The following is a 115,343-nucleotide window of genomic DNA, read 5'->3' as shown; positions in this document are numbered from 1 at the left end:
GATATGTCGGCGCTTGCCGATGCGCGGCGCAAGGACATAGACGCTTTGGTGGAAGCCAACAAGACCGCCTACGAAGGTATGCAGGCGCTGGCAAGCAAGCAGGCCGAGATGCTTCAACAGGCGATGGAAGGCATCAAGACCGCTGCCGGCAGCATGGGCGCGGACCCGGCCAAGCAAGCCGAGCTGGCGCGCCATGCCTGCGAAAAAACGCTGGCCGACATGAAGGAACTGGCCGAGATTGCCCGCAAATCGCAGGCCGACGCCATGGCCAGCATCACGCAGCGCGCAACGCAGAATATGCAGGAAATAAAAAAGATGATGCAGCCCAAATAGCAGCTTTGGGCCGCCGGCTACCCAGGCGGGTAGCCGAGTGCGCGGCGAACTGCGGTCTTAATCGAACAGCCCTGGCTCGATCAGGATGGAACGGTCGACGTCCTTGACGGCCGTGCGCCCGCAAAACGCCATGCTGACGTCCAGCTCTTTGGCAATGATTTCCAGCGCGCGCGTAACGCCCGCTTCGCCGAAGGCGCCCAGCGCGTACAGGAATGAGCGGCCTATCAGGGTGCCCTTGGCGCCCAGGGCCAGGGCGCGTAATACATCCTGGCCGGAGCGAACTCCGCCGTCCATCCAGACTTCGATGTCGTTGCCGACGGCTTGCACAATGTGGGGCAGCGCGGAAATAGAAGAGGGCGCGCCATCAAGCTGGCGGCCGCCATGGTTGGAGACGATGATGGCATCGGCGCCGGTATCGGCCGCGTAGCGGGCGTCTTCGGCGTCCATGATGCCTTTCAGAATCAGTTTTCCGCCCCAGGTTTTCTTGATCCAGGCAATGTCTTCCCAGCTTAGGCATGGGTCGAATTGCTCGTTGGTCCAGGCCGCCAGGGATGACGTGTCGCTGACATTCTTGGCATGGCCGACGATGTTGCCGAAACTGCGGCGAGGGCTGCCGGCCATGCCCAGACACCAAGCCGGCTTGGTCAATAGATTGAGCAGATTGACCAGCGTAGGCTTGGGGGGCGTCGACAGGCCGTTCTTGATGTCTTTGTTGCGCTGGCCCATAACCTGTAGGTCCAGCGTAACGACCAGCGCCGAACAATTGGCTGCCTTGGCGCGGTTGATCAGGCGTTCCATGAAATCTTTGTCGCGCATGACATACAACTGAAACCAGAACGGCCGCGCCGTATGGGCCGCTATGTCTTCAATAGAGCAGATGCTCATGGTGGATAGCGTAAACGGCACGCCGAATTTTTCAGCGGCCCGGGCACCCAGGATTTCGCCGTCGGCGTGCATCATTCCTGTAAGCCCCGTGGGCGCGATGGCAACGGGCATGGCCACGTCAAGGCCCGCCATGGTGCTGTTCAAGCTGCGTGTTTCTATGTTTACCGCAACGCGCTGGCGGAACTTGAGTTTTTGAAAGTCGCTTTCGTTGGAACGGTACGTGCTTTCGGTCCAGGCGCCCGAGTCGGCGTAGTCGTAGAACATTTTAGGTATGCGCCGCTTGGCCAGAACACGAAAGTCTTCGATGCAGGTAATTTTTGAAAGTTGGGTCAAAGAGTTCTCCTGGCTGGAATTGGGCTAAGCGCATGACTATGCCATGCCGCCATGCATTATGCACGCCTTGGTTCGCAACGAGAATTGGAAATCGGACTTTTTGGAATGGTAATTGAAAAGCCGGCCGGATTCAGACTGCCAGGCTCTCGGGCGGAGCATGCATTCCGTCCGCGGATTTCAGCGTTTCCTGAACCAGGCACAGCTGCGGCGCATCTCCGGCGTAAACCGATAGAGCCGTTGTGCCATTCCACCAGAAAATACGGGCCACCGGAGCTTGCCGGGCTATTTCCAGCGCCTGGGCGGCTTCGCTTTCGATGAAGTGAGTATGGTTGCGGGCCAGGATGGCCATGGCTTTGTGCCGGGCCGTTTGCGCGGCGGTATGAAGAGATTCGTCGCGCATGACCAGTTCGCCACGAAAACCATGGCGATCAAGCCAGGCCTGGGTACGGCTGCGGTCTTGTTCGGGGCGCCCGGTAATGATGGTCAGTGCGCTTAGATCCATGCTGGGCAATACTTTACTGGGCGGCAGGCCGTCCCGCTGAGCCAGCGTGCCGGCCAGATTGCTGTCATAGAGATGGGGCGGCAGGTCGGCCAGCAAGATGCCGTCAAGGTCTATTGCCCACGAGGCATATTCGTGTTCAGGCTGCAGTGGCTGATTGCCGGTGGCCGCAAAGGCCGGGGTAATGGACTCGCGTTCCCATGGAAACCAAGCGCGCATGCCGGGCGGAAGTTTCACGCCGTAATCGGGCTGCATGCGCGACTCGGCGTCGTAGGCCAGTGTAAATGTGCGGGTTTCATATCCTTGCGCGGCCAGGAACTTATGGCAGTCGACCAGCGTGGTTCCGCGCCCGGCAATGTCTTCCACCAGCAGGATGCGCGCGCCCTTGGCCGGCGCTTGCGCCGTGAACCATGAAACCTGCCGCGCTGCGCGCTGGTAGGATAGGGCAAACAACGGCAGGCTTAGCGCGGTGGACGCCATGACCGCGGGCGCCAGGCCTCCGCGCGCAATGGCAACGATGGCATCGAACCCATGTTTGCGCCATTGCGGGACATGGTCGAAAACAGCGGCCTCGACCCGGGAATAGTCATAGGAAAAAGCGGTAAGCGTGGTTTGCATGTGGATTTCCTGCCATGGCCTGCCGCAACAAAAGACAGGCGAAAAAACTTGTGTTATAGTTATGCCTCTTTACAGCGGCTGTAGCTCAGTTGGATAGAGTACTTGGCTACGAACCAAGGGGTCGTGGGTTCGAATCCTGCCAGCCGCGCCAGAATTACCCTAGCCTTATCAGCTAGTTAGAACCGCCTAGAGCTCCAACTCTCTAGGCGGTTTTTCTTTGTGTGTCCCGCCTACTTACATGTTACCAGGAGCCGCGTCGCAGCTTTGCCGACTGCGCCTGGTTCAGGCGCTTGGCTTCCTGTTCGGCGTAGCCTTCTTCGCCCGCCTCGTACTTTCCTTCGTAAAGGCAGCTGCTGCGGTTCCAGGTGCAGTCGCTGCTGCGCTCTGAACTCTTTCCCATCAAAGAGCATCCAGAAGCAATCGCGGCCAGGAGCAGTGCTACGCCACATCGGCTGAACGTTTGGATGGACATTTTTTGAGGCCTATATAGAAGATGCTAAAGTCATTTTTATAACAGATTCCTGAGAGCCGTTCTGGATGGCAACGTACATGGCCAACTCCACGCCCTTATCTTCCAGCGGCATTGCCGCGCAGGTATTGCAAGCCTATCTTGAGACCGAATACCGGGTCCTGGCGGATCCTCCTTTTGTTTTGCTGATCGACTGTTTCAGTGCGCCTTTGGCCAGTCTGCATGCGCGCCATGGCGTTGCATGCAGCAGCTTCTTGACTGCTTGCAATCCATACAGCCAGTTGGTGGACGCAGCGCTCAATGTCCGCCGCCAGCAACAATTGTCGGCCGATTTGCAAGCGCGCGGCTGTGTGTACTATTCGGGAGAAGGCGCGCATCCGTCGGGATCCTGGCCGGCGGAGCCGAGCTTTTTGGTCTTGGGTCTGGATCTGCGGCAAGCCTGTGCGCTGGGGCAGCAATACGAACAAAACGCAGTGCTATGTTGCGATGCACAGGCGATTCCCCGCCTGGTGCTGTTACGTTGAAGATGCTTCCGGTAAGGGTTAGCCCTGTTCGGGCTGGCTGCGTTTGACTATAAACTGCTTCAGGTCGAAATTTTCGACGTTATTCCTTTAAAGGAGCAGTTAATGGCTGATACCTACGTGATCGTGCATGGTGCCTGGCATACCGGTGCCGAAATGGAAGCGGTGGCCGAGCACATACGCTCGGCGGGCCACACAGTGCATTGCCCCACGATCGCGGGCAATCGCGAGGGCGACGATCGCAACACCAGCGGCCTTGAAGAAGCTATTGCCAGCGCTGTTGCTTATATAGAGTCGAATGATTTGAGCAATGTGCGCCTGGTCGGGCATAGCTACGGCGGGATGGTCATTTCGGGCGTGGCCGATCGCATCCTGCCCCGCCTCAAGCGGCTGGTTTATGTGAACGCGTTCGTGCCGCTGGACGGCCAATGCCTGAACGACATGGTGCCGCCTCATTATGTGACGCTGTTCGATTCGATCGCCATCGCCCAGAACAATGCGGTGACGCTGCCATTCGAGGTCTGGCGCGAGGCTTTCATCAACGATGCGGACCTGGCGTTGGCGCAGTCAAGCTATGCCACGCTTAACCCCCATCCGTACCATACATTCATCGATCCAATCTCGCTGAAAAAGCCGCTGGCCGAGCTGAGTATCGGCAAGTCCTATGTCAATTGCCAGCAAGACATCGCGCTGCCGCACGGCTTGCCCTGGCATCCGCGCCTGTCCGAAAGACTGGGCTTGTTTCGCCTGGTCGAATGCCCGGGCAGCCACGAGACCTGGTTCAGCAACCCCCAGCGCCTGGCGCAGGCCATCGTCGAAGCGGGACGAGACTGATTCCCGCCGCCGCCGTGAAGCGCAACTGAATTGGTTTTAGTTGCTGTGTGCCGCTTGGGCCTCGCAATCAAGCCAGAAGGCGGGCGACTTGCCTGCCCCAGTCTTACGAGCCAGGGCTTGCAGCCGCAACCAGCGGGGCGCGCTGCACGCCGGCGTTGACGATATGGCGGCATGGGTTGCTGCCTATGGCATAGGCCAGGTCCCCTGGCCGGTCGATTTCCCAAAGTGCGAAATCGGCGACTTTCCCGACGGACAGGCTGCCCAGCGAGTCGGCCATGCCAAGGGCGCGCGCGGCATGGAGGGTGGCGCCTGCCAGGGCTTCTTGCGGCGTCATGCGAAACAGCGTGCAGGCCATATTCATGGCCAGAAGCAGCGAAGTCATGGGCGAGGTGCCGGGGTTGCTGTCGGTGGAAATGGCTATCGGCACGCCCGCGTCGCGCAAGGCCTGGATGGGCGGCAATTTGGTTTCGCGCAGGAAATAGAAGGCGCCCGGCAACAGCACGGCGACGGTTCCGGCAGCCGCCATGGCGGCAATGCCATGGCTGGACAAGTGTTCCAGATGGTCGGCCGATAGACCTTTATATTGCGCGGTGAGCGCGGCGCCGTTCTGGTCCGAGAGCTGTTCCGCATGCAGTTTTACCGGCAGGCCGTGCCGGTGCGCCGCCTGGAAAACGCATTCAGTCTGGGCCGGAGAAAAGCCGATGTTTTCGCAGAAGGCATCGACGGCATCAACCAGCTTGAGCTCATGCAGCGCCGGCAGCATGTCATTGCACACGGCGTCTATATAGGCATCGGCTTGGCCGGCATATTCGGGCGGCAGCGCGTGCGCGCCCAGGAAGGTGGTCTTGACCCGTACAGGCAGGCTTGCTCCGATGCGGCGCGCAACACGCAGCATTTTGGTTTCGGATTCCAGGTCCAGTCCGTAGCCGGATTTGATTTCCAGAGTGGTGACGCCTTCGGCCAGCAGGGTGCATACACGCGGCAGGCTGGCCTGGAACAAGGCGTCGTCCGAGGCGGCCCGCGTGGCGCGTACGGTCGAGACAATGCCGCCGCCATTGCGTGCGATCTCTTCGTAGGCCACGCCGTTCAGCCGTGCTTCGAATTCGTCGCTGCGGTTGCCGGCGTAGACGATATGCGTATGGCAGTCGATCAGGCCCGGGGTCAGCCACAGGCCGCCGGCATCGTGTTCCAGATTGGCGTGGTAGTCCGCGGGCAGGTCCGCGCGGCGGCCCACCCAGGCGATGCGTCCGTCTTTGACGGCAATGGCGCCATCGGGTACTTCGCCGTAAGCGCCGCCGTTCATGGCGGCCAGATGGACGTTTTGCCAGAGCGCGTCCCAACGCGGGTTTTTATGAGAGGGCATTGGGTTTTCCTTGGTGGGCCAGGGCCAGCGCAGCCTTCAGGGCGTTTTGCTGGAATCGTCGGCGGCGCCGCTGCGTTCGACCAGCCTGGCTATCAGGCGCGCGGCGACGCGTGCAGTGCGATTGTCGATGTCGTGGGCGGGGTTCAGTTCGGCAACGTCCGCCAAACGCAACTTGCCGCTGGCAGAGACCAGGTCGAGCAAAGGCTCAATGACCTCCAGTCCCACGCCGCGCGCCGCCGGCGCGCTGACGCCGGGAGCGATGGCTGCGGGCAGGACGTCCAGGCAAATAGTGAAATAGACATGGTCGACGCCCGCCAGAAAGTCGCGCAGCGTGTCCAGGCTGGCTTCGCGTTGCGTCAAGTCCATTTCGTCGTCCAGCCGCCAGCGTACGCCCAGTTTGCTGGCGCGATCAAACAGCGCTTCGGTGTTGGAGAAGGCGCTGACGCCCAGGCAACAGTAGTTGAACGGCCAGCCCCGTGCCTGGCAGTCCTCGGCTATTTGGCGAAACGGGGTGCCCGAACTGGCCTGGTCGCCCTGGCGCAGATCGAAATGCGCGTCCAGGTTGACGATGCCGATGCGCGGGACGGTGTCCGGTTCGTGCTGGGCCAGGAAGCGCGCCAGTCCGCCGAACGAACCGAAAGCCATTTCGTGGCCGCCGCCCAGGACGATGGGCAGCAATTGCCGCTGCAGCAGTTCGGCCAGCGCGGTGGAGAGCTCGTTTTGCGCGGCCTCCAGGCCGTCTCCGTTGTCGTCGGGTTCGCAAATGACGTCGCCGGCGTCCGTCATGGATATAGCGGCATGGCGCACAGGCATATTGCTAAGCATGGCGCGCAGCGTGGCGGGGCCGTTGCGTGCGCCTATGCGGCCATGATTGCGAGCCACGCCGGCGTCCGAGGCGAAGCCTACAAACGCCACGCCCGTGGCGGTGTCGGCGTTCAGCGGCTGGATGACCTCGTGCCAACGTCTGCCCAGAAGTCCCTCTTCCGTGTCGCTGCGTCCATGCCAGCGGGCCATATCGGGGGCGTAGCGCATAAGGAGCTCCTGTTTACTTGATCATGGGCAATTTTAGCCCGTGATGCTTGGCGCAGGCTATCGCGCTTTCGTAACCGGCATCGGCATGGCGCATGACGCCCGAGGCGCAGTCGTTGACCAGTACCCGGCCCAGCCGCGTTGCGGCCTGGTCGCTGCCGTCGGCCACGATGACCATGCCGGCATGCTGGGAATAGCCCATGCCGACGCCGCCGCCATGGTGCAGCGAGACCCAGCTGGCGCCGCCCGCGGTATTGAGCAGTGCATTGAGCAAAGGCCAGTCGGACACGGCATCGGTGCCGTCTTTCATGGCTTCGGTTTCGCGGTTGGGGCTGGCGACCGATCCGGTATCCAGGTGATCACGGCCGATGACGATAGGGGCTTTCAGTTCGCCGCTCTTGACCATTTCGTTGAAGGCCAGGCCCGCGATATGGCGTTCACCCAAGCCCAGCCAGCAGATGCGCGCCGGCAAGCCCTGGAACGCAATGCGTTCGCGCGCCATGTCGAGCCAGTGATGGACCGGCTTGTTGTCGGGGAACAGCTCTTTGATCTTGGCGTCGGTCTTGTAGATGTCTTCGGGGTCGCCCGACAAGGCCACCCAGCGGAAAGGCCCTTTGCCGTCGCAGAACAGGGGGCGGATATAAGCGGGTACGAAGCCGGGGAAGTCGAAGGCGTTCTTGACGCCGCCATCGAATGCCACCTGGCGGATGTTGTTGCCGTAGTCCACGGTGGGAATGCCCATGGCGTGGAAATCGAGCATGGCTTGCACATGCACGGCGCAGGACTTGGTTGCATCGGCCACCAGCCTGGCGTGCTGGCTTTCATCTTGCTGTGCGGCTTTCCATTGGTCCACATTCCAGCCTATGGGCAGATAGCCGTTGACCAGATCATGGGCCGATGTCTGGTCGGTGACCAGGTCCGGCTTTACGCCGCCGGCCTTGGCGCGCCTGGCCAGTTCGGGCAGGATCTCGGCGGCGTTGCCCAGCAGGGCAATCGATACCGCCTCTTTGCGTTCGCAGTGATGCTGGACCATGGCCAAGGCTTCGTCCAGGTCTTTGGCTTGTTTGTCGACATAGCGGGTGCGCAGGCGAAAATCGATGCTGCTTTGCTGGCATTCTATGTTCAGCGAAACGGCTCCGGCCAGCGTGGCGGCCAGGGGCTGGGCGCCGCCCATGCCGCCCAGCCCGGCGGTGACGATCCAGCGTCCGGCCCAATCGCCGTTGAAGTGCTGGCGGCCGGCTTCGACAAAGGTTTCGTAAGTACCCTGGATAATGCCCTGGCTGCCTATGTAGATCCAGCTGCCGGCCGTCATCTGGCCGTACATGAACAGGCCCTTGCGGTCGAGCTCGTTGAAATGTTCCCAATTGGCCCATTTAGGCACCAGGTTGGAATTGGCGATCAGGACGCGGGGAGCGTCGGGGTGGGTCTTGAATACACCGACCGGCTTGCCGGACTGGATCAGCAAGGACTCGTCGTCGTTGAGCTCTTTCAGGGAGGCCAGGATCTGGTCGTAGCAGGCCCAGTCGCGCGCGGCGCGGCCGATGCCGCCGTAGACTACCAGATGCTTCGGGTTTTCGGCCACTTCGGCGTCCAGGTTGTTCTGGATCATGCGGTAAGCCGCCTCGGTCACCCAGCTTTTGCAGCTTAGCTGGCTGCCGCGCGGCGCGCGGATGCTGCGGCTTGCGTCGTAGCGGGGATCGTCGGTCAGGCGTGTGTTGTCGGCGTGTGTGTCCATGGTGCTTTCCTTCAGAAATTGGGTGTCGCAATACAGCGGGTTATCAGGGGGCGGCAGGTCGTCAATGCAGGCCCAGGTATGCCGCGGTCAGGGCAGGGTCCTGGGCAGCCGCGGCGGCGCTTCCCTGCCAGACGGTGCTGCCGGATTCCAGTACGCAGATATCGTCGGCCACGGCCAGTGCGCGGTCGGTGTTCTGTTCGACCAGCAGGATGGTCATGCCGTCCTGCCGCAACTGCTGCAGCGCGCGATAGCACAGGTCGATGATCTTCGGCATCAGCCCCAGCGAGAGTTCGTCGATCATGATGAGCTTGGGGCGTGTCATGAGGGCGCGGCCGATCGCCAGCATTTGCTGCTCACCGCCGGACAGGTTGGAAGCCAGGGAGTTCAGCCTTTCTCCCAGCCGGGGGAACAGGGTCAGCACGTAATCGCGGTCATGCTTGAACTCGGCCGCGGGCCGGATCAGCCCGCCCACGCGCAAGTTGTCCTCGACGCTAAGATCCTTGAACAGGCGCCGGCCTTCGGGCGATATCGCCAGGCCGCGCCGCACCCGTTCATGAGGCGGGATGGCGCCGATATCCTGGCCCTCAAGCAGAATCTGTCCTTGCTGCAGGGCTACGTGTCCGGCGATGCACATCAGCGTGGAGGATTTCCCCGCGCCGTTGGCGCCCAGCAAGCCAGTGATGGTGCCAGTCCGCAAAGTAAGCGAGAGGCCGCCAACGGCCTGGAAGGCGCCGTAGCCGCAAGATAGGTTTTTTAGCTCAAGCATGGGCTGCTCCTGTAGCGGCGGAGACGCCTGTTTCGGCGATGGTGTCGCCGCCCAGATAGGCGGCGCGCACGGCGGGCTGGTCCATGACTTCGCGGGGTGTGCCGCTGGCAATCTTGCGGCCGTTGTCCAGCACCACCAGGCGCTGGCAAATACGCATGACTTCGCCCAGGTTGTGTTCGATCAGGACGATGGTCATGCCTTGCCGGTTGATCTCGGCAATGGTGCTTGCCAGCGCGTGGGCTTCTTTGGAGTTCAGCCCGGCAAGGGGTTCGTCCAGCAGCAGCAGCTTGGGTTTGAGCGCCAGCGCGCGGGCCACTTCCAGGCGTTTTAGCACCCCCAGCGGCTGGATGCCGGGCATCTGGTGGGCATAGTCGGCGATGCCGACCCTGGCCAGCGCTTCGCGCCCGATTTCGTTTTCAGTGGTCTGGGATAAATGCAGCAGGGCTTTAAGCGCCGAGCCTGTGCGTTCGGCGCCGGCAGCCAGCGTGACGTTGTCCAGTACCGATATGCCGCGAAATGGCTTGACCAGTTGTTGCGACAGCGCCAGGCCTTTGCGGATTCGTTTATGAATGGGCATGCCGTTCAGGCTTTCGCCATTCAGCTGCACGTCGCCTGAAGTAGGACGCACGACGCCGGTAATGGAGCGCATCAGCGTGGTCTTGCCGGCGCCGTTCGGGCCGATCAGGCCCAGCAGCTCGCCGGGGATGACATCGAACGAGACGTCTGCAACCGCGCTCAGTCCGCCGAAGCGCACGACCATATTGGACACTTGCAAAAGTGCTGGAGTTGCGGCGTTCATGGCTTGGCTCCGGTAATGGCAGGCTTGGAGCCCTTGGCATTGGCGCCGCGTTTCAGCGCGCGCCTTACGATGCCGGCCACGCCGGTGGGCGAGAAGCGCATCATCAGAAACAGCAGGCCGCCGTAGACCAGCAGCTTGTAATCGCCGATGACCTGGAACCAGGCCGGCAAGGCCGACAGCAAGGCCGCGCCGAAGATGACGCCGGGCACGGAGCCGATGCCTCCGAATACCACCATGGAAAGAACGCTGATCGATTCGATGAAGCCGAAGCTGTCGGGGCCGACATACTTGAAGTGCTGGCCGTAAAGCGCGCCGGCCAGTCCCGCCAGCGCCGTGCCGATTGCAAAGGCGGCCAGTTTGTAGCGCGGCACGTCGATGCCCATGATCCGCATGGTGTCTTCGTCTTCGGCAATGCCGTTCAGGACCTTGCCCATCCAGGATTTGCGGATATAGACGCACAGCGCCGCGGTGGCGGCGGCTAGCGCCAGCGTAAGCCACATGAATCCGGTCTTGGACAAGTCAGGTCCGGGAATAGCGGAAATGCCCAGTTCGCCGCCCAGCCAATCTTGCTGACGCACGATGCCGACGAACAGGAACACCACCCCCATGGTGGTGATGGCCAGGAAGTCGTCGCGCACGCGCAGGCTGGCCAGCCCGACCACGACGCCGACAAGTCCCGCCGCCAGCATGGCCAGCGGCATCGTGGCATAGAAAGGAATGCCGGCTTTGCACAGCATGGCGGAGGTGTAGGCGCCCACGCCAAGAAACGCGGCGTGCCCCAGGCTGATCTGCCCGCACAGGCCGGTAATGAGGTTGAGCGACAGGGCAAACAGCACGCTGATGCCCATGGCGGTCAAAAGAGAAATTTCGTAAGCCATCGTGTGCGCCTTCAGCGTTTGGAGAACAGCCCTTGCGGACGGAACATCAGGACAAGGATCAGGAACGCGAAGGCAATGGCATTGCGATCCAGGAACTGGCTAAGGTAAATGGTGCCGAACGATTCGACGATGCCCAGTGTCAGCGCCGCCAACAGGGTGCCGCGCACCGAGCCCATGCCGCCCAAGACGATGATGGCCAGTCCTTTGTAGGAAGGCACGGCGCCCATGGTGGGTTCCACCAGGTTGTTCAGCAATGCCACCCAGACTCCGGCAAAGGCGGCCAGCGCCGAGCCGATGAAGAAGTTCAGGTCGCGTACCGTGCGCAATTTGATGCCGAAGGATTCGGCCATCTGCGGATCGGAAACAGTGGCCTGGCAGGCCACGCCCACCCGCGTGCGGTTTTGCAGATAGCCCAGGATGCCGATGATGACCACCGTGCCGCCCATGACCATGAGTTCGGCCTGCGAGAATGTCAGTCCGCCGAAGACTTCGATTTGCTTTTGCAAGGGCGGCGATTGGTATGACAGACCCGAGGCGCCGAAAACAATGCGGAATAGTTCTTCGAACGCAATGTACAGGCCGATAGAAGCGATCAGCGCAACAAAAGGCGGTTGTTTGAGTATGGGTTCGTAGCACAGGCGGTACATCGCAATGCCCATCAGCCCGGCCGACAGCATGGCGGTAAGAAATGCCAGCGTCAGGCTGCCCGTGGCGTTGGTGACCAGGACGCCTATATAGCCGCCCAGGGTAAAGAAGGCGGCATGCGCGACGTGCAAAATACGCAGCAGGCCATACACCAGGGTCAGGCCCAGTGCAATAAGCGCATAGATGCTGCCTTGCACCAGGCCTTGCGCGATCAGCTCTACAAAGAGCATAAGTACTCCTAACTTGGTACTGCGGGTTTCAGCGGGCCGCCACCCGCGTGTTCATGCGCGGGCGGCGGCCTGGGCCGGTGGTTAAGTAGGCTGCGTCCACAGCACGGGGAACAAGGGGTCGTCCATGGGGGCGCCTTCGGCGAGGCGCTCTTTGAGGCCAGGGAACTCGGGCGATGTCTTCCATTGGCGCGGCGTATGGCGCATGTCGTCGCCCAGGAAGCGGACAGAGAAAACACGCCGGCGGCGGTCTTCGGCGACTCCCCCGGCGCCATGCAGCGTCAGCATATGAAAGCAGACGACGTCGCCCGGTTCGATTTCCCAACCGATGATGGGGTAGTCCTGGCGTGCCGCCTCAATGTCGGGCAAGTCGGCCAGCGTACCTTCAGGGAACCACTTGGTCTGGTTTTCCTTGAAGGAGCGGGGCATAAGCCAGGGGCCCAGGTGCGACCCGGCGACGAATTCGAGCGTGGATGCGCGGGCGACCGGGTCGACCGAAATCCACATGCTGACGTTTTGCCGTCCGTCTACGTTGTAATAGGGCTGGTCCTGGTGCCATGGCGTACGTTGCCGGGTATTGGGCTCTTTGACCAGCAGGTGATCGTGATACAGCCTGGCGGTTTGGCTGCCCATGAGCATGCCGGCCGCGGTGCCCACCGGCGACTCGAAAATAAAGCGCTTGTAGGCGTCGATTTCTTGCCAGTTGCAGAAGTCCTGGAAGAAGCTGCCGGGGTCGTCGGCCTTGCTGGCCACGGCACCGCGCGGGCTGGGGTGGGCAATATTGAAGTCGATGCCGGACTTAAGCAGTTCGACTTCTTCGGGGCTTAGCAACTGGCGCAGGCAAACGGCGCCGTCGCGCCGGAATGCTGTAATTTGTTCGGGCGTCACGCTGTCGCGGATGCGTTGGTTCAAGCTAGCGAGCATGGGGTGTGCTCCCAATAAGGTCAAGATATACAGCCAACCGGACCGGTGCGGCGCTGGTTGGGGTTGATTCGTTGGCCGCCCCGGCCGTTGTCGGCAAGGGGCGGCGACGTTCATATTTATTTTTTGTCTTTGGTGGGCGCAGCCAGCAGGACCGGGTCGTGAATGACCGAATGACGGTGCCAGGCCTTGTCTTTGACGATTTGTACCTGAATGTCTTTATTGACTTCGTGCAGGTCGTTGAAGGTCAGGTGACCGATGGGCATGTCGTAGGCACCCGCGGCGATGGCGTCGCGCAGCGCTGCTCCGCCTTTGCCCCCGGTCTTGCGCAGTCCTTCAATAAGTATGGCGGTCGCGCTAAAGGACGAGGCCCCCACCATGTCGGCGCCATAGCCCGCTGCTTTGCGGAATTGAGCCAGGTAGTCCTTGGTGACCGGCACTTCGGAGTCGCGGTCCAGCGAGGTGGTCATGAGCGTGCCTTCGGCGGCGGGACCGGCGATCTCGATGAACTTTTCGCCGTCATAGCCTTCCTGACCGATGATGGGAACGGTAATGCCGGCGGCGCGCATCTGGGAAATCAGAGGCCCGGCGTTGAAGTAATAACCGGAAGCGTAGATGACTTCGGGATTGTCGGATTTGATCTTGGCAATGAGAGCGCCGAACTGGCGTTCCTGGATGCCGTATTCGTACTCGTTGACGATGTTCAGGTCGAACTTGGGCGCGGCGTCTTTGAAGCCGGCTGCCAGCGTTTGGCCGAAGTCGTTCTTGAGCGTAACCAGGACGACGCGTTTCTTGCCCAGGTTGCTGACCAGCTTGGCGCCGCCCCGGCCTTGCACTTCGCCCATGGACGAGACGCGGAACATATAGTCGCCAGTGCGGGTAACGCTGGGGTCGATGGCATAGGCCACGACGTAGGGTACTTTGGCGCTTTGGAAGATGCCGGCGGCCGCGCGGGTAGAGGCGGAATAAGAGCCCGATACGGCGCCGACGACCTGGTCTTTCTCGACCAGTTTGGTGGCTACCGGTGTGGCTTCTTTGGCTGATGCCTGGTCGTCGTAGACGATGAGGTCGATTTTTTCGCCGTTGATGCCGCCTTTGGCGTTGGCTTCGGCTACAGCCAGTTTCGCGCCTTGCAGCGCCGAATTGCCGTCGAAAGCGGCAAAGCCGGTTAATGGCACATTAAAGCCGATCTTGATGTCGGCAAATGCCGAGTTGGCGGAAAATATTCCGCATACGAATAGCGCTGCCGCCAACTTTTTTTGGTTGAATTGCATTTTTGTCTCCGTCCTTGCCATGAAAAAGCCAGGCGTTCTGTACTAGCCGGTGGTTCAAGCTGGCTGGTCTAGCGCGCATGACACGTAAAATATGGTTGTACCGACATACAACAGATTTTGCGACGCTTTTATTTTTGATCGCTTGTCCAAGTTGTCTATACAACTATAGCAAAGAGCTTTTATACTGGCAAGCAGTTCAGCAGGCATATTTTCTTTTTTTGCAGCGCCGCAGGGCGCGGCGTGGGCGGAGGCACTTTGGATCTACCAGGACAAACTGATATTCCGTTTTATCAGCGCATTAAAAACTATCTGCTCGGCGAAATTCAGGCCGGCCAATGGAAGGAGGGCGACGCGATCCCGTCCGAGCCCATGCTGGCCAGGCAATTCGGCGTGTCGCGCATGACGGTCAACCGGGCGGTGCGCGAACTGACCGACGAGCAGATCTTGAATCGGATTCAAGGCTCGGGAACCTATGTCGCCCAGCAAAAATACCAGGCGACCCTGATAGCCATCAAGAGCATTGCCGACGAAGTGCGTGCGCGGGGGCATCAATACAGCAGCAAGCTACGCCTGCTGGAACGCCGCCCGGCCCAGGATCCGTTGAACGTGAAGTTTGGGGTGGAGGCGGGCGGAGAGCTGTTTCATTCGATTATTGTTCATTACGACAATAAGCTTCCCATCCAGGTCGAAGACCGCTGGGTCAATCCGGCCGTGGCGCCCGATTATATGGATCTCGATTTCTCGGTATCGACCCCGAATGAATATTTGATGGTGGCGGCGCCCTTGCAAGGCGTCTCGTACAGTATCGAGGCCGTCGACGCCCCGGAAGATATTGCGGCGATGCTGCATATTCCGACAGCGGGGCCGTGCCTGGTGCTGCACCGGAAAACCCTGTCGCAGGACCAGGTGGCCTCGGTGGCGACCATGTGGTACCCCGGCAGCCGTTATCAGTTTACTGGCAGTTTATAAGCTTGCCGGGCCTTGCCTATTTTCGGGAAACGTATTTATTGCCTTCTATATAGAAGCGCAGCGGCTTGGCTGCCCATTCTTCGCCTGCGTAGTCGACGCCGACACGGGGACGCTCGACGATATTGAACGGTTCAGCTGCCGGGTCGACGGCAAAATGGAAGTCGTCGCTGCATAGATCGCGGCCGTAGTCCTGCAGGGTGACACCCAGCGCCCGGCACAGCAGCCCCGGCCCCCGTGTTTTGTCCGATAGGTTCTTGACTGGTTCAATGGCGCGCAGCAAGACGGCTGTGCCGGTGCCGGCCGGCTCGGTAACCACATTCATGCAGGTATGCATGCCATAAACCAGGTAGACATAGGCGTGTCCGGGCGGGCCGAACATGGCGCGGGTGCGCGGAGTAAGCCCTCGGGCCGTATGGGCGGCCAAGTCGCCCGGGCCGAGATAGGCTTCGACTTCGACGACGCGGCCTATGCGCTGTTCACCCTCTATTGTGTGTATCAGCAGCTTGCCCAGCAGCTCTTGGGCGACGAGGGTAGTTGCGCGGTTAAAGAATTCTCTAGGCAGTTTTTTCGGTCTGGACGGCATACGTGTAACTATATTGACTTTTTTAAAATTACTTCATATGATATATGACCAGATTTTCAAGTTTGTCGATGTATGTACAAGCCAGTACCAGTAATCAGTACTTTTTTGCTCTTATCTTCTCCTTGAGAGTCTGTTCCACAGAGCATGTTGCTCTTAATTATGAAGGATTGCAAAAAAATGCAAACAGAAACTGGCATCGTCAAATGGTTTAACAACGAAAAGGGCTATGGCTTCATCAAGCCGGAAGCAGGTGGCAAAGACCTCTTCGCCCACCACACCGACATCCTCGGTACAGGCTTTAAGTCGCTCGAAGAAAACCAGCGCGTTTCCTACGTCGCTTCGGAAGGCCAAAAAGGTCCTCAAGCCAAATCCATCCAAGTTATCTAATAACGTGATGGCTTAAAAAAACCCACCTTGCGGTGGGTTTTTTTGTTGCCAAAAAGTTTCCCTTGGGGGCAGCAAGCCGCGGTAGCGGCGCAGCGTAGGGGCTTTTATTCCTGTTGTTAGGCCGCGGCTTACGCCGCGTTGGCCAAATAAGAAGCCAACTGGCCGTGTAGCTTGTCCTTTTCTGCATCGGGCAAAAAAGAGGCGGTAATGCTGTTGCCCGCAATCGCAGCCAGCTCTGCCCGGGACAAATCCAGTGCCAGGGCCGATTCCAAATAGTTTTGCCCAACATATCCGCCGAAGTAGGCCGGGTCGTCGGAATTGACGGTGACCATGGCGCCGCTGCGCAGCAGGCGGGCCAGGTTGTGTTGGCCAAGGTCGTCGACCACGCGCAACTTGAGGTTGGACAAGGGGCATACTGTCAGCGGCGTTTGCTCGGCAATCAGGCGCTGCATGAGAACGGGATCTTCTTCGGCCCGCACGCCATGGTCGATGCGTTCGGCATGCAGCAGGTCCAGTGCGTCGCGCACATAGGCGGGCGGGCCTTCTTCGCCCGCATGGGCAACCAGGCGAAACCCCAGTTCGCGGCAGCGTTGGTAAACACGGGCGAATTTTTCCGGCGGATTGCCGCGCTCGGCCGAGTCCAGGCCGATGCCCAGCCATAGGTCCTCGTATTGCGCACGCAGCGGCAGGGCGGCCTGGAGCGTGTCGAACGCGTCCTGTTCGGACAAATGCCGCAAAAAACTCATAAGCAGGTAGCCAGTGATGCCCGTGTCATTGCGCGCATCGCGCAGGGCACGGGCTATGCCCGCGAATACGGTTTCAATGGCTACGCCGCGCGCCGTATGGGTTTGCGGGTCGAACATGATTTCGGCATGGCAAACACCATCGGCATGAGCGCGTTGCAGATAGGCGGCCGTCATGTCGTAGAAGTCTTGTTCGGTAATCAATACGCCCGCGCCGGCGTAGTACAGGTCCAGAAAGGACTGCAGGTCGGTAAAGGCATACGCCTCGCGCAGGGCCTGTTCGGATGGATAGGGCAGAGCAATGCCATTGCGCTTTGCCAGGGCAAAAATAAGCTCGGGTTCAAGCGTGCCTTCGATGTGCAGATGCAGTTCGGCCTTGGGCAGGCCGGCAATGAAGCCGGAAAGGTCTTGAGTCGCAGCGGACGTGGCCATGGCTGTTCCTGTGGTAATTGTGCGCAGTCAGTTGGCGCGATAAGCGGCCAAGGCTACCATGGCCCAGGCAACAATGAAGGCGGCCCCGCCTATTGGGGTGATGGCGCCCAGCCACTTGGTGCCCGATATAGCCAGAATGTAAAGGCTGCCGCTGAAGATGACGACGCCGGCAAACATGACTGCGGCGGCCAGGCTTAGCAAGGGCGAGCCGAATCGCGCGCTCAGGGCGGCAAGGGCAAGCAATCCCAGCCCGTGCACCAGTTGGTACAGCACGGCGGTTTGCCATATGTTCAGCAGGTCGGGGGTGAGGATGCGTTTCAGGCCATGAGCCCCGAAGGCGCCCGCGGCAACGCCGGTGAGCAAGATCAATGAGGCTAAAACGACAAGCTGGCGATCCGTCATGCTGGGTTTCCTTTAAAGAGTGTGGCTGTCCGGGCTATCGCATTGCGCCGCGGTGCAATATCATGAAGCGAGTGCAGCAAAATAAACAAACGGCGGATACGCGCCATTCGTTCCGCCTATGATTGCAATACTCGTTTTTAACACGGAGGATAACGGGCTATGGCGCAAGCAGCAGCATCGGATTCGAAAGAAGCTATACCCGCAGACTCGCCGCCCGAACTTGCTTCGCCCGTCGTCGCATCGGTATTGTATCGCCGCGGGCAGGCTGCACAGGATGTGCCGCTGGAAGAAATCGGCCGCTACAAAGACGGTTGCGACGGCTTGTTGTGGATAGGCCTTAAAGAACCCCAGCCTGACGTCATCCGCAATATCGGCCAGCAATTGGGTTGGTCGCGCCGCGCGGTCGACGAGATCATCGAACCGCATCGCCGCCCAAAAATCATCGAGTACGATGCGTTGACTCAAATCGTGGCGATTACCGTCGAGGTCGCGCATTTGCGGCCCGCTTTCGGTGAAACCCAGTTGCTGCTCGGAACCAATTTCCTGGTCACCGTCCGGCGCGGCGCAACTATCGGCCATGCGCAATTGCGCCATCACCTGGAAGGCGTTCCCGATTTTCTCGCGCGCGGCAGCGACTACGTGGCGTCGGCTTTGCTGGACTTGCTGGTGGACCACTATCTGGAAGCCACGGGCCGCATGGAAACCGGCGTTGAAGGCGTGGAGCATCAGTTTTTATTGCGGGGATTTCATCCTCACGATGTGCGCAAGCTTTATCGGCAGCGGCGGGATCTGTTGCGCATCTTCAATGCCATCGCGCCCATGGCCGAAATTTGCAGGCGGCTGGCTCGCGTCGAAATGAAGCATGTCGACGCCGATGCGCGTCCGTATTTCGGCGAGGTCGGCGATCGCGTAATGCGTGTCACCGAGCTGGTGAACAGCCTGCGCGAAGCACTGGCGTTCGCGTTCGAGGCCGGGCTGATGATAGGCCAGGCGCAGCAGACCGACATCACCAAGAAGCTGGCGTCCTGGGCGGCTATCCTGGCCGTGCCTACGGCGGTTGCCGGCATCTACGGCATGAATTTCAAGTACATGCCCGAGCTGGACTGGACATATGGCTATCCTATGGTCTTGGCGGCAACCTTTGCCGCTTGCGGTATTTTGTACTGGCGTTTCAAGAAGGCGAAGTGGCTGTGATTTGCGTCTTGTAAGGACGTAGCGTTTACAAGGCCGGCAGCCGCGCCAAGGCTGAAGCGGCCAGAGGAGGTGGCATCATGGAATGGGCTACACACGAAGTAAGCAATCAGGTACCGGAACTGGTCGACTACAACCTGTATTCAAGCGACCGGATACTGCAAGAGGCAGTGAAACGCGAAGGAGCGTCCTGGCACGAGGCTGCGCTGGCCAGCTATGGCGCGGTGCTGGGCAGCAAGGAAATTCTTGCCTTGGCGCACGAGGTCAATCGCCACGCTCCCGAAGCCGAACCGTTCGACCGCTGGGGAAGACGGGTAGACCGGATATCATTCCATCCCGGCTGGCATCAATTTTTGCGCATGGGCTTTGAGCAAGGCATGCATTCGTCCGCCTGGAGCGCGCCGGGCCCTGGCGCGCAAGTGGCGCGTGCCGCCGTTTATCTGCTGCACGGCCAGGTCGAAGCCGGCTCGTTATGCCCTATTACCATGACTTCGGCGGCCCTGCCTTTGTTGCAGCAAGAGCCCTGGTTCGAAGAAGTTCGTCCCTTGCTGTACTCATTGCAGTACGACCCAACCGACGGGCCGCTGGGCGCCAAGCGCGGCATGATGGTCGGCATGGGCATGACCGAGAAACAAGGGGGTTCCGATTTGCGCAGCAACACGACGCGCGCGTTGCCCATCGGCGCCGGCGGCCGTGGCGGAGCCTATCGCATCACCGGGCATAAATGGTTTCTTTCTTCGCCGATGTCCGATGCGCATCTGGTGCTGGCGGGGCATGAAGAACAGTTCTCTTGCTTTTATGTTCCCCGCTGGCATCCCGAAGGCCGCAAGAACGCCGTATGCATCCAGCGCGCCAAGGACAAGATGGGCAATCGCTCCAACTCAAGCGTCGAGGTCGAGTTCCAGGACGCCTACGGTGTATTGATCGGCGAAGCGGGCCGGGGCATTGCGACCCTGGTCGAAATGGCCGGATACACCCGGCTTGATTGCGTGCTGGGCAGTACGGCGTTGTTGCGCCAAGCGGTAGTCCAGGCCCTGCACCATGCCCAGCATCGCAGCGCTTTTGGCCGGCGCCTGATCGAACAGCCACTTATGCGCGCCGTCCTGGCCGACCTGTCGCTTGAAAGCGAAGCGGCAACCGTGCTTGCCCTGCGCCTGGCGCGAGCTTTCGATGCAGCGGATACCCCGCTGGAACAAGCGTTTCGCCGGATCCTGACGCCGGCGTCCAAGTTCTGGGTATGCAAGCGCACCATCGAAGCCGCGGCCGAATGCATGGAGGTATGGGGAGGCAACGGCTACATCGAAAACTGTCCCATGCCGCGGTTATATCGCGAGGCGCCAGTCAACTCTATCTGGGAAGGCTCGGGTAATGTCATGTGCCTGGACGTTTTGCGCGCTTTGCGCCGCGAACCCGAGGCGGCCGGCGCTCTGCTCGATTCTCTGGTGCGAGACTGCGCCGGCGAGCGCCTGCTCGAACCCGCCGTGCAGCGGCTGGTGGAATTGCTCGGGCAAGAACCGGAAGAAATCGAATTGAGGGCGCGCTACGTGGCCCAGCAATTGGTGTTGTTGGTGCAGGCTGGCTTGATGCGCCGCCATTCGCCGCCAGCGGTGGCTGATGCCTTCATCCAGAGCCGGTTCTCGGGACGCGGAGGCCGCGTCTATGGCGTTGTTTCAGGGAAAACCGCAACCGCGGCGATCTTCCAGCGTGCCTGGCATGAATGAGCCGGATGGAATGGTACGTATAATCCGGTAAATGTTTATTGTGTTGCCCAACAACCGTCAGTCTGGGGTTCGGCCGAGGAATCAATGAAGCAATTGCTGCAAATTTTAGTGTCCCGCTTGTTTGCCCGCTTGCCCAAGAAGTTTCGCGGGCCGGTGCAAATCGGCCTGGCCGCATTGGTGCTTGCGGGTCTGGGCGTTGCCTCTGCCTACGAGGGTCAGGCCCCGGAATCAGCGGGCCAGCATGCCGAAGGCCACTATCAATTGCAAGGCAGGGTCGTGCACGTAGCCGATGGCGATACCTTTACCCTGATGGTGGGCGGCCGCCAGGAAAAGATCCGCATGGCCAGCATCGACGCGCCCGAAACCACAAAAAACCGGGAACGCCCCGGGCAACCCATGGCGCAGGTTTCGAAGGACGCATTGGCGGAACTGGTGGCGGGTAAAACGCTGGCCCTCGATTGCTATGAAAAAGACCGCTACGGCCGCAACGTCTGCGACGTGCCGCTGGCCGATGGCACAACTGCCAACCAACGCCAGGTGGCCGCGGGCATGGCATGGGCCAATATGGAAGGGCGCGGCAAGTTCATGCGCGACCCGAGGCTGCCGGGGCTGGAGCAAAAGGCCAGGCAAGCCAGGCTGGGCTTGTGGCGCGATGCCGACCCTATTAAGCCCTGGGCATGGCGCTACGATTGTTGGCAAAAGGGCAAATGCTGATCCAGGCAGTGCGTCTGGCGCGGCTGCTGGCAGGCCTGGGGCTGGCCGCTATTCTGGGCGCATGTTCGCAAGAGGCCGTCAATAGTCCCTACCAGGTTGATGCCGCTGGCCGCAACGTACTGTATACGGCATTTGCGCAGCGCTCGCCCAAGTACCTGGATCCGGCCAGCTCCTACTCGGCCGACGAAACGCCCTTTACCTATTCGATTTACGACCCCTTGTACCAATACGAATATCTGGAACGCCCTTATAAGCTGATTCCCAAAGCGGCGGCATCGGTAGTTTTGCCGGCGTACTTCGACAAACAGGGCAAACGCTTGCCGGACGACGTTCCGGGCGAATCGGTGGCCTACAGCTTGTACGATATTCCCATCAAGCGGGGCGTGATGTTTCAGCCGCATCCGGCGTTCGCCCGCGATGCCAAGGGCGCCTATTTGTACTGGCCGCTGCAGGCCGGTGCGCTCGAGGGAAAATTTTCCATTCCCGATTTCCCGCAGACTGGCACGCGCGAACTGACTGCGCAGGACTATGTATATGCTTTTCGACGGTTGGCCAGCCCGCGCGTGGTGTCGCCGGCATTTTCCGTCCTGGCCAGCCATATTGCCGGCATGCGCGATTACGGCTTGCGCTTGAAAGAGATCAACGCTGGCCTGAACGGTAAAGACTCATGGCTGGACTTGCGCGACTACGGTTTCGACGGCGTGCAGGCGCTTGATGCGCATACCTTGCGGATAAAAGTGCTGGGCAAGTATCCGCAATTCAAATATTGGCTGGCCATGACGTTTACCGCCCCGATACCCTGGGAAGCCGACCGCTTTTACTCCCAGCCCGGCATGGCGGAACACAATCTGTCGTTCAATACCTGGCCGGTTGGAACCGGGCCTTATATGTTGGTGGAGTCCATCACGAATCGGCGCCATGTCCTGGCCAGGAATCCGAATTTTCGCGGCGACCCGTATCCATGCACGGGAGAACCGGGCGACGCGGCGGCCGGTTTGCTGAAAGACTGCGGCAAGCCCACGCCCTTCATCGACCGCATAGTGATGTCGCTTGAAAAAGAAAGTGTGCCTCTGATGGGAAAATTCTTGCAGGGCTATTACGATATCCCCGAGGCGGATGGCGGCGGCTATGGCGTGGCCATGCGCGTGGCTGCCGGCGATTCGGCCGAGAAGGCGGCCTTGTACAAAGACCATGGACTGCAACTGCTTACATCGACCGAGGCGCAGATCTACTACTTTGGATTCAATTGGCTCGATCCTGTCGTCGGCAAGGGCGACAGTCCCGAACAGCAAGAGAAAAACCGCAAACTGCGGCAGGCCATCAGCATCGCGTTCAATTGGGAACAATACGTTTCCATATTTTTGAACGACCAGGCGCAGGTAGCGCAAGGGCCGATTCCTCCAGGGGTGCCGGGCTACCAGGATTTGCCCGCAGGCATGAACAAAAGCGTCTATGTTTCCGAGCAGGGCAGGGCCGTGCGCCGCCCCTTGGACGAGGCCAGGCGTCTGTTGGCCGAGGCGGGCTACCCCGACGGGCGCGATGCTGCAACCGGCCAGCCGTTGATCCTGCATTTCGATTCGGCCGGCGGCCTGGGTTCAAGCGCCACGCTGGATTGGATGCGCCGGCAACTGCGCGCCCTGAATGTCGAACTGGAAATACGCGCGACCGACTACAACCGTTTCCAGGAAAAAATGAGCCGGGGCAGTACGCAAATGTTCATGTGGGGTTGGGTCGCCGATTATCCCGATGCCGAGAACTTTTTGTTTTTGCTGTATGGGCCCAATGCCAAGGCGGCCAAGGGCGGCGAGAACGCGTCAAATTACCAGAACCCCGAGTTCGATCGCTTGTTCGAGCAAATGCGCTTTCTGGATGATGGACCTGAAAAGGACGCCATTATCCATAAGATGACGGCGATCGTTCAGGCCGACATGCCGTGGATGTTCGGCTATTTTCCCAAGTCCGGCGGCGCCTACCAGGCATGGGTGCGCAATGCCAAGCCCACGCAAATGGTACGCAATGCGCTGCAGTACTACCGGATCGATCCGGCCCTGCGCAAGACTAGCATCCAGGCCTGGAACCGCCCCGTCTGGTGGCCGCTGTGGTTGTTGGCCGCCTTGGCGCTGGCGGCCGTCTACCCCGCTTACCGAGTGCTGCGGCGCCGCGAGCGCCAGACCGCGCTGGACGAAGCGCCGACACCGGGAGGTCAAGAATGACCGCCTATATTGTTCGCCGCCTGCTGTATGGCGTACTGATTCTGGTCGGTGTGAATCTGCTGACTTTCGTATTGTTCTTTGCCGTCAATACGCCGGACGACATGGCCCGCCTGTCCATAGGCGGGCAGCGGGTCAGTCAGGATGCCATTGAAAAATGGAAGACGGAACGCGGCTACGACAAACCGCTGTTTTTCAATGCGCAGGCCCAAGGGGCGCAGGCGCTGACCGATACTATTTTCTACGAACGTTCCTTGCCGCTGCTGAAGTTCGATTTCGGTTTTTCCGACGGCGGACACGACATCGGGCATGAAATACGACAGCGCATGGGCCCCAGCCTGGCCCTGGCGCTTCCCACATTCGCCCTGGGCTTGTTCGCCTGTATTGTGTTTGCGCTGTTGCTGGTGTTCTTCAAGGGTACGCCGCTGGATTTCTATGGGGTGGTCGTATGCGTTGTGCTGCTTTCCATTTCAGCCTTGTTTTACATTATTGCGGGGCAGTGGCTGTTTGCCAAAGTCCTGCGCTGGGTGCCTTATTCTGGCTACATCGGCGGCTGGGATAGCGTGCGCTTTTTGGCCTTGCCGGTATTGGTCGGCATAGTTTCACGGCTGGGCGGCGAGTCGAGGTTTTATCGGACCCTGTTTCTGGAAGAAGCCAGCAAGGACTATGTGCGCACCGCACGCGCCAAGGGCTTGTCCGAGCGTATCGTGCTGTTCAGGCACGTGCTGCGCAATGCGCTGTTGCCCATTCTTACCGGCACGGTGTCCGCAATTCCGCTGCTGTTCATGGGCAGCCTGATTGCCGAGTCGTTCTTCGGCATTCCCGGCCTGGGCAGCTACACCATCGACGCTATCAACGGGCAGGATTTTTCCATTGTCAGGGCCATGGTTTTCCTGGGTTCGGCCTTGTATATCGTGGGGCTTATCCTGGCGGACATTTCTTATACCCTGGCCGACCCCAGGATAAGGTTCGATTGATGCCTAAATTCGTGTTCCTCTGGACCGATGTATTCCTCTTCTGCCTGTTGGCAGGAGTACTGGTTTATGTGTTCAGGGCCAGGCGCAGCGTTGCTTTGCGCGCCGCCTGGCTGCAAGTGGGTCGGCGCCCCTCGGCCATGTGCGCGGCCATGGTGCTGGGCATGTTCGTACTGGCGGGCTTGCTGGATTCGGTGCATTACCGTCCTTTGCTGCCGCCGGCCGAGGGCAAGGCCGCAGCGTATTCGCCGGTGCTGCGTTCGGCCCTGGACGACATCCTTACCGCGACGCAAATGAGCCATCCCGAGGCAACTTATTCCGCGCCCTTGGCCGTACGCCAATTTACCAAGGAAACCCAGCTTATCGACGGCAAGCCTGTGCGCGACTATCCGCGCCTGAAGCATGCCGGCACGCAACTGAAGCACGAGGAAGACAGGCCCAAGGATTTGCGGGCCCGCGTGCTTGCCGGCCTGGGCTGGGGCGCGGCGGCGGGCCTGCTTGCCGGTGCATTGCTGGTCCTGGCCGGCGCGCGGCGCGAAGGTTCGGTGCGCGATGCGTGGCGGGCCTTGCGGCGCGGTGAAACAGATTTACCCTGGCGGGCGATGTGGCTGACTTTTTTCATGCTGGCCCTGGTTGCGGGCGCAGTCATTGCCTTGAGCCTGGACTACCATGTGCTGGGCACCGACCGCACGGGCAACGATGTGCTGCGCCAGGGCCTGAAAAGCGTGCGCACGGCGCTGGTCATCGGTACGCTGACGACCTTGGCCATGCTGCCGCCGGCTTTGCTGTTTGGGATTTCAGCGGGGTATTTCCGGGGCTGGGTCGACGATGTGATCCAGTACGTTTATACGACGCTTACTTCTATTCCCGGCGTATTGCTGATTGCGGCCTGCGTGCTGATGATGCAGGTGTATATCGACAATAACCCCGACCTGTTTACTACCGTGGCGACACGGGCCGACCTGCGGCTTTTTTTGCTGTGCCTCATTCTGGGACTGACGGGCTGGGCCGGTTTGTGCCGCATGCTGCGAGCCGAGACGATGAAACTGCGCGAGCTGGAATATGTACAGGCGGCCAGGGCGTTCGGCCTTGGGCCGTGGCGCATCATGCTGCGCCATATCCTGCCCAATGTCATGCATATTATCCTGATCACCATGGTGCTCGAGTTTTCCGGGCTGGTGCTTTATGAGGCGGTGCTGTCCTACCTGGGTATAGGCGTGGACCCCAGCACGCCGTCTTTCGGCACCATGATCGATGCTGCGCGCCTGGAGATGTCGCGCGACCCCATGGTCTGGTGGAACTTGCTTACCGCGTTTGCGTTCTTGCTGGCGCTGGTATTGTCGGCCAATATTTTGTCTGATGCGGTACAGGACGCTTTCGATCCTCGCGCCCGCGCCTTCCGGCCGTTAAGGCCGCGGCCCGCCAAATTGCCGCGGCCGCGGGCGGGAGAACGGACATGAGCGGCGGCTTGAATCCAGGGGGGGCGCCGAACGCCGCCGCGGTTTTATCGGTGCGCGACTTGTCGGTGCGGATATCGGGCGAAGCCGGCGTCAACGAGGCGGTCAAGGCGCTGAGCCTGGCTGTAGAACGCGGGCAGACCTTTGCGTTGGTGGGCGAATCGGGCTGCGGCAAGAGCATGACGGCCCTGGCTTTGCTGCGCCTGCTGCCGGAGGCGGGCAGGATCGCTTCCGGTGCCATAGAGCTGGATGAAATCGACTTGAACCGATTGCCCGAGTCGGGCATGCGGGCCGTGCGCGGCGGGCAGATCGGCATTATCTTCCAGGAGCCGTCCACCAGCCTGAATCCTGTAATGACGGTGGGCGCGCAAATACTGGAGGTGCTGCATACCCATACCGGCCAGCGCGGCGCCGACGCGGTGCAGCGCGCCATAGACTGGCTGGGCCGCGTAGGCATCCCCGATCCCGCGCAGCGCTTCAACGATTATCCTTTTCAATTTTCGGGCGGGCAGAAACAGCGTGTGATGATTGCCATTGCGTTGGCGGCGCAGCCGCGGCTGCTGATTGCCGACGAGCCCACCACGGCGCTGGATGTCACCGTACAGGCCCAGATATTGCAGCTTCTGGCCGATATCCAGGCCGAGATGGGGCTGGCCATTTTGTTGATCACGCACGACCTGACCGTAGTCAGGCATGTGGCCGACCATGTCGCGTTGATGCGCGACGGACAAATTTTGCTGACGGTCGACGCACCTACATTCTTCAAGGCCCCCGACCATCCTTATGCCCGTCAATTGCTGGCGGCTATTCCGACATTCGCCAAACGCGGCCATTCCCTGCTTAGGCCCGACGAGCCGTTGCCGCACAGTAAGTTCGCCGGGCCCGGCGGCTCCAGTATCTCTTCCGTATTGAGCGTGAAGGATCTGACCGTGTCGTATGCGCAGCGCCAGGGTTTGTTGCGCCGCCAGGGGGCTGCGGTCCGCGTTGTCGACGGCGTTTCGTTCGAGCTGGCCGCCGGTGAAACCCTGGCCTTGCTGGGCGAGTCGGGCTGCGGCAAGACGACAACGGCCAAAGCCTTGCTGCGGCTTCTGGACAAGCAGGCACATGTCGGCGGACGAGTCGAACTGGGTGGTGTCTCCGTATTCGACGCGGGCAGCGCCGCCCTGAAACGCTTGCGCCAGTCTTTGCAGATAGTCTTTCAGGATCCCTATGCTTCGCTCAATCCGCGCATGCTGGTGGGGCAGATTCTGGAAGAGGGCGTGGCGGCATTGCGGCCGGATCGGTCGCGGCGCGACCGCCAGGCCCAGATTGCGCGTTTGCTGGACCGCGTAGGCCTGCCGTCCAACACGGTCCGGCGTTATCCGCATGAATTTTCCGGCGGGCAGCGCCAGCGCATCGCTATTGCCCGGGCCTTGTCGGTCGAGCCCAAAGTGCTGGTGTGCGACGAGCCCACTTCGGCGCTGGATGTTTCGGTGCAGGCGCAAATTCTGGAGCTGCTGAAGGTGTTGCAGCAAGAGTTCAATATGGGCTATTTATTCATTACCCATAACTTTGGCGTGGTGGAATATTTGTCCGATCGGATAGCCGTGATGCACCAGGGCCGGATTATTGAAATCGGCGCCACCGAGTCGGTTCTGAAGAACGCCAGGCACCCGGAAACCAGGCGCCTGCTGGCGGCGGTGCCGCGCCTGTAGCGCAGGCTATGGGCCTATAATCGGGGCTGTGCCTTGTTTTCAAGGCTCCGCCTTGAATTCAAGACGCTGCTTTGCATTTCAAGGCTTCGCCTTGAATTCTCTGGCAACGCCCTTATATACCGTATATGTCGTTAAAAGTATTTGATCTTCAGTGCGAATTAGGCCATGTATTCGAAGGCTGGTTCAGTTCGCTCGAAAACTATGATTCCCAGCAGGCCGGCGGCTTGCTGAGCTGCCCCGTGTGCGACAACCGTCAAATTGCCCGCAAGCTGTCGGCCCCGCGCCTGAATATGGGGCGCGGCAAAGACGAGTCCGGCGCCGGGCAAGAAGCCCCGTTGGGCCAGCCCAGTGGCAAAGCGCAGCCTGTCGCGGCGCTCGGCATGGAGCAACTGGCGCAGCTTCAGGCGCAAGTCCTGCAGCATATGCGCCAAATGGTGCGCAACACCGAAGACGTAGGCGCCGATTTCGTACAAGAGGCCAGGCGCATGCACGAAGGCGAGATCGAAGAAAGAGCCATCCGCGGCACGGCCACCATGCAAGAACGCGAATCGCTGGCGCGCGACGGCATTGCTGTAATGCCCATTCCGGACTACCTGGATGACGATCGCCTGCAATAAGCAGGCGATTGGGTGACACGGCAGTCAGGCGCGCAGCCTAGTTGCTTACAGGACGCGGCTGCGGTATTCGTTGGTGCGCGTATCGATTTCGATCTTGTCGCCGATATTGCAGAACAAAGGCACGTTGATGGTCATGTCGGTGTTGATCGTGGCGGGCTTGAGCACTTTACCCGAGGTGTCGCCCTTGACGGCCGGTTCGGTGTAGGTGATTTCGCGCACGATAATCGTTGGCAATTCAACGGAAATGGCGCGTCCGTCGTAGAACACGACCTGGACGGTCATGCCTTCTTCCAGATAGTTCAAGGCATCGCCCATGCTTTCGGCTTCGACTTCGTACTGGTTGTACTCTTCGTCCATGAAAACATACATTGGGTCGGCAAAGTACGAGTAAGTGCATTCGCGGTTTTCGAGAGCGACGATTTCGAATTTTTCATCGGCCTTATAAACCAGTTCGCTGCCCGACGACGTAAGCAGGTTTTTGAACTTCAGCTTGACGACAGCAGAGTTGCGGCCCGATTTATTGTATTCGGCCTTAAGCACGACCAAGGGCTCGGTGCCAACCATGACGACATTGCCAACGCGCAATTCTTGTGCGGTTTTCATCTTTAAGACTACTCCGGAAAATTTAGTGCTCCATCCTGTGGGCCGGAGCGAGAACTTGCAAAGCTCATAATTTTACTCTTTTCCCCGATTTTTCGCGCAGAAGGCAACAAGAGCCTGGGCGAGTCCCGGCGCGGCGGCCAGTTTGCTGCACCACGATTCGGCCTGTATGCGCCAAGTCGCCCAGTTCGGCGCGTTCAGGGCGTTGTGCAGCGCCAGGCCGGCTTGCTGTGCGTCGCCGGTATTCCAGGCCAGCATCAGGCTGCCAACCTCGCCGGGGTAGGGCGAAAGATCCAGCCAGGCTTGTAGTTTGGCCAGATGGACGTCTTCCTGTTGCTCGTAGATTTGCCAGACCAGGGGTTTGCCGGCCCATAATGCGCGCACCAGCGAATCCTCGCCGCGCACGAAGTTCAGGTCGCTGCTCCAGAGCAGGCGGTCGAACCTGTCCTGCGAGACGAAAGGAGCCTCGAATACATGCACTTTGCCGCCCGCGGCCCGCATCAAGTCGGGGTAGACGCCCTCGGGCACGATAATGACACTGGGCATCGCCTGGGCGTGCAGGGCGGCGGTCAGGGCCTGGACTGGTGCGCTGGGGTAGCAGAATAAATACACCTGACGCCAGCCCGATTGCAAGCCGCGGATCAAGTCGGCGGGCATACCAAGGCTGTGCAGCAGGGCCCAGCGTTCGCCGGGTTGGCTCAGCCACCGGTCGCGCGCCTGCAGCAAGCCCGGCTCGCGCAACAGCCCGCCGGTAGCCTCGGTAAAGCCCGGAAAGAAAAAAGTTTTACGCAGCCCGTTGGTATTCAGAGAAGGCAGGGCATGGCAGCCTTCCACCCATTTTTCCGCGCTCAGGTATTCAAGATTGATGCACAGGCTGTCGTTCTCCACCATGCGGGTGATAAAGCCGGAGGGCAGTTCGCAGGCGAAGGCCTCGATAACGATTTGGTGCGGCCGAACATCCGGAATAGGTTCGGACCAAATGCGGATTTCTATGCCTTGGATTGTTTGCAGGGCCAGGCCGGGATTGACCAAGGGTTCGATGCGGGCAAAGGCACGCAGGTCGTCGACCCATAGCCGTACCGCCGTATGGGCGCCTGTCCGGCCAAGCTGGCGTGCCAGGCGCCAGCACACGCCAATGTCGCCATAATTGTCGATGACGCGGCAGAAGATGTCGAAGCTGGACGGCACACTGAACCTAATGCAGATTGACCGGGTCCAGGTCGATTTCTTCGGGCAGTTCGGGATGCAGCATTTCGCCTAGGGGATTGGGAAAATACGGCGCGCCGCAATCGTCGCAGAATTCGATGCCGTAGAGCCCCGAAAGGCGGCGTACATCGACGACATCCAGTTCGCTGAGCAGTGCTGCGATTTCATCGGGGATATCGGCTTGTTCGGCATTGACGCTGTCGGCGACGGCTTCTTCTTTGCTTAGAATAGGCCAGATGCTGCCGTAGATCACGTCATTGCTGTTTCGCGTACTGAATCCGACCCGGTATTCTTCGACGACGCTGTCGCCGCAAGCGGCAATGGTGGCGCGCAGCTCGTTGCCGGGCAGGTGCGCCACGGTTTGCAGCCAGGTAACGGCGGCCTTCAGCGCAAGCGGGCGTATGCGCCGGTCGGCTTCCCGGTTGTTGACATAGTAGGCGTCGGGCTGCAGGTATTCGATCGTGCAGCCGGTAAACATGGGCGTGACGGTCGCCGCGCAAGCCTGGGTCCATTCCTGCAGGCATTGCTCGCGCGTAATGGGCGTTTCGGCAGAATCGTTCTGCCACCGGAATAAAGGTTCGCCCTTGGGGACGGCAATGGCGCCCACGATAAATCGCGCGTCGGCCAGCATGCCCTCGCTTTCGGGGGTACGAAGTTCGCAGGCTTCGGCTTTTTGCCCCAGCGCGGTCTGGCCCAGGCGATGGGTCCAGGTGCGCGAATCATGGAAGGTCTGCGGCATCTGGTCGAAACATACCAGTTCGTTCAGGATGGCCAGTTTTGCGCCAGGAGCCAGAATGTGCGCTTGCAATTGATTGCGCACTTCTTGCGCGCTGCGCTCGAGCGAATAATCGGCGGGCAACTGGTAGCGCGTCCAAAGCAGGATGGGCGCGGCAAACATTAGAACATCGTAGGCCTGGCCGTCGACAGCCAGCGAGGTCGATTCGGAGTGGGTTTCCGCTTGTTCTACCAGGATCTCATAGGCATTGATATCGTTGGGCAGCAAGTAGTCGAGCGCGTTTTCTATGGACTGGTTTTTCTTGCCTTGCAACAGCCGTGACAATTGGGCTGCCAGCAGGTTTTCCCAGTAGATGTCTTCAAGCCGGCTGCCGGACAGGGCCAGCGACTGGGATAACTTGACCAGGCGCTGGGTATCGCGGGAAAGGCGGCTATGGGGGGGGGCGGGTGTACGAGGCATGAGTGCAGACTTGATTGAAATACTGTTGATGAAGCGTTGAACAAGCCTGGAAAATTTGCTTGAACTCGCTTCTAGTTTAACCCTGAGTGGCCAGGGGCGTATTTTAGCGAGCTGCCAGGTCAATTCGACCGCCAAAAAGGCGCGTTGGGTCCGGCGCGGTCGGCATTGTTCTATATAAAAACACCCCAAAAGCCGGTTGAATCCGATCTTTTGGGGTGTTTTGCGCGGCCTATGGCGGGCCTGGCCGCAAGGCGCTTAGGCGGCCAGAAGGTCGCGCAATACGTAGGGCAGGATGCCGCCGTGCTGATAGTAGTCGACCTCGGTTTCGGTGTCGATGCGCAGCAGCATGGGCACGGCTTGCGTTGTGCCGTCTTTGCGGCGGATGGTCAGCACCACATCTTGCTGCGGCTTGATGCCGTTTTCCAGGCCCGTGATGTCGTAGACTTCTTCGCCCGTAATGCCCAGCGAGTCGACACTGTCCGAGTCCTTGAATTGCAGCGGCAAGACGCCCATGCCCACGAGGTTGCTGCGGTGGATGCGTTCGAAGCTGCGGGCAACGACGGCTTTGACGCCCAGCAACTGCGTACCTTTGGCCGCCCAGTCGCGCGAAGAACCCGTGCCGTATTCTTCTCCGCCGAACACAATGGTGGAAACCCCTTCGTCGATGTATTTCATGGCGGCGTCGAAAATAGACAGGCGCTCGCCCGTGGGTTGGTACAGGGTTTCGCCGCCTTCGAAGCGGCTGCCGTCGGCGGCGGCCGGAATCATGAGGTTTTTGATGCGCACGTTGGCGAAGGTGCCGCGCATCATGACGTCGTGATTGCCGCGGCGCGAGCCGTAGCTGTTGAAGTTTTCCTTTGTGACGCCGTGCTCTTTAAGCCACTGGCCCGCCGGCGAAGACTCTTTGATCGAGCCAGCCGGCGAAATGTGGTCGGTGGTGACCGAGTCGCCGAATACCGCCAGTGCGCGGGCATTGCGTACCGCGGGCATGGGCGCCGGGGTCATGCCGAAATCGGCGAAGAACGGAGGCTCGGCGATATAGGTGGATTCAGGCCAGTTGTAGACATCGCCGTCCACGCTGCCGATTTCTTTCCAGAGCTTGCCCGGATTGGACTTGATCTGGCTGTAGTTGCCGCGGAATACGGTAGGATCCAGCGCGGTTCCCAACAGAGCCTGGACTTCGGCGTTGGTGGGCCAGATGTCGCCCAGCCAGACGTCGCCGTTCTTGCCCTTGCCGATAGGCTCGGTCATGAGGTCGAGCCGCACCGTGCCGGCCAGCGCATAGGCAAGCACAAGCGGCGGCGAGGCCAGGAAGTTGGCCTTGATGTTCGGGTGGATGCGGGCTTCGAAGTTGCGGTTGCCCGACAATACGGCGGCGCAGATCAAGTCGTTTTGCGCAATGGCTTCGTTCATGTCGGGGGTCAGATCGCCCGAGTTGCCGATGCAGGTGGTGCAGCCGTAGGCGGCAACGTTGAAGCCCAGCTTGTTCAGATAAGGCAGCAGGCCGGTTCTTTCCAGGTAGTTGGTAACGACGCGGGACCCTGGGGCCAGCGAGGTTTTAATGTTTTTCGGTACTTTAAGCCCCGCTTCGACCGCCTTTTTAGCCATCAAGCCCGCCGCCAGCATTACGCTGGGGTTGGATGTGTTGGTGCACGACGTGATGGCGGCAATGAGGATGTCGCCGTTCTTGAGCTTGCGGCCGGTGCTGGTGGTAAAAGTCTGGTCGAGCCGCGCGTGCGGCTGGTTGAAGCCATTGGCGGACTGTTCGGAAAACAGGCGTGCAAAGGTGGCTTTCGCATCGCCCAGTTCGATGCGGTCCTGGGGACGCTTGGGGCCTGCCAGCGAAGGCGTGACCGTGGACAGGTCCAGTGTGATCAACTGCGAATAGTCGATGTTCTTGGCTTTGGGAATGCCGTACATGTCCTGGGCCTTGAAATACGCCTTGAGCGCTTCGATTTCCTCAGGCGTGCGGCCGGTGCCGCGGAAGTATTCCAGTGTGCGGTCGTCGACCGGGAAAAAGCCCATGGTGGCGCCGTATTCGGGCGCCATATTGCCTATGGTGGCTCGGTCGGTCACCGACAGGCTGGATGTGCCCGGGCCACAGAATTCGACGAACTTGCCCACGACCTTTTGTTTGCGCAGCAATTCGGTGATGGTCAGGACCAGGTCGGTGGCCGTGACGCCGCCGCGCAATTCGCCGGTAAGCTCAACACCCACGACGTCGGGTGTCAGGATGTACAGCGGCTGGCCCAGCATGCCCGCTTCGGCTTCGATGCCTCCTACGCCCCAGCCCACGACGCCAATGCCGTTGATCATGGTGGTGTGGCTGTCGGTGCCTACCAGCGTGTCGGGGTAGTAGACGTTGTCGAGCGCATTGTGGTGCACGCCGCGGGCCAGGTGTTCAAGGTTGACCTGGTGCACAATGCCGAATCCCGGGGGCACCACGCCGAAGGTATTGAATGCCTGCATGCCCCATTTAAGGAACTGATAGCGCTCGTGGTTGCGCTGGAACTCGATCTTCATGTTCTGGCCCAGGGCAGCCTGGTTGCCGAAGTGGTCGATCATGACCGAGTGGTCGACGACCAGGTCGACGGGCACCATGGGTTCGATGCGCTTGGGGTCTTTGCCTTCGCGCTGCGCCACCGAGCGCATGGCCGCGATATCGGCCAGCAGCGGCACCCCGGTGAAGTCTTGCAGGACGACCCGGGCGACGACGAACGGGATTTCAGTGTTGCGCTTGGCGTTGGGTTGCCACTGGGCCAGTTCGCGCACGTGTTTTTCTGTGATTTTCTTGCCGTCGCAATTGCGCAGCACCGATTCCAGGACTATGCGGATGGACACTGGCAGCCGTTTTATGTCGATGCCCAGTTCCTTGCCCAAGGCAGGCAGGGAGTAGAAGTTGGCGGTCTTGCCCCCTATCTTGAATTTTTTCAGACTGTTCAAGGTGTTATTCGACATGTCTTGGCTCCGTGCTGGATGGCGATAAATTGAATGGCGGTTGAACTGCGGCCCGATGCGCCGCGGACTGTGTTGGCTTGAGGCCTGCGGCTATTTTAGGCTTGATTGCAGGATTTTTGGCGATCATAGTGCCCCCACGCTTCACCGCTACGCGGTTTGCTGCCCCCCAAGGGGGCTTTTTTGCCTTGGGGCGGCCCGGCGGCAAAAGAGGCCCCCACGCTTCACCGCTGCGCGGTTTGCTGCCCCCGAGGGGGCTTTTTTGCCTTGGGGCGGCCCTTCGGCAAAAGAAAATCCCCCGGCATTTCGGCGCGGGGGAGTCATTTGTTGCTGCGGGGAGGGCCCCGCTACGGGTTGATTACAGGCCTACTGAGTCGGCGATTTCTTTGTACTCTTCGATTTGATCGAAATTCAGGTACTGGTAGATCTCGTCGCTGCTCTTGTCGATGACGCCCATGTCGGCCATGTACTCGGCCTTGGTGGGAATGCGTCCCAGGCGCGAGCAAATGGCGGCCAATTCCGCCGAACCCAGGTACACATTGCTGTTTTTGCCAAGGCGGTTCGGGAAGTTGCGGGTGCTGGTCGACATGACGGTCGCGCCTTCGCGCACCTGTGCCTGGTTGCCCATGCACAGCGAGCAGCCCGGCATTTCGGTGCGTGCGCCGGCGGTGCCGAAGACGCCGTAGTGGCCTTCTTCGGTCAGTTGCTGGGCATCCATTTTGGTGGGAGGTGCGATCCACAGCTTCACGGGAATGTCGCGTTTGCCTTCAAGCAGCTTGGACGCGGCCCGGAAGTGGCCGATGTTGGTCATGCAACTGCCGATGAACACTTCGTCGATGACCGCGCCGGCAACGTCCGACAGCGTTTTGACGTCGTCGGGGTCGTTCGGGCAGGCCACGACCGGCTCATGGACGTCGGCCAGGTCGATTTCGATGACTGCGGCGTACTCGGCGTCGGCATCGGGCTGGAGCAACTGCGGATCGGCCAGCCAGGCTTCCATGGCCTTGATGCGGCGGGCGATCGAGCGCTCGTCTTCGTAGCCATTGGCAATCATCCACTTAAGCATCACGATGTTGCTGTTGATGTATTCGATGATGGGTTCTTTGTTCAGGTGCACGGTGCAGCCGGCGGCGGAACGCTCGGCCGAGGCATCGCTAAGCTCGAACGCTTGCTCGACCTTCAGGTTGGGCAGGCCTTCGATTTCGAGGATGCGGCCCGAGAAAATGTTTTTCTTGCCCTGTTTGGCTACGGTCAGCAGCCCTTGCTTGATGGCGTACAGCGGGATGGCGTTGACCAGGTCGCGCAGGGTGACGCCGGGTTGCAGTTCGCCCTTGAAGCGCACCAGCACCGACTCGGGCATGTCCAGCGGCATGACGCCGGTGGCTGCCGCAAATGCCACCAGGCCGGAACCCGCCGGGAACGAGATGCCGATGGGGAAGCGGGTGTGCGAGTCGCCGCCGGTGCCGACGGTGTCGGGCAGCAGCATGCGGTTCAGCCAGCTATGGATAATGCCGTCGCCGGGGCGCAACGAGATGCCGCCGCGGGTGCTGATGAAGTCAGGCAGCGTGTGATGCGTCTTGACGTCGACAGGCTTGGGATAAGCGGCGGTATGGCAGAACGACTGCATGACCAGGTCGGCCGAGAAGCCCAGGCAGGCCAGGTCTTTGAGTTCGTCGCGAGTCATGGGGCCGGTGGTGTCCTGGCTGCCGACCGAGGTCATGCGCGGTTCGCAGTAGGTGCCGGGGCGCACGCCCTGGCCTTCGGGCAAGCCACAGGCGCGTCCCACCATTTTTTGCGCCAACGAGAAACCCTTGCCCGAATCGGCGGGGCTTTGCGGCAGGCGGAACAATGTGGAGGCGGGCAGGCCCAGGGCTTCGCGCGCCTTGGCGGTCAGGCCGCGGCCGATAATCAATGGAATGCGGCCGCCGGCGCGGGCTTCGTCCAGCAGAACTTCGGACTTCAGTTCGAACTCGGCGATGACCTTGCCGTCTTTGAGTGCTTTGCCTTCATAGGGACGCAGTTCGACGACGTCGCCCATATTCATCTGGGATACATCCAGCTCGATAGGCAGGGCGCCGGAGTCTTCCATGGTGTTGTAGAAGATAGGTGCGATTTTATTGCCAAGGCAGACGCCGCCGAAGCGCTTGTTGGGCACGAAGGGGATGTCTTCGCCGGTGAACCACAGCACCGAGTTGGTGGCGGACTTGCGGCTGGAGCCGGTGCCGACCACATCGCCAACGTAGGCGACGAGATGGCCTTTTTCTTTCAGGGATTCGATAAAGGCAACGGGGCCGCGCTTGCCGTCTTCTTCAGGCTGGAACGCGGCGCCTTCGCGCTTGTTCTTGAGCATGGCCAAGGCGTGCAGGGGGATGTCCGGGCGCGTAGTGGCGTCGGGGGCGGGCGAGAGGTCGTCGGTATTGGTTTCGCCGCCGACCTTGAACACTGTGATAGTGAGGCTTTCGGGGACTTCAGGGCGGCTGGTGAACCATTCGGCATCGGCCCAGCTTTGCAATACGGCCTGGGCCTGGGCGTTGCCTTTGTCGGCTTTTTCTTTGACGTCGTGGAAGGCGTCGAACATGAGCAGGGTGTTTTTCAGGCCCTGGGCGGCGACGGGGGCCAGCGCGGGATTGTCGAGCAGGTCGACAAGAGGGCTGATGTTGTAGCCGCCCAGCATGGTGCCCAGCAGTTCGGTGGCTTTTTTGCCGTCGATGAGAGGGCAGGTTTCAGTACCGAAGGCAACCGCGGCGAGATAGGACGCTTTGACGCTGGCGGCTTCGTCGACGCCGGCGGGCACGCGATGCGTGATCAGGTCGAGCAGAAAAGCCTCTTCGCCGGCCGGCGGGTTCTTGAGCAACTCGATGACGTCGGCGGTTTGCTTGGCCGACAGGGGAAGCGGAGGAATGCCTAACGCAGCGCGTTCGGCAACGTGTTGGCGGTATGTATCCAGCATGTGGCGTGCCCTTTTGAGTCCGGTATTGAGAAGGAATTATTGGACTCAATTGTAAGGGCTGGATGGGTTTGAAGCAAATGTCTTATGTCTTATATCTTATATAAGAGTTAAGGGGGCGTTATTGTGTTGTTGTTCCGAATTTTTGTGAAGTTTGGTTCTTTGGGCGCCGGCATAACATGTATTGATAGAGGGCTCTTTTATTGAAATTTACGCCAGCAAGTCTGCGTAGTCTTCCTTGTGGCGGCGGATATAGGCGTCGGCGTAGGAGCATACGGGACGAACCAGCCAGCCTTTCTGGCGGGCGGTGTCCAGGGCGTGCATGGTCAGGTCGGCGGCGATGCCGCGCCCGCCCACGGCCTGGGGGACGCCCGTGTGGATGACGATCATGGTGTTTCCGTTCAACTCATAATCAAGCACGCACAAGATGCCGTTTTCGATTATTTGGAAGCGTCGTTGCTCTGGATGGTGTTCTACTGGGCGGCTCACGTTGTTTCTTCGTTGGTTTAAGAAGCGTAAATGGAATGCTGCAATCAGCAGAGAGGATTGTCTCTTGCTATAGAAATCAGTCTAAATGGTAAGACGGGCCCGATCAAGCATTCGGCCCGCGTGGCCGGGTTCTGGGCGCCGTGTGTTGTAAGGAACCCTCTGATTCAGGCCGTTAAGCGCAGGGAAAGCGTTCAAAGTCGCTCGTGGGGTACATAAAGGTCAACATATTCGTTCACCGGCATGGCTTCCAGACCTGCCTGGTCCAGCGAAACCTCAAGAATGCGCTGTTGCTGGCGGGCAGGGAACTGTCGGGCCAGATTGGTGCGGAATTTGGCTTCCAGCAAGGGAATTCCTTCTTGCCGGCGGCGTTTGTGACCCAGGGGGTATTCGCATACGATTTCGGGCAAGCGGCTGCCGTCGTTGAATTCGACTGTCAGGGCATTGGCGATGGAGCGCTTTTCGGGGTTGTGGTAGTCGACGGTGAAGGCCGGGTCTTCGACGCAGATTATTTTTTCGCGCAAGGCGTCGATGCGGGGGTCGGCGGCGATGTGGTCTTCGTAGTCGCCGGCGGTCAGGCGTCCGAACAGGATGGGGACGGCCACCATGTATTGCACGCAGTGGTCGCGGTCGGCGGGGTTGTCCAGAGGGCCTTGTTTATCGATGATGCGGATGCAGGCTTCGTGGGTGCGGATGGTTATTCTGCTGATGTCGCTGCTGGATTTGCCCTGGGCCTTGAGAAGCTTGTGGATCTTCATGGCGCATTCGACGGCGGTTTGGGCGTGGAACTCGGCCGGGAACGATATTTTGAACAATATGTTTTCCATGACGTAGCTGCCGTAAGGGAGCTGGAACTTGAAGGTCTGGCCCTTGAACAGCACGTCATAAAAGCCCCAGGTTCTTGCGCTAAGCACAGATGGATAGCCCATTTCGCCTGTTTGAGCGATCAGCGCAAGGCGCACCGCCCGGCTGGTGGCGTCGCCCGCGGCCCAGCTTTTGCGGCTGCCGGTATTGGGTGTATGCCGGTAGGTGCGCAGGCTTTGGCCGTCTACCCAGGCCAGCGAAATTGCATTCAGTGTTTCTTCGCGCGACAGGCCCAGCAGTTGGGACACCACGGCGGTGGAGGCTACCTTGACAAGCACGACGTGGTCCAGGCCTACTTTATTGAAGGAATTCTCCAGCGCAATACAGCCCTGGATTTCATGCGCCTTGATCATGGCAGTGAGCACATCGCGCATGGTCGGGGCGGCTTTGCCCGCTGCCGCCGCATTGCGCGAAAGCCAGTCGGCGCTGGCCAGGATGCCGCCCAGGTTGTCCGAAGGGTGGCCCCATTCGGCCGCCAGCCAGGTGTCGTTGAAGTCCAGCCAGCGAATCATGGCGCCGATATTGAAGGCGGCTTGCACGGGATCGAGCTGGAACCGGGTGCCCGGCACTTTGGCGCCGTTGGGCACGATGGTGCCGGGAACGATGGGGCCCATCAGTTTGGTGCAGGCGGGGTATTGCAGCGCCTCCAGGCCGCAGCCCAGCGTGTCGATCAAGCACAGGCGCGCGGTGTCGTAGGCCAGCTTTGATGTGATCGGATAGTCGCGGACATAGTCCACGATATCGACAAGAACCTGATCCCAGGCGGGGCGCTGATTGGATTTCATAACGGGCTGGCCTCATATTTGACTAGGATCCGAAGCGCACGCATTGTTCTTCGGCTTCCAGTCAAGCGCGGAAATTTTTCCCCGAACCAAAGGCTTGCCCGACTTGCTGCTTGATGCTCTGGCCTTTTGGCCGGGGTTCTTATTGCGATTTTTAGAACGCGTTGCCGGGTACGCGCACCCACCCTTCCATCAGCACGCGGGCGCTGCGGCTCATGAGTGCTTTGTTTATGACCCAGTCGCCGTCTTGCTGGCTGGCTTGGGCGCCCACTTGCAGAGTGCCCGAGGGATGTCCAAAGCATACTGCGTCGCGTTCACCCCCGCCGGCCGCGAGATTCACCAGCGTGCCCGGGATCGCCGCGGCGGCGGCGATGGCGACGGCGGCGGTGCCCATCATGGCATGGTGCAGCTTGCCCATGGACAGGGCGCGCACCAGCAGGTCGACGTCGCCGGCGTCAATCGCTTTGCCGCTGGAGGAAACGTAGGAAGCGGGCTTGGCAACGAACGCCACTTTGGGCGTGTGCTGGCGCTTGGCGATCTCGTCGATATGGGTGATGAGACCCATGCGCAGCGCGCCGTGCGCGCGTATGGTTTCGAACATCGCCAGGGCTTTGGCGTCGCCGTTGATTGCGTCCTGCAACTCGGTGCCGGTGTAGCCGACGTCTTCGGCATTGACGAATATGGTGGGGATGCCGGCACTGATCATGGTGGCTTTCAGCGCGCCCAGGCCTGGAACTGGCAAGTCGTCGACCACGTTGCCGGTGGGAAACATCGAGCCCTGCGCGCTTTCTTCTTCAGCGGCCGGATCCATGAACTCAAGCTGCACTTCGGCGGCGGGGAAGGTAACGCCGTCAAGTTCGAAGTCGCCGGTTTCCTGGACAGCGCCGTGGGTCATGGGTACGTGGGCAATGATGGTCTTGCCGATGTTGGCCTGCCATATGCGCACGGTGGCCATGCCGTCCTGCGGGATGCGGCCGGCATCGACCAGCCCGGCGCTGATGGCGAAGGGCCCCACCGCGGCGGAGAGGTTGCCGCAATTGCCGCTCCAGTCGACAAAAGCCTGGTCGATGGAAACCTGGCCGAACAGGTAATCGACGTCGTGGCCGGGGCGCACGCTTTTAGAGACGATGACTGTTTTGCTGGTGCTGGACGTGGCGCCGCCCATACCGTCTATCTGCTTGCCGTAGGGGTCGGGGCTGCCGATTACTCGCAGCAATAGCGCGTCTCGCGCCGCACCCGGCGCTTGCGCGGCTTGCGGCAAGTCCTGCAGGCGAAAGAACACGCCCTTGCTGGTGCCGCCGCGCATATAGGTGGCGGGGATTTTGACTTGAGGTACATACGCCATGAAGCTTTTCCTTTTGTTCAGCGTCTGCAAATATAGAAGGGCGCCGGTGCCGTATTTGATGGGGGGCGTGCAGATGCAGCCGGCCGGCGCACTATGCCGTTGTCGTCGATTCGATGAAGTCCTGCGCAAAGCGCTGCAGTACTCCGCCGGCCTCGTAGATCGATACTTCTTCGGCCGTGTCCAGGCGACAGGTGACAGGCACGTCGACACGCTCGCCGTTTTTGCGGTGAACGACCAAAGTCAACGTCGCAAGCGGCGTGCATGCGCCAATGACGTCGAAAGTTTCTGTGCCGTCGATGTTCAGTGTGTTGCGGTCCACCCCTGGCTTGAACTCCAGAGGCAGCACGCCCATGCCGACCAAGTTGGTGCGATGGATGCGTTCGAAGCCCTCGGCCACGATGGCCTCCACGCCGGCCAGGCGCACGCCCTTGGCGGCCCAATCGCGCGAGGAGCCCTGGCCGTAGTCGGCGCCGGCCACGATAATCAGCGGCTGCTTGCGCTCCATATAGGTTTCAATGGCTTCCCACATACGCGTGATCTTGCCTTCGGGTTCGATGCGCGCCAGAGAGCCTTGCTTGATCTGGCCTGCGTCCTTGACCATTTCATTCAATAGCTTGGGATTGGCAAAGGTGGCCCGCTGCGCGGTCAAGTGGTCGCCGCGATGGGTGGCGTAGGAATTGAAGTCTTCTTCGGGCAAGCCCATCCTGGCCAGATATTCGCCCGCTGCGCTGTCCGGCAATATGGCATTGGATGGCGAGAGGTGGTCAGTGGTGATGTTGTCGCCCAGTACTGCCAGGGGGCGCATGCCTTTCAGTGTGCGCTCACCGGCCAGCGCACCTTCCCAATAGGGCGGACAGCGGATATATGTGCTGGCGGGACGCCAGTCGTACAGCGGACTAAGCTGTTCGCGGGCAACGACGCTGCGGGCGAACATGGGCTCGTACACCCGGCGGAATTGTTCGGGCTTGACGCTGGCAGCGACAATAGAATCTATTTCTTCGTCGGACGGCCAGATGTCTTTCAGGGTGATCGGCTTGCCGCCGCGGTCCATGCCCAACACGTCTTTTTCAATATCGAAGCGAATGGTGCCGGCGATGGCGTAGGCTACGACCAATGCAGGCGAAGCCAGGAAGGCTTGCTTGGCGTAAGGATGGATGCGGCCGTCGAAGTTGCGGTTGCCCGACAGCACGGCCGTGGCGTACAGGTCGCGGCTGACGACTTCTTGTTGAATTGCGGGGTCCAGCGCGCCGCTCATGCCGTTGCAAGTGGTGCAGGCGAAGCCGACAATGCCGAATCCCAGTTGCTCGAGTTCGGGCAGGAGCTGCGCGTCTTCCAGGTATAGCTGAACCGCTTTGGAGCCCGGCGCCAGCGAGGACTTGACCCAAGGCTTGCGGGCCAGGCCAAGCGCATTGGCATTGCGCGCCAGCAGGCCGGCGGCAATGACGTTGCGGGGATTGCTGGTGTTGGTGCAACTGGTGATCGCGGCGATGATGACCGCGCCGTCGGGCATCAGGCCGGGCTCGTTCTCCACCTTGCCGGAAATACCCCGCGCGGCCAGCTCGGAAGTCGCAACGCGGCGGTGCGGGTTCGAGGGACCGGCGATATTACGCACGACGCTTGAAAGGTCGAACTGCAGTACGCGTTCGTATTCGGCGGTTTTCAGGCTGTCGGCCCAAAGCCCCGTCTGTTTGGCGTAGGTTTCCACCAGCTTGACTTGCTCGTCTTCGCGGCCGGTAAGCTTCAGATAGTCGATGGTTTGCTGGTCGATGTAGAACATCGCTGCCGTGGCGCCGTATTCGGGCGTCATGTTCGAGATGGTCGCGCGATCGCCCAGGGTCAGATGCGCAACGCCTTCGCCATAGAACTCCAGGTAGGACGACACCACTTTTTCGTTGCGCAGGAATTCGGTAAGTGCCAGCACCAGGTCGGTGGCGGTGCTGCCGGGCCGCAGCTTGCCGGTCAGTTCGACGCCGATGATGTCGGGCAGGCGCATCCAGGACGCGCGGCCAAGCATTACGCTTTCGGCCTCCAGGCCGCCGACGCCGATGGCGATCACGCCCAGCGCATCGACGTGCGGCGTATGGCTGTCGGTGCCCACCAGCGTATCGGGGAAGGCCACGCTCTCCAGGGCATGCACCACGGGCGACATGCGTTCAAGATTTATTTGATGCATGATGCCGTTGCCCGGCGGAATGACATCGACATTCTTGAACGCCTTCTTGGTCCAGTCGATGAAATGAAAGCGATCGTCGTTGCGCCGGTCTTCGATAGCGCGATTCTTTTCGAATGCATCTGGATCGAAACCGGCATGCTCGACGGCCAGCGAGTGGTCGACGATCAATTGGGTCGGCACGACCGGATTGACTTGGGCGGGGTCGCCGCCCTTTGCCGCAATGGCCTCACGCAGGCCGGCCAGGTCGACCAGTGCGGTCTGGCCCAGAATGTCATGGCAAACCACGCGGGCCGGAAACCAGGGGAAGTCCAGGTCGCGCTTGCGCTCGATGAGTTGCTTGAGCGAGGCCGTCAGGGTGGCCGGATCGCAGCGGCGCACCAGGTTTTCGGCCAGTACGCGCGAGGTATACGGCAGCTTGCCGTAGGCGCCGGGTTCGATGGCCTCGACCGCCGAGCGTGCATCGAAGTAATCCAGGCCGGTGCCGGGCAGGGGTTTGCGGTTTGCTGTGTTCATGACATCCGGAAATAACAAGGTAATGATCGAAGAAGACTGGCGCGGGGCGCAGCAAGAAGCCCTGCGCCCCGGCCCTTGTGCCTGTCAGCGCTTTGCCAGGGGCACGAATTTTCGGTCTTCGGGCCCGACATAGTTGGCGGTCGGGCGGATGATCTTGTTGTCGATACGCTGCTCGACAATGTGGGCCGCCCATCCGGCGGTGCGCGCAATGACGAACAGCGGCGTGAACATGGCGGTTGGCACGCCCATCATGTGATACGAGACGGCCGAGAACCAGTCCAGGTTGGGAAACATTTTCTTGGCGTCCCACATGACGGTTTCCAGGCGTTCGGCGATATTGAACATTTTCATGTTCTGGGCGGTCTTGGAGAGCTTGCGGGCGACTTCTTTGATGACCTGGTTGCGCGGGTCCGATACGGTATAGACTGGGTGGCCGAAGCCGATCACCACTTCTTTGTTTTCAACGCGGCGGCGGATGTCGGCCTCGGCTTCGTCGGGCGTGGCATAGCGCTTCTGGATTTCGAAGGCCACTTCGTTGGCGCCGCCGTGCTTGGGGCCGCGCAAGGCGCCGATGCCGCCGGCGATGGCCGAATACATGTCCGACCCCGTACCGGCAATGACGCGGCAAGTAAAGGTGGAGGCGTTGAATTCGTGTTCGGCGTAAAGATTGAGCGAAGTGTGCATGGCATGCACCCATTCGTCGCTGGGCTTGCTTCCATGCAGCAAATGCAGGAAGTGGCCGCCTATGCTGTCGTCGTCGGTCTGTACGTCGATAATGCGGCCGTTGTGGCTGTAGTGATACCAGTACAGCAGGGCCGAACCCAGGTTGGCCATGAGCCGGTCGGCGATATCGCGTGCATCGGGCAGGTTGTGGTCGTCTTTTTCAGGCAGCATGCATCCCAGCGCCGAAACCGCGGTGCGCATGACGTCCATGGGGTGGCTGGCCGCGGGCAGCGATTCCAGCACGGTTTGCAGCTGGGCCGGCAGGCCGCGCAGATTGCGCAATTTTTCTTTGTAGGCGGCAAGTTCGGCCTTGGTGGGCAGGCTGCCGTGTACCAGCAAATGCGCGATTTCTTCGAACTGGCAGGTGTGGGCGATGTCAAGAATATCGTAGCCGCGGTAATGCAGGTCGTTGCCGCTGCGCCCCACCGTGCACAGTGCTGTATTGCCGGCCACAATGCCCGACAAGGCTACTGATTTCTTGGGCTTGAATGCGGGTGCGCTGTCTTTTGCGCCGTCCTTTGCGTTGTTTCTTGTACCGGTAGTTGCCATGTCGCTCTCCTGGTGTTTTGTCTTGGGGTGTTTACTTGGATTTGCCCTGCGCAAACAGCAGGTCCAGTTTCGATTCGAAGTCGTGGTAGCCGATGCGTTCGTAAAGTTCTTCGCGCGTTTGCATCATGTCTATGACATTGCGTTGATGACCGTCGTGCCGGATGGCGCCGTAAACCGTTTCGGCGGCCTTGTTCATGGCGCGAAAAGCGGACAAGGGATACAGCACCATGCCTACGCCGGCCCCGGCCAATTCCTGGACGCTGAATAAAGGAGTTTGGCCGAATTCGGTAATATTGGCCAGCACCGGTACGCTCAGGGCCTGGCTGAATGTTTGGTAGGTGGCCAGGTCGTACGACGCTTCGGCAAAAATAGCATCGGCCCCGGCGGCAACGCAAGCCTGGGCGCGCTCCAGTGCGGCATCGACGCCATCGACGGCAATGGCATCGGTGCGCGCAATAATGAAGAATTGTGCATCGTAGCGGGCGTCGACGGCCGCCTTGACTCGATCCGCCATTTCCTGGGTAGAGACAATTTCCTTGCCGGGGCGATGGCCGCAGCGCTTGGCGCCGACCTGGTCTTCGATGTGGCAGCCCGCCGCACCGAACTTGATCAGGCTTTTTATGGTGCGGGCAATATTGAAGGCCGACGGCCCGAAGCCCGTGTCGACGTCGACCAGCAAGGGCGTGTCGCAGACGTCGGTGATGCGCCTGACATCGGTAAGCACGTCGTCCAGCGTATTGATGCCGAGGTCGGGCAAGCCTAAAGAGCCTGCGGCAACGCCGCCGCCCGAAACATAAATGGCGCGGAATCCGGCTCGCTTGGCCAACAAGGCGTGATTGGCGTTGATCGCGCCGACTATTTGCAATGGGGTTTCGTCTTTGAGCGCTTGCCGGAACAGGGCGCCGGCAGATATGGGGGTAGTGGATGAGGCTGGCACGTGCGTCTCGCTGTCAGGGATAAAAGAGGTAAGAGATATAAGATATAAGACTCTAAAGCAACATGCATGCCAGCGCGCCGCCGCCGGCTTGGGTTGCGTCGCGCGGTGTCCTCAAGCTCTTGTTTCTACAGCAGAATAATAAGGGCAGGGCGGTGCTGGCCGCCATAACACAATTGCGGTGCCAAATTTGGATGTTTCAATAATGAAATTCAATTTTCAGAAATGAAACAACTGTGGTCCAATGCTTTCATCTCTTGCCAGGTAAGGGCATATCGGCCATGCATGTCAATCATACTTTGCCTACTTCGGTTTCTGTTCCCACCCCGGCCTTGCGCATAGTCGCTGTCGGCTTTCATGGTTTGCGCGCCTTGCTCGAAGAGTTGGCGCCGCAGTACTACGCAACGGCCGATGTGCATATTCTAGATAAAACCTATGGCGATGCGCTAGCCGATATTACAGCCCTGCGCCGGCACCCGGGAGTGGATGCCGTGGTGGCCGCGGGCTCGAACGGCGGTTTTTTGCGCCAGAACCTGGACCTGCCCGTGGTGCTGGTAAAGGTCGGCGGGTTCGACGCCATGCACGCTTTGACGAAAGCATCGCGCCATTCACGCCGCATCGCGCTGGTTACCTACGGCGCGGTAGCGCCTGAAGTCTCGCATTTCAATGAGGTCTTTGGCTTGCAGGTGGTGCTGCGGGCGTACCGGACCGAACAAGACGCCGAAGTTTGCGTCCAAGAGCTCAAATATCTGGGCATCGAGGTGGTGGTTGCGCCGGGCATGGTGGTGGACCTGGCGCGCGCCTATGGCCTGGAGGGCGTGCTGCTGTATTCGCAGGAGTCGGTGCGCGAGGCCATCGAAGACGCCATCGAGGTTGCGCGGATCTCGCGGCTGGAACTGGCCAAGCGCGAGAAGCTGGGCATTATCCTGGGCCAGCTTAAAGATGGCGTGGTCGCCGTCGACCTGGAGGAGCGTATCGAGGTTGTGAACGCCTCGATGGAAAAAATACTGGGGCAGCCGGCGGGGCAACTGATGGGCCAGCGCCTGGCTTCGGTAAGCCCCGAACTCAGCTTGCAGAATACCTTGCGGTCGGGGCAGGCGGAAGTCGAGCAGGTTCAGGAGGTGGGCGGACGCACCTTGGTGACGACCCGCTTGCCGGTCACCGAGCAGGGCCGGTACACGGGTGCCGTGCTGGTCTGCCAGGACCAGGTGATGATTCAGCGGCTGGACCGCAATTTGCGCGCGCGCGCTCAGCCGCGCACGGCGCGGGCCAAGTACCTGCTGTCGGACATCATTGGCCAAAGCGCCTCCATTGCGCAAGCCAAGGCCCGCGCCTTGATTTGTGCGCACAGCCAGTCCACGGTCCTGATAGTGGGCGAAAGCGGCACCGGCAAAGAGTTGCTGGCGCAGGGCATACATAATGCAGGCAGCCGCCGCGGGCAGGCTTTCGTCGCCATCAATTGCGCGGCCTTTCCAGAGGCGCTGCTGGAAAGCGAATTGTTCGGCTATGTCGAAGGCGCGTTCACGGGTTCAAGCCGTGGCGGCAAAACGGGCTTGTTCGAAGCGGCTCACCGCGGCACAGTGTTCCTGGACGAAATCGGCGAAATGCCTTTGTCGTTGCAAACCAGGCTGTTGCGGGTGCTGCAGGAAAAAGAAGTGCTGCGCATAGGCTCGACGGCGCCCATCCCCATCGATGTGCGAGTGGTAGCCGCCACGCATCAGGACTTGGCGGCGCGCATACAGGCCGGCCAGTTCCGCAGCGACCTGTACTACCGCCTGAATGTCTTGTCGATTACCTTGCCGCCTTTGCGCGAGCGGCGCGAAGACCTGCCTTTGCTGGCGGCGCATTTGAAGGAGAAAGTCGCCCGGCGCCTGGGGCATGGCAAAAGCGTGGACGACGGAGTGGTCGATGCCATTGTGGCGGCCTCCCAAGGCTATGCCTGGCCCGGCAACATCCGAGAATTGGAAAACCTGATAGAGCGGCTTGCGGCGTTTCATGGCGCGGCGGGCATGGGTGCCGAGGCCGTTGCGCTTGAGTTGCAGGCTATCGCACCCGAGCTGGCGTTCTGCTGCACAACGCCAGGCAACGATTTATCCAATACGTCATCCAGCGACGATTTGCGCGACAGCCGCGAAGCTGCCGAACTGCAGCGCATACAAGCCGCATTGAAAGAATGCAATGGCGACCGCGCCCGCGCCGCCGAAATCCTGGGCATAAGCCGCAGCACCCTGTGGCGCAAATTGAAGCGCGCCGGAGCACAGGCGTAAAAAATGCCTCGGTAAAGAGGCATTTGGCGTTTCTGGCAAACCCCGGCATAAAGCCAGGGCTTGCTTGGGCTGGGCCGGAGCCGGCTGCGTATTAATTCAGCAGGTCTTTCACGCCGTCGCGTTCTTCCAGCAGTTCGTTCAGGGTGAAGTCCATGCGTTCGCGCGAGAACGCGTCGATTTCCAGGCCTTCGATACGGGTGTATTCGCCGTTGGCGGTGGTGACGGGAACGCCGTAGATGATGCCTTCGGGGATGCCGTAGGAACCGTCGGACGGAATGCCCATGGTGACCCATTTGCCGTTGCTGCCCAGAACCCAGTCATGGATGTGGTCGATGGCGGCATTGGCGGCCGAAGCGGCCGACGACAGGCCGCGCGCTTCGATGATGGCGCCGCCGCGTTTGCCCACGGTGGGGATGAAGACGTCGCGATTCCAGGCGTCGTCATTGATGAGCTTGGGCAGGCTTTGGCCGCCGACGGTGGCGAAGCGGGTGTCGGGGTACATGGTGGGCGAGTGGTTGCCCCATACGATGAGCTTTTCGATGTCGGCGACTTTCTTGCCCGACTTTGCGGCCAGTTGCGACAGCGCGCGGTTGTGGTCCAGGCGCAGCATGGCGGTGAAGTTTTTCGCGGGCAGGTCGGGTGCGGACTTCATGGCGATGTAGGCGTTGGTGTTGGCGGGGTTGCCGACCACCAGCACTTTGACGTTGCGGCTGGCGACGTCGTTAAGCGCCTTGCCCTGGGCGGTGAAGATCTGGGCGTTGACTTGCAGCAGGTCTTTGCGCTCCATGCCGGCGCCGCGGGGGCGGGCGCCGACCAGCAGGGCAATGTCGGCGTCCTTGAAGGCTTCGCGCGGGTCGCTGTGGGCGGTCATGCCGGCCAGCAGGGGGAATGCGCAATCGTCCAATTCCATCATGACGCCTTTCAGCGCTTTCTGTGCTTTTTCGTCGGGGATCTCAAGCAATTGCAGAATGACCGGCTGGTCTTTTCCCAGCATTTCGCCCGAGGCGATACGGAACAGCAGGGCGTAACCAATTTGGCCGGCAGCGCCGGTAACGGCGACACGCATGGCGGGTTTGGACATGAACAATCTCCAGTAAAAATGAATGGTTGGCTGGGCTAGTATTCTGTCAGGTTGATTGGCTTTCAACCGACCGGGCAAGACACTAATAGCCGACAGTTTAAATCGTTTGCAGATTAGAGGAAACCGGATTTGCCGTCAATTGTCTTATATCTTATATAAGACACAAGACTGTTAGACATAAGTTGTAAAGCATGCGAAAATAATGGGCGTTCCACCCTATACTTCAAACTTCAACTTTCGCCCAGGTGCCTTGCTGCCCAGCCATGTCTGATACCCCTTCAAACGATCAAGCTTCGGACTCCGATCGCGCTGCCAGCAGCGCGGCCTACAGCCCGCTGTACCAGCAGATCAAGGGGTTGTTGCTGCAAAGCCTGGACCGCGGCGAATGGAAGCCGGGCGAATCCATACCCAGCGAACTCGAACTCGCTGCGCGATTCCAGGTCAGCCAGGGTACGGTGCGCAAGGCCATAGACGAGCTTGCCGCCGAAAACCTGTTGCTGCGGCGCCAGGGCAAGGGCACGTTCGTCGCCACGCACCAAGAAGCAAAAGTCCGCTTTCGCTTCTTGCGCCTGACCCCCGACGACGGCCAGCCCAAGGTAACAGGCAGCCAGATCCTCGACTGCCGCCGCGTCAAGGCGCCGGTCGATATCGCACGCCTGCTTGATTTGCGCACCGCGGACGCCGTCATCAATTTGCGCCGCCTGCTGTCGTTCGAGCAGGTTCCGACCATACTGGACGACATCTGGCTGCCCGGCTCGGTGTTCCGCGGCCTGACGGTGGATTCCGTTTCCCGCTACCGCGGGCCGTTATATGCTTTGTTCGAATCCGAGTTTGGGATTAGCATGGTGCGAGCAGACGAAAAGATCAAGGCGGTATCGGCGGGTGTCGACCAGGCTGAACTGCTGCAGGTGGCTCCTTCCAGCCCATTGCTACAGGTAGAGCGGGTGTCGTATACCTACGGCGACCGCCCCGTGGAAGTACGTAGGGGATTATATGTGACTGAACGGTTTCATTACAGAAACAGTTTAAATTGATAGAGGTTTTTTCCCCGATTTGATACGTGTCCCCTAAATCGGTGAAAATACCGTAGCGCTTTGCAATAAATTATTTGTTATAACCTTGAGGCCATCATGTCCGATTCAGCTTCCAAGCCGCGTCCGCAGTTTCGCAATATAAGCGTACCGCAGATACTGAGCTACAACCTTCCCCTGGCAGGGAAAACCTCCATCTTGCACCGTGTCAGCGGCGCTTTGCTGTTCCTCTGTCTGCCTCTTGTGATCATTCCGCTGTTCGCGCTTAGCGTGACATCGGCGGAAAGCTACGCATCCATCAGCCAGTGGGCTTCCAATCCGCTTTGCAAAATCGTGCTGCTCGTGCTCGTTTGGGGCTATCTGCACCACTTCTGTGCCGGCATCCGGTACCTGACGCTGGACCTGCATATTGGCAACGACAAAGAAGCCGCTCAAAAAAGCGCCGGCGTCGTCATCGGCATCAGCCTGGCGTTGACCGTGATTTTCGGTCTTAAATTATTCGGGGTCTGGTAATGGCTACTCAAGAACGCATTGGAACAAAGCGCCTGGTCGTAGGCGCCCATTACGGCACGCTCGATTTCATTGTTCAGCGCTGCACCGCGGTCATCATGGCCGTGTACACCGTAGTTCTGTTTTTAGGTTTTGTGTTCTCTTCCGGGATGAACTTCGAAACCTGGCAAAATCTTTTCACTTTCCACCTCGGCGCATTGCCCGTGGGGCAGTTGCTGGCAACGCTGGCATTCCTGTCGCTGGCCTGGCATGCCTGGATCGGGGTTCGCGATATCTGGATGGACTACGTCAAACCGGCCGGCTGGCGCATGTTGCTGCTTGTCCTGACCCTGTTGTGGACGGTCGGTTCGGTCATCTTTTTCGCAAAAATTCTCTGGAGTCTATAAGCCGTGGCTGCTGTCAAAAAAACCTTACCTCGCCGCCAATTCGATGTGGTGGTCGTAGGAGCCGGCGGATCCGGCATGCGTTGCTCCTTGCAACTGGCTCAAGCCGGCTTATCGGTAGCCGTATTGTCCAAAGTATTTCCCACGCGTTCGCACACAGTTGCGGCTCAGGGCGGCGTTAGTGCGTCGCTGGGCAACATGAGCGAAGACAATTGGTATTGGCATATGTACGATACCGTCAAGGGTTCCGACTGGCTCGGCGACCAGGACGCCATCGAATTCATGTGCCGCGAAGCGCCCAATGCTGTCTACGAACTCGAACACTTCGGCATGCCTTTCGACCGCAATGCCGACGGCACCATATACCAGCGTCCTTTCGGCGGCCATACAGCCAATTTCGGCGAAAAGCCCGTACAGCGCGCCTGTGCCGCGGCCGACCGTACCGGTCACGCCATGTTGCACACCCTGTATCAGCGCAACGTCGCCGCGCGCACACAGTTCTTCGTCGAATGGATGGCGCTTGATTTGCTGCGCAACGAAGCGGGCGACGTTCTGGGCGTTACCGCCCTTGAAATGGAAACCGGCGAAATCTACGTGCTTGAAGCCAAGACCACGGTGCTGGCAACCGGCGGCGCGGGCCGCATCTGGGCCGCTTCGACCAATGCTTTCATCAATACCGGCGACGGCCTGGGCATGGCCGCACGTGCCGGCCTGCCGCTGCAGGACCTGGAGTTCTGGCAATTCCACCCCACCGGCGTGGCCGGCGCGGGCGTGCTCATTACCGAAGGCGTGCGCGGCGAAGGCGGCATCCTGCTGAATAAAGACGGCGAGCGCTTCATGGAGCGCTATGCGCCCACGCTCAAAGACTTGGCTCCCCGCGACTTCGTGTCGCGCTCGATGGACCAGGAAATCAAAGAAGGGCGGGGCTGCGGTCCCAACGGCGACCACATCTTGCTGAAGCTGGATCACATCGGCGCCGAGACCATCATGAAGCGGTTGCCGTCGATTCGCGAAATCGCAATCAAGTTCGGCAACGTCGACCCCATCAAAGATCCTATTCCTGTCATTCCAACCATCCATTACCAGATGGGCGGCATTCCCACCGACATCAACGGCCAGGTCATGGACTGGGCCAATGGCCAGAACAAGCCTGTGCATGGCCTGTATGCCGTCGGCGAATGCGCGGCCACTTCGGTGCACGGCGCCAACCGCCTCGGCACCAACTCGCTGCTTGACCTTATCGTCTTCGGGCGCGCCGCCGGCAATCATATCGTTGCTTCCCACCCGGAACGCCAGCACGCTCATCAGGCCATTCCCGAATCGTCGATCGAGCACTCGCTCGACCGCGTCGACAAGCTTGAAACCCGTGCCTCCGGCGAAAACGTCTACGAAGTGCATAACGCCATGCGCGACAGCATGCAGGCGCATTGCGGCGTGTTCCGCACGCTCAAGCTGCTGAACGAAGGCGTTACCCAGATGGAACAGATCGCCGACCGCTGCGACAACGTCTACTTCAAGGACAAGTCCAAGGTCTGGAATACCGCCCGCATCGAGGCGCTTGAGCTTGCCAACATGAAAGAAGTGGCGCTGGCGACAACCAAGTCGGCGGCCAACCGTACCGAAAGCCGCGGCGCGCACGCCCTGGACGATCATCCCGAACGCGATGACGACAACTGGCTGCTCCATACGATGTGGTTCTCCGAAAACCGGCGGCTGGAGTACAAGCCTGTGCAAATGAAGCCGCTGACTGTCGAGAGCTTCCCACCCAAAGCGCGGACCTTCTAAGCAGGAACTGAAATGAGTCAAAAACGTATCGTCAAGTTTGAAATTTATCGCTACGATCCTGACAAGGACGAGCGCCCCTATATGCAGAAGCTCGAAGTCGAGCTGCAGCCTACCGACAAGATGCTGCTTGATGCGCTGATCCGCATCAAGTCCGACGTCGACGACAGCCTGGCGCTGCGCCGCTCGTGCCGCGAAGGCGTGTGCGGCTCCGATGCCATGAACATCAACGGCAAGAACGGCCTGGCCTGCACGACCAACTTGCTCGACGTCAAAGAGCCTATCGTGCTTCGTCCGCTGCCCGGCTTGCCGGTCGTGCGCGACCTGATCGTCGACATGACCGACTTCTTCAATCAGTATCATTCGATCAAGCCTTACCTGATCAACAATCAGCCGCCTCCCGAGAAAGAGCGTTTGCAGACTCCCGAGGCTCGCGACGAGCTTAACGGCTTGTACGAATGTATTTTGTGCGCCTGCTGCTCGACGGCGTGCCCGTCGTTCTGGTGGAACCCGGACAAATTCGTGGGTCCGGCCGGCTTGCTGCAGGCTTACCGCTTCATTGCCGATTCGCGCGACGAAGCCACCGGCGAGCGGCTCGACAACCTGGAAGATCCGTATCGTCTGTTCCGCTGCCACACCATTATGAACTGCACCAGTGTCTGTCCCAAGGGGTTGAATCCTTCGGAAGCCATTGGCAAGATCAAAGAACTTCTGGTTCGTCGCAGTTTCTAACGACAGTATTTTATGAAAAAACTGTCAGAACTCGAGCGTGCGCGTCTACGGTGGCGCGCACGCCGTGGTTTGCTGGAAAACGACTTGGTCATTACAAAATTTCTTGATCGCTTCGAAGACCAGCTCACCGAAACCGATGTATCAGCCTTGTCTCATTTGTTCGACATGGGCGATAACGATTTGCTTGACGTTTTGTTGGGCCGCACTGAGCTTTCAGGAGAATACGACACTCCCGATTTGCGCAAGCTGGTCGCACAAATGCGGGCATTGTAATTTTTGAGGAATAACGTGATGCAACTGTCAGAAAAAAAAGCTACCCTATCATTCTCCGATGGTAGCGCACCAGTCGAATTCCCGGTGTACTCAGGCACGATCGGACCTGAAGTCATCGACATCCGCAAGCTGTACAGCCAGACCGGCATGTTCACGTACGACCCGGGCTTTCTGGCCACAGCGTCGTGCGAATCGGCCATAACTTATATCGACGGCGACAAGGGCCAGCTTCTGTATCGCGGCTACCCTATCGACCAATTGGCCAAAAGCTGCGACTTCATGGACGTCAGCTACCTGATCCTGAACGGCGAATTGCCCAACGCGGCCCAAAAAAGCGAATTCGACTCGCTGGTGACCCATCATTCGCTGGTTCACGAGCAGCTTCATTTCTTCCTGCGCGGTTTCCGCCGCGACGCCCACCCGATGGCCGTGCTTACGGGCCTGGTCGGCGCCTTGTCGGCCTTCTATCACGACTCGACCGACATCACCAACCCGCGCCATCGTGAAATTTCGGCCATCCGCCTGATCGCCAAGATGCCGACGCTGGTCGCCATGGCATACAAGTACTCGCAAGGCCAGCCTTTCATCTATCCGCAAAACGACTTGTCCTACACGGGCAACTTCGTGCGCATGATGTTCGCCACGCCATGCGAGGACTACAAGGTCAACGACGTCGTCGAACGCGCGCTCGACCGTATTTTCATTTTGCACGCAGACCACGAGCAGAACGCATCGACCTCCACCGTGCGTCTGTGCGGTTCGTCGGGCACCAATCCGTTTGCGGCAATCGCGGCCGGTGTGGCTTGCCTTTGGGGCCCCGCGCACGGCGGCGCCAACGAAGCTTGCCTGCAAATGCTGGAAGACCTGCAAGCCAATGGCGGCATTGCCAAAGTGGGCGAGTTCATGGAAAAGGTCAAGGACAAGAACTCGGGCGTGCGCCTGATGGGCTTTGGCCACCGTGTCTACAAGAACTACGATCCGCGCGCCAAGCTGATGCAGGAAACCTGCAAAGAAGTGCTGTCGGCTTTGGGCCTGGAAAACGACCCATTGTTCAAGCTGGCCATGGAGCTCGAGCGCATCGCGCTGGAAGATCCGTATTTCGTCGAACGCAAGCTGTACCCGAACGTGGACTTCTACTCGGGTATCGTGCAACGCGCCATCGGCATCCCCACCTCGCTGTTCACGGCTATTTTCGCCTTGGCCCGCACGGTGGGCTGGATCGCCCAATGGAACGAAATGCTGTCCGATCCGGAATACAAGATCGGCCGTCCTCGCCAGTTGTACACCGGCGCCGTCGTTCGCGATGTGCCGGCTCAACGCTAGGGCGTATCATTGATTGCAGGGCGCCGGCAGATCGCTGGCGGCGTTCCGCAAACATAAAAAAACCACTCCGCGGAGTGGTTTTTTTGTTGGCGACGGCTGCTGGGCTTTTACGCCTTGCGGGCTTCCTGTTGAGCTTCTTGCTGCGCGTCCACGACCGCCAGCGCCGTCATGTTGACGATGCGGCGCACGGTGGCGCTGGTGGTCAGGATGTGCACCGGGCGGGCTGCGCCCAAAAGGACCGGGCCCATGGCCACGCCGTTGCTGCCCGTCATCTTCAGCATGTTGTATGTGATATTGCCGGTATCCAGGTTCGGCATGATCAGCAAGTTGGCCGGGCCTTTCAGGGTGGAGTCGGGGTAGGACTTGAGCCGCACTTTTTCGGACAGGGCCGAGTCGGCATGCATTTCGCCATCGACTTCCAGGTGGGGTGCAAGCTCGCCGATAAGACGGCGGGCTTCGGCCATTTTGCGCGAAGATTCTGTCGAACGGCTGCCGAAGTTGGAATGCGACAACAGCGCCACTTTTGGAACCACCCCGAAGCGATGGATTTCGGCGGCGGCCTGGATGGTCATGTCGGCGATTTCGGCGGCGCTGGGGTTTTCGTTGACGTGGGTGTCGCAGATGAACAGCGTCTGGTCGGGCAGCATGAGCACGTTCATGGCTGCATACGTGCTGACATTGGGCTTGAGGCCGATGACTTCCTGCACGTATTTAAGCTGGTTGTCGAAGCGGCTGGCGACCCCGCACAGCATGGCGTCGGCATCGCCGCGCTGCAGCAGCATGACGCCGATAAGCGAATTGTGCTTGCGTACCATGGCCTTGGCAATTTCGGGCGTTACGCCGTTGCGGCCTTGCAGCTTGTAATAGGCGGACCAGGTTTCGTTGAAGCGCTGATCGTCTTCCGGGTTGACGACCTCGAGGTTGTCACCGATGACCAGGCGCAGGCCGAATTTTTCAATGCGCATCTGGATGACGGCAGGGCGGCCTATAAGAATGGGCTGGGCTATGCCTTCGTCAAGCACTGTTTGCGCCGCGCGCAGTACGCGTTCGTCTTCGCCGTCGGCGTAGATGACGCGCTTGGGTGCGGTCTTGGCCTGCATGAACAGCGGGCGCATGAGCTGGCCGGTGTGGTAGACGATGCTCATGAGGCGCTGGCGATAGGCCTCCATGTCTTCGATGGGGCGCTTGGCAACGCCGGAGTCCATGGCGGCCTGGGCAACGGCCGGCGCAATCCTGATGATCAGGCGCGGATCGAAGGGCTTGGGAATAATATAGTCGGGCCCGAACGATAGCTCTTGGTCGGCGTAGGCGCTGGCGACTTCGTCGTTTTGTTCGGCCTGGGCCAGTTCGGCGATGGCCTTGACGCAGGCCAGCTTCATTTCTTCGTTGATGACGGTTGCGCCCACGTCCATGGCGCCCCGGAAAATGAAGGGGAAGCACAGTACGTTATTGACCTGGTTCGGGTAGTCCGAACGCCCGGTGGCGATGATGCAGTCGGGGCGTGCCGCTTTGGCGATTTCAGGACGGATTTCAGGCTCGGGATTGGCCAGCGCCAGAATAAAAGGCTGGGGCGCCATGGTCTTGAGCATGTCGGCTGTGAGGACGCCCGGAGCCGAACAGCCCAGGAAAACGTCTGCATCGCGGCAGACGTCGGCCAGGGTGCGCGCGTCGGTTTTTTGCGCGTAGGCCGCCTTGGTGGGCTCCATATTGGCCTCGCGGCCTTCCCAGATGACGCCGCGCGAATCGACGACATAAATATTGGAGCGCTGTACGCCCAGGTGCACCAGCAGATTAAGGCAGGCGATGGCCGCGGCGCCCGCGCCCGAACACACCAGCTTGACCTTGTCGATATCTTTGTTCAGCACTTTAAGGCCGTTCAGGATGGCAGCCGCCGAAATAATGGCCGTGCCGTGCTGGTCGTCATGGAAAACCGGAATCTTCATGCGTTCGCGCAGCTTCTTTTCGATGTAGAAGCATTCGGGGGCCTTGATGTCTTCAAGGTTGATGCCGCCCAGCGTGGGCTCGAGCGCCGCAATGATGTCGACCAGCTTGTCGGGGTCGTTCTCGGCAAGCTCGATGTCGAATACGTCGATGCCGGCGAATTTCTTGAACAGGCAGCCTTTGCCTTCCATGACGGGCTTGGCGGCCAGCGGCCCGATATTGCCAAGACCCAGGACGGCCGTGCCGTTGGTGACCACACCCACCAGGTTGGAACGCGACGTGTATTTGGCGGCGGCGTCTTCGCCGCCTTCGTAGATAGCCATGCTGGCTATCGCCACCCCCGGGGAATAGGCCAGGGACAGGTCGTCCTGATTGGCGAGAGTCTTGGTCGGAGTGACCGAGATTTTTCCTGGCACTGGGAAGGCATGATAGTCGAGTGCCAGTTTCGAGAGATCAGCGTTGGCGACCATTGGGTGTAGCTCCTGAGGCGGTTTTTAATGAACGTTGCGATGCATAAGTGTAATCTTTTCCAGACCGGGGCGGGGCGCACGCCTGTCCGCAAAGCCCCTGTTTGCAGTGCTGCGGCGCAATATCGGGACCGCGGCGGAGACTTTGGCGGATGGTCTGTCAGATATAGTCAACGTTTGGCTTGTTTTTGGGCGGCTTTCCCAGGTTTCGCGTTACTTTCTAATTTGAAACTGGGTATACTGGTTGGAATACGGCTTATCAAGGCGTCGTACGTTGCCTTCTGCCCTGCTATCCGCTAACCGGTCTGGCCGTGTCGCGGAAGGTTGTCCCCTGCATCAAAACGAGCGAGACGCTCGCAAAGGTGAAGCGCATTTATGTCATCGGAAATAGAACTTTTATCCACGTCTTATCTTTTCGGCAGTAACGCCCCATATGTAGAGGAACTCTACGAATCCTATCTGGACAATCCTTCGTCCATCGGGGATCAATGGCGTGCTTACTTCGATCAGCTTCAACATCAGCCTGCAACCGATGGCCGCGAAATTACGCGCGACCAGGCACATGCCCCCATAGTCGAATCTTTTGCGCAGCGCGCAAAGGCCAACGCATTCGTTGCGCGCTCCCAAGAGCCCGACCTTGCCGTGGCCGGCAAACAGGTTTACGTCCAGTCCATTATCGCGGCTTATCGCTCGCTGGGTGCCCGCTTTGCCGAGCTCGATCCGCTCAAGCGCCACGACCGCCCCGTCATTCCGGAACTCGACCCTGGGTTCTACGGTCTGACCGAAGCCGACCTGGACCAGGTGTATTCCGCCACGAACACCTATTTCACCAAAGCCGACACAATGACCATGCGCGACATGCTCAAGGCATTGCGCGACACATATTGCCGCACTGTCGGCGCCGAATTCATGCACATCTCCGATCCGGCCGCCAAGCGCTGGATCCAGGAACGCCTGGAGTCCATGAGCGGCGTGCCGGCGTTTGCGCCAGAGCGCAAGCGGCACATCCTGCAGCAGGTCACCGAAGCCGAAGGTCTCGAGCGCTTCCTGCACACCAAGTACGTGGGGCAAAAGCGCTTCTCGCTTGAGGGCGGCGAAAGCTTTATCGCCGCCATGGACGAAGTCGTCAATCACGCCGGCGAAAACGGCGTCCAGGAAATCGTGGTCGGCATGGCCCACCGCGGCCGCTTGAACATGCTGGTCAACATCATGGGCAAGATGCCGGGCGACCTGTTCGCCGAATTCGAAGGCAAGCATGCACAGGGGTTGACCGACGGCGACGTCAAATATCACAACGGTTTTTCCAGCGACCTCTCCACCCGCGGCGGCCCGGTTCACTTGTCGCTGGCGTTCAATCCTTCACACCTTGAAATCGTCAACCCCGTGGTCGAAGGCAGCGTGCGCGCCCGCCAGGACCGCCGCGGCGACGACGACGGCAGCCAGGTGCTGCCCGTTCTGGTGCATGGCGACGCCGCCTTTGCGGGCCAGGGCGTGGTCATGGAAACGCTCAATCTTGCGCAAACCCGCGGCTACGGTACCGGCGGTACGCTGCACATTGTCATCAACAACCAAATCGGCTTTACCACTTCCGATCCGCGCGATACGCGTTCCACGCTGTATTGCACCGACGTGGTCAAGATGATCGAAGCCCCTGTGTTCCATGTCAACGGCGACGACCCCGAAGCCGTTGTGTACGTAACGCAGCTGGCGTTGGACTACCGCCGCGAATTCGAACACGATGTCGTGGTCGATATCGTTTGCTTTCGCAAGCTGGGCCACAACGAACAAGACACTCCTTCGCTTACCCAGCCTCTTATGTACAAGAGCATCGGCCAGCATCCCGGCACCCGCAAGCTGTATGCCGACAAGCTGGTTGCGCAAGGCGTTCTTTCCGAAGGCGAACCCGACCAGTTGGTCAAGGACTACCGCCAGCTCATGGAAGACGGCCAGCGTACCGTCGAACCAGTTCTTACCGACTACAAGAACAAGTACTCCACCGACTGGACTGCCTTCCTTAACGCCAAGTGGACCGACCAGGCCGACACCGGCGTACCCCAGGTCGAGCTTACCCGCATCGGCGAAAAGCTCACCATGGTTCCCGAGAACTTCACGGTTCACCCATTGGTCAACAAGCTGCTCAACGACCGCCTGAAAATGGCGCGCGGCGAACAAAAGGTCGACTGGGGCATGGGCGAGCATCTTGCGTTTGCCACGCTGGTTTCCTCCGGTTATGCCATCCGCATTACCGGCCAGGACTCGGGCCGCGGCACGTTCTCGCACCGCCATGCGGTGCTGCACGATCAAAAGCGCGAACGCTGGAACGACGGCGCCTATATTCCGCTGCAGAACGTCTCCGAAACCCAGGCTCCGTTCACGGTCATCGACTCCGTGCTGTCCGAAATGGCGGTACTGGGCTTCGAGTACGGCTATGCAACTGCCGAACCCAACACGCTAACCATCTGGGAAGCGCAGTTTGGCGACTTCGTCAATGGCGCCCAGGTCGTTATCGACCAGTTCATCAGCTCGGGCGAAGCCAAGTGGGGACGCCAGTGCGGCCTTACTTTGATGCTGCCGCATGGCTACGAAGGCCAGGGTCCAGAGCACTCGTCCGCGCGCATCGAGCGCTTCCTGCAACTGTGCGCCGACAACAATATCCAGGTGGTACAGCCCAGCAACGGGGCACAAATATTCCACGTGCTGCGCCGCCAGATGATCCGGGCGTTCCGCAAGCCATTGATCATTCTTACGCCCAAGTCCTTGCTGCGCCACAAAGACGCGGCATCGCCGCTGTCCGACCTGGTAACCAGCCAGTTCCTCCCCGTTATCGGCGAACAAAGCGAAACCATCGACCCGGCGGGCGTCAAGCGCGTGCTGGTTTGTTCGGGCCGGGTTTATTACGACCTGGTCCATGCCCGTACCGAAGCAGGGCGCAACGACGTTGCCATTCTGCGCGTCGAACAGCTTTACCCGTTTGCCCACAAATCGTTCCAGGCCGAATTGCAAAAATACGCCAATGCGACTGAAATCGTTTGGGTGCAGGACGAGCCGCAGAACCAAGGTCCATGGTTTTATGTGCAGCACCATCTGTACGAGAATATGGCTGAAGGCCAAAAGCTGGGTTATGCCGGTCGTTCCGCGTCGGCTTCTCCTGCAGTGGGCTACCTGGCCAAGCACCAGGAGCAACAGAAGGCTTTGCTTGAGCAGGCTTTTTCTGCCAAGTTCAAAGGCTTCATGCTGACCAAATAACAAATATCTTTCATAACGGAATACATACTATGGCTATCACAGAGGTTCTCGTTCCCCAGCTTTCCGAATCAATTTCAGAAGCAACCCTGCTCACATGGAAGAAGCAGCCGGGCGAAGCGGTAACTGCCGATGAAATCCTTATCGAAGTCGAAACCGATAAAGTCGTACTGGAAGTGCCTGCCCCCGCTTCGGGCGTACTGAGTGAAATCGTCAAGGCCGACGGCAGCACTGTCACGGCTGGCGAAGTCCTGGCTCGCATCGACACCGACGCCAAGGCCAGCGCGGCGCCCGCCGCTGCAGCGGCACCCGCTCCAGCAGCCGCACCGGCAGCGGCAGCGCCCGCCGCCGCTTCGGTATCGGCCATTGCGTCGCCTGCCGCATCCAAGATCTTGGCCGAAAAGGGTGTCGATGCCGTTTCAGTCGAAGGCTCGGGCCGCGGCGGCCGCATTACCAAGGGCGACGCCCTGGAAGCCGGTTCGGCAGCTCCCGCCAAAAAGGCCGCGGCGCCTGTTGCGCCTCCCACCTTGTCGCTGGACGGCCGCCCAGAGCAGCGCGTTCCCATGAGCCGCCTGCGTGCCCGTGTGGCCGAACGCCTGCTGCAGTCGCAAGCCGAAAACGCCATCCTGACCACCTTCAACGAAGTCAATATGCAGGCCATTCTTGACCTGCGCGCGCTATATAAAGACAAGTTCGAGAAAGAACACGGCGTCAAGCTGGGCTTTACGTCGTTCTTCGTCAAGGCCGCCGTGGCCGCACTGAAGAAGTTCCCGCTGGTCAATGCCTCGGTCGACGGCAAGGACATTATTTATCACGGCTACTTCGATATCGGCATTGCGGTCGGCAGCCCGCGCGGCCTGGTCGTGCCCATCCTGCGCAACGCCGACCAACTCTCGATCGCCGACATCGAGAAACAGATCGCCGACTTCGGCGCGCGCGCTCGCGACGGCAAGCTTACTCTTGAAGAGCTTACCGGCGGCACGTTCTCCATCTCCAATGGCGGTGTGTTCGGCTCCATGCTGTCCACGCCCATCATCAACCCGCCGCAGTCGGCCATCCTGGGCATCCATGCCACCAAGGACCGCGCTGTCGTCGAAAAAGGCCAGATTGTCATCCGGCCCATGAACTACCTGGCGCTGTCGTACGACCACCGCATCATCGACGGCCGTGAAGCCGTGCTGGCGCTGGTTGCCATGAAAGAAGCCCTTGAAGATCCTCAGCGTTTGCTGCTCGACCTCTGATCGATCCCGGCCTTAAGCAGGAATCGGGCCCCGGAAATCGTACCGAAGCATTCGCGTACCGTTTGCCGGGGCCTTTTGTATAAACGCCGCGGGGCCTGTATGTCCGGTCCTGTACTTGCGGCGTTTCCTTTGTTCCGGAGTGCGCGCCCTTTGTGCGGGCTCCCTTATTTTATCGAGTGAATACTATGGCTAAACAATTCGACGTAGTCGTCATTGGCGCAGGCCCCGGAGGCTACATCGCCGCTATCCGCGCCGCGCAGCTGGGCATGTCGGTGGCGTGCATCGACGCATGGAGCACGGCTGACGGCAAGCCCGCGCCCGGCGGCACCTGCACCAATGTCGGGTGCATCCCGTCCAAGGCATTGCTGCAGTCTTCCGAACACTACGACCAGGCCAACCATCACTTTGCCGAGCACGGCATCGAAGTCAAGGGCGTCGGCCTGAAGCTCGACACCCTGGTCGGGCGCAAAGACTCGGTCGTCAAGCAGAACAACGAAGGCATTCTGTATTTGTTCAAAAAGAACAAGGTTACTTTCTTCCATGGTACGGGCTCGTTCGCGGCGTATGTCGATGGCGGCTGGTCTATCAAGGTGGCTGGCGCCTCCGAAGAAGATTTGCTGGCCAAGCACGTCATTGTTGCGACCGGCTCCGCGCCGCGTGCGTTGCCGGGCCTGCCGTTCGACGAAAAGAAAATCCTGTCCAACGATGGCGCCCTGAGCCTGGGCGCCGTGCCCAAGAAGCTTGGCGTCATCGGCGCCGGCGTTATTGGCCTGGAGCTGGGCAGCGTCTGGCGCCGCCTGGGCGCGGAAGTCACCGTCCTGGAAGCCATGCCCGATTTTCTGGCGGTGGCGGACCAGCAGGTGGCCAAAGAAGCGCTTAAAGTGTTCACCAAGCAGGGCCTGAAGATCAGCACCGGCGTCAAGATCGGCGAAGTCAAGACGACCGCCAAGTCGGTAACCGTGCCTTATACCGACGCGTCGGGCGCCGAACAGTCGCTGGCTGTTGACAACCTCATCGTTTCGATCGGCCGCGTGCCGCATACCCAGGGCCTGGGCGTGGACACCGTGGGCCTGAAGCTGGACGAGCGCGGCTTCGTCATTGTCGATGACGAGTGCAAGACCAATCTTCCCAATGTCTGGGCGGTTGGCGACGTTGTGCGGGGCCCCATGCTGGCGCACAAGGCCGAAGAAGAGGGCGTTGCCGTGGCCGAGCGCATTTCCGGCCAGCACAGCCATGTCAACTTCGGCACGATTCCCAGCGTTATCTATACCTCGCCGGAAATCGCCTGGGTGGGCCGCAACGAACAGCAGCTCAAGACGGAAGGCGTGGCCTACAAGGCCGGCAGCTTTCCTTTCCTGGCCAACGGCCGTGCGCGGGCCTTGGGGGACACCACCGGTTTCGTCAAGATTCTTGCCGATGCCAAGACCGACGAGGTGCTGGGCGTCCATATTATCGGGCCCATGGCTTCCGAGCTTATTTCCGAAGCCGTCACCATCATGGAATTCCGCGGTGCGGCCGAAGACATTGCACGTATCTGCCATGCGCATCCGACCTTGTCCGAAGCCATGAAAGAAGCGGCGCTGGCCGTCGACAAACGTACCCTGAATTTCTAATAAGGCAGGCCGCCATGTGCCTGCAAGAGGCTGCGTTGCACGGCGGGCCATACGCCGCGTGCAGCGCCAGTCTTCCGGTACGTTGAAGAAGGGGGCGTAAGCCCCCTTTTTATCGCCGTGCCGGGCTTAAGCAGGGAGCCATTCTTTCAATTATGCAAGACCGGGGTTTATGAACGTTCGCGAGTATTACCAACATGCTCTAGATGAGCGCGGCTATCAGGCCGATGCGGCTCAGTTGGCCGCTATCGACCGTTTGCAGCAGTATTACGACGACTGGATCGAATTCAAAGAGGCCCGCTCGACGACATTGCGCAAGATGTTTCGCAGGCCCGACGTCCCCCGCGGCGTTTATATGTGGGGCGGCGTGGGGCGCGGCAAAAGCTTCCTGATGGACGCGTTCTACATGTCCGTGCCGCTCAAGCGCAAGACCCGCCTGCATTTTCACGAATTCATTCGCGGCGTGCATCGCGAGCTGGACGAAGTCAAAGGGATGCAAGATCCGCTGGACGAAGTGGCGCGGCGCATTGCCAAGCGCTACCGCCTGATCTGCTTCGACGAGTTCCATATTTCGGACGTCGCCGACGCAATGATTCTGCATCGGCTGTTGTTCAAGCTGTTCGAGCTGGGCACGTCTTTTGTCATGACATCGAATTACGAGCCCTCCACTTTGTACCCGGACGGCCTGCATCGCGACCGCATTCTGCCCGCCATCAAGCTGATCAAAGAGCGGATGGACATACTGAACGTCGACACCGGAACAGACTACCGGCGCCGCATGCTGGCGACCGTGCGCATGTATTTGTCTCCTATTGTCGAATCCACAAACATTGAACTGCGCGAGATTTTTGAACGCTTGTCGGACACGGCGCCGCTAAAGCCGGTACTGACGATAGAGCATCGCGAGGTCAAGGCGATTGCCTTGTCCGGCAGCATTGTGTGGTTCGACTTTGCCACCTTGTGCGGCGGGCCGCGTTCGCAGAATGACTATCTGGACTTGGCCAGCCGCTTCCAGACCGTCATTGTCTCGGACGTGCCGCGCATGACGGCGCGTCATGCCTCTGAAGCACGGCGGTTTACCTGGCTGATCGATGTTTTTTACGACCATAAGGTCAAGCTCATCATGTCGGCCGAGTGCGAGCCGGAAGAGTTATATACTCAAGGTCCGATGGCCAACGAGTTCCATCGCACTGTCTCGCGCATTATGGAAATGCATTCGCGCGAATACCTCGAGTCCGAGCGCCGCACGACGGCGACGCTCTGAACCTTAAAGCATTGACTAATCTATGACTACCCGCGTATTGACCGGCATTACGACTTCCGGAACACCGCACCTGGGCAATTATGCCGGGGCGATCCGGCCTTCAATCCAGACCAGCGAGCTGCCCGGCGTGGACGCCTTTTATTTCATGGCCGACTACCACGCCCTGATCAAGTGCGACGACCCGCAGCGTATTGCCCGCTCGCGCCTGGAAATTGCCGCCACCTGGATTGCCGCTGGCCTGGACGCGGACAAAGTCACGCTTTACCGGCAGTCCGATGTTCCCGAGATTCCCGAACTGTGCTGGATGCTTACCTGCGTTACGCCCAAGGGACTGATGAACCGGGCGCACGCTTACAAGGCGTCGGTTGACCAGAATGTGGCCCGGCAGGCCGAGCCCGACGACGGCGTCAACATGGGCTTGTTCTCTTATCCCATCTTGATGGCGGCTGACATTCTCATGTTCAATGCGCGCAAAGTGCCGGTTGGGCGCGACCAGGTTCAGCACCTGGAAATGGCGCGCGACATCGCGCAGCGTTTCAATCATTTGTACGGCGGCGGCCAGGACTTCTTTGTCTTGCCTGAAGTGCAGATCGACGACGAAGTGGCAACCTTGCCGGGGCTGGACGGGCGCAAGATGTCCAAGAGCTACGACAATACTATCCCTCTGTTCGAGGGCGGCGCCAAGGCCACCAGGGCCGCGGTGGCGCGCATTGTGACCGATTCGCGCGAACCTGGGCAGCCCAAGGATGCGGAAGGCTCGCACTTGTACACCTTGTACCGGGCCTTCGCCACGCCGCAAGAGTCCCTGCAGTTTCGCCGGGAACTGGAACAGGGAATGGGTTGGGGCGATGCCAAGAATCAGTTGTGCGATCGCATCGAACTGGAGCTGGCGCCAATGCGCGAACGCTATGCCGAGCTTATGGCCAAGCCCCAGCGCATCGAAGAAATCCTGCAGGCCGGCGCTGCCAAGGCGCGCAAGATCTCCGCGCCTTTCATGGCGCAATTGCGGGCCGCAGTGGGGTTGCGCCCCGCAGTGGTCAGTGCCGCACAAGATAAGGCCGGCAAAACCAAGGCAGAAAAGAAAGCCCGTTTCGTAAGCTTTCGGGACGAAGAGGGCCAGTTCCGGTTTCGCTTGCTGGATGCGGCCGGCAACGAGCTTTTGCTGTCCAGCGCCTTTGCCAATCCGAAGGCGGCCGGCGAGGTCATCAAGCGCCTGCAAAACGAGGAACTCGATGGCTTTGTGGTCCAGGCAGGTGAAGCCGCGGTGCTGCGCGTTGGCGAAGTCGAAGTGGGCCGCCTTGAGGCCGCAGCGCTGCCCGCAGTGCGTGAAGCCATAGCCTCGCTAAGCGCAGCCGAATAGTCTTCTCTATAACGAAGCGCTCATTTGAGCGCTTCGTTCATCCTGCCGGCTATTCGCAATATTCGGCTTCCAGCTTCAGCTTACGGCATAACGCCAGCAGCGAATCGGTGCCTTCCCGGTGGACCAGCACGGTCTGGAAGTCGTTGGTATAGCTTTGGCCGAAATGGATCAGGCGATACGCCGCATGATGCTCCAGCAGTTGGGCGTCCAGCCATTGAAAATAGTCCGAGACCGTTTCGAAGTCATTGTCGTCGTAGGGATAGTCGGGCAGTTGCGGCGCCTCGAACGCCGCAATGATCTGCTCGTGCAGTTCGTCGACGGTGTCGGCCACGGCAAAGTAATCTTCAAGCTCGATAAACACAATAAAGGCAATGACGCCCTGCGGGTCGTATTGCGCGACTTCTGCCGCTTCAGTGCCGTAGTTCTCTGCCAGCACGGCGGCCGGATTCTCCAGCGCTTGCCGGCATATGCCCACTATGCGCGCGATTTCGTGTTCGTCAAGATCGCCGCAGCTTAGCGCTGCAACCAATGTCGCGATATCTGTGTCGAAATTCTCGGGTATGTCGGACATGGGTTTCACTTATTTAGTTTGGCGAATGCGGCCGCCATTGCGCCCAGGCCGTTATCGGCCGGTGGCTTGCCCGACTGCCGCGTAGATTGGGCCGTTCTGCCGCTGGGGCCGTTGCCGCGCCGCTGCGGCGCGGAATCGTCGTCCAGCCGCATGGTCAGCCCCACACGCTTGCGTGCAACATCGACTTCCTGGACCTTTACTTTGACGGTTTGCCCCACGCGCACGACGTCGCGCGGATCTTTGACGAATTTATCGGCCAGCGCCGAGATGTGCACGAGGCCGTCCTGATGCACGCCAATATCGACAAAGGCGCCGAAGTTGGCCACGTTGGTGATGACGCCTTCAAGTACCATGCCCACGTGCAAATCGTTCAGCGAATTGACGCCTTCCTTGAATTGGGCGGTCTTGAACTCGGGACGCGGATCGCGGCCGGGCTTTTCCAGTTCGGTGAAGATGTCCTTGACGGTGGGCAGTCCAAAACGTTCGTCGGTGAAATCGGACGGCGACACGCCTTTCAGGGCGCCTTGCTGCCCCATGATCTGGCGCGCGTCGGCATTGATCTTGCCCAGGATGCGCTGTACGACCGGATAGGCTTCGGGGTGTACCGAAGATGCATCCAGCGGGTTATCGCCGTTGGCGATGCGCAGAAAGCCGGCGGCCTGCTCGAACGCCTTGTCGCCGAAACGCGCAACCTTCATCAAGGCTTTGCGGTTGGGGAAGGCGCCGTTGGCGTCGCGCCAGGCCACGATGTTCTTGGCCAGCGTCGTGTTCAAGCCCGACACCCGCGTCAGCAGCGGCGCCGAGGCGGTATTGACGTCCACGCCCACAGCGTTCACGCAGTCCTCGATGACGGCATCCAGCGAACGGGCCAGTTCGCGCTGGTTGACATCGTGCTGGTACTGGCCCACACCGATAGCCTTGGGTTCAATCTTGACCAATTCCGCCAACGGGTCTTGCAAGCGCCGGGCAATGGATACCGCCCCGCGCAGGCTGACGTCCAGGTCGGGGAATTCCATGGCGGCAAGTTCGGATGCGGAATAAACCGACGCGCCGGCTTCTGAAACGATGACGCGGGTGAACGAGAGCGCGGGAAATTTTTCGAGCAGGTCGATGACAAGTTTTTCGGTTTCGCGCGAGGCCGTGCCGTTGCCGATGGCCGCAAGTTCTACGTTGTGGCGGGTGGCCAGCGCAGCCAGTGTGTTGATGGAACCCTCGCGGTCGCGGCGCGGCTCGAAGGGATAGATGGTGGCCGTGTCCAGCACTTTTCCGGTGGGATCGATGATGGCGACCTTGACGCCCGTGCGTATGCCGGGGTCCAGCCCCATGACGGCCTTGGGGCCGGCCGGAGCCGCCAGCAGCAGGTCTTTGAGGTTGGCGGCGAATACGCGGATGGCTTCTTGCTCGGCCTCGTCGCGCAGGCGGCCGATAAGCTCGGTTTCAAATGCCGTCAAGAGCTTGACGCGCCAGGTCCAGCGGCAGACTTCAGCCAGCCAGCGCGCGCGCGGCGTGGCTTCAAGCGAAAAATCGGCACCGGTTTTCAGGGCCTGGGCAATGCGCACAACGCAGGGATGCGGCGTTAGCTGTTCCAGTTCGGGCTTGAGCCCCAGGCGCAAATCCAATGCGCCTTGTTGGCGTCCGCGCAGCAACGCAAGCACCCGGTGCGAGGGCAGGGTGCGCAGGGGCTCCTGAAAGTCGAACCAGTCGCGGAAGTTGTCGCCGTCGTTTTCCTTGCCTTCGACGACTTTCGAGTACAGCAGCCCCGTATTCCAGAGGTGGTCGCGCAGGTCGGCCAGCAGGTCGGCGTTTTCGGCATAGCGCTCGGCCAGGATGTCGCGCGCGCCGTCAAGAGCCGCTTTGGCATCGTTGATGGAAGCTTCGGCATTCAGATAGTCCAGCGCCAGCACGGCCGGGTCGCACGAGACGTCGTCCACGATGGCGTCGGCAAGCGGCTCCAGGCCGGCTTCGCGGGCGATCTGGGCGCGGGTGCGCCGCTTGGGCTTGTAGGGCGCATACAGGTCTTCCAGGCGCTGCTTGGTGTCGGCCGCTTCGATTTCTTTTTGCAGCTCGGGGCTTAGCTTGCCCTGCTGTTCGATAGATTCCAGGATGGCCGAGCGCCGGCCTTCCATCTCGCGCACGTAAAGCAGCCGTACTTCCAGGTTGCGCAGCACCGTGTCGTCCAGCCCGCCCGTGGCTTCTTTGCGGTAGCGGGCGATGAAAGGCACCGTAGCGCCGCCATCCAGCAGTTCGATGGCCGAGGCGATCTGGGAGCTGCGGACGCCGAGTTCGCCGGTAAGCAGGGCCAGGATGCGCGCGGCATCACTGGCTGTGGAAGAAGTGGAATTGGTGTGGACTGCGGTAGTGGTCATGAATCTATCTATAAAACGTCGCTCAAGCGGGGCATTTTGCCACAGGCTGGCCTCGGGAATGTAACCGAGGATGTTCGGGGGGACTCCAGTGTCCTGCGTGGTTAATACGCACGGCGTCTCAGGCGGACGGGGTACTGGGGTTATCATTTGGTATCTCCCTTCTATTATGACCTTGTCATCGACCGGATGCTGTTGCAAGAACTTTCCGATATTTTCTCTCCGAGTGGCCCGATTGCGGCCGCCGTGCCCGATTTCAGGCCGCGCCAGGCGCAGCTGGAGCTTGCGCAGGCCATAGAAACGGCTCTGCAAGAGCGCAAGGTCCTGGTTGCCGAAGCCGGTACCGGCACCGGCAAGACCTGGGCGTATCTGGTTCCGGCCTTTCTTAGCGGTGGCAAGGTGCTGGTCTCGACCGGTACGCGTACGCTGCAAGACCAATTGTTCCGGCGCGATTTGCCGCGCTTGCGCGAAGCGCTGGCCTTGCCCATTACCATTGCCCTGCTCAAGGGCCGTGGCAACTATGTATGCCATTATCATCTCGAGCGGCTGGGCGGTGACGACCGCGCCTTGAAATCGCGGGCGGAAATCGGCCAGTTGCGGGCCATCCAGGTTTTTGCCCAGCAGTCCAAAACGGGCGACAAGGCCGACTTGGCCCAGGTTCCCGAAGACGCGGACATCTGGAACAGGGTGACCTCCACGCGCGAGAATTGCCTGGGCCAGGAGTGTCCCCATGTGCGCGACTGTTTTGTGCTGAAGGCGCGGCGATACGCGCAGGACGCCGACCTGGTGGTCGTCAACCATGCGCTGTTCATGGCCGACCTGGCCCTGCGCGAAGACGGAATTACCGATTTGCTGCCGGCCGCCGACATGGTGGTGTTCGACGAGGCCCATCAACTACCCGACATAGCCACACGCTTTCTGGGCACCAGCGTTTCGTCGCACCAATTGCTGGACCTGGCGCGCATGGTCGAGGCTGCGGGCCTGGCCCAGGCTCGCGAGTCGACCAACTGGAGCGAGGCGGGTAAAAAAATCGAACAGGCCGCGCGCGACTTGCGCCTGGCCGCCGCACCCATCGACAAGCTGCCGGGGCGCAAGGCCACTTACGACGCCATTCCCAATGCGGCCGAGTTCGACCAGGCGCTGGACGATTTATTGCAGGTACTGGACCGCAGCGCGCAACTGCTGAATGTGGTGTCTGAAAAACATCCGGATCTCGCGGCCGCGCATAAAAGCTGCCTGGACTTGCGCGCCAAGTTGTTTCTATGGAGCCAACCCGACAGGCAAGGCCGCAATGCGCTCGTGCCGGGCTCGTCGGCCGGCGACAAGCTCAAGGAAGGCGGGCTTGACGCCGCTGCCCGGGAAACGGCGGATGCATTCGATGCGGTGCAAGCCGAAACACTGGTTACCGTTGCGCCGCCGGCCTCGGTGCGCTGGGTGGAACAAAGCACGCACCATATGCGTTTGCACAGCGCGCCTTTGTCGGTGGCACAGATCTTCTCGCGCTATCGCCGCGAGGATCAAGCCTGGGTGCTGACTTCGGCCACCTTGTCGGTGGGCGGCAATTTTGCGCACTTTCAAAAGCAATTGGGCCTGTGGAGCGCGTCGACGCTGCGCTGGGACTCGCCTTTCGATTATGGCCAGCAAGGCGTGCTGTTCGTGCCGAAAAACCTGCCTTTGCCCAACGATAGCCGGTTCAACGAAAAATTCGTCGAGGTCTTGCTGCCCTTGATCGAGGTTTCGCAGGGCGGGGTGCTGGTGCTGTGCACCACCTTGCGCTCGGTCGACCGCATTGCCGAGCTGCTCGAAGAACAGTTGGACGTAGCGGGCAGCGATCGCGTCCTGCTGCGCCAGGGCGAAAGCTCGCGGCGGGTGCTGCTGGAACGCTTCCGGACCGAGAAAAACGCCATCCTGGTTGGCAGCGCCAGTTTTTGGGAAGGCATCGATGTGCCGGGCGACGCACTGACGCTGGTGGCTATCGACAAGCTGCCGTTTGCTCCGCCGGACGATCCCGTACTGGAGGCGCGGCTGAATTTATGCCGCAAAGAAGGCGGCAATCCCTTCATGGAATATCAGGTGCCCGAGGCCGCCATTGCCTTGAAACAAGGGGCCGGCCGCCTGATCCGTTCGGAAAGCGACTGGGGCGTGTTGGTGGTGGGCGACAGCCGTATTGTCGACAAGCCCTACGGCAAGCTGCTGTGGCGCGGGTTGCCGCCGTTTTCGCGCACGCGCGAACTGGGCCAGGTGCTGGAGTTCTTTAATAGGAAACAGGCGCCTGTGGCGCCTGTCGAAGGACTTGAAGCGGAAGCAGCCGCGCCCTGAAGATATTTCGGCGTGGTGCAAGCCGGCCTTCGATTCCCTGTTGGGTTAGGCCGGGCCCCACTTTGGACTTAAAGCCAGTTCAGGGGGTTCCAGGCGCTTTTGGGTTCGTCCAGCCCTTGTGCGTAGAACTTGCTGTTGGGGAAGTTCTGGTCCAGGATGCGCTTGGTGTCGTCGCGCAGTTCGGGCATGTTCAGCTTGTCGTACGACATATACATGATATACAAGGCTCTTTCGGCCACGGGCACGCCCTGGAAGTCGGTAATGACGGTTTGCGCGCGGTTGATGGCGGCCAGATAGGCATGGCGCTCGTAATAGTATTGCGCTACGTGCGTTTCGTTTTCGGCCAGGGTACTGACCAGCCAGGTGACGCGCTTTTTGGCGTCTGCGGTATAGCGGCTGTCCGGGTAGCGCTTGATCAGCTCGTTGAAGGCTTCATATGACTCGCGCAGGCCCTTGGGGTCGCGTTCGCTGGGGTCCTGGCGGGTAATCTTGGTGAACGACGCGCTGGGCGGTGTAAACGTAATGAGCCCTTTTAGATACAACATGTAATCGGTACCCTCGTGATTTGGGTACTGCTGCTGGAAGCGGTCGATGGCCGCCAGCGCCTGTTCGGGTTCGTCGTCTTTCCAGTTGACGTAAGCCAGGTCGATAAGCGCCTGTTGCGCGTAGCCGCCGAACGGATAGCGGGATTCGACGGCCTCGAGGTGGGTGCGGGCCTCTTTCCAGTTGGCGTCGCTGACTTCGGTGCGGGCTTCTTTGTACAGGCGGTCGGCGCTCCAGCCGGCTGTTTTGTCGACGTCGCCTTTAAGGGAACTGCAGCCGGCTACAACAATGAGCGCCAGCACGGCAAGCGCCGAGCGGGTAAGTGTTTTCATCTGGTTAAAGCCACGAATATTCATGTTTGGGCGAGTCACAAAAGCGTCCTTGGTGTTAGCATGCAGGCTGATTATATGATTAGTCGCCATGCCTGACACAGATATTGCCACAGAAAGTTTAAACCCGGTGCAACCGCTACAGTTCGAGCTGCCTTTCAAAGCCTTGCCTGAACGTTTGGACAAAGTTCTGGCCCGTTTGATCCCCGAACATTCCCGCAGCCGGCTGCAGGCCTGGATCGAGGGCGGCCATGTGCACGTCAATGGGCAGGCCGCCCGCGTGCGGCAAATGGTCAATCCGGGCGACAAGATTACTGTCTGGGAACAGTTGCCGCCCGAGTCGCTGGCGTTTTCGCCCGAGCCGGTCGAGTTCGGCGTGGTGGCGGAAAGCCCGGATTGGATAGTCGTGAACAAGCCGGCCGGGCTGGTCACGCATCCGGGCGCAGGCAACTGGAGCGGCACGCTGCTGAACGGTTTGCTGCATCGGTTTCCCGAACTCAAGGCGGTGGCGCGGGCGGGCATCGTGCACCGGCTCGATAAAGACACTTCAGGCCTGCTTGTCGTGGCCCGCCACGAAAAGGCGCAGACCCATTTGATACGGCAACTGCAAGACAGAAGCGTCAGCCGCGAGTACGTGGCGCTGGTGCATGGCAATATCGTCAAGTCCGGGACGGTCGACAGGGCCATAGGGCGGGATGCCCGGGTGCCGGTGCGCATGGCCGTCGAAAATCCCATTGCACCCAAGGCGGCTATTACCCATTACGAACCGGTGCGTATCGGCGAGACCGCCGAAGGCAGCCTGGTTACCGAGGTGGCGTGCCGGCTCGAGACCGGCCGCACGCACCAGATCCGGGTGCATATGGCCAGTTTGCGCCACCCGCTGGTTGCCGACGTGTTGTACGGCGGCAAGCAGCTGGCTGGCGCCGCCCGGCAACTGCTGCATGCGCGTGCATTGCGCTTCGACGATTTTTCCACCGGGCAGCGGGTCTCGTTCGAGGCACCGCTGGCCGAAGATTTTCTGGCTGTGTTGCAAGGCATCGCCTGGCATGAGCCATGAGCAAGCCGCTTGAATGTGTGACCGGCGCTGCCTGGAAAGGCGTGCGCTATTTTTGCACGACGCGTTCGGGCGGTGTAAGCAGCGGTGCTCTGGCGTCGCTGAATCTTGCGCGCCATGTGCGCGACGACGTTGCCAATGTCGATGAAAACCGGCGCCGCCTTGCCGCCTTGCTGCCGACCGAGCCAGCGTGGCTGGAGCAGGTGCACGGAGTCCAGGTTTTCGATGCGGATATGCCCGGCGACGGCGGGCCATGCCCCCGCGCCGATGCCGCGGTGACTACCATGCCCAACCGGGTGCTGGCCATCATGACGGCCGACTGCCTGCCCGTGGTGATCGGCGACGTGGATGGCGTAGCGCTGGGCGTTGCGCATGCCGGCTGGCGCGGGCTGGCGGCGGGCGTGCTCGAGAACACGCTCGAGCAACTGCGTCAAAAGCATTCGGGCGCGTCGGCCTGGCGCGCCTGGATAGGCCCGGCGATAGGCCAGCCGCATTTCGAAGTGGGGGCCGATGTGTTGCAGGCCTTTGTTCAGGCCGATCCCCGGTGCCAGGAATTCTTTGCGCCGGGCGGTAAAGAGGGCAAATGGCTGGCCGACCTGTCGGGGCTGGCCTCATACAGATTGCGCATGGCCGGCGTCGACGACATACAGGCCAGCGGCTATTGTTCTTATGCGCAAGCCGACTTGTTTTATTCATACCGGCGCGATGCCTCCAGCGGACGCATGGCCACTGTGGCGTGGCTGGAGCGCGGCTGATCCTCATGCTCGCGGGCCGGGCCGCGGCTACGCCGTTTGACCGAGCCTAGCTGCTTACCCTGATTGACAGTGTTGCAAATCATCCGCAACATGAGTCTAAAGGTTTATAAAAAGCATAGGTGTCGCATGACTGCTTCATTTCAGGCCGAATGGCCCATTCCCGTCAGTGTGGCTCCAGACAAGCTGGCCGAAATCCAGGCCGAGTTTTCCAGAGACTGGTCAGGCGTACTAGAACAGGCCCAGCGCGGTTCGCTGGCACCACCCGCAGACAGGCGCTTCAAGGCGCCCGGCTGGGCGACCAGTTCCAATTATCTGCTCAACGCGCACGCATACGTGCTTTCCGCTAGGGCAATGCAGCAAATGGTAGAGGCCGCGCAATTGTCCGAACCGCTACGGGACAGGTTACGGTTTTCGGTCATGCAATGGATCGAGGCCGTATCGCCATCCAATTTCCTTGCCACCAACCCCGAAGCGCAGCGTCTTATGCTGGAGACCAACGGGCAGTCCCTTAAACTGGGAGTCCAGAACCTGTTGGCCGATTTAGAAAAAGGACATATTTCGCAAACCGACGAGTCCGGATTCGAGCTGGGCGGGAACGTCGGCATTTCCAGCGGTCAGGTGGTCTTTGAAAACCGCCTCATGCAGGTCATTCAGTACGCGCCCCTGACCACCCAGGTGTACAAGCGGCCGCTGCTTATTGTTCCGCCCTGCATCAACAAGTTCTACGTGCTTGACCTCCAGCCCGAAAATTCTTTTGTGCGGCACGCGGTTGAACAGGGGTTCAGCGTCTTTCTCGTTTCATGGCGCAATCCCCTGGCTTCCGATACCGACGGCATCGATACGGCTACCTGGGAAGACTATTTGCAAGAAGGCGTCCTGGCCGCGGTGCAGGTGGTGCAGGACATCTCGCGCCATGAACGCATCAATGCCCTGGGCTTTTGCGTCGGCGGCACTTTGCTGGCGTCGGCGCTGGCTTTGGCCCACGCCCGGGGCGACCATCCGGTCGAATCGCTGACCTTGCTTACCACCCTGTTGGACTTCGAAGAAACCGGAGTGCTTGACGTCTTTGTCGACGAGACGCACGCTCAGGCCCGTGAACGCCAACTGGGACACGGCGGGCTGATGTCGGGCCGCGAACTGGCCACCACCTTTTCTTTCTTGCGCCCCAGCGAGCTGGTCTGGAATTACGTCGTGGGCAATTATCTGCAGGGGCAGTCGCCGCCGGCTTTCGACCTGTTGTTCTGGAATTCGGACGGAACCAATTTACCCGGGCCATTCTTTACCTGGTACTTTCGCAATACCTATCTCGAAAACAACCTGAAGGTTCCAGGCCGAATCAAGGTCGACGGGCATGCACTGGACTTGACCGCGCTGACCATGCCCACCTATCTGTACGGGTCGCGCGAAGATCATATTGTTCCGTGGCATGCGGCCTATGCCTCCACCGAGATCCTGCGCGGGCCTACGCGCTTCGTGCTGGGCGCTTCGGGCCATATTGCCGGAGTCATCAACCCGCCTTCCAAGGGCCGGCGGCATTACTGGGCCGGTCAAGGAACAAGCCGTCCGGGCAAATTGCCCGGCGACCCCGAAGCCTGGCTTGAAAGCGCCACGCAGCACGCCGGCAGCTGGTGGCCGGACTGGGCCGAATGGCTGGCAACGCACTCGGGCGAACGCCGGCGCGCTGTCGCAAAGCTTGGCAACGCGCGGCACACGCCTATCGAGCCCGCGCCCGGCCGCTATGTCAAGGTGCGGGCGGTATAACGGTATACGTACAACGAGATAACGGTTTTCAACACTACAGGAGGCGCGTGGGGCGATAATCGAAACGCCGCAGTATCAAGGTACAAGCAGTTTCGCCAAGTGCAAGCAGCAGGATGCAAGCACCAAGCAGCAACCCAGTCGAGGAGAATTAAAATGAGTGGAAAATTGGCTTATGTGACGGGCGGGATGGGGGGCATCGGCACATCGATATGTCAACGCCTGGCTAAAGAAGGGTACACAGTCGTAGCCGGCTGCGGGCCCAGTCGCGATTTTCAACAGTGGCTGGACGACCAGGCTGCGCTGGGCTATAAATTCCACGTTTCGGTAGGCAATGTGTCCGACTGGGATTCCACGGTCGCCGCGTTCGAAAAGGTCAAGCGCGAGCTCGGGCAAGTCGATGTCCTGGTTAATAACGCGGGCATAACGCGGGACGGCGTGTTCCGCAAAATGACCCTCGAGGACTGGCGTGCCGTCATGGACACCAACCTTAACAGCCTGTTCAACGTCACCAAGCAAGTCATCGACGGAATGACCGACCGCCAATGGGGGCGCATCGTCAATATCAGTTCCGTCAATGGGCAAAAAGGGCAGTTCGGGCAAACCAATTATTCAACGGCCAAAGCCGGCATACACGGTTTCACGATGGCATTGGCGCAAGAGGTCGCCAGCAAGGGGGTAACGGTCAATACTATTTCGCCGGGCTATATAGGTACCGACATGGTGCGGGCCATTCGACCCGACGTCCTCGAGAAAATCGTCGCGACGATTCCGGTCAAGCGGCTGGGCACCCCTGAAGAAATCGGTGCCATGGTGGCATGGCTGGCCTCGGACGACTCCGGTTTCGCGACCGGTGCCGACTTCTCGCTCAATGGCGGCTTGCATATGGGCTAGCCGCGTTGCGGTTTTTATACACGGGCATGGCTGACGGCGTTCGCGATAATTCCGTTCAGCCGTGCCTATTGCCAATTGTACTTAATCGTTTATAGTGTTTCATTACGTTCCAGATCAAACTCATGACCCAAGCTCCAACCCCCGTAGCGGCCCGGTTAATTAAAAAATACCCCAATCGCCGCTTATACGATACTGAAACCAGTGCCTACATTACCTTGGCCGACGTCAGGCAATTGGTGCTGGACAATCAGGATTTCCAGGTGGTCGATGCCAAGTCGGGCGACGACCTTACCCGCAGCATCCTTTTGCAGATCATCCTCGAAGAAGAGGGCGGCGGGCTGCCCATGTTTTCGTCCGTGGCTTTGGCCCAGATCATTCGCTTTTATGGGCATTCCATGCAAGGAGTCATGGGCGCGTTTCTCGAGAAAAACATCGCAGCCTTCATGGAGATCCAGGACCGCATGGTCGAACAGTCCAAGGGCGCATACGGCGGGCCCCAGTACGGTCCCGAAACCTGGGCTCAATTCATGAATGTCCAGGCCCCCATGCTGCAAAACATGATGAATAACTACGTCGATCAAAGCAAAAATCTGTTTGTCCAGATGCAGAACCAAATGCAGGATCAAACCCAATCGATGTTTTCCGCTTTTCCTTTTAACCCAAGCTCTTCCAAGGACTCCAAGAAATAAAGCGGGCTTGCAGTAGCTGGAATTACGCATGCAACGACTGGTTTTCAGTTTTATTACGGCCTTGAATCCACGATTTCAAGGCCGTTTTCGTTGCTGTTCCGGCCCGACGGAAAAAGCGGACATAGCAAGCCATTGGCTTTGCAGACGTTCAGCAACGTGTTAGCTGGACATGATAGGATTAATGAGAATAAATCTTGTTTGCATTTTTTTAATGCAATAAACTTAGCAAATACGCGTCGACTGATGCGCTTGAAGTGGCTTTGCGGCCGGTATCCATTTTTCCGAGGTATGTAGAACATGATGAAACGCTTGCTTGTATCGGCGCTGTTGGGTCTGGGTATAACGGTATCGGCGGTCGCGGCCGAATACCCCATAGGCAAGCCTTCCGAACGCGGCGGTCTTGAAGTGGCGGCCGTCTACTTGCAGCCTGTTGAAATGGATCCGCCCGGAATGATGCGGGCCGCCAAGGATTCCGACATTCATCTCGAGGCCGATATCCATGCGCTGGCCGATAATCCCAACGGCCTGCCCGAGGGCGCATGGGCGCCGTATCTGGTTGTGGATTATCAGTTGCAGAAAATCGGCAGCGACAAAGTGATCAAAGGCAATTTGATGCCCATGGTGGCCAACGATGGGCCGCACTATGGCGACAACGTCAAGCTCGACGGACCGGGCAAATACAAGCTGACGTTTTCCGTGGCGCCTCCCAGTGCAAATGCAATGAGCCATTTTGGCCGCCATGTGGATAAAGAAACCGGTGTGAGTGCCTGGTTTGCGCCGTTCACGCTGGATTACGAGTTCGTGTACGCCGGCACGGGCAAGAAGGGTGGGTACTGACAATGCGTTGGGTCAAATGCGCGCTGCTTGCGTTGAGCCTTGCACTGGGCGGGGGCGGGCTTGCCCAGGCCGATGAACTGCCGACCTATACGCTGACCTTCAAGCAGGGCGGTTCATTCGAGCCGGAAAGGCTTGAAGTGCCGGCGGGCCGGTTCAAGCTGATCCTGGTCAATGAAAGCAACGAGCCTGTAGAGTTCGAAAGCCTGCCGTTACGCAAGGAAAAGGTGCTTGGCCCGGGGGTGACGTCGTTTGTCGTCATCAAGATATCCCGGCCGGGACAATACCCGTTTTTCGATGATTTTCATCAAGACACTAAAGGCACCCTGGTCGTTCTCGACAAATAGGGCGTAAAGCATCATGGAACAAGTGGCATTCATTGTCTGGCGAGAAAGTGTAGAGGCACTGCTTGTCGTCGGTATTTTATATAGTTGGTTGAGTACATCGCCCGAAGGGCGGCAGGGGCTGCGCTGGCTTTGGGGCGGCGTAGTGGCTGGCTTGGGGCTGGCCGCGGCGCTGGCCTTGGTGCTGCTGGGTGTCTCCTCCTGGCTTTCAGACGAGGGCCAGGAATGGTTCCAGGCCATCATGGCGCTGGCTGCATGCGGGCTGGTGGTACAGATGGTGCTGTGGATGCGGCAACATGGCCGGTCGCTCAAGCGTGAACTCGAAAGCGGCGCCAGCCAACAGATACGGCGGTCCAATTGGTGGGGTCTGCTGGTATTGGTCATGATCGCGGTTGCGCGCGAAGGCAGCGAGACGGTGGTATTCCTTTACGGCATGATCGCCTCGGGCGAAACCAGCGGCCAGGCCTGGAGCCTGGCCATGGCGGGCGTGCTGGGATTTGTCGCGGCGCTGGCCACTTTCTGGTTGCTGCAGTTGGGCGGAAAGCTAATAACATGGCGCCGCTTTTTCCAGCTTACCGAGGTGTTGTTGCTATTGCTGGCGGGGGCTTTGCTGGTCAATGGCACCGATCACTTGATCTCGCTCGAGGTGCTGCCGACCCTTGTGGATCCCATCTGGGACAGCTCGTGGCTGCTTGATGCCAGCCATGGCCTGGGCCAGATACTGGCCAATTTTGCGGGCTACAGGGCGTATCCGGCGCTGTCGCAGTTGCTGGCCTGGCTGGCGTATTGGGCCATTGTGCTGTTCGCGCTGCGGCGGGTTGATGCGCGCCAGGCCCGCGCGTCCGGTAGATCCACGGTTACGGCGTAGACGGCATCATGGCAATGGCATTAAAACGGGCCGCGGGACAAACGGCCGACTTTCTACGCGATCACGCCGCCCTGCTGCGCAAGGTGCAATGGGTCATTGTTTTCTTCTATCTGTTCCTGCTTATCGTGCCGGCGGCCATGCCGCTGCCGGACAACACCGCGTCGATGTTCAACAACCTGACCATCATGGCGCAGTTTGCGTTCTGGGGGATATGGTGGCCGTTTGTCCTGGTCTCCATGCCCTTGTTCGGACGCGCCTGGTGCGGACTGTTCTGCCCGGAGGGCATGCTGACCGAATGGGCCAGCGAACACGGGCGAGGCAAGGCCATTCCCAAATGGATACGCTGGGGCGGCTGGCCTTTCGTGGCCTTTGCATTGACGACCATATACGGCCAATTGGTCAGTGTGTATCAATATCCTTGGGCGGTGCTGGCCGTGTTGGGCGGCTCGACCCTGGGCGCTTTGGTGATCGGTTATTTGTACGGCCGCAAAAAGCGGGTTTGGTGCAAATACCTGTGCCCGGTGAACGGGGTGTTCAACCTTCTGGCCAAGCTGGCCCCATGGCACTACAAGGTCAGCGAAGAAGCGTGGCGCCATCCCGAACGGCGCATTGAAAGCATTAATTGCGCGCCCCTGGTTCCCTTGCGCAACATGAAGGGAGCGGGCGACTGCCATATGTGCGGCCGGTGCAGCGATTATCGCGGTGCTATCCACTTGACGCCGCGTTCGCCCGAAGAAGAGATCGTGCACATCGAGTCGGGCGACCATTGGCAGACCGCGCTTATCGTATTCGGGCTGATGGGGCTGGCTGTCGGGGCTTTCCTCTGGAGCGCCAGTCCCTGGTTCGTCACAGTCAAGCAGGCCGCGGCAACCTGGCTGGTAGAGCGCGATATTTATTGGCCCTTGGCCCAGAACGCACCGTGGTTCATCCTGACGCACTACCCCGATGTCAACGACAGTTTTTCGTGGCTTGATGGCGCGGGTATATTGATGTTCATTTTCGGCGCGGTGGTTGTGGTGGGCGGGCCTTTGTATATCGCCTTGTGGCTGGCCGATTGCCTCTTGCCTGGCGTACGGGCCCAAGAAACTGGAAAGCGTGCAAGCGCGCCAAAGTGGCTGGGGCGCTTCGGCCGGCCTGGTATGCACCGTTTGGCCCAGGGCCTGATTCCCGCGGCGGGGGCGGGCGTGTTTCTCGGATTGTCGGCGACAACGCTGACCTTGCTCAAGAACGAAGGCATGCCCATGTTCTGGGCGACGGGTACGCGCTTTGTCATCCTGGGCCTGGCCTTGCTCTGGAGCCTGCGGCTGGTCTGGCGCATCGTGGGCAAGCGCCGCGCTCACATAGGCACACAGCTTACCGCCACCTTTGTCGTGACCCTGGGCCTGATGCCGTTTTGCATGGCCTGGTATTTATTTTTTGTGGTTTGGTAGCGGTTGAAGGGAAGCGGCGCTTGCCGCTTCGCCGCAACGGCAAGGGCCCGCCTGGGTAGCCCGCCGGGCACCGTCCAGGGCATTCAGGCCGCTACCCCGGCGGTTCGCAGGCCTTGAAGGGGCTGTGTCCTTCAAGGGCCTCTACATAGTCGTCGATGGCCGCCGTCTCCTGGGCAAGAAAATCGGCAATGGCCCGCGCATAGCGCGCATCGCGTATCCAGTGGGCCGAGAAAGTCTTGACGGGCAGCATGCCGCGCGACAGTTTATGCTCGCCTTGTGCGCCGCCCTCGAACGCCGCCAGGCCGTGCTCGATGCAATATTCGATTGCTTGCATATAGCAGGTTTCAAAATGCAGGCCCGAGATAAATTGCGTGGATCCCCAATAGCGTCCGTACAGCCTGTCTTTGCTGCGCATGTTCAGGGCGCAGGCTATGGGCTGCCCGTTTTGTTCGGCAAGAACCAATACCATATTTGCGGCCATGCTTTGGCGCAATAGAGTAAAGAACTCCATGTTCAGGTAAGGGGCGTTGCCATGCTCGTAGTAGGTGCGGCGGTAGCATTCATAGAAAAACGCCAGGGCGGAATCGTCGATGGCATCGCCTTGCAGCCAACGAAAAACAACGCCGGCTTGCTGCGCCTTTTTCCTGTCCTGCTTGAGCTTTTTACGTTTTTGCTGGCTCATTTCGGCCAGGAAGTCCTCAAGGCTTGCATAGCCGCGGTTGTGCCAATGAAATTGCACGCTTTCGCGCAGCATGAAGCCGGCCTCGCGCAACGCGGCGCAATCTTCGTCCGAGGGAAATAGAATGTGCAGCGAGGAAAGCTCGTTCTGGCCCGTCAGCGCCGCTGCCTGGCGTGCCAGAAGTACGCGGTCGGTATGGTTGGCGGCCAGCAGGCGCGGGCCGGGCACTGGCGTGAAGGGAATGGCGCCGAGCATCTTGGGGTAGTAGTCCAGGCCATGCTCCATAAAGGCCCGGGCCCAGCCGGTATCGAAGACATACTCGCCGCGCGAGTGCGATTTCAGGTAAAGAGGCATGGCGCCAGCAAGCTTGCCGTTGCGATGCAATAGCAAATAGTGCGGAGCCCAGCCGGTCTTGGCCACCGCGCAACCGGCCTGGTCCATGGCCAGAAGAAACTCGTGGCGCAGCAATGGATGGTCGCCGGCCAGATGGTTCCATTGCCCGGAATCGATCTCGTGCAATTGACGGCAAAGTGAAAAGTTCTCGGACAATTGAGCGGGCCCTGCTGTAGCGAAGATTAAAATAAGCCGTGGTGCTGCCGCGCGCTACCGGTTCGCGGCATTTGCAAGCCTTCAGTATGAAATCATACAAGGTCGGGAAACGATTCATTTTAGTGGGTGGAGCTGGCCAATGGCGCAAGGGACGAAAATACCGGTTACCGTGCTGACGGGACCGCTGGGCAGCGGCAAAACGACGCTGCTTAATCGCATGTTGCGACCGTCCGCCTCGGGCGAGACGCCGCGTGTGGCCGTTGTTGTCAACGAGCTGGGGGTGGTGTCCCTGGACCATAAACTGGCCAGGCATATCGGCGGCAGTATTAGCGTGCTGGCTTCGGGCTGCGCATGTTGCAGTGTCAGCGGAGAATTGGTCGACACGCTGCGCGAGCTTTTCATGGCGGCCCTGCACAGGAAAATCCCGGTGTTTTCGCGTGTGCTGATCGAGGCGTCCGGCATGGCAAGCCCCGTTCCCATTATGCACACCTTGCAGTACCAGGCTTTCTTGCGCGAACGCTATGCCTACGACGGGAGCATCTGCGTCATGGACGCACAGCATGGCTTGGATCAGACCCCGGGGGAATCCGGCGTCCTGCAGCTGGCGGCCTTGGCCGATCGGGTGGTGATGGGCAAGGCCGACCTCGTCGCCCCGGAAATCCTGGTGCACATTAAGCAGGCAGTGCACGCCGTCAATCCGGATGTGCCGGTGTATTCCTCGGCGGCGCTGCCGCCGTTCGAAGAGTTGTTGGCCAAGGCGGGTACGGGTACGGGCGCAGGGCGGCAGCGCCAGGGCTTGTTTTCGAACCTGGCCTAGCGTTCTTCTAAACCAGTCTTGTTTTTCGACGCCGTTGGTTTTTGCCCATGCCGTACGCGGCAGCCGGCGATAGTGTGGTTTTTGCAGAGCGTCCTCTAGCTAAATTACTTGCGTTGCCAGTGGTGTAATGGTGTAATAAGACAAATTGCATATATAACGATGTTTTAATCATGCAAGGTTTTTTGTGTTGCGGCTGTTTTCAGGTGTGGGGTTCATGCCTCCCTGGGCAAGCTTCGCGGCACTGTAAGGCGCCAAGTGCAAACGCGTAAAGCGGGCATTCATGGTATAGCCACTATCCAATGTTCTCACCTGTTTGTTAGTCCATTCGGCCGTATCGCCGCGGACATGCAAGGTTGATGACGCATGGGCCGAACAAAGTTTCGGCGACATAATCAGTTCGCTTTACCTGTGTTGTGGTTCTTTTGAGGGCATCGCGCCCTCATTCATCAAGGTGCGATTTGCTTGTTCGTAATCCATCGGGGCTGGCGAGTGCTTTGCGCTGCCAGCCAAGCCGAGCCACATTCGGGCTGCGGCAAAAGACAGTGAAAGCGGCGGCAAGAAGTAGTTACTGTAAAACCATTTGAAAATTGAAATGATAATCCGCCAGATGTTGGAAGTGTCCAACGGCAAGGTTCGCTGCCAAACTTATGCATCGAGCCGGCGCGGCGCTGTCGCTTTTTGCGCGGACGTCGCGGCACCTACCCTGGAAAACAATCTTGAAATCGGCCCACGCACACCGCGTGCAGGCTTAAATGCCTTCTTGCGCGCCGGTGCCAACGCCGGTGCCAATTTGGGCGCTTCGTTGCAGGGCAAGGTCAGTGCCGGTTTTCGCGATGGTTTTTGCAACGGCTTTTTTAATGGCTTTTTCAACCGTTTTTTCAGCACCTTTTGCGGCAATAAAAAAGCCGCTTGTTTTGCTAACAAGCGGCTTTCCGTGTTTGGTTGCGGGGGCAGGATTTGAACCTACGACCTTCGGGTTATGAGCCCGACGAGCTGCCAGACTGCTCCACCCCGCGTCTGAAGAATGAAACTATACACCATCTTTATAAGTTATGCAATTTAGGCAGCGCACTGCCAAGCAATAAATGACAGAATCAGAAATTACCCGAGTACTCGAAACCGCGTTATTGTGCGCCGATCAACCCATGCAGCTTGGCGAGTTGCGCAAATTGTTCGGCGCCGACGAGGTTTCCAACGACGACTTAAGGCGTTATCTGGCAGTATTGCAGCTTGATTGGGCCGAGCGGGGCCTGGCCTTGGTCAATTTGGCCAGCGGCTGGCGGTTTCAAAGCCGTCCCGAAATGCAGCGCTATCTCGAACGCCTGAACCCTGAAAAGCCGCCGCGTTATTCGCGGGCGGTTCTTGAAACCCTGGCGATCATTGCCTGGCGCCAACCGGTTACCCGAGGCGACATCGAAGATATCCGCGGCGTGTCGGTGTCGTCGCAAATCGTCAAAAGCCTTGAGGACCGGGGCTGGATCGAGGTGCTGGGACATCGCGATGCCCCGGGGCGCCCGGCATTGTTCGGTACAACGCGGCAGTTTCTGGACGACCTTGGCCTGCGTGCGCTCGACGATCTGCCCGCGCTGGAGTCCCACGACGCGGTGGCCGTATTGGCCGGCCTTGAGCTCGAGGAATTGCCCCCAAGCCAATTGGAGAATGCCGAGGCTGATGAAGCTGATGAAGCAAATGAGGTTGATGGCGTCGGCGAAGCCGATGGAGCCAATGAGGCTGATGAGATTGATGAGGCCAATGCCTTGGCCGACGTAGATGACAGAGTCGGGGTAAACGAAGAGGAAAACGGAGACAGAGCCGTTGAAGCCGAGCATGGCAGCGAGGGCCAAGCCGCCGACGGGGCGGAGCTGTACGTGGCGCCTGGCGATGGCGACAAGACAGCTCCGGACGCGGATGCCGAGCCACGAGAAATGGACGAGGCGGGCGACGCCGGCCTGCAAGAGCCGGGCAGCAGTGAACTCCTTGATCAGGACGAGCCGCAGGACCTTGTGCAAAGTACGGCGGATGCCGACCCCAAGAAAGAATGAAATAAACGGCGCGGGTAAGTAGTGGCCAGTCAGGCCTTTTGCCCGCGATATGGAATACACGGAGTACCTGATAAATATGAACGAAACAAATCACGATAGCGCCCCTTTGAATGACGCCTCGGCGTCGCCTGGCCAAGAAACGAATGCGGCCGGCGGTGAGGTGGATGGCGGTTCCGCGCCAGCGCGGCGCGGCCGCAAGCTGCGGACGCCGTTCCGGCGCCGCCGGGGCGATTCAGTCGCTGCGGGCGAGCAGGCAGGCGGGGCGGAACCCGCGGCCCAGGAACCCGCTGCGGCGGTAAAGCGCGAGCGCAAGCCGCGCGTGCCGAAGCAGGCGCAGGGACAGGCTCAAGCACAAGCCGAAGGCGCGGATCAAGCGCAGCAGCCAGTTGCCGCAGGGCAGGGCCCCAAGCGTGGCCGCGGTCCCCGGCAGGGCAAAAAACCGGCCCAGGGCCGTGGTCCCAATCAGGGACGAAGCCGCGCGCAGGACCAAGGCCATGATGCGGACCAGTCCGAACTGCACAATCCGGGCAGCGAAAAAGAGGCCGAGCAGGCTTTGGCGTATCTCGACAAGGCGGCCAAGATGGAACAGCGCCTTGGGAAGTATCTTGGCAGCGACGCGGTGACGCCCAAGCTGCACAAGGTATTGGCCGACGCGGGTATAGGCTCGCGCCGCGAAATGGAAGAGCTGATTATCGCCGGCCGTGTTTCGGTCAATGGCGAACCGGCGCATATTGGCCAGCGCGTTGGCGCCAATGACCAGGTACGGGTCAACGGCCGTCCTATCACCCGGCCCAATGCGTCCAAGCCGCCTCGCATTATTCTGTATCACAAGCCGGCAGGGGAAATCGTTTCCCATGACGATCCAGCAGGCCGGGCCACCGTCTTTGCCCGCCTTCCCAAGATGCGGGTAGGGAAGTGGCTGTCCGTCGGGCGGCTTGATCTGAATACCGAAGGCTTGCTCATTCTTACGACCTCCGGCGACCTGGCCAACCGCTTGATGCATCCGCGCTATGGCGCCGAGCGCGAGTATGCGGTGCGCGTACTCGGAGAGCTGGGCGAAGAGCAACAGGCACAGCTTCTCAAGGGAATCGACCTGGAGGACGGCAAAGCGCAGTTCGGCTCGCTTGAATTCCTGGGCGGCGAGGGCAGTAATCGCTGGTATCGCGTTACCTTGCATGAAGGGCGCAACCGGGAAGTGCGCCGCATGTTCGAAGCCGTGGGAGTTACGGTCAGCCGTCTTATCCGCACGCGTTTCGGCGAAGTCGTGTTGCCGCGCAATTTGCGTCGCGGACGCTGGGACGAACTGGACAGCACGCTGGTGACGGCGCTGATGGTTCAATTGGGCCTGATCAACGAAGACGGCGAAGAAAGCCAGGGCCGGCATGGGCAGCGCCGCATGAGCCAGCCTTTGTCGCACGATAGCGCCTTGCCTCCGGGCTTTGGGACGATGGAACGCAATGGCATGAACGGTGCCAAGTTCAGCCGGCGCGGCAAGTTGTCCGGCGGACGGGTTGGCGGCGGCAAGGCGGCGGTAAATCAGGCGTTTCCGTCCGATCCCTACGGTACGGGGCTGATGTTTAGCGGCGGACTGCCCAATGGCCACCCCAACGGCGGCAAAGCCAAGCCCCAGGGGCGCGGCAAAGGCCCGGCTCGCGGTCCCCGCCCGGAAGGGCAGGCTGCCGAACCGACACGCGGCGCCCGTAGCGGCGCAGCCCGCAAGAAGGGGCCGCGGGATAACGACGCCCGGGGTCCCAAGGCAGCCAAGCCGCGCGGCAATGGCGGCCCAGGCAAAAACGCCAACCGCGGCGACGACTGGCAGCCGCGCGGAGCATCAGCCCACGAGTCCCACCTGGGATTCCTGGGCGGAAAAGGCCGCAACTAAGATTTACTGCCCCCAAGGCTAAAGCCCCGCCTCGAGCGGCAGCAAGCCGCGGCAGCGGCGCAGCGTGGGGGCTTATTTTTGCCGCCGGGCCGCCCCAAGGCAAAAAGCGCCCCCCCGGGGGGCAGCAAGCCGCGGCAGCGGCGCAGCGTGGGGGCTTATTTTTGCCGCCGGGCCGCCCCAAGGCAAAAAGCGCCCCCCCGGGGGGCAGCAAGCCGCGGCAGCGGCGCAGCGTGGGGGCTTATTTTTCTTATGTAAGCTCGTGACATAGCAGGATTTTTTCCGAAAGTCTGCTAGAATAGAGAGTTCTATAGCCGCATGTGTTGCTAAAGTTGCGCTTTTTGGGTTGCTGCAAAACCCGAAATGAGCGCGATATAGGCAATGTTTATGCGGCAACGCACTTTTTGGTGTGCATGCAGGTTTACGGCACATGCCCTGGCATGTAACGATTAACCGCCAGGCGCGGTAACAATGGGCTGGGCGTGCGCAGCCCTTTTTTTTTGAGTTTATGGCAGATATATTCGTATTAACGCAAGAGGCATTGGCCGGCATGGATATCGAGCTGGTCGACGTAGAACGCGCGCCCCTGGGGCTGCTGCGCGTAACTATTGATCGCCTTGGCGGTGTACGGATTGAAGATTGCGAGCAGGCGTCCAAACAGCTGTCGCGTGTGTTTGAAGTCGAAAATGTCGATTACAAGCGACTCGAAGTCGGTTCGCCGGGCATTGACCGCCCGCTGAAAAAAATCGCAGATTTTGTCCGTTTTGCCAACGAGCGCATCGAAATACGCCTACGCGAACCGGTTAACAACCGCAAGGTATTCGCCGGCATCTTGCGCGTGCCGGAAAACGCTGTGGCAAACGAAATTACGCCCGACCTTGTCTTTAGCCTCGAGATGGACCCCGAGACTAAGTCTGGCGAAGTTGAAGTCCTGAACTTCTCCTTTGACAGCATTGATCGAGCCAAACTGGATCCCGTAATTGATTTCAAGGGTAAAAAGCGATGAGTCGCGAAATTCTTCTATTGGTTGACGCCCTAGCGCGTGAAAAAAACGTAGAGCGTGAAGTGGTTTTCGGTGCACTCGAAAACGCGCTGGCCTCTGCCATGAAAAAACGCTTCAAGGAAGACGCTGATATTCGCGTTGCCATCGATCGCACCACCGGCGAACATGAAGGCTTTCGCCGTTGGCTGGTCGTCCCCGACGACGCCGGTTTGCAAGAGCCCGATCAGCAAGAACTCTATTCCGAGGCCCAGGAAATCGTGCCCGGAATCGAAGAGGGCGAGTACATCGAAGAGCCGCTTGAACCAGTCGAATTCGGACGCATAGGCGCGCAAGCGGCCAAGCAGGCCATTTTGCAGAAAATCCGCGATGCCGAGCGCGAGCAGGTCCTTAACGACTTCCTCGAACGTGGCGAGACGATTGTTTCCGGCACTGTAAAGCGCATGGACAAGGGCGACGTCATCATCGAAACCGGCAAGATCGAAGCCCGCCTGCCCCGTACCGAAATGATCCCCAAGGAAAATATCCGCATCGGCGATCGTATTCGCGCGTGGGTCTTGAAAGTAGATCATGCCGCTCGCGGCCAGCAAGTCATTCTGTCGCGCACAGCGCCCGAGTTCATTCGCGAACTGTTCGAAAATGAAGTCCCCGAAATCGAGCAGGGCCTGCTCGAAATCAAGGCGGCGGCCCGCGACCCGGGCGTGCGCGCTAAAATTGCCGTGATCGCCTACGACAAGCGGATCGATCCCATCGGTACTTGCGTCGGCATGCGCGGTTCGCGCGTGACAGCAGTCCGCAACGAATTGGGCGGCGAACAAGTCGACATCGTTTTGTGGGCCGACGATCCCGCCGAGTTCGTCATCGGCGCGTTGGCGCCGGCGCATGTCGACTCCATTGTCGTCGATGAAGACAAGCACGCCATGGATGTCGTGGTCGATGCCGAAAACCTGCCCAAGGCCATCGGCGCGCGCGGCCAAAACGTGCGTCTTGCCTCCGAGCTTACCGGCTGGCAAATCAACATCATGACGCCCGAAGAAAACCAAAGCCGGCAGGACGTCGAACGTTCCAGCTTGCGCGAGACTTTCATCAGCAAGCTTGATGTCGACGAAGAAGTCGCCGATATTCTTATCGACGAAGGTTTCACCGGGCTGGAAGAAGTTGCCTACGTGCCTTTGCAGGAATTGCTCGAAATCGAGGCCTTCGACGAACAAACCATTAACGAGCTGCGCACGCGTGCCCGCAATGCTTTGTTGACCGAGGCCATCGCCAACGAAGAGCGTGTCCAGAAAACCGAGCAGGCACTGGTCGACCTTGAAGGCATGACGCCGGATCTGGTCGTCAAGTTGTCGGGGCAGGATGTCTATACCCTGGACGATCTGGCCGAGCTTTCAACCGACGAGCTGTCCGAGATCACTGGGCTGGATGAACAGGCTGCCAGCGATATGATCATGCGCGCCCGAGCTCACTGGTTTAACGACGAAGCTTGATTTCCGGCTGGCGCCTGTTCATTCAGGCCCCCGGCAGTCCGGTTTGAGTTTATTGAAAATAGCAGTTGCAAGGAAGAGAGAGTCGAATGTCGAGTAACACCGTCGCCCAGTTCGCAGTCGAACTGAAAATGCCCGCAGACGTACTGCTGGAACAGCTACGTTCAGCAGGCGTTGAAATCAAGTCGGTCGATGACGATGTCACCGACGCGGCCAAGGCGAAGCTGCTCGAATCGTTGCGTCGCTCCCATGGCGGCTCCGACGGGCAGAAGATCACGCTCACCCGCCGCCAGACGTCGGAAATCCGGCAAGCCGACAGCTCCGGGCGTTCGCGCACCATTTCAGTCGAAGTGCGCAAGAAACGCGTGTTCGTCAAACGCGATCCGGCCGAGCTGCTGGCTGAAGCCGCCAAAGCGGCCGAGCCCGCCGCCGCTTTGCCCGACAGCGCCGAGCAGCCGCCCGTGCAGCAGCCTGAATCCCAGGCTGTAGCGCCGGCCGCTACTCAAGCTGTTGAAGCTCCGGCCGCTGCCGAAGCGTCCAAGCAGCCTGCCGCCGATCAAGCGCCACAGCAAGAAGCGACGCCCGCCAAGGCCGAGCCGGTAGCGGACGAAGTCAAGGCCGAAGCAGCCGTTCCCGCGCCTGCCGCCGAGGCTCCCGCCGAAGCTCCGGTTGCTGAACAGCCCAAGGCGTCAGCTGCGCAAGAACCCGCAGTTGAACCGGCGCCCGAAGCCGCCAAGCCGGCTGCCCAGCCCGAATCTGACACCGTTGCCGCAACGGCTGAACCGGTTGCCGAAAAGGCGGTCCCTGAAGCCGCCGCTGCACCGGCCGCTCCCGAGGCAGCAGCCCCGGCGAAAGCCGCTGCTCCAAAGTCCGGCAAATACAAGGCAGCGGCGCCCGCCGCCGCTCCCGCCGCAGATCCAGACCGCGATCGCGCCCGCAAGGCCGCCGAGGCGGAAGCCGCCGCCTTGCGCGAAATGCTGAACCGTCCGCGTAAAGTGCTTAAGGCGCCCGAACCCGAAGCCGCTGGCTTGTCGGGCACCCTGCATAAGCCCGCGGGCAAGAGCGCCGCCAAGAAAGATGCCAAGGCCGGCGCCGCCACCGAAGTCAAGAAGAAGGGCGAAGTTACGTCCTGGGTTGATGACGGCACACGCAAGAAGCCCGCTTCCAAGGCCGACGCGCCCCCCAGCAGCCCAAGCCGTGACGGCTGGCGCGCAGGCAAGGGCGGCAAGAGCGGCGGCAAGGGCGGACGCAATAGCAGGCATGCCCAGCCCGAGCGCAAAGAGCAGCAAGTGGCCGAGTTCATCGCACGTGAAGTGCATGTGCCCGAAACCATTACTGTCGGCGACTTGGCGCACAAGATGTCGGTCAAGGCCGCCGAAGTCATCAAGCAACTGATGAAGCTTGGCCAGATGGTCACCATCAACCAGGTGCTGGACCAGGAAACGGCCATGATTCTGGTCGAAGAGCTGGGCCATATCGCGATTGCCGCCAAGCTGGACGATCCCGAGGCTTTCCTCGACAGCACTGAAGGCGAAGCCTCCGAAGCCGAGGCCTTGCCGCGCGCTCCGGTGGTTACCGTCATGGGTCACGTCGACCACGGTAAAACATCGCTGCTCGACTATATCCGTCGCGCCAAAGTGGCTTCCGGCGAAGCGGGCGGCATTACGCAGCACATCGGCGCATACAGCGTCAAGACCGAACGCGGTGTCGTCACCTTCCTGGATACCCCGGGCCACGAGGCGTTTACCGCCATGCGTGCCCGCGGCGCCCAGGCTACCGACATCGTTATCCTGGTTGTCGCCTCCGACGACGGCGTCATGCCGCAAACGCGTGAAGCCATACACCACGCCAAGGCCGCCGGTGTACCGTTGGTTGTCGCCATCAACAAAATCGACAAGCCCGACGCCAATCCGGAACGCGTCAAACAAGAGCTGGTTGCCGAGCAAGTCGTGCCCGAAGAGTACGGTGGCGATGTGCCATTCGTGTCCGTGTCGGCCAAGACCGGGCAAGGCATCGACACCTTGCTTGAAAACGTGCTGCTCCAGGCCGAAATGCTCGAGCTCAAGGCACCGGTCGAAGCTCCGGCCAAGGGCATCGTCATCGAAGCCCGCCTGGACAAGGGCCGCGGCCCCGTTGCAACGATTCTGGTCCAAAGCGGTACCCTGTCGCGCGGCGATGCGGTGCTTGCCGGCGCCAGCTATGGCCGTGTACGGGCCATGCTCAACGAAAACGGCAAGCCCATCCATACGGCCGGGCCTTCCACGCCGGTCGAGATCCAGGGTCTGACAGAAGTCCCCGCTGCCGGCGACGAAGTCATTGCCATGGCCGACGAACGCAAAGCGCGCGAAATCGCCTTGTTCCGTCAAGGCAAGTTCCGCGATGTCAAGCTGGCGCGCCAGCAAGCGGCCAAGCTCGAGTCCATGTTCGAAAACGTGGGCGAAGGCGCTCAAACACTCGCGCTTATCGTCAAGACCGATGTTCAGGGCTCGCAAGAAGCACTGGTGCAGTCGCTGGTCAAGCTGTCCACCGACGAAGTGCGCGTACAGGTTGTGCATGCGGCGGTTGGCGGCATCTCTGAAAGCGACGTCAACCTGGCCATTGCTTCGCATGCCGTCATCATTGGCTTTAACGTGCGGGCCGAGCAAAGTGCCAAGAAACTGGCCGAAAACAACGGCATCGACTTGCGCTACTACAACATTATTTACGACGCCATCGACGACGTGCGCAGCGCCATGTCCGGCATGCTGGCCCCCGAGAAACGCGAAGAGGTCATCGGCATGGTCGAGATCCGCGAAATCTTCACCGTTTCGCGGGTTGGCAATATTGCCGGTTGCATGGTCACCGACGGTGTCGTGCGCCGCGATTCCCAGATCCGCCTGCTGCGCAACCATGTGGTGCACTGGACCGGCTACCTGGAATCCCTGCGCCGTTTCAAGGACGATGTCAAAGAGGTCAAGTCCGGCTTCGATTGCGGTATTACCCTGAAGGGCAATAACGACATCCAGGTGGGCGACCAGCTCGAAATCTTTGAAATCAAAGAAATTGCCCGGACACTGTAATTATGGGACGTCATAGGTCCAAACCGAACCCGGGGCGCAATACCCGGCTTGCCGACCAGATCCAGAAAGACCTGGCCAGCCTTATCCAGCGCGAAATCGACGTTTCGCGCGCGGGGCTGGTCACGCTTTCCGGGGTCGAGTTGTCGGCCGATTATGCCCATGCCAAGGTGTATTTCACCGTCATGGGCGCCGAACCCGAAGCCGCCACGGCGGCCCTGAACGAGAAAGCCGGCTGGCTGCATTCTTTGTTATTCAAGCTTTTGCACATTCATACCGTGCCGACGTTGCGCTTCATCCACGACGATCAAGTCGCGCGCGGCATCGAGATGTCCGCACTGATCGACCGGGCCAATCGCCCGCAGACGTACTCTGCTGCTCCCGCGGACGACGACCCTGACGAACAGCCCTGAGCGGCTGTCGTTTTTATTTGATTGAACGAGAATAGACGATGGCTTCCCGACGCGGGCAGATGCTCGATGGTGTCCTGTTGCTAGATAAACCCGAGGGTTTGTCGAGCAATCACGCGCTGCAGCGGGCCAAGCGCGCGATGGACGCACGCAAGGCCGGCCATACCGGTACGCTGGACCCATTCGCCACGGGTTTGCTGGTGTGCTGCTTCGGCCGGGCTACCAAGATCTCGGCCAGCATGCTCAACGCCGATAAAACCTATCTGGCGACCCTGCGCTTTGGCGAAGAAACCGATAGCGGCGACTTGACCGGCAATGTGACGTTTCAGGCGCCGCCCTCGTTCGAGGGCGTGACCCGTGAAGCGCTGGAGGCGGCGGTGGCTGGATTTCGCGGTGAAATCGATCAGATTCCGCCCATGTATTCGGCCCTTAAGCGCGATGGCAAGCCGTTGTACGAGTACGCCCGTCAGGGTATAGAGCTGGAGCGGCCCGCCCGGCAAGTAACGATTCATCAGTTGGAAACAGAGAGCTTCACAGGGCAGGAAGCTCAAGTTTTAGTGCGGTGCAGTAAAGGTACGTATATCCGGACCCTGGCCCAGGATATAGGCCGCCAGCTTGGCTGCGGCGCCCATTTGGTCGCCTTGCGCCGAACCCAGGTAGGGCCGTTTGAATTGAAGGACGGCATTGCCCTGGATGCTTTGCAAACCATGTCTGCGCCTCAGACCACATTATTGGCACTGGATGCCGTGCCTGCCGACCTCTTGCCGGCTGGCTTCAAATTATTAAAGGACGAATTATGAATCGCGCTTTGCGCAACGTGGCGATTATTGCTCACGTTGACCATGGAAAAACCACGCTTGTCGACCAGTTGCTGCGTCAGTCGGGCACGTTCCGGGACAACCAGCAATTGTCCGAACGCGTCATGGACTCCGGCGATATCGAGAAAGAGCGCGGGATTACGATTCTTTCCAAGAATTGCGCCGTCGAATACGAAGGTACGCATATCAACATCATCGACACCCCGGGCCACGCCGACTTCGGCGGCGAAGTAGAACGCGTCCTGTCCATGGTCGACGGCGTGCTGCTGCTGGTGGATGCGGTCGAAGGCCCCATGCCCCAAACGCGTTTCGTGACGCGCAAGGCGCTGGCGCTGGGATTGAAGCCCATTGTGGTGGTCAACAAGGTCGACCGTCCCGGCGCGCGCATCGATTACGTCATCAACGCTACGTTCGATCTGTTCGACAAGCTGGGCGCAACCGAAGAGCAACTGGATTTCCCCATTGTGTACGCATCGGGGCTGAATGGTTTTGCCGGCCTGTCGCCCGACGTGCGCGAAGGCACGATGCGCCCGCTGTTTGACGCTATTTTGGAACATGTGCCCCAGCGCGAGGACGACCCCGAAGGCGCTACTCAGCTGCAGGTCATTTCCATGGACTACAACAGTTATGTAGGCAAGATCGGCATCGGCCGGATCAACCGGGGCCGCGTGCGCCCGGGCCAGGACGTGGTGGTCAAGTTCGGTCCCGAAGGCGAACCCATCAAGGGCCGTATCAACCAGGTGCAGCAGTTTCATGGCCTGGACCGCGTCCAGGTCGACGAGGCTGTGGCAGGCGACATCGTGCTGATCAACGGCATTGACGAGATCGGCATTGGCTGCACGCTGACCGACCCATTGGTCCAGGACGCCTTGCCGCTGCTGCGCATCGACGAACCCACGCTGACCATGAACTTCATGGTGAACTCTTCGCCGCTGGCCGGGCGCGAAGGCAAGTTCGTTACCAGCCGCCAATTGCGCGACCGCCTGGAACGCGAGCTCAAGTCGAACGTGGCCTTGCGCGTCAACCCTACCGACGACGATATGGTTTTCGAAGTGCGCGGCCGGGGCGAATTGCACCTGACCATTTTGCTCGAGAACATGCGCCGCGAAGGCTATGAGCTGGCCGTCTCGCGTCCGCAGGTTCTGCTCAAGGAAATCGACGGCGTACGCATGGAGCCATTCGAGCTGTTGACGGTGGACGTCGAAGACGGCCACCAGGGCGCCGTCATGGAAGAACTGGGCCGCCGTAAAGGCGATCTGCAGGACATGCAGGCCGACGGCCGCGGCCGTACCCGGCTGGAATACCGCATTCCCGCCCGCGGGCTTATCGGTTTCCAGGGCGAGTTCCTGACGCTGACGCGCGGCACTGGCTTGATGAGCCATATTTTCGACGACTACGCGCCCATGCGCGAAGGCGGCGTGGGCGAACGCCGCAACGGTGTGCTGATAAGCCAGGACAACGGCGCGGCGGTTGCGTATGCCCTGTGGAAGCTGCAGGACCGCGGCCGCATGTTTGTCAGCCCCGGCGACGATCTGTACGAAGGCATGATCATCGGCATTCACAGCCGCGACAACGACTTGGTGGTCAACCCCATCAAGGAAAAGAAGCTGACCAACATCCGCACTTCCAGCAAGGACGAGCATATCGACCTGGTGCCGCCAATTCGCATGTCGCTGGAATACGCGGTGGAGTTCATCAGCGACGATGAGCTGGTGGAAGTCACGCCCAAGTCCATCCGCCTGCGCAAGCGCTACCTGCAAGAGCACGAGCGCCGCCGCGCCTCGCGCGAAGCCAGCTAGGGCACAGGGCCAGCCGCTTTATCGCGGCCTGCTCATGGCCTGGAATCCGCGTCCAGGCAGTACGGCCGCTGTTTAACACGGCCGTCACGACAGCCGCAACGTTTCGACGTTGCGGCTGTTTGCATTTTCGGGATAGCGATAGGCATTTGGCGGATAGTGAAAGCCGCGGCGATCCGCATAATGAGCCTTATGAATGCCAAAGAACATTTATAAGGAGACAAGCATCATGAAAGGGCTACAGAGTAAAACCGCCATTGTGACCGGCGCCGCCACGATTATCGGCGCGGCGCTGGTGCGGGAGTTTCATGCGCGCGGCACGCGCGTGGTCATTGCGGACATCGACGAGGCCGGAGGCGGCGCGTTGGCCAAAGAACTGGGCGACGGTGTCTTGTTCGTCAAGACCGACATCAGCGACGACAGTCAGATAGCCAATTGTGTGCAGCGCACGGTCGCGGCCTTTGGCGGCGTGGATTTTCTGGTGAACCTGGCGTGCAGTTATGTCGACAACGGCATCGAGGCGACGCGCGACGACTGGATGAGCAGCTACGGCGTCAATGTCGTGGGCGCGGTCATGATGGCCAAGGCCTGCCGGCCCGAGATGGTCAAGCGGGGCGGCGGGGCCATCGTCAATTTCAGCAGCATCAGCGCCAAAGTGGCCCAGACCGGGCGTTGGCTCTATCCAGTCAGCAAGGCGGCCATGGCCCAGTTGACGCGCAATATGGCCATGGATCTGGCGGGCGATCACATACGCGTGAATTCGGTTTCGCCGGGCTGGACCTGGTCGCGGGTCATGGACGAGCTTAGCCAGGGCAATCGAGAAAAAACGGACAAGGTTGCCGCTCCGTATCATTTGCTCGGCCGCGTCGGCAATCCAGAGGAAGTGGCGCAAGGCGTCTTGTTTCTGTGCTCGTCGAACGCTTCCTTCATTACGGGCACCGACCTGGCCGTGGATGGCGGATATTCCGCCATGGGGCCGGAACAAGCCGTGCCGGCCATCCCCCGTCTTTGCGAATAACAGGAGTCAGCCATGAAGATAGCCATCATAGGCGCCGGCTTTGCCGGCCTGAGCTCGGCCAAAGTGCTCAAGCAATTCGGGCACGATGTCCAGGTGTTTGAAAAAGCCGCCGACGTGGGCGGGGTCTGGAGCGCATCGCGCCGCTATCCGGGACTGCGCACGCAAAACAATAAAGACACTTATTTTCTTTCCGACTTTCCCATGCCGGCCTCATACCCTGAATGGCCTTCGGGGCAGCAGATACAGGAATACCTGGCTTCTTATGCCAGGCATTTCGACCTGGACCCGCTGGTTCACCTGGAAACCGAGGTGCTGTCGGCCGAGCCAGTGGGCAATTCAGGCTGGACGCTTACCGTGCGCAACGTGCGCAGCGGCCAGACGACCGAGCACAGCGCCGAGCATCTGGTGGTGGCCAACGGCATTTTTTCGGAACCTTTTATTCCGCCCTACGAGGGCGCGCAAGAGTTCCGGGCAGCGGGAGGGCGCTTGTGCGCTACTTCGGACTTCAATAATCTGGAAGAAGCGCGCGGCAAGCACGTGCTGGTCGTCGGCTACGGCAAGTCGTCGTGCGACGTGGCGGCGGCGGTCGGCGAGGTCGCCGCAAGCAATATAGTCGTGGCTCGCGAGCTCTTGTGGAAAATGCCGCGCAAGATCATGAACGTGCTCAACTTCAAGTACTTGATGCTGACCCGCCTGGGCGAAGGCCTGTTCAAGTATATCGAGCCCAAGGGCTTCGAGAAATTTTTGCATGGCCTGGGCAAGGCGCTGCGCAACAATATGGTTTCCAGCCTGCAATCGGTGGCTACCAAGCAGCTCAAGCTCAAGCAACTGGGGCTGGTGCCGCCCGGGTCGTTTGAACGCATTGCCCGCAGCACGGTCAGCCTGGCCACCGATGAGCTTTACCAGCAGGTCAAAGAAGGCAGGACCGAGATAGCGCGCGAATGTGAAATAACGCGGCTATTGGAGCGCAACGGCCGTCCGGCCGCGCAATTGAGTGATGGCCGCACGGTGGATGCCGACCTGGTCATCTGCGGCACAGGCTTCAGGCAAACGGTGCCGTTTTTTTCCGACAAGTTGCAAAAGCAGCTGACCGACGAGCGCGGCAACTTTTTGCTGTATCACCAGATCCATCCCATGTATGTGCAGCGGCTGTCGTTTTGCGGGTATAACTCTTCATTCTTCAGCCCGCTCAGCGCCGAGATAGCCGCGCTGTGGATAGCTACCCTGCTCATGGGCGAACTGAAGCTGCCGCCCAAATAAGAACGGCTGGCTCATATCCAGAAAAGGTTGAAGTGGATGGAAGAGCGCACGGAAGGCAAGCACGCCAGGGGTACGAATATTATTCCGTTCTCTATGCACAACGTCGACGAGATGCTGGGCGATATCGGCATCGACGTAAGCCGCATGACGCGCTTCAAGCAGTGGCTTCTGCCGCCCAATGCCAAGGACTACCGCATGGTCACGACTCGTTTGCTGAAGCGGCAGCGTGCAAGGGTTCCGGCGATGCCGGTGGGCGGCTTGCAGCCAGAAGATTGATTCCAATGGCAGATCAACCGCGCAGGGTCTGCGACGGCAGTTCGTTGAACTGCCGTCGATAAGCGTTGGAGAAGTGGCCGAAATGGCTGAATCCCCAGTCCAGGGCCACCTGGGTAACGCTGGTTTGCGTGTTGGAGGCCCTGGCGCGCAGCAATTCTTCGCGTACGCGTTGCAGGCGCACCAACTTGAGATAAGCCATGGGCGTGGTGCCGTGGTAATGCTGAAAACCGGCATGCAGGCTGCGCACGCTGATGGCGGCATGGGCGGCGATGTCGTTGATGGTGATGGGTTGGCCGCAGTGTTCGGCAATGTAGTCCTGGGCGCGCGTAATATAGGCCGGCTGCGGGGTTGGGGCGTTGTGCAGCAGCGCTTCGCGATAGTTGTGGGGCTGGCCCAGCAATAACGAGGATACAAGCAATTATTCTATTTGAGCGGCGATAAGTGGGTGGTGCGCGGCGTTATCGGCAAACTGGCTGGTGGCCAGGAACAGCACCAGGTTGTGCCAGGCCAGCCCGTCGCCGTCGCGCAGGTTCATGGCAAGTTCGAATTCCAGCGGCTTGGGCAGGGCATGGCCCAACTGTACACCGCAGGCGGTTTCCAGGGCGCGGCGTTCGATGCGCACGATAAGCTGGTCGCAGTCGCCTTGCCAGCGCATATGCAGCGGCAGGCTGGGCGTAACCACCGAGGCGGTGAAAGGATTGGAGTCGATGGAACGGGCTCCGCACTGGATGCTGGCGGACCCGGCAATGGGCATTTGCACCAGCAGGAAGTCGTCGAGGCATTCGGGTTCGATAGAGACGTCGGCGCCGTAGCGCAGGCGATTCAGCGAAATGCCGCCGATGGCAAGGTGGTCCATGCGGGCATCAAGCCGCTGGCGCTTGCCGCATACGCCCAGGGCGTGCGGCTTGAAAATGCGCCCCACGTTGCTGCGGGTTTCGTCGAGGTCTTTCGAGTGAAAGAGCCGGTAGGGCGCAAGGCCCGCGACTGGGGTTTGCCCGGGCTGGTTCGGCAGGGGATACATGGCATCCTCGCTATGGTGGTGCCGCGCGCGGCAACGCTTGCCGGCAATGCACTATGCCTGGCGTGTACGATTTAATTGACTCATGCCGCATTAATGTATTAATTTAAGGTTAAAGCAACTAATTTGTAAAGAGGGGATAACACCGTATTCCCGGGCCGCCCGCACGGACGGAAAACCAGCATAATTTAATAGATGAATTTTCATTAACTTTGGAGACAATATTATGAGTAACGCCGCTATTTCCCTGGTCGAACAATTGGCGCAAGGCAAGTTGCAGATTATCGACCTTACCCACACTTTGTCGCCCGATTTCCCGCCTTTGCAGTTGCCGCCCCAATTTGGCCAGGTTGCCGCCTTCAAAATGGAAACCATTTCCCATTACGACGAAGCCGGCCCCGCCTGGTACTGGAACAACTTTACCTGTGGCGAGCACACCGGCACGCACTTCGACGCTCCGGCGCACTGGGTAAGCGGCAAAGACCAGCCCAATAACACGGTCGACACCATCGGCGCAGAAAACTTCATTGCCCAGGCCGTTGTGATCGACGCCAGCAAAGAGGTTGCCAAGAATGAAGACTGGCTGCTGACGGTCGACTACATCAAACAATGGGAAAGCACCCATGGCCGTATTCCCGAAGGCGCGTGGGTATTGTTCCGCACCGACTGGTCGCACCGGCTCAGCAACCCGGCTTCTTACGTCAACATGAAGGAAGACGGCGCCCATACCCCAGGCCCAACCCAGGAAGCGGTCGAGTGGCTGATCAAAGAGCGCAATGTGCACGGCTTCGGCGTTGAAACGATCAATACCGATGCCGGCCAATCCTATGCGTGGCCTGTTCCCTATCCTTGCCACACCCTCATGCACGGCGCCAACAAGTACGGCCTGCAGTGCCTGAACAACCTGGACAAGCTGCCGCCTACCGGTGCGGTGATTATTTCGGCGCCGCTCAAGATCCAGAAAGGCTCCGGCAGCCCGTTGCGCGTACTGGCTGTTCTGGGCGCGTAAATTCCGGCGTCAGCGCCAGCTTGTTGAAAAGTGAACAGTTCCGGCCAAAAGGCCGGAGCTTTACTTCGGGTCATGGTCAAGGATAGGTATGAGTACTTCAAAGACACAAATCATCGTCATCGGCAGTGGCATGAACTCTCTGGTTTGCGCTGCCGTGCTGGCCAAGCGGGGCAAGTCGGTCCTGGTCCTGGAACGCAACGACAGGGCCGGAGGATGCATACGCACCGAAGAGCTCTTCCCCGGTTTCCAGCACGAAGTGATGTCTTCGTGGTACCCCTTGTTCGTTTCAGGCGGGGCCTACCCCGAACTGAAGGACGACCTGGCTCAGGCGGGTGTCGAGTTCGTCTCGAACGGCTATAGCACGGGCATAGTCACCCCCGATGGGCGATCGCTGGTGCTGCGCCAGGACATCGAAGATACTGTGCGCCGCATCGAGGCCGTGGCGCCGGGCGATGGGCAGGCGTTCGGTGCAATGGCCGGACAGCTCTTCGGCCAGGATGCCGCCCTGACATTCGGCCTGCTGGGTAACTCGCCCTACGGCTGGAAGATAATGCGCCTGCTGTTTTCGGAGTGGCGCAAGCGCGGGATGGACGGCTTGATGCAGTTCGGTTCCGAGTCCATTGAAAGCTATCGCCGCTGGGCCGAGCGCAGCCTGCAGTCCGATATGGTGCGCGCCATGATAGCCCCCTGGGTGCTGCATACCGGCCTGGGGCCCGACGAAGCTTGCTCGGCCCTGATCGGCAAGCTGACCTTCGCTGCCGTGGTGGCCGGCGGTATGCCGGTGGTACGCGGCGGCAGCCAGAACATCGTCGCCGGCTTGCAGGCCATTATTGAAAAAAACGGCGGCCGCATTCAGCTTGGCACCCATGTCGACTCCATCAATATCTCGGGCGGCCGCGCCACTGGCGTGGTCGCCGGCGGTACGACCTACGAGGCCTCCGAGGCCGTGGTGTGCAACGTGACCCCGCCCCAGCTATACGGCAAGCTGCTGCCCGAAGCGCCCCAAGAGTTGCGCACCAAGGCCAAGGCCTATCGGTTTGGGCGCGGCTGCATGCAAATTCATTTTGCCCTGGATGCGCCTCCGGCCTGGCGGGATCCTGAACTGCTGAAGGCGCCTTTGGTGCACCTGACCGAAAGCATGGAAAACGTTTGCGCTTCGGTGGTTCAGGCCAACAACGGCCTGCTGCCCAGCCATTCCAGCATAGCCATAGGCCAGCCGGTCGCGGTCGATCCGACGCGTGCGCCGGACGGCAAATGGATTCTATGGCTGCAATTGCAAGAAATGCCGGTCCAGGTCAAGGGTGACGCCAGCAACGAGATTCCCGTCCCGGCCGACGGGCGCTGGACCGAAGCCCTGCGCGAAGCGGTGGCCGATCGCATCCAGGCGCGCATCGAAACCGTCATGCCGGGATTGTCGGCTTCCATTCTTGGCCGCAGGGCATACTCGCCCGCCGACCTCGAAGCCATGAACTGCAACCTGGTAGGAGGCGACCCATATTCGGGAGTCTGCTCGCCCGACCAGTTTTTCTGGTTGCGGCCGTTTGCCGGCGCAAAAGGGGCGCGCGGCCATCGCACTTCGTGCAAGAACGTGTTCCATATCGGCGCGTCCACGCATCCGGGGCCGGGCTTGGGAGGAGGTTCGGGCTTTATGGTGGCCGAGCTTCTGGCGCCGGCCCGTTGATGCCGCAGGGGCGCCGCAGCGCCCCGTTCGGCAAAGCTGTTTACTCGGGCATGATGGCGGTGTCGCCCAATTGTTCAGAATATGCGGCGCAAAAGTTTTCGACCTGCCGTACGATGACATCGACGTCGTCGCTGATGGTAAGCATCTCGAGGGAATTGGCGTCGATGTAACAATTGGTGGTCAGTTGCTCTTTGATCCAGTCGATCAGGCCGCTCCAGAACTGGACGCCCACCAAAATGACCGGAGCCGGCGGAACCTTGCGGGTTTGGATCAGCGTCATGACTTCGAATAGCTCGTCCAGGGTGCCGAAGCCGCCGGGCAGGGCGATGTATGCGGCGCTGTGCATGAAAAAAGTAGCTTTGCGCGACACGAAGTATTCGAAGTGCAGGCTATGGGTCTGGTAAAGATTGGGTTTTTTCTCGTGTGCCAGTTTTATGTTCAGGCCGATGCTGGTGCCGCCCGCGTTGTAGGCGCCTTTGTTGGCGGCTTCCATAATGCCGGGGCCGCCGCCCGCGATGACGGGCAGGCCGGCCTGGGCCAGGCGCCTGCCGAGTTGTTCGCTAAGGGCATAATAGGGCGAATCCACGGGGGTGCGGGCGCTGCCGAAAATGCTGACCCCCCAGCCGATTTCCTGCAGGGTCTGCGCAGCGATTTGCATCTCTGACATAATCACGGGAATCTGCTGGTGTGCCGGCGTACGAACTACTTTGCTTATTGTCATGAAAAAAACCTTGTTGCTTGTTGATGGATCCAGCTATTTATATCGGGCGTTTCATGCCCTGCCGGATCTTAGAAATGCCAAGGGCGAGCCTACCGGCGCTCTGTACGGCGTCATTGCCATGTTACGTAGACTGGTCCAGGATTACAAGGCAGATTATGCCGCCTGCGTTTTCGACGCCAAGGGCTCTACATTTCGTGACGATATTTATCCTTTGTATAAGGGAGACCGGCCTTCCATGCCGCCCGAGTTGGCGGCCCAAATCGAGCCCATACACCGCGCCGTGGCGGCAATGGGTTGGCGGGTGCTCAGCGTCAGCGGCGTCGAGGCCGACGACGTCATCGGCACGCTCGCCTTGCAGGCAAGCCGGGCCGGCATGCGCACCATTATTTCGACCGGCGACAAGGACCTGGCGCAATTGGTCAACGAAGACGTCGAGCTGGTCAACACCATGTCGGGCGACCGCCAGGACATAGAAGGCGTAGTGCGCAAGTTTGGCGTGCGTCCCGAACAAATCGTCGATTTCCTTATGCTGACCGGCGACAACGTCGACAACATTCCGGGCGTGCCCAAGGTGGGGGCAAAGACGGCGGCCAAATGGCTCAATGAATACCAAACCCTGGATAACCTGATCGCCAATGCCGAAGCCATAAAAGGCGTGGTCGGCAATAATCTGCGCGAAACGATTCCCAATTTCGAGCTTACCCGCAAGCTGGTCACCATCAAGACCGATTGCGAGATCCCTTTCCTTGCTGCCGATTTGTCCGACCTCGTGCCCGCTGAAACCGACCGCGAAGCCCTGCTCAAGCTGTATGACGAGTACGGCTTTCGCACATGGCTGCGCGAACTGAGCGGGGACGCCGAAGCCGTGCCCAGCCAGGACAGCAGGGTGGCCGCCGAGGCGCCCCCGGCCCCCGTCGAAGTCGCTTACGAAACCGTGCAGGACTGGCCCGCATTCGAGCGTTGGCTGACCAGGTTGGAAACGGCCGAATTGGTGGCGCTCGACACCGAGACCACATCGCTGGACCCCATGCAGGCGCGCCTGGTGGGCCTGTCCTTGTCGGTAGAGCCCGGGGTGGCATGCTATATCCCGATGGCGCATCGCGGCCCCGACAGGCCGGTGCAATTGCCCAAGCAAGAAGTGCTTGAGCGCCTGCGCCCCTGGCTGGAAAATCCGGCCGCAGCCAAGCTGCTGCATAACGCCAAGTATGACGCGCATATCCTGCTGAACGAGGGCGTCGCTTTGGCCGGCATTACCGAAGACACCATGCTGCAGGCCTATGTGTTGGAGTCGCATCGCAGGGTCGGCTTGCAGGAACTGGGGGAGCGCTGGCTGGCACGTACCGGCACCACCTACGAAGACCTGTGCGGCAAGGGCGCCAAGCAAATCTGCTTTGACGAAGTCGAGCTCGAGAAAGCCGGTTATTACGCCAGCGAAGATGCAGACTTCACTTTGCAGCTGCACAATGTGCTCCGGCCCAAAGTGGCGGCAGAGCCGGGGCTGGAAGCTATCTATCAATTGGAAATCAAGACTTCGGCGGTACTGACCACCATCGAACACAACGGGGTCCGCATCGACGCCCAGGCGCTGGCGCGCCAAAGCCACGAGCTGGGCCAGGAAATGCTAAGGCTCGAGCAAAAGGCGCACGAGCTGGCCGGGCAGCCGTTCAATCTGAATTCGCCCAAGCAGGTGGGAGAAATCCTTTTCCAACGCTTGCAACTTCCGGTGGTGCGCAAGACAGCCAGCGGCGCGCCCTCGACAGACGAAGATGTGCTTAGCCGGTTGGCCGCAGACTACCCCTTGCCGCAAGTCTTGCTTGATTACCGCGGCCTGGCCAAGCTCAAGTCCACCTATACCGACAAGCTGCCCAAGATGATAGACCCCGATACGGGGCGCGTGCATACCCGCTATGCGCAGGCCGCCGTCATCACGGGGCGGCTGGCCTCGTCCGACCCCAATTTGCAGAATATCCCCGTGCGCACCGCGGAAGGGCGCAGGGTGCGCATGGCATTTGTTGCCGACCAGGGCAAGATTGTTTCCGCCGACTATTCCCAGATCGAGCTGCGCGTCATGGCGCATGTGTCGGGCGACGCAAATTTGCAAAGCGCGTTCGAGCATGGCGAGGACGTGCACAGGGCAACGGCCTCGGAAGTCTTCGGCGTTGCGCTGGCAGACGTCACATCCGAGCAGCGGCGTTTTGCCAAGACCATCAACTTTGGTCTTATCTACGGCATGGGCGAGTTCGGGCTGGCGACCAGCCTGGGCATCACCCGCGACGCGGCCCGCTCGTACATAGACCGCTACTTTGCGCGCTACCCTGGCGTTGCGGCTTATATGGAGCAGACTAAAATCAAGGCGCGCGAACTTGGCTATGTAGAAACAGTGTTCGGGCGGCGCCTGTGGCTGCCCGACATTCGCGGCGCCAAGGGGCCGCGCCTGGCCGGCGCCGAGCGTGCGGCCATCAACGCGCCCATGCAGGGCACGGCCGCCGATTTAATCAAGATGGCCATGGTGGCGGTTCAAGAGTGGCTTCAGGAGCGCAAGCTCAAGACCTTGCTGGTCATGCAGGTACACGACGAACTGGTGCTGGATGCGCCCCGCGCCGAGGTCGAAGAAGTCGTCGCGTGCCTGCCCGGGCTGATGTGCAATGTTGCGCAGTTGGCCGTGCCGCTGGTGGCCGAGGTCGGAGCCGGGGACAACTGGGAACAGGCGCATTGATAAACGCGGTATTACATCAGGAGATAACATGTCTTTTTCATCTACAACAGGGCAGGCCGACACTACCATTCATACGCCGGTCGATGGCCTGGAGCAGGGCGAGTTCGACTTGATGACCTTCGACGGTACGATCAAGGCCTATTATGCGGCTCCGGCGGGGCGCATCAACGTGCCCGTCATCCTGGTCGTACAAGAAATCTTCGGCGTGCACGAGCATATCCGCGACGTCTGCCGGCGCTTTGCCAAAGAAGGCTATCTGGCTGTTTCCGCCGAACTGTATCAGCGTCAAGGCGATCCATCGCAATATACCGAGATTCCCGAACTGGTAGCCAACATCGTTTCCAAGGTGCCCGACGAACAGGTCATGGCCGATCTTGACGCATGTGTGCGCTGGGCGGCGGCGCGCGGCGCCAATGTCGCGCATTTGGGCGTTACCGGATTTTGCTGGGGCGGGCGCCTTACCTGGATGTATGCGGCCTACAACCCGGCCTGCAAGGCTGCTGTGGCCTGGTACGGCAAGCTGGCCACGGGACACGGCCCTTTGCAGAAGCAAAACCCCGTGGACGTCGGCGGGTCGGTGCATGCGCCCGTACTGGGCTTGTATGGCGGGCAGGATGCCAGCATTCCGCAAGAGGACGTGCGCAGAATGGAAGGCGTTCTGGCGCAGGGCAACGAGGCGGCCAAGGCCTCGAAAATAGTGGTGTACCCGCAAGCCGGCCACGCCTTTTTTGCGGACTACCGGCCCAGCTACCGGGCCGACGACGCCAAGGATGGATGGGGCAAGGCGCTGGAGTGGTTCCGCACCTATCTGTAATTCAGAAAACCAGCTGCCCTGCGGTAGTTACCGCCGCGCAGCCGGCCGGCTGCGACCGTGAAACCGGCCTCCGATGTTCTTCTTACAGGCGCTGGGCGGCTTGCAAGGCCTGGATGCGGGCCTGGATAGGCGGGTGGGTGGCGAACAGCGCGCTGACCGCTCCGCCGCCCGAGATGCCCGAGGCTTCGAACGATTTGGGCAGCTCGCCGGGCTGCAATCCGCCCAGGCGGGCCAGCGCCCGTATCATCGGGTCGCGCGCGCCCATAAGGCGGGCCGATCCCGCATCGGCGCGGTATTCGCGCTGGCGTGAGAACCAGGCCACGATTATCGAGGCAATGATGCCAAAGACAATTTCACACGCAATGACTGTAATGTAATAGCCCATGCCTATGCCTTCCCGATCGTTCTTCAGCACTACCCGGTCAACGAAGTAGCCTACCACGCGTGCAAGAAAAACGACGAAGGTATTGACCACGCCCTGGATCAGGGTAAGGGTGATCATGTCGCCATTGGCCACGTGGGCCACTTCGTGTGCCAGAACGGCGGCCACTTCTTCTTCAGTCATGCTTTCCAGCAAGCCGGTCGAGACGGCCACCAGGGCGTTATTCTTGAAGGCGCCGGTGGCAAATGCGTTGGGCTCGCCCTGGTAAATGGCGACTTCGGGGTGACCGATGCCGGCACGGTCGGCCAACTGGTGTACGGTATCGACCAGCCAGGCCTCGCGCGCATTGCCCGGCGCCTGCGGGTCGATGACGTGCGCGCCGGTGCTGCGCTTGGCCATCCATTTGCTTATCAGCAAAGAAATGATCGAGCCGGTAAAGCCCACCAGAGCTGAAAATATCAATAACTGGGTCAGGTCCAGGCCATTGGCGGTAAGGTAGCGGCCCACGCCCAGCACGCTCATGGTGACGCTAAGCACGACCATGACGGCGATATTGGTAAGCAGAAATAAGAAGATTCGTTTCATTTTTGTGGTTCCCCGGCGAACTTTGATTAGTGTTCTACGACTGCTTATATGGGGATATAGTTCCGCTCTTAAAGAGGCATAGGGCAAACAGGCGTTTGGGCAGAGTATAGTAATGCCTTTCTTGGCTTTCCGGCTTGGGCCTGGTGCTTCATGCAGTCTTTATGGATGTTGTTGGCAAGTGCCATGTTTGCGATCATGGGGGCGTGCATTAAAACGGCGGCCGACTACGGCGCCTCATTGCCGCAAATTGTGCTGTTTCGCGGCATGCCTTCGGTGCTGCTGCTCTATGCCTGGGCCACGTATACGCAGCGGCGTATACCCCCCAAAAGCTGGAAGCTGCATATCCGGCGTAATCTCTCTGGTATTACCGCCATGTGGCTGGGGTTTTATGCGTTATCGCACCTGCCGCTATCCACAGCCATCAGTCTTAACTACACCTCGCCGCTATTCATTGCCGTGGGGTTGATTCTTTGGGGCGGCGCCGGCCGCGACCCGTTGCGGGTCCTGGCTGTTGCGGTCGGCTTTTTGGGCGTGGTCGGCGTGCTGCGCCCCAGCATCGAGCACGAGCACTTTTTTGCGGCCATGTTCGGGTTGGCCGGCGGGGCCATGGGCGCGGTAGCCATGATGCAAGTGCGCGAGCTCGGCCGTGTGGGCGAAGCGGAATGGCGCACGGTGCTTATTTTTTCCGGTTTTGTGTGTCTGAGCAGCCTGGGCGGACTGGCTTTCGAGGGCTGGCACGAACTGAAGGGTCCCGGCTGGCTGGCGCTGGTCGGCCTGGGCGTCTCGGGCATGGTGGGGCAACTGGCCATGACCCGCGCTTTCGGCCTGGGCTCGGCCTTGTTGACGGCTGCGCTGCAGTACTCGACCATTATATTTGCAGCCTTGCTGGGCATTGTGTTTTGGGGCGACCATCCAGACGCGGTCGCCTGGACGGGAATGGCCTTCATCATTGCGTCGGGCCTGCTGTCGACCTGGCGCACTTTTGCCGCCGGCAGGGCGAAGACTTAACGATCCTTCGAGCATATCGCCGGGCTTGATGAGAACTTAGCGCTCGGGTAGGCTTGTTCATGGGATTCCGAAACCTGGAAATCAAGGAGAAATGCCGTGTTCGATTTATTGATTAGCGCCCCTCAGTTGCAAGAAGGCCTTCAGTCGCCGGGTTGGCTGGTTTTTGATGTGCGCCACGATCTGGCCGACCACGAGGCCGGGCGCCGCGCCTACGAACAGGGGCATGTGCCCGGGGCCATCTATCTCGACCACGAGCGCCAGTTGGCCGCGCCCAAAACCGGCCGTAACGGCCGCCATCCTTTGCCCGAGCCTGGCCAGTTCGCCGCCTTGATGAAACTGCAGGGTTTGACGCCGGCAACGCAAGTCGTCGTCTACGACGGCGGCAACAGTATGTTCGCTGCTCATTTATGGTGGATGCTGCATTGGCTCGGTCACGAAAGATCCGCAGTTCTGGACGGCGGTTGGCCGGCCTGGCTGGACGCCGGCGGCGCGGTCGAGACCAAAGTGAATGTGGGGTCACTGACCGAGGCCCGCGCTTTAGAAGCCCTGGACTACGGTTCGGCCCCTGCGATGCCGACGGCGGATGCCGCCGCCGTGCTGGCGAATCTGGATGCGCCCGCGTTTACGGTGCTGGACGCCCGGGCGGCCAATCGCTTTCGCGGCGAAGTCGAACCCATGGATCCTGTGGCGGGGCATATACCGGGCGCGCTGAATCGCCCCAACTCCCTGAACGTACAGTCCGATGGGCGGTTCAAGCCGGCCGCTGCCTTGCGCGCCGAATTCGAGGCTGTGCTGGGCGGGCGCGACCCTTCCCTGGTTGTGCATCAATGCGGTTCGGGCATTACGGCTTGCCACAACCTGTTTGCCATGGAGCTTGCTGGCCTGAAAGGGTCGGCGTTGTATCCGGGCTCATGGAGCGAATGGTGCAGCGACCCCAGCCGGCCGGTAGCAAAAGGAAGTGAATGAGGAACGCGAATCAGGCGCCCTTCATCATGCGCCAATACCACGAATGAAAATGCAGCATGCCATCTTCCATGGGCGACTGATAAGGCCCTGATTCGTTGACCCCGCGCAGCATCAGGGCCTTGCGGCCCGCGTCCATGCGTTCTGCGATTTCATCGTCTTCGATGGCGGTTTCCATATACGCGGCGCGCTGGGCCTGAACGAACTCCCGTTCGAAGGCGGCGATTTCTTCCGGGTAATAAAACTCGACGACGTTCACGGTTTTTTGCGGACTGACGGGGTACAGCGTAGATAGAACCGCCACATGCGGATAAAGCTCGATCATGTGGGTAGGAAAATACGTAACCCAGATAGCGCCGAAATCGGGCTCCTGCCCGTCGCGGTAGTCCAGCAGACGCTCGTGCCATTGCCGGTAGATGTCGCTGCCGGGCTGGTTCAGCGCATTATGTATGCCCACACGCTGCAGGCTGTAGCTGTCGGACATTTCCCAGCTAAGGTCGTCGCAGCTTACAAAGCGGCCCAGTCCCGGATGAAACGGGCCGACGTGGTAATCCTCGAGATAAACCTCGATAAAGGTTTTCCAGTTGTAGTTGCACTCGTGGATTTCCACGTGGTCCAGCACATAGTCGGAGAAATCGAACTCGGGACGCTTGAACAGCGCCGCCAAGTCGCGCGCCGGATCGCGCGGGCCTTCAAACAGCAGCCCATGGCAGTTCTTCAGTGTGAACCTTTGCAGGCTGGTGCAGGGCGTTTGCGGGAACTGCGGCGCGCCCAGCAGCTGGCCTTGCTTGCTGTAGGTCCATCGATGCACGGGGCAAACGATGTTTCCGCCTGTGCTGCGCAGATTTCCGCGGCCGACCGGGGGACCGTCGCCGGAGTTGGCGAACCCCAGCATGGTGGCTTGCCGGTGGCGGCATACGTTGGACAGCAGCTCGACCCCTTCAGGGTTGCGAACCAGAACCCGCCCGGCGTTTTCGTGCGCAAGCACACGCCAGTCGCCGACTTCGGGGACGAGCTTTTCGTGGCCCACGTAAAGGGCGGAGTTCTTGAAAATAAGAGCTTGTTCTCGTGCAAATGTCGTTTCGTCGAAATAACTATCGACAGACAATTGCGCGTGCGCCAGCGCAAAGTGCGCTTCCCGACCAATGTCGGTCATGGATTCCCCCTCGCCTGGATGAAACCGGGCTTACAACCAATTGGCTCTCGGTGCGAAGAAAAACGGCCTGGCCGATGAAAAATAAAGACAATGATTGTACCTTAGGAATGCCCAGGTCAAGGCGTCGGGGCCCGGCGGAGTCAAAATCGGGGAGACGGTCCAGGGCGACTCGGTTTATTCCTTAAAAAACAAGGCCTGCCAGCCGCGATTGGGGGCTGCAGCCTGCATCTCGTACAATCTGATTTAGCTATTGAAATCAGGACGGCATTTGCCGGCCGTATTTTGGGACACACCACGACAATGGTCGACAAACAAGACGCCGGCGGCAAGAAGGCAAGCCCTTCCGGGGCCGGCAACGAGAACGGCGCGCAGGCGCTACCTCAGGACTTTGAAACCGCCCTGGCCCAGCTGGAAGCGCTGGTTGCCCAGATGGAAGGCGGTTCGCTGCCGCTGGAGCAGTCGCTTGCCGCGTATGAAAAAGGCGTCGAACTGGCCAGAATTTGCCAGAATTTGCTCGATTCCGCCGAACAGCAGGTAAAAGTGCTGCAAGGCAATCTGCTGAAGCCTTTGGCCGACGCGCCCCCAGGCGACGAGGTCTAGGCATGGGCGGTCAACAGCAGAACTTTTCGTCATGGCTTACAGAAAGGGCGCAGCATGCCGAAACCGTGCTTGAACGTTTCCTGCCCGAGGCGGGCCTGCAGCCCGAGCGGCTGCACCAGGCCATGCGGTATGCTGTGCTGGGCGCCGGCAAGCGGGTCCGGGCCGCGCTGGTCTATGCGGCGGGCGAGGCATCGGTCGGGTCGGGCGGCGTGCTGTCTCCGGCCCAGTGCATTGCGCTGGACCATGCTGCTGCCGCGGTCGAACTGATCCACGCCTATTCCCTGGTGCACGACGATTTGCCTTGCATGGACGACGATGCCTTGCGGCGCGGCCGGCCTACCGTGCATGTGCAATTCGACGAGGCGACGGCCATGCTGGCGGGCGACGCCCTGCAACCGCTGGCATTCGAATTGCTGGCGCAGATGCCGATTGCCCCGGCGCTTATCGTTCAGGCCACCGAGGTCCTGGCACGCGCGGCGGGCAGCCTGGGCATGGCCGGCGGCCAGGCTATCGATTGCGCCAGTGTTGGGCTGGCTTTGTCGCAAGAGCAGTTGCAGATCATGCACGGCATGAAAACGGGCGCTATGTTGCAGGCCAGCGTGGTGCTGGGCGGCATAGTGGCCGGCGCCAGTTCGCCGACGCGGACCGCGCTTGAATCTTATGCCGAGGCTGTGGGCCTTGCGTTCCAGGTTGTGGACGACATCCTTGACGTTACATCCGATACCTCGGTCTTGGGCAAGACGGCCGGTAAAGACGCCGCCGACAATAAGCCCACATTTGTTTCCTTGCTGGGTCTGGAAGGGTCGCGTGAACTGCTGGTGGTCTTGCGCCAAGAGGCTCAGACCGCGCTGCTGCCTTTGGGCCAGGCCGCCGGGCGGCTGCTGGAAGTGGCCGACTTCATCGTCGGGCGCGATCGCTAGGCCGCGTTCCAAGGGGGCCGGCCTTGCCCGCCGCAAAGAATTTTTACGCCTGGGTCTAAAATAGCTAGTTCAGCCGGGCGCCGATCGTTTTGTTGTCTTTACCCGGTTCGGCTGTTAATTGGGCAAGGCCTTTATTATTACTTGTATGACCACTGTCTCACTCGACCAAATCAATTCTCCGGCGCAGGTGCGCGCGCTGACTCCGCGCCAGCTTAAAGAGCTGGCCGGGCAGTTGCGCGAATTCGTCCTGCAATCCGTGTCGAAAACCGGCGGACACTTGTCGTCCAATCTGGGCACGGTCGAACTGACAATCGCGCTGCACTATGTGTTCAATACGCCGGACGACCGCATTGTCTGGGACGTCGGGCATCAGTCGTATCCGCATAAAATCCTGACCGGCCGGCGTGAAGCCATGGCGCATTTGCGTCAGCAGGGCGGGATTTCAGGCTTTCCCAAGCGTAGTGAGTCCGAATACGACGCCTTTGGCACGGCGCATTCGTCGACCTCGATTTCCGCGGTCCTGGGCATGGCGGTTGCATCGCGCAACCTGGGGCTGGATCGCCAGCACATTGCGGTCATCGGCGATGGCGCCATGACGGCGGGGATGGCGTTCGAGGCCTTGAACAATGCCGGTGTCACCCCTGACGTCAATGTGCTGGTGGTGCTGAACGACAACGACATGTCGATTTCGCCGCCCGTGGGCGCGCTCAATCATTATCTGGCCCGCCTGATGTCGGGGCGCTTTTACGCCACGGCCAAAAACGTGGGGCGCGCCGTGCTGCAGCATGTACCACCGGTGCTCGAACTTGCCCGGCGCTTCGAAGGCCATGCCAAGGGCATGGTCTCGCCGGCGACCTTGTTCGAAGAACTGGGCTTCAACTATGTCGGGCCTATCGACGGCCACGACCTGGACGCCCTGGTGCCCACGCTTGAAAATCTGCGCGCCTTGGGCGGGCTGCAATTTTTGCATGTGGTTACAAAGAAAGGGCAGGGGTACAAACTGGCCGAGGCCGATCCGGTCTTGTATCACGGGCCAGGCAAGTTCGACCCATCGGTCGGCATCCAGAAGCCCTCGGCGCCGTCCAAACAAACGTTTACCCAGGTATTCGGACGCTGGCTGTGCGATATGGCGCAGACCGACGAACATTTGGTTGCCGTAACCCCGGCCATGCGCGAGGGCAGCGGCATGGTCGAATTCCATAAACAGTTTCCGCACCGCTATTTCGACGCGGGCATTGCCGAGCAGCATGCCGTGACGTTTGCCGCAGGCATGGCCTGCGAAGGCCTCAAGCCGGTCGTTGCCATCTATTCCACGTTCTTGCAGCGCGGCTACGATCAGCTTGTGCATGATGTTGCCCTGCAAAACCTAGACGTTACGTTCGCCCTGGACCGGGCGGGGCTGGTGGGGGCCGACGGAGCAACCCACGCCGGTAATTACGACATTGCTTTTTTGCGTTGCATCCCCAATATGGTGATAGCCGCGCCTTCTGACGAGAACGAAGCCCGCTTGCTGCTGACTACCTGTTATCAGTACCCAGGCCCGGCCTCGGTGCGCTATCCGCGCGGCGCCGGTTGCGGCGCCGAGGTCTCGGCAGGCCTTGAAGCCGTGGCTATCGGCAAAGGGCGTGTGTTGCGCGAAGGGAGCCGCATAGCCATCCTGGGCTTTGGTACGCTGGTTCCCGAAGCGCTCAAGGCAGCGCAGTCGCTTGACGCTACAATGGTCGACATGCGTTTTGTAAAGCCGATCGACGAACAACTGCTGCGGCAATTGGCGCAAACCCACGACGCATTTGTTACGATTGAAGAGGGTTCTATCATGGGCGGGGCGGGTAGCGCGGTGCTGGAATACTTCAGTTCCCAGGAACTGGCTTGCGCGGTGCTGCAACTGGGCTTGCCCGACCGCTTCATCGACCATGGCGAACAGGCGGCCTTGCTCAAGTCACTGGGGCTGGATGCCCTCGGTATTGAAAGTGCCGTTCGAGCACGCTTTCCGGCGGTCCAGGTGCATGGCAAGTGCGCCTGACAGCCTTATTACACGACCTGTTGCGGGAATTATTCGCCGGGTCCTTGCATCACATTACTGAGTAGCTTTTTTAGTCCACGCCTGGAAGTATTCGGGCACATTCAGGTTGAATTATGAATTCCTTGATTGATTCGGTCGCCGTCATGCCCGACGTGCAAAGTAGTGCGGACACCCGCCATATGCCAATCCAGCGGGTCGGTGTGCGCGGCGTGCGCCACCCCATGCTGATTGCCGCCGCGGGCGGCCCCGCCTTGCCCACCGTGGCTACCTGGGAACTGACCGTGGCGTTGCCGGCGCACGAAAAAGGCACGCATATGTCGCGTTTCGTGGCCTTGCTAGAGCAATACCGCGTGCAGGCCATGACCCCGGCGCTGTTTTGCGACATGGCGCAAGCCATGCTGCCCTTGCTCAATGCACAGCAGGGCGACATGAGCGCGTCGTTCCCTTATTTCGTCAATAAGGCGGCGCCGGTATCCGGCGTGCAAAGCCTGATGGATTACGAAGTCAAATGGACGGCCAGGGCCAACGCCGATGCCACCGAATTCGAACTGGGACTGTTGGTGCCGGTAACCAGCCTGTGCCCGTGCTCCAAGGCTATCTCGAACTATGGCGCGCACAATCAGCGCTCGCACGTAACCGTAAATGTCGTGTTCAACGACGTGGCGGGCATTGACGTCGACGCTCTTATCGGCATGATCGAACAGCAGGCCTCCTGCGAACTATGGGGCCTGCTCAAGCGCCCCGACGAAAAATACGTCACAGAACGCGCATACGAAAACCCCAAGTTTGTCGAAGACCTGGTCCGCGATGTGGCCGTGCGGGTCAAGGCCGTGGCGGGCGTGCAACGCTTTCGGGTCGAAGCCGAAAACTTCGAGTCCATCCATAATCACTCGGCCTACGCCGTTGTCGAAGGCTGAAAGCCGCCCGCCTTTGCGCCCATGACCCAAGGGCGGCCATAGCCCGGCGTCTTCAAGGCCCGGTCCAATTACGGGCCAGGCCCTGTCGCCAAGCCATTTCGGGGGCTAATGGCGTTGAGCCTGGCGTGGGTCCTGGAGCGGGGACTTGGCCGCGGAAGCCATTTTTTCGGGCAATAACCGGCCCGACGTGTTATTATTAGCGGTTTCTTGCTCGACTCGCGCCATAAAAAGGCGTTGGGCGGGCTGTCCCTTTTGGGGCCGGCGGCATTTGCGGTTTGATTCGCGTTATATGCCAAGGCGCCAAAAGATTTCCTCAAGGAGTGTAGTTCATGCGTCACTACGAAGTAGTGTTTATTGTGCATCCCGATCAAAGCGAGCAAGTGCCCGCCATGACCGAGCGCTATCAATCGCTGGTTACCGGCAACGGCGGCCAGGTGCATCGTCTGGAAGACTGGGGCCGCCGCCAACTGGCTTACCCAATTCAAAAACTGGTCAAGGCCCATTACGTGTGCCTCAACATCGAGTGCAACCAGGCTACCCTGGACGAACTCGAGCATCTGTTCCGCTACAACGACGCAGTGCTGCGCCATCTGGTCATCAAGACCAAGAAGGCCGACACCACGCCATCCGTGATGATGAAGTCGGTCGAGCGCGAAGAAGCTCGCAAGACCAGCACTGAAGCTGTCGCGGCCAACACCGACAACAGCGACAACGCCGAGTAAGCGCCGGTTTCCCGGATCCAAGGCATGAATCAGCTTGCATTGAGGGCGGAAGCGATCGAGGTCAAACCGTTAAGGTATACCCCGGCCGGCCTGCCAGCACTTGAAATGCTGCTGAACCACGAATCCGAGGTGATCGAGGCCGGAGTGGCCCGACGCGTCGAGTTCACGATTCCTGCCATTGCCCTGGGAGACATCGCTTTGTTGCTGGTCGACACCCCCTTGGGTGCGTCGCTGTCGATAGAAGGGTTTATAGCCCCTGTCCGGAAAGGC

Annotated in this window: 99 protein-coding genes and 2 tRNA genes (2 of these 101 cut by a window edge); 62 read left to right on the top strand and 39 right to left on the bottom strand. The window is 60.1% G+C overall.

Annotation, left to right across the window (positions count from 1 at the left end; all coding sequences use genetic code 11):
* A protein-coding gene (locus DFR37_RS15925) for a phasin family protein (RefSeq protein WP_113934270.1) crosses the window boundary here: on the top strand, positions 1-333 show its 3' portion. The gene continues 87 nt to the left of window position 1, outside the view; only the last 333 of its 420 coding nucleotides appear in the window; its start codon lies beyond the left edge, outside the window; it ends in the stop codon at positions 331-333.
* A 57-nt stretch (positions 334-390) separates the two neighbouring features.
* Here DFR37_RS15925 and DFR37_RS15920 read toward each other — a convergent pair whose 3' ends face one another.
* Together DFR37_RS15920 and DFR37_RS15915 are read right to left on the bottom strand one after the other, a co-directional pair.
* Positions 391-1,551 (bottom strand): alpha-hydroxy acid oxidase, encoded by a 1,161-nt coding sequence (locus tag DFR37_RS15920; RefSeq protein ID WP_113934269.1) that lies wholly within the window; start codon positions 1,549-1,551, stop codon positions 391-393.
* A gap of 130 nt (positions 1,552-1,681) precedes the next feature.
* A complete protein-coding gene (locus DFR37_RS15915; protein ID WP_113934268.1) occupies positions 1,682-2,668 on the bottom strand; it encodes a phosphoribosyltransferase family protein in 987 nt (328 codons plus the stop codon).
* Positions 2,669-2,742: 74 nt separating this feature from the next.
* On the opposite strand from DFR37_RS15915, the gene DFR37_RS15910 reads away from it, so the two are divergent.
* Positions 2,743-2,819: transfer RNA gene (locus tag DFR37_RS15910), tRNA-Arg, on the top strand.
* Positions 2,820-2,909: 90 nt separating this feature from the next.
* Here DFR37_RS15910 and DFR37_RS15905 read toward each other — a convergent pair.
* Positions 2,910-3,068, bottom strand: coding sequence for a hypothetical protein (locus tag DFR37_RS15905; protein ID WP_379881348.1), 159 nt, complete (start codon positions 3,066-3,068; stop codon positions 2,910-2,912).
* Between the two features lie 149 nt (positions 3,069-3,217).
* Between DFR37_RS15905 and DFR37_RS15900 the strand changes: the two genes are divergently transcribed.
* Positions 3,218-3,661, top strand: coding sequence for a DUF3293 domain-containing protein (locus DFR37_RS15900; RefSeq protein WP_113934266.1), 444 nt, complete (start codon positions 3,218-3,220; stop codon positions 3,659-3,661).
* Positions 3,662-3,763: 102 nt separating this feature from the next.
* Complete coding sequence (locus tag DFR37_RS15895) at positions 3,764-4,492, top strand: alpha/beta hydrolase (RefSeq protein WP_113934265.1); 729 nt, start codon at positions 3,764-3,766, stop codon at positions 4,490-4,492.
* Between the two features lie 103 nt (positions 4,493-4,595).
* Here the strand turns inward: DFR37_RS15895 and hutI are convergent, their stop codons facing one another.
* From hutI to DFR37_RS15850, 9 genes are all read right to left on the bottom strand, one after another.
* Positions 4,596-5,855, bottom strand: coding sequence for an imidazolonepropionase (gene hutI / locus DFR37_RS15890; protein ID WP_113934264.1), 1,260 nt, complete (start codon positions 5,853-5,855; stop codon positions 4,596-4,598).
* A 36-nt stretch (positions 5,856-5,891) separates the two neighbouring features.
* Positions 5,892-6,887, bottom strand: a complete 996-nt coding sequence (gene hutG, locus DFR37_RS15885) for a formimidoylglutamase (protein WP_113934263.1) — start codon at positions 6,885-6,887, stop codon at positions 5,892-5,894.
* Between the two features lie 13 nt (positions 6,888-6,900).
* Positions 6,901-8,619, bottom strand: a complete 1,719-nt coding sequence (gene hutU, locus DFR37_RS15880; protein WP_113934262.1) for a urocanate hydratase — start codon at positions 8,617-8,619, stop codon at positions 6,901-6,903.
* Positions 8,620-8,680: 61 nt separating this feature from the next.
* Positions 8,681-9,385: an ABC transporter ATP-binding protein gene (locus DFR37_RS15875; protein ID WP_113934261.1), complete on the bottom strand. Its 705-nt coding sequence runs from the start codon at positions 9,383-9,385 to the stop codon at positions 8,681-8,683.
* Positions 9,378-10,184 carry an ABC transporter ATP-binding protein gene (locus DFR37_RS15870; RefSeq protein ID WP_113934260.1) on the bottom strand — a complete coding sequence of 269 codons (807 nt, stop codon included), beginning with the start codon at positions 10,182-10,184 and terminating at the stop codon, positions 9,378-9,380. Before DFR37_RS15870 ends, DFR37_RS15875 begins: the two co-directional genes overlap by 8 nt.
* Positions 10,181-11,062 carry a branched-chain amino acid ABC transporter permease gene (locus DFR37_RS15865; RefSeq protein WP_242341864.1) on the bottom strand — a complete coding sequence of 294 codons (882 nt, stop codon included), beginning with the start codon at positions 11,060-11,062 and terminating at the stop codon, positions 10,181-10,183. The genes DFR37_RS15870 and DFR37_RS15865 overlap by 4 nt, the downstream gene beginning before the upstream one ends.
* A gap of 11 nt (positions 11,063-11,073) precedes the next feature.
* A complete protein-coding gene (locus DFR37_RS15860) occupies positions 11,074-11,937 on the bottom strand; it encodes a branched-chain amino acid ABC transporter permease (RefSeq protein WP_113934259.1) in 864 nt (287 codons plus the stop codon).
* 81 nt (positions 11,938-12,018) lie between these two features.
* Positions 12,019-12,858 (bottom strand): phytanoyl-CoA dioxygenase family protein, encoded by an 840-nt coding sequence (locus DFR37_RS15855; protein ID WP_113934258.1) that lies wholly within the window; start codon positions 12,856-12,858, stop codon positions 12,019-12,021.
* A 116-nt stretch (positions 12,859-12,974) separates the two neighbouring features.
* Entirely contained in the window at positions 12,975-14,129 is a 1,155-nt protein-coding gene (locus DFR37_RS15850; RefSeq protein ID WP_113934257.1) for an ABC transporter substrate-binding protein, read from the bottom strand.
* 255 nt (positions 14,130-14,384) lie between these two features.
* Here DFR37_RS15850 and hutC point away from each other — a divergent pair, with 255 nt between their 5' ends.
* Complete coding sequence (gene hutC / locus DFR37_RS15845; RefSeq protein WP_113934286.1) at positions 14,385-15,098, top strand: histidine utilization transcriptional repressor HutC; 714 nt, start codon at positions 14,385-14,387, stop codon at positions 15,096-15,098.
* A 16-nt stretch (positions 15,099-15,114) separates the two neighbouring features.
* On the opposite strand, the gene DFR37_RS15840 is transcribed toward hutC, so the two are convergent.
* Complete coding sequence (locus DFR37_RS15840) at positions 15,115-15,681, bottom strand: DNA-3-methyladenine glycosylase (protein ID WP_113934256.1); 567 nt, start codon at positions 15,679-15,681, stop codon at positions 15,115-15,117.
* Positions 15,682-15,858: 177 nt separating this feature from the next.
* Here DFR37_RS15840 and DFR37_RS15835 point away from each other — a divergent pair, with 177 nt between their 5' ends.
* Positions 15,859-16,068 (top strand): cold-shock protein, encoded by a 210-nt coding sequence (locus DFR37_RS15835; RefSeq protein ID WP_113934255.1) that lies wholly within the window; start codon positions 15,859-15,861, stop codon positions 16,066-16,068.
* 128 nt (positions 16,069-16,196) lie between these two features.
* On the opposite strand, the gene DFR37_RS15830 is transcribed toward DFR37_RS15835, so the two are convergent.
* Both DFR37_RS15830 and DFR37_RS15825 read right to left on the bottom strand, forming a co-directional pair.
* The gene (locus DFR37_RS15830) at positions 16,197-17,243 is read right to left on the bottom strand and encodes an adenosine deaminase (protein ID WP_113934254.1); all 1,047 of its coding nucleotides are present in this window, start codon (positions 17,241-17,243) and stop codon (positions 16,197-16,199) included.
* A 27-nt stretch (positions 17,244-17,270) separates the two neighbouring features.
* Positions 17,271-17,645: a DUF423 domain-containing protein gene (locus DFR37_RS15825; protein ID WP_113934253.1), complete on the bottom strand. Its 375-nt coding sequence runs from the start codon at positions 17,643-17,645 to the stop codon at positions 17,271-17,273.
* Between the two features lie 159 nt (positions 17,646-17,804).
* Here DFR37_RS15825 and DFR37_RS15820 point away from each other — a divergent pair, with 159 nt between their 5' ends.
* The 8 genes from DFR37_RS15820 to DFR37_RS15785 all read left to right on the top strand — a co-directional run bounded on the left by DFR37_RS15820 (position 17,805) and on the right by DFR37_RS15785 (position 28,223).
* The gene (locus DFR37_RS15820) at positions 17,805-18,839 is read left to right on the top strand and encodes a magnesium and cobalt transport protein CorA (protein ID WP_113934252.1); all 1,035 of its coding nucleotides are present in this window, start codon (positions 17,805-17,807) and stop codon (positions 18,837-18,839) included.
* A gap of 77 nt (positions 18,840-18,916) precedes the next feature.
* Entirely contained in the window at positions 18,917-20,557 is a 1,641-nt protein-coding gene (locus DFR37_RS15815; protein ID WP_113934251.1) for an isovaleryl-CoA dehydrogenase, read from the top strand.
* 84 nt (positions 20,558-20,641) lie between these two features.
* Positions 20,642-21,271 carry a thermonuclease family protein gene (locus DFR37_RS15810; RefSeq protein WP_113934250.1) on the top strand — a complete coding sequence of 210 codons (630 nt, stop codon included), beginning with the start codon at positions 20,642-20,644 and terminating at the stop codon, positions 21,269-21,271.
* A complete protein-coding gene (locus tag DFR37_RS15805; RefSeq protein ID WP_113934249.1) occupies positions 21,265-23,484 on the top strand; it encodes an ABC transporter substrate-binding protein in 2,220 nt (739 codons plus the stop codon). Before DFR37_RS15810 ends, DFR37_RS15805 begins: the two co-directional genes overlap by 7 nt.
* On the top strand, positions 23,481-24,458 hold the full coding sequence (locus DFR37_RS15800; protein ID WP_113934248.1) for an ABC transporter permease: 978 nt from the start codon (positions 23,481-23,483) through the stop codon (positions 24,456-24,458). Before DFR37_RS15805 ends, DFR37_RS15800 begins: the two co-directional genes overlap by 4 nt.
* Positions 24,458-25,915, top strand: coding sequence for an ABC transporter permease (locus tag DFR37_RS15795; protein WP_113934247.1), 1,458 nt, complete (start codon positions 24,458-24,460; stop codon positions 25,913-25,915). The genes DFR37_RS15800 and DFR37_RS15795 overlap by 1 nt, the downstream gene beginning before the upstream one ends.
* Positions 25,912-27,606, top strand: a complete 1,695-nt coding sequence (locus DFR37_RS15790; RefSeq protein ID WP_113934246.1) for an ABC transporter ATP-binding protein — start codon at positions 25,912-25,914, stop codon at positions 27,604-27,606. The genes DFR37_RS15795 and DFR37_RS15790 overlap by 4 nt, the downstream gene beginning before the upstream one ends.
* A 125-nt stretch (positions 27,607-27,731) precedes the next feature.
* The gene (locus DFR37_RS15785) at positions 27,732-28,223 is read left to right on the top strand and encodes a DUF1178 family protein (RefSeq protein WP_113934245.1); all 492 of its coding nucleotides are present in this window, start codon (positions 27,732-27,734) and stop codon (positions 28,221-28,223) included.
* 45 nt (positions 28,224-28,268) lie between these two features.
* Here the strand turns inward: DFR37_RS15785 and efp are convergent, their stop codons facing one another.
* From efp to prpB, 11 genes are all read right to left on the bottom strand, one after another.
* A complete protein-coding gene (gene efp, locus DFR37_RS15780) occupies positions 28,269-28,826 on the bottom strand; it encodes an elongation factor P (RefSeq protein ID WP_113934244.1) in 558 nt (185 codons plus the stop codon).
* 72 nt (positions 28,827-28,898) lie between these two features.
* Positions 28,899-30,011, bottom strand: coding sequence for an elongation factor P maturation arginine rhamnosyltransferase EarP (earP, locus tag DFR37_RS15775; protein WP_170139939.1), 1,113 nt, complete (start codon positions 30,009-30,011; stop codon positions 28,899-28,901).
* Between the two features lie 7 nt (positions 30,012-30,018).
* The gene (locus tag DFR37_RS15770; RefSeq protein ID WP_113934242.1) at positions 30,019-31,224 is read right to left on the bottom strand and encodes a DUF2863 family protein; all 1,206 of its coding nucleotides are present in this window, start codon (positions 31,222-31,224) and stop codon (positions 30,019-30,021) included.
* A gap of 255 nt (positions 31,225-31,479) precedes the next feature.
* A complete protein-coding gene (acnA, locus tag DFR37_RS15765; protein WP_113934241.1) occupies positions 31,480-34,182 on the bottom strand; it encodes an aconitate hydratase AcnA in 2,703 nt (900 codons plus the stop codon).
* 355 nt (positions 34,183-34,537) lie between these two features.
* Positions 34,538-37,129 (bottom strand): bifunctional aconitate hydratase 2/2-methylisocitrate dehydratase, encoded by a 2,592-nt coding sequence (gene acnB, locus DFR37_RS15760; protein WP_113934240.1) that lies wholly within the window; start codon positions 37,127-37,129, stop codon positions 34,538-34,540.
* Positions 37,130-37,336: 207 nt separating this feature from the next.
* Positions 37,337-37,615, bottom strand: a complete 279-nt coding sequence (locus tag DFR37_RS15755; protein WP_113934239.1) for a GNAT family N-acetyltransferase — start codon at positions 37,613-37,615, stop codon at positions 37,337-37,339.
* A gap of 191 nt (positions 37,616-37,806) precedes the next feature.
* On the bottom strand, positions 37,807-39,261 hold the full coding sequence (locus DFR37_RS15750) for a bifunctional 2-methylcitrate dehydratase/aconitate hydratase (RefSeq protein WP_113934238.1): 1,455 nt from the start codon (positions 39,259-39,261) through the stop codon (positions 37,807-37,809).
* A gap of 151 nt (positions 39,262-39,412) precedes the next feature.
* A complete protein-coding gene (gene prpF / locus DFR37_RS15745; RefSeq protein ID WP_113934237.1) occupies positions 39,413-40,603 on the bottom strand; it encodes a 2-methylaconitate cis-trans isomerase PrpF in 1,191 nt (396 codons plus the stop codon).
* A gap of 91 nt (positions 40,604-40,694) precedes the next feature.
* A complete protein-coding gene (gene acnD / locus DFR37_RS15740; RefSeq protein ID WP_113934236.1) occupies positions 40,695-43,289 on the bottom strand; it encodes a Fe/S-dependent 2-methylisocitrate dehydratase AcnD in 2,595 nt (864 codons plus the stop codon).
* Between the two features lie 84 nt (positions 43,290-43,373).
* Positions 43,374-44,561, bottom strand: a complete 1,188-nt coding sequence (prpC, locus tag DFR37_RS15735) for a bifunctional 2-methylcitrate synthase/citrate synthase (protein WP_113934235.1) — start codon at positions 44,559-44,561, stop codon at positions 43,374-43,376.
* A 31-nt stretch (positions 44,562-44,592) separates the two neighbouring features.
* Complete coding sequence (gene prpB / locus DFR37_RS15730) at positions 44,593-45,498, bottom strand: methylisocitrate lyase (protein WP_180148067.1); 906 nt, start codon at positions 45,496-45,498, stop codon at positions 44,593-44,595.
* A 278-nt stretch (positions 45,499-45,776) separates the two neighbouring features.
* Here prpB and prpR point away from each other — a divergent pair, with 278 nt between their 5' ends.
* A complete protein-coding gene (gene prpR, locus DFR37_RS15725; protein WP_113934284.1) occupies positions 45,777-47,762 on the top strand; it encodes a propionate catabolism operon regulatory protein PrpR in 1,986 nt (661 codons plus the stop codon).
* Positions 47,763-47,853: 91 nt separating this feature from the next.
* Here the strand turns inward: prpR and DFR37_RS15720 are convergent, their stop codons facing one another.
* Positions 47,854-48,843: a malate dehydrogenase gene (locus tag DFR37_RS15720; protein ID WP_113934234.1), complete on the bottom strand. Its 990-nt coding sequence runs from the start codon at positions 48,841-48,843 to the stop codon at positions 47,854-47,856.
* Between the two features lie 263 nt (positions 48,844-49,106).
* On the opposite strand from DFR37_RS15720, the gene DFR37_RS15715 reads away from it, so the two are divergent.
* The 7 genes from DFR37_RS15715 (at position 49,107) to gltA (ending at position 54,877) form a co-directional block, all read left to right on the top strand.
* A complete protein-coding gene (locus DFR37_RS15715; RefSeq protein ID WP_113934233.1) occupies positions 49,107-49,877 on the top strand; it encodes a GntR family transcriptional regulator in 771 nt (256 codons plus the stop codon).
* A gap of 96 nt (positions 49,878-49,973) precedes the next feature.
* Positions 49,974-50,387 (top strand): succinate dehydrogenase, cytochrome b556 subunit, encoded by a 414-nt coding sequence (gene sdhC / locus DFR37_RS15710; protein ID WP_113934232.1) that lies wholly within the window; start codon positions 49,974-49,976, stop codon positions 50,385-50,387.
* Positions 50,387-50,770: a succinate dehydrogenase, hydrophobic membrane anchor protein gene (gene sdhD, locus DFR37_RS15705; RefSeq protein WP_113934231.1), complete on the top strand. Its 384-nt coding sequence runs from the start codon at positions 50,387-50,389 to the stop codon at positions 50,768-50,770. The genes sdhC and sdhD overlap by 1 nt, the downstream gene beginning before the upstream one ends.
* Positions 50,771-50,773: 3 nt before the next feature.
* Positions 50,774-52,552, top strand: coding sequence for a succinate dehydrogenase flavoprotein subunit (gene sdhA / locus DFR37_RS15700; RefSeq protein WP_113934230.1), 1,779 nt, complete (start codon positions 50,774-50,776; stop codon positions 52,550-52,552).
* Between the two features lie 12 nt (positions 52,553-52,564).
* Positions 52,565-53,281 carry a succinate dehydrogenase iron-sulfur subunit gene (locus DFR37_RS15695; protein ID WP_113934229.1) on the top strand — a complete coding sequence of 239 codons (717 nt, stop codon included), beginning with the start codon at positions 52,565-52,567 and terminating at the stop codon, positions 53,279-53,281.
* 12 nt (positions 53,282-53,293) lie between these two features.
* On the top strand, positions 53,294-53,554 hold the full coding sequence (locus DFR37_RS15690) for an FAD assembly factor SdhE (protein ID WP_113934228.1): 261 nt from the start codon (positions 53,294-53,296) through the stop codon (positions 53,552-53,554).
* Between the two features lie 18 nt (positions 53,555-53,572).
* Positions 53,573-54,877: a citrate synthase gene (gltA, locus tag DFR37_RS15685; protein ID WP_113934227.1), complete on the top strand. Its 1,305-nt coding sequence runs from the start codon at positions 53,573-53,575 to the stop codon at positions 54,875-54,877.
* Between the two features lie 107 nt (positions 54,878-54,984).
* Here the strand turns inward: gltA and DFR37_RS15680 are convergent, their stop codons facing one another.
* Positions 54,985-57,288 carry an NADP-dependent malic enzyme gene (locus DFR37_RS15680; RefSeq protein WP_113934226.1) on the bottom strand — a complete coding sequence of 768 codons (2,304 nt, stop codon included), beginning with the start codon at positions 57,286-57,288 and terminating at the stop codon, positions 54,985-54,987.
* Positions 57,289-57,660: 372 nt separating this feature from the next.
* On the opposite strand from DFR37_RS15680, the gene DFR37_RS15675 reads away from it, so the two are divergent.
* The 5 genes from DFR37_RS15675 to DFR37_RS15655 all read left to right on the top strand — a co-directional run bounded on the left by DFR37_RS15675 (position 57,661) and on the right by DFR37_RS15655 (position 66,003).
* Positions 57,661-60,531 (top strand): 2-oxoglutarate dehydrogenase E1 component, encoded by a 2,871-nt coding sequence (locus DFR37_RS15675; protein ID WP_113934225.1) that lies wholly within the window; start codon positions 57,661-57,663, stop codon positions 60,529-60,531.
* 29 nt (positions 60,532-60,560) lie between these two features.
* Positions 60,561-61,769: a 2-oxoglutarate dehydrogenase complex dihydrolipoyllysine-residue succinyltransferase gene (gene odhB / locus DFR37_RS15670; RefSeq protein ID WP_113934224.1), complete on the top strand. Its 1,209-nt coding sequence runs from the start codon at positions 60,561-60,563 to the stop codon at positions 61,767-61,769.
* Positions 61,770-61,954: 185 nt separating this feature from the next.
* Positions 61,955-63,382: a dihydrolipoyl dehydrogenase gene (gene lpdA, locus DFR37_RS15665; RefSeq protein WP_113934223.1), complete on the top strand. Its 1,428-nt coding sequence runs from the start codon at positions 61,955-61,957 to the stop codon at positions 63,380-63,382.
* A gap of 169 nt (positions 63,383-63,551) precedes the next feature.
* The gene (gene zapE / locus DFR37_RS15660; protein WP_113934222.1) at positions 63,552-64,643 is read left to right on the top strand and encodes a cell division protein ZapE; all 1,092 of its coding nucleotides are present in this window, start codon (positions 63,552-63,554) and stop codon (positions 64,641-64,643) included.
* A gap of 22 nt (positions 64,644-64,665) precedes the next feature.
* Positions 64,666-66,003 (top strand): tryptophan--tRNA ligase, encoded by a 1,338-nt coding sequence (locus DFR37_RS15655; protein ID WP_113934221.1) that lies wholly within the window; start codon positions 64,666-64,668, stop codon positions 66,001-66,003.
* A gap of 49 nt (positions 66,004-66,052) precedes the next feature.
* Here the strand turns inward: DFR37_RS15655 and DFR37_RS15650 are convergent, their stop codons facing one another.
* Positions 66,053-66,574 carry a hypothetical protein gene (locus DFR37_RS15650; protein ID WP_113934220.1) on the bottom strand — a complete coding sequence of 174 codons (522 nt, stop codon included), beginning with the start codon at positions 66,572-66,574 and terminating at the stop codon, positions 66,053-66,055.
* Between the two features lie 5 nt (positions 66,575-66,579).
* A complete protein-coding gene (locus tag DFR37_RS15645; protein WP_113934219.1) occupies positions 66,580-68,940 on the bottom strand; it encodes a Tex family protein in 2,361 nt (786 codons plus the stop codon).
* Between the two features lie 186 nt (positions 68,941-69,126).
* Here DFR37_RS15645 and yoaA point away from each other — a divergent pair, with 186 nt between their 5' ends.
* On the top strand, positions 69,127-71,256 hold the full coding sequence (yoaA, locus tag DFR37_RS15640) for a DNA repair helicase YoaA (RefSeq protein WP_113934283.1): 2,130 nt from the start codon (positions 69,127-69,129) through the stop codon (positions 71,254-71,256).
* A 68-nt stretch (positions 71,257-71,324) separates the two neighbouring features.
* Here the strand turns inward: yoaA and DFR37_RS15635 are convergent, their stop codons facing one another.
* On the bottom strand, positions 71,325-72,131 hold the full coding sequence (locus DFR37_RS15635; protein WP_170139938.1) for an outer membrane protein assembly factor BamD: 807 nt from the start codon (positions 72,129-72,131) through the stop codon (positions 71,325-71,327).
* Positions 72,132-72,219: 88 nt separating this feature from the next.
* On the opposite strand from DFR37_RS15635, the gene DFR37_RS15630 reads away from it, so the two are divergent.
* The 9 genes from DFR37_RS15630 (at position 72,220) to DFR37_RS15590 (ending at position 80,754) form a co-directional block, all read left to right on the top strand.
* Positions 72,220-73,185: an RluA family pseudouridine synthase gene (locus DFR37_RS15630; protein ID WP_113934217.1), complete on the top strand. Its 966-nt coding sequence runs from the start codon at positions 72,220-72,222 to the stop codon at positions 73,183-73,185.
* A complete protein-coding gene (gene pgeF, locus DFR37_RS15625; RefSeq protein ID WP_113934216.1) occupies positions 73,182-73,937 on the top strand; it encodes a peptidoglycan editing factor PgeF in 756 nt (251 codons plus the stop codon). The genes DFR37_RS15630 and pgeF overlap by 4 nt, the downstream gene beginning before the upstream one ends.
* A gap of 126 nt (positions 73,938-74,063) precedes the next feature.
* Positions 74,064-75,698: a class I poly(R)-hydroxyalkanoic acid synthase gene (gene phaC, locus DFR37_RS15620; RefSeq protein ID WP_113934215.1), complete on the top strand. Its 1,635-nt coding sequence runs from the start codon at positions 74,064-74,066 to the stop codon at positions 75,696-75,698.
* 153 nt (positions 75,699-75,851) lie between these two features.
* The gene (phbB, locus tag DFR37_RS15615) at positions 75,852-76,589 is read left to right on the top strand and encodes an acetoacetyl-CoA reductase (protein ID WP_113934214.1); all 738 of its coding nucleotides are present in this window, start codon (positions 75,852-75,854) and stop codon (positions 76,587-76,589) included.
* Between the two features lie 122 nt (positions 76,590-76,711).
* Complete coding sequence (gene phaR, locus DFR37_RS15610; protein ID WP_113934213.1) at positions 76,712-77,278, top strand: polyhydroxyalkanoate synthesis repressor PhaR; 567 nt, start codon at positions 76,712-76,714, stop codon at positions 77,276-77,278.
* A 297-nt stretch (positions 77,279-77,575) separates the two neighbouring features.
* The gene (locus DFR37_RS15605) at positions 77,576-78,115 is read left to right on the top strand and encodes an iron transporter (RefSeq protein WP_113934212.1); all 540 of its coding nucleotides are present in this window, start codon (positions 77,576-77,578) and stop codon (positions 78,113-78,115) included.
* A 2-nt stretch (positions 78,116-78,117) separates the two neighbouring features.
* On the top strand, positions 78,118-78,459 hold the full coding sequence (locus DFR37_RS15600) for a cupredoxin domain-containing protein (protein ID WP_113934211.1): 342 nt from the start codon (positions 78,118-78,120) through the stop codon (positions 78,457-78,459).
* A gap of 13 nt (positions 78,460-78,472) precedes the next feature.
* The gene (locus tag DFR37_RS15595) at positions 78,473-79,324 is read left to right on the top strand and encodes an FTR1 family iron permease (protein WP_113934210.1); all 852 of its coding nucleotides are present in this window, start codon (positions 78,473-78,475) and stop codon (positions 79,322-79,324) included.
* Between the two features lie 8 nt (positions 79,325-79,332).
* On the top strand, positions 79,333-80,754 hold the full coding sequence (locus tag DFR37_RS15590; RefSeq protein WP_113934209.1) for a 4Fe-4S binding protein: 1,422 nt from the start codon (positions 79,333-79,335) through the stop codon (positions 80,752-80,754).
* 91 nt (positions 80,755-80,845) lie between these two features.
* Here DFR37_RS15590 and DFR37_RS15585 read toward each other — a convergent pair whose 3' ends face one another.
* On the bottom strand, positions 80,846-81,982 hold the full coding sequence (locus DFR37_RS15585) for a GNAT family N-acetyltransferase (protein ID WP_113934208.1): 1,137 nt from the start codon (positions 81,980-81,982) through the stop codon (positions 80,846-80,848).
* 139 nt (positions 81,983-82,121) lie between these two features.
* On the opposite strand from DFR37_RS15585, the gene DFR37_RS15580 reads away from it, so the two are divergent.
* Positions 82,122-82,799, top strand: a complete 678-nt coding sequence (locus DFR37_RS15580) for a CobW family GTP-binding protein (protein ID WP_113934207.1) — start codon at positions 82,122-82,124, stop codon at positions 82,797-82,799.
* Positions 82,800-82,967: 168 nt separating this feature from the next.
* Here the strand turns inward: DFR37_RS15580 and DFR37_RS15575 are convergent, their stop codons facing one another.
* Entirely contained in the window at positions 82,968-83,189 is a 222-nt protein-coding gene (locus DFR37_RS15575) for a hypothetical protein (RefSeq protein ID WP_113934206.1), read from the bottom strand.
* A 190-nt stretch (positions 83,190-83,379) separates the two neighbouring features.
* Here DFR37_RS15575 and DFR37_RS15570 point away from each other — a divergent pair, with 190 nt between their 5' ends.
* Positions 83,380-83,760, top strand: coding sequence for a hypothetical protein (locus DFR37_RS15570; RefSeq protein ID WP_147251634.1), 381 nt, complete (start codon positions 83,380-83,382; stop codon positions 83,758-83,760).
* Here DFR37_RS15570 and DFR37_RS15565 read toward each other — a convergent pair.
* Positions 83,739-83,815: transfer RNA gene (locus DFR37_RS15565), tRNA-Met, on the bottom strand. The genes DFR37_RS15570 and DFR37_RS15565 overlap by 22 nt on opposite strands.
* Before the next feature lie 69 nt (positions 83,816-83,884).
* Between DFR37_RS15565 and scpB the strand changes: the two genes are divergently transcribed.
* The 11 genes from scpB (at position 83,885) to DFR37_RS23155 (ending at position 97,838) form a co-directional block, all read left to right on the top strand.
* Positions 83,885-84,841 carry an SMC-Scp complex subunit ScpB gene (scpB, locus tag DFR37_RS15560; protein WP_113934204.1) on the top strand — a complete coding sequence of 319 codons (957 nt, stop codon included), beginning with the start codon at positions 83,885-83,887 and terminating at the stop codon, positions 84,839-84,841.
* 76 nt (positions 84,842-84,917) lie between these two features.
* Positions 84,918-86,723, top strand: a complete 1,806-nt coding sequence (locus tag DFR37_RS15555) for a pseudouridine synthase (RefSeq protein ID WP_113934203.1) — start codon at positions 84,918-84,920, stop codon at positions 86,721-86,723.
* Between the two features lie 505 nt (positions 86,724-87,228).
* Positions 87,229-87,726, top strand: coding sequence for a ribosome maturation factor RimP (rimP, locus tag DFR37_RS15550; protein ID WP_113934202.1), 498 nt, complete (start codon positions 87,229-87,231; stop codon positions 87,724-87,726).
* Complete coding sequence (gene nusA / locus DFR37_RS15545; protein WP_113934201.1) at positions 87,723-89,207, top strand: transcription termination factor NusA; 1,485 nt, start codon at positions 87,723-87,725, stop codon at positions 89,205-89,207. The genes rimP and nusA overlap by 4 nt, the downstream gene beginning before the upstream one ends.
* 86 nt (positions 89,208-89,293) lie before the next feature.
* Positions 89,294-92,263, top strand: a complete 2,970-nt coding sequence (gene infB / locus DFR37_RS15540) for a translation initiation factor IF-2 (RefSeq protein WP_113934200.1) — start codon at positions 89,294-89,296, stop codon at positions 92,261-92,263.
* A gap of 2 nt (positions 92,264-92,265) precedes the next feature.
* Positions 92,266-92,673 carry a 30S ribosome-binding factor RbfA gene (rbfA, locus tag DFR37_RS15535; protein ID WP_113934199.1) on the top strand — a complete coding sequence of 136 codons (408 nt, stop codon included), beginning with the start codon at positions 92,266-92,268 and terminating at the stop codon, positions 92,671-92,673.
* Positions 92,674-92,711: 38 nt separating this feature from the next.
* Entirely contained in the window at positions 92,712-93,470 is a 759-nt protein-coding gene (gene truB / locus DFR37_RS15530) for a tRNA pseudouridine(55) synthase TruB (RefSeq protein WP_113934198.1), read from the top strand.
* On the top strand, positions 93,467-95,287 hold the full coding sequence (gene typA / locus DFR37_RS15525; protein WP_113934197.1) for a translational GTPase TypA: 1,821 nt from the start codon (positions 93,467-93,469) through the stop codon (positions 95,285-95,287). The genes truB and typA overlap by 4 nt, the downstream gene beginning before the upstream one ends.
* A gap of 226 nt (positions 95,288-95,513) precedes the next feature.
* Positions 95,514-96,302, top strand: a complete 789-nt coding sequence (locus DFR37_RS15520; RefSeq protein WP_180148068.1) for an SDR family oxidoreductase — start codon at positions 95,514-95,516, stop codon at positions 96,300-96,302.
* Between the two features lie 12 nt (positions 96,303-96,314).
* Positions 96,315-97,562, top strand: coding sequence for a flavin-containing monooxygenase (locus DFR37_RS15515; protein WP_211317259.1), 1,248 nt, complete (start codon positions 96,315-96,317; stop codon positions 97,560-97,562).
* A gap of 36 nt (positions 97,563-97,598) precedes the next feature.
* The gene (locus DFR37_RS23155; RefSeq protein WP_211317258.1) at positions 97,599-97,838 is read left to right on the top strand and encodes a hypothetical protein; all 240 of its coding nucleotides are present in this window, start codon (positions 97,599-97,601) and stop codon (positions 97,836-97,838) included.
* A gap of 13 nt (positions 97,839-97,851) precedes the next feature.
* Here the strand turns inward: DFR37_RS23155 and DFR37_RS23335 are convergent, their stop codons facing one another.
* A complete protein-coding gene (locus DFR37_RS23335) occupies positions 97,852-98,256 on the bottom strand; it encodes a helix-turn-helix transcriptional regulator (RefSeq protein ID WP_242341865.1) in 405 nt (134 codons plus the stop codon).
* A complete protein-coding gene (locus tag DFR37_RS23330) occupies positions 98,257-98,859 on the bottom strand; it encodes a cupin domain-containing protein (RefSeq protein ID WP_242341866.1) in 603 nt (200 codons plus the stop codon).
* A 223-nt stretch (positions 98,860-99,082) separates the two neighbouring features.
* On the opposite strand from DFR37_RS23330, the gene DFR37_RS15505 reads away from it, so the two are divergent.
* Together DFR37_RS15505 and DFR37_RS15500 are read left to right on the top strand one after the other, a co-directional pair.
* On the top strand, positions 99,083-99,865 hold the full coding sequence (locus tag DFR37_RS15505; RefSeq protein ID WP_113934196.1) for a cyclase family protein: 783 nt from the start codon (positions 99,083-99,085) through the stop codon (positions 99,863-99,865).
* 88 nt (positions 99,866-99,953) lie between these two features.
* Positions 99,954-101,546, top strand: coding sequence for a phytoene desaturase family protein (locus tag DFR37_RS15500; protein WP_113934195.1), 1,593 nt, complete (start codon positions 99,954-99,956; stop codon positions 101,544-101,546).
* Positions 101,547-101,586: 40 nt separating this feature from the next.
* Here the strand turns inward: DFR37_RS15500 and DFR37_RS15495 are convergent, their stop codons facing one another.
* A complete protein-coding gene (locus tag DFR37_RS15495) occupies positions 101,587-102,267 on the bottom strand; it encodes an LOG family protein (protein WP_113934194.1) in 681 nt (226 codons plus the stop codon).
* Here DFR37_RS15495 and polA point away from each other — a divergent pair.
* Both polA and DFR37_RS15485 read left to right on the top strand, forming a co-directional pair.
* A complete protein-coding gene (polA, locus tag DFR37_RS15490) occupies positions 102,266-104,983 on the top strand; it encodes a DNA polymerase I (RefSeq protein ID WP_113934193.1) in 2,718 nt (905 codons plus the stop codon). The two genes, DFR37_RS15495 and polA, sit on opposite strands and share 2 nt — an antisense overlap.
* A gap of 28 nt (positions 104,984-105,011) precedes the next feature.
* The gene (locus tag DFR37_RS15485; RefSeq protein ID WP_113934192.1) at positions 105,012-105,797 is read left to right on the top strand and encodes a dienelactone hydrolase family protein; all 786 of its coding nucleotides are present in this window, start codon (positions 105,012-105,014) and stop codon (positions 105,795-105,797) included.
* Positions 105,798-105,879: 82 nt separating this feature from the next.
* Here the strand turns inward: DFR37_RS15485 and htpX are convergent, their stop codons facing one another.
* The gene (htpX, locus tag DFR37_RS15480) at positions 105,880-106,764 is read right to left on the bottom strand and encodes a protease HtpX (RefSeq protein WP_113934191.1); all 885 of its coding nucleotides are present in this window, start codon (positions 106,762-106,764) and stop codon (positions 105,880-105,882) included.
* 165 nt (positions 106,765-106,929) lie between these two features.
* Between htpX and DFR37_RS15475 the strand changes: the two genes are divergently transcribed.
* The gene (locus tag DFR37_RS15475) at positions 106,930-107,772 is read left to right on the top strand and encodes a DMT family transporter (protein ID WP_180148073.1); all 843 of its coding nucleotides are present in this window, start codon (positions 106,930-106,932) and stop codon (positions 107,770-107,772) included.
* A gap of 96 nt (positions 107,773-107,868) precedes the next feature.
* The gene (locus DFR37_RS15470) at positions 107,869-108,738 is read left to right on the top strand and encodes a sulfurtransferase (protein ID WP_113934189.1); all 870 of its coding nucleotides are present in this window, start codon (positions 107,869-107,871) and stop codon (positions 108,736-108,738) included.
* Positions 108,739-108,748: 10 nt separating this feature from the next.
* On the opposite strand, the gene DFR37_RS15465 is transcribed toward DFR37_RS15470, so the two are convergent.
* Positions 108,749-109,891: an aromatic ring-hydroxylating oxygenase subunit alpha gene (locus DFR37_RS15465; protein WP_113934188.1), complete on the bottom strand. Its 1,143-nt coding sequence runs from the start codon at positions 109,889-109,891 to the stop codon at positions 108,749-108,751.
* Positions 109,892-110,191: 300 nt separating this feature from the next.
* Here DFR37_RS15465 and DFR37_RS15460 point away from each other — a divergent pair, with 300 nt between their 5' ends.
* The 6 genes from DFR37_RS15460 to priB form a co-directional block, all read left to right on the top strand.
* On the top strand, positions 110,192-110,491 hold the full coding sequence (locus DFR37_RS15460) for an exodeoxyribonuclease VII small subunit (RefSeq protein WP_113934187.1): 300 nt from the start codon (positions 110,192-110,194) through the stop codon (positions 110,489-110,491).
* A 2-nt stretch (positions 110,492-110,493) separates the two neighbouring features.
* Positions 110,494-111,411, top strand: coding sequence for a polyprenyl synthetase family protein (locus DFR37_RS15455; protein WP_113934186.1), 918 nt, complete (start codon positions 110,494-110,496; stop codon positions 111,409-111,411).
* 145 nt (positions 111,412-111,556) lie between these two features.
* Entirely contained in the window at positions 111,557-113,434 is a 1,878-nt protein-coding gene (dxs, locus tag DFR37_RS15450; RefSeq protein WP_113934185.1) for a 1-deoxy-D-xylulose-5-phosphate synthase, read from the top strand.
* A gap of 113 nt (positions 113,435-113,547) precedes the next feature.
* Positions 113,548-114,351, top strand: a complete 804-nt coding sequence (gene folE2, locus DFR37_RS15445; RefSeq protein WP_113934184.1) for a GTP cyclohydrolase FolE2 — start codon at positions 113,548-113,550, stop codon at positions 114,349-114,351.
* A gap of 329 nt (positions 114,352-114,680) precedes the next feature.
* Complete coding sequence (rpsF, locus tag DFR37_RS15440; RefSeq protein WP_113934183.1) at positions 114,681-115,073, top strand: 30S ribosomal protein S6; 393 nt, start codon at positions 114,681-114,683, stop codon at positions 115,071-115,073.
* A gap of 24 nt (positions 115,074-115,097) precedes the next feature.
* A protein-coding gene (priB, locus tag DFR37_RS15435; protein ID WP_113934182.1) for a primosomal replication protein N crosses the window boundary here: on the top strand, positions 115,098-115,343 show its 5' portion. The gene runs 72 nt beyond the window's last position; the window shows 246 of its 318 coding nt (coding positions 1-246); the start codon lies at positions 115,098-115,100; its stop codon lies off the right edge, out of view.

Origin of the sequence: Eoetvoesiella caeni (assembly GCF_003315175.1) — a bacterium.
Classification (GTDB): Bacteria; Pseudomonadota; Gammaproteobacteria; order Burkholderiales; family Burkholderiaceae_B; genus Eoetvoesia; species Eoetvoesia caeni.
Note: the sequence above shows the minus strand (reverse complement) of the source record. Positions and strands in the feature narration are given on the sequence as shown.

Bases quoted from the DNA above. Each gene is read 5' to 3' on its own strand.
- DFR37_RS15850 (WP_113934257.1), bottom strand. From the start codon at position 14,129: ATGCAATTCAACCAAAAAAAGTTGGCGGCAGCGCTATTCGTATGCGGA.
- DFR37_RS15630 (WP_113934217.1), top strand. From the start codon at position 72,220: ATGCCTGACACAGATATTGCCACAGAAAGTTTAAACCCGGTGCAACCG.
- DFR37_RS15715 (WP_113934233.1), top strand. From the start codon at position 49,107: ATGTCTGATACCCCTTCAAACGATCAAGCTTCGGACTCCGATCGCGCT.
- DFR37_RS15680 (WP_113934226.1), bottom strand. From the start codon at position 57,288: ATGGTCGCCAACGCTGATCTCTCGAAACTGGCACTCGACTATCATGCC.
- DFR37_RS15865 (WP_242341864.1), bottom strand. From the start codon at position 11,062: ATGGCTTACGAAATTTCTCTTTTGACCGCCATGGGCATCAGCGTGCTG.
- DFR37_RS23330 (WP_242341866.1), bottom strand. From the start codon at position 98,859: ATGTATCCCCTGCCGAACCAGCCCGGGCAAACCCCAGTCGCGGGCCTT.
- zapE (WP_113934222.1), top strand. From the start codon at position 63,552: ATGAACGTTCGCGAGTATTACCAACATGCTCTAGATGAGCGCGGCTAT.
- DFR37_RS15690 (WP_113934228.1), top strand. From the start codon at position 53,294: ATGAAAAAACTGTCAGAACTCGAGCGTGCGCGTCTACGGTGGCGCGCA.
- prpF (WP_113934237.1), bottom strand. From the start codon at position 40,603: ATGGCGTATGTACCTCAAGTCAAAATCCCCGCCACCTATATGCGCGGC.
- DFR37_RS15645 (WP_113934219.1), bottom strand. From the start codon at position 68,940: ATGACCACTACCGCAGTCCACACCAATTCCACTTCTTCCACAGCCAGT.
- DFR37_RS15650 (WP_113934220.1), bottom strand. From the start codon at position 66,574: ATGTCCGACATACCCGAGAATTTCGACACAGATATCGCGACATTGGTT.
- pgeF (WP_113934216.1), top strand. From the start codon at position 73,182: ATGAGCAAGCCGCTTGAATGTGTGACCGGCGCTGCCTGGAAAGGCGTG.
- DFR37_RS15475 (WP_180148073.1), top strand. From the start codon at position 106,930: ATGTTGTTGGCAAGTGCCATGTTTGCGATCATGGGGGCGTGCATTAAA.
- DFR37_RS15770 (WP_113934242.1), bottom strand. From the start codon at position 31,224: ATGCCTCGTACACCCGCCCCCCCCCATAGCCGCCTTTCCCGCGATACC.
- DFR37_RS15855 (WP_113934258.1), bottom strand. From the start codon at position 12,858: ATGCTCGCTAGCTTGAACCAACGCATCCGCGACAGCGTGACGCCCGAA.
- hutG (WP_113934263.1), bottom strand. From the start codon at position 6,887: ATGCGCTACGCCCCCGATATGGCCCGCTGGCATGGACGCAGCGACACG.
- DFR37_RS15505 (WP_113934196.1), top strand. From the start codon at position 99,083: ATGAGTAACGCCGCTATTTCCCTGGTCGAACAATTGGCGCAAGGCAAG.
- DFR37_RS15605 (WP_113934212.1), top strand. From the start codon at position 77,576: ATGATGAAACGCTTGCTTGTATCGGCGCTGTTGGGTCTGGGTATAACG.
- DFR37_RS23155 (WP_211317258.1), top strand. From the start codon at position 97,599: ATGGAAGAGCGCACGGAAGGCAAGCACGCCAGGGGTACGAATATTATT.
- DFR37_RS15860 (WP_113934259.1), bottom strand. From the start codon at position 11,937: ATGCTCTTTGTAGAGCTGATCGCGCAAGGCCTGGTGCAAGGCAGCATC.
- typA (WP_113934197.1), top strand. From the start codon at position 93,467: ATGAATCGCGCTTTGCGCAACGTGGCGATTATTGCTCACGTTGACCAT.
- DFR37_RS15515 (WP_211317259.1), top strand. From the start codon at position 96,315: ATGAAGATAGCCATCATAGGCGCCGGCTTTGCCGGCCTGAGCTCGGCC.
- DFR37_RS15805 (WP_113934249.1), top strand. From the start codon at position 21,265: ATGCTGATCCAGGCAGTGCGTCTGGCGCGGCTGCTGGCAGGCCTGGGG.
- DFR37_RS15720 (WP_113934234.1), bottom strand. From the start codon at position 48,843: ATGTCCAAACCCGCCATGCGTGTCGCCGTTACCGGCGCTGCCGGCCAA.
- hutU (WP_113934262.1), bottom strand. From the start codon at position 8,619: ATGGACACACACGCCGACAACACACGCCTGACCGACGATCCCCGCTAC.
- DFR37_RS15520 (WP_180148068.1), top strand. From the start codon at position 95,514: ATGAAAGGGCTACAGAGTAAAACCGCCATTGTGACCGGCGCCGCCACG.
- phaC (WP_113934215.1), top strand. From the start codon at position 74,064: ATGACTGCTTCATTTCAGGCCGAATGGCCCATTCCCGTCAGTGTGGCT.
- DFR37_RS15635 (WP_170139938.1), bottom strand. From the start codon at position 72,131: ATGAAAACACTTACCCGCTCGGCGCTTGCCGTGCTGGCGCTCATTGTT.
- DFR37_RS15870 (WP_113934260.1), bottom strand. From the start codon at position 10,184: ATGAACGCCGCAACTCCAGCACTTTTGCAAGTGTCCAATATGGTCGTG.
- nusA (WP_113934201.1), top strand. From the start codon at position 87,723: ATGAGTCGCGAAATTCTTCTATTGGTTGACGCCCTAGCGCGTGAAAAA.
- DFR37_RS15590 (WP_113934209.1), top strand. From the start codon at position 79,333: ATGGCAATGGCATTAAAACGGGCCGCGGGACAAACGGCCGACTTTCTA.
- DFR37_RS15915 (WP_113934268.1), bottom strand. From the start codon at position 2,668: ATGCAAACCACGCTTACCGCTTTTTCCTATGACTATTCCCGGGTCGAG.
- DFR37_RS15785 (WP_113934245.1), top strand. From the start codon at position 27,732: ATGTCGTTAAAAGTATTTGATCTTCAGTGCGAATTAGGCCATGTATTC.
- DFR37_RS15495 (WP_113934194.1), bottom strand. From the start codon at position 102,267: ATGACAATAAGCAAAGTAGTTCGTACGCCGGCACACCAGCAGATTCCC.
- hutI (WP_113934264.1), bottom strand. From the start codon at position 5,855: ATGCCCTCTCATAAAAACCCGCGTTGGGACGCGCTCTGGCAAAACGTC.
- DFR37_RS15825 (WP_113934253.1), bottom strand. From the start codon at position 17,645: ATGACGGATCGCCAGCTTGTCGTTTTAGCCTCATTGATCTTGCTCACC.
- yoaA (WP_113934283.1), top strand. From the start codon at position 69,127: ATGCTGTTGCAAGAACTTTCCGATATTTTCTCTCCGAGTGGCCCGATT.
- DFR37_RS15455 (WP_113934186.1), top strand. From the start codon at position 110,494: ATGGGCGGTCAACAGCAGAACTTTTCGTCATGGCTTACAGAAAGGGCG.
- DFR37_RS15835 (WP_113934255.1), top strand. From the start codon at position 15,859: ATGCAAACAGAAACTGGCATCGTCAAATGGTTTAACAACGAAAAGGGC.
- DFR37_RS15575 (WP_113934206.1), bottom strand. From the start codon at position 83,189: ATGTCGCCGAAACTTTGTTCGGCCCATGCGTCATCAACCTTGCATGTC.
- acnA (WP_113934241.1), bottom strand. From the start codon at position 34,182: ATGTCGAATAACACCTTGAACAGTCTGAAAAAATTCAAGATAGGGGGC.
- acnD (WP_113934236.1), bottom strand. From the start codon at position 43,289: ATGAACACAGCAAACCGCAAACCCCTGCCCGGCACCGGCCTGGATTAC.
- scpB (WP_113934204.1), top strand. From the start codon at position 83,885: ATGACAGAATCAGAAATTACCCGAGTACTCGAAACCGCGTTATTGTGC.
- DFR37_RS15790 (WP_113934246.1), top strand. From the start codon at position 25,912: ATGAGCGGCGGCTTGAATCCAGGGGGGGCGCCGAACGCCGCCGCGGTT.
- DFR37_RS15500 (WP_113934195.1), top strand. From the start codon at position 99,954: ATGAGTACTTCAAAGACACAAATCATCGTCATCGGCAGTGGCATGAAC.
- phaR (WP_113934213.1), top strand. From the start codon at position 76,712: ATGACCCAAGCTCCAACCCCCGTAGCGGCCCGGTTAATTAAAAAATAC.
- lpdA (WP_113934223.1), top strand. From the start codon at position 61,955: ATGGCTAAACAATTCGACGTAGTCGTCATTGGCGCAGGCCCCGGAGGC.
- DFR37_RS15460 (WP_113934187.1), top strand. From the start codon at position 110,192: ATGGTCGACAAACAAGACGCCGGCGGCAAGAAGGCAAGCCCTTCCGGG.
- prpR (WP_113934284.1), top strand. From the start codon at position 45,777: ATGCATGTCAATCATACTTTGCCTACTTCGGTTTCTGTTCCCACCCCG.
- DFR37_RS15750 (WP_113934238.1), bottom strand. From the start codon at position 39,261: ATGAAATCCAATCAGCGCCCCGCCTGGGATCAGGTTCTTGTCGATATC.
- truB (WP_113934198.1), top strand. From the start codon at position 92,712: ATGGCTTCCCGACGCGGGCAGATGCTCGATGGTGTCCTGTTGCTAGAT.
- DFR37_RS15800 (WP_113934248.1), top strand. From the start codon at position 23,481: ATGACCGCCTATATTGTTCGCCGCCTGCTGTATGGCGTACTGATTCTG.
- rimP (WP_113934202.1), top strand. From the start codon at position 87,229: ATGGCAGATATATTCGTATTAACGCAAGAGGCATTGGCCGGCATGGAT.
- DFR37_RS15820 (WP_113934252.1), top strand. From the start codon at position 17,805: ATGGCGCAAGCAGCAGCATCGGATTCGAAAGAAGCTATACCCGCAGAC.
- DFR37_RS15895 (WP_113934265.1), top strand. From the start codon at position 3,764: ATGGCTGATACCTACGTGATCGTGCATGGTGCCTGGCATACCGGTGCC.
- acnB (WP_113934240.1), bottom strand. From the start codon at position 37,129: ATGCTGGATACATACCGCCAACACGTTGCCGAACGCGCTGCGTTAGGC.
- sdhD (WP_113934231.1), top strand. From the start codon at position 50,387: ATGGCTACTCAAGAACGCATTGGAACAAAGCGCCTGGTCGTAGGCGCC.
- gltA (WP_113934227.1), top strand. From the start codon at position 53,573: ATGCAACTGTCAGAAAAAAAAGCTACCCTATCATTCTCCGATGGTAGC.
- rbfA (WP_113934199.1), top strand. From the start codon at position 92,266: ATGGGACGTCATAGGTCCAAACCGAACCCGGGGCGCAATACCCGGCTT.
- folE2 (WP_113934184.1), top strand. From the start codon at position 113,548: ATGAATTCCTTGATTGATTCGGTCGCCGTCATGCCCGACGTGCAAAGT.
- sdhC (WP_113934232.1), top strand. From the start codon at position 49,974: ATGTCCGATTCAGCTTCCAAGCCGCGTCCGCAGTTTCGCAATATAAGC.
- DFR37_RS15600 (WP_113934211.1), top strand. From the start codon at position 78,118: ATGCGTTGGGTCAAATGCGCGCTGCTTGCGTTGAGCCTTGCACTGGGC.
- odhB (WP_113934224.1), top strand. From the start codon at position 60,561: ATGGCTATCACAGAGGTTCTCGTTCCCCAGCTTTCCGAATCAATTTCA.
- prpC (WP_113934235.1), bottom strand. From the start codon at position 44,561: ATGGCAACTACCGGTACAAGAAACAACGCAAAGGACGGCGCAAAAGAC.
- DFR37_RS15485 (WP_113934192.1), top strand. From the start codon at position 105,012: ATGTCTTTTTCATCTACAACAGGGCAGGCCGACACTACCATTCATACG.
- DFR37_RS15555 (WP_113934203.1), top strand. From the start codon at position 84,918: ATGAACGAAACAAATCACGATAGCGCCCCTTTGAATGACGCCTCGGCG.
- DFR37_RS15580 (WP_113934207.1), top strand. From the start codon at position 82,122: ATGGCGCAAGGGACGAAAATACCGGTTACCGTGCTGACGGGACCGCTG.
- DFR37_RS15900 (WP_113934266.1), top strand. From the start codon at position 3,218: ATGGCCAACTCCACGCCCTTATCTTCCAGCGGCATTGCCGCGCAGGTA.
- DFR37_RS15655 (WP_113934221.1), top strand. From the start codon at position 64,666: ATGACTACCCGCGTATTGACCGGCATTACGACTTCCGGAACACCGCAC.
- rpsF (WP_113934183.1), top strand. From the start codon at position 114,681: ATGCGTCACTACGAAGTAGTGTTTATTGTGCATCCCGATCAAAGCGAG.
- DFR37_RS15695 (WP_113934229.1), top strand. From the start codon at position 52,565: ATGAGTCAAAAACGTATCGTCAAGTTTGAAATTTATCGCTACGATCCT.
- DFR37_RS15905 (WP_379881348.1), bottom strand. From the start codon at position 3,068: ATGGGAAAGAGTTCAGAGCGCAGCAGCGACTGCACCTGGAACCGCAGC.
- DFR37_RS15795 (WP_113934247.1), top strand. From the start codon at position 24,458: ATGCCTAAATTCGTGTTCCTCTGGACCGATGTATTCCTCTTCTGCCTG.
- infB (WP_113934200.1), top strand. From the start codon at position 89,294: ATGTCGAGTAACACCGTCGCCCAGTTCGCAGTCGAACTGAAAATGCCC.
- DFR37_RS15830 (WP_113934254.1), bottom strand. From the start codon at position 17,243: ATGGCCACGTCCGCTGCGACTCAAGACCTTTCCGGCTTCATTGCCGGC.
- phbB (WP_113934214.1), top strand. From the start codon at position 75,852: ATGAGTGGAAAATTGGCTTATGTGACGGGCGGGATGGGGGGCATCGGC.
- DFR37_RS15815 (WP_113934251.1), top strand. From the start codon at position 18,917: ATGGAATGGGCTACACACGAAGTAAGCAATCAGGTACCGGAACTGGTC.
- DFR37_RS15675 (WP_113934225.1), top strand. From the start codon at position 57,661: ATGTCATCGGAAATAGAACTTTTATCCACGTCTTATCTTTTCGGCAGT.
- DFR37_RS15875 (WP_113934261.1), bottom strand. From the start codon at position 9,385: ATGCTTGAGCTAAAAAACCTATCTTGCGGCTACGGCGCCTTCCAGGCC.
- polA (WP_113934193.1), top strand. From the start codon at position 102,266: ATGAAAAAAACCTTGTTGCTTGTTGATGGATCCAGCTATTTATATCGG.
- DFR37_RS15595 (WP_113934210.1), top strand. From the start codon at position 78,473: ATGGAACAAGTGGCATTCATTGTCTGGCGAGAAAGTGTAGAGGCACTG.
- DFR37_RS15810 (WP_113934250.1), top strand. From the start codon at position 20,642: ATGAAGCAATTGCTGCAAATTTTAGTGTCCCGCTTGTTTGCCCGCTTG.
- htpX (WP_113934191.1), bottom strand. From the start codon at position 106,764: ATGAAACGAATCTTCTTATTTCTGCTTACCAATATCGCCGTCATGGTC.
- DFR37_RS15465 (WP_113934188.1), bottom strand. From the start codon at position 109,891: ATGACCGACATTGGTCGGGAAGCGCACTTTGCGCTGGCGCACGCGCAA.
- dxs (WP_113934185.1), top strand. From the start codon at position 111,557: ATGACCACTGTCTCACTCGACCAAATCAATTCTCCGGCGCAGGTGCGC.
- efp (WP_113934244.1), bottom strand. From the start codon at position 28,826: ATGAAAACCGCACAAGAATTGCGCGTTGGCAATGTCGTCATGGTTGGC.
- DFR37_RS15840 (WP_113934256.1), bottom strand. From the start codon at position 15,681: ATGCCGTCCAGACCGAAAAAACTGCCTAGAGAATTCTTTAACCGCGCA.